This is a genomic window from Kocuria sp. cx-455, from assembly GCF_057707085.1.
Genome location: NZ_JBYIPM010000006.1, coordinates 57,672 through 171,694 on the forward strand (window position 1 = coordinate 57,672; position 114,023 = coordinate 171,694).

Annotated in this window: 104 protein-coding genes and 1 pseudogene (2 of these 105 cut by a window edge); 32 read left to right on the forward strand and 73 right to left on the reverse strand. The window is 63.4% G+C overall.

Annotated features, from left to right (window positions below):
• From AC3ENJ_RS09995 to AC3ENJ_RS10030, 8 genes are all read right to left on the reverse strand, one after another.
• On the reverse strand, window positions 1-1,300 hold the 5' portion of the coding sequence (locus AC3ENJ_RS09995) for an FtsX-like permease family protein (protein WP_431813921.1). The gene continues 977 nt to the left of window position 1, outside the view; only the first 1,300 of its 2,277 coding nucleotides appear in the window; its start codon is at window positions 1,298-1,300; its stop codon lies beyond the left edge, outside the window.
• The gene (locus AC3ENJ_RS10000) at window positions 1,300-2,088 is read right to left on the reverse strand and encodes an ABC transporter ATP-binding protein (protein WP_223841459.1); all 789 of its coding nucleotides are present in this window, start codon (window positions 2,086-2,088) and stop codon (window positions 1,300-1,302) included. Before AC3ENJ_RS10000 ends, AC3ENJ_RS09995 begins: the two co-directional genes overlap by 1 nt.
• Window positions 2,089-2,239: 151 nt before the next feature.
• On the reverse strand, window positions 2,240-3,025 hold the full coding sequence (locus AC3ENJ_RS10005; protein ID WP_190782247.1) for a response regulator: 786 nt from the start codon (window positions 3,023-3,025) through the stop codon (window positions 2,240-2,242).
• Complete coding sequence (locus AC3ENJ_RS10010) at window positions 3,022-4,233, reverse strand: sensor histidine kinase (RefSeq protein ID WP_431813922.1); 1,212 nt, start codon at window positions 4,231-4,233, stop codon at window positions 3,022-3,024. Before AC3ENJ_RS10010 ends, AC3ENJ_RS10005 begins: the two co-directional genes overlap by 4 nt.
• A gap of 119 nt (window positions 4,234-4,352) precedes the next feature.
• On the reverse strand, window positions 4,353-4,922 hold the full coding sequence (locus AC3ENJ_RS10015) for a DUF3817 domain-containing protein (protein WP_431813923.1): 570 nt from the start codon (window positions 4,920-4,922) through the stop codon (window positions 4,353-4,355).
• 92 nt (window positions 4,923-5,014) lie between these two features.
• Window positions 5,015-6,085: a hemolysin family protein gene (locus AC3ENJ_RS10020; RefSeq protein ID WP_431813924.1), complete on the reverse strand. Its 1,071-nt coding sequence runs from the start codon at window positions 6,083-6,085 to the stop codon at window positions 5,015-5,017.
• Complete coding sequence (locus tag AC3ENJ_RS10025) at window positions 6,082-7,632, reverse strand: hemolysin family protein (protein WP_431813925.1); 1,551 nt, start codon at window positions 7,630-7,632, stop codon at window positions 6,082-6,084. Before AC3ENJ_RS10025 ends, AC3ENJ_RS10020 begins: the two co-directional genes overlap by 4 nt.
• Window positions 7,633-8,065: 433 nt before the next feature.
• Window positions 8,066-9,088: a hypothetical protein gene (locus AC3ENJ_RS10030; protein ID WP_431813926.1), complete on the reverse strand. Its 1,023-nt coding sequence runs from the start codon at window positions 9,086-9,088 to the stop codon at window positions 8,066-8,068.
• Between the two features lie 73 nt (window positions 9,089-9,161).
• On the opposite strand from AC3ENJ_RS10030, the gene AC3ENJ_RS10035 reads away from it, so the two are divergent.
• The gene (locus tag AC3ENJ_RS10035) at window positions 9,162-10,601 is read left to right on the forward strand and encodes an SLC13 family permease (protein WP_431813927.1); all 1,440 of its coding nucleotides are present in this window, start codon (window positions 9,162-9,164) and stop codon (window positions 10,599-10,601) included.
• Window positions 10,602-10,796: 195 nt separating this feature from the next.
• Here AC3ENJ_RS10035 and AC3ENJ_RS10040 read toward each other — a convergent pair whose 3' ends face one another.
• The 4 genes from AC3ENJ_RS10040 to AC3ENJ_RS10055 form a co-directional block, all read right to left on the reverse strand.
• Window positions 10,797-11,285 carry a pyridoxamine 5'-phosphate oxidase family protein gene (locus AC3ENJ_RS10040; protein ID WP_190807818.1) on the reverse strand — a complete coding sequence of 163 codons (489 nt, stop codon included), beginning with the start codon at window positions 11,283-11,285 and terminating at the stop codon, window positions 10,797-10,799.
• Window positions 11,286-11,376: 91 nt separating this feature from the next.
• Complete coding sequence (locus tag AC3ENJ_RS10045) at window positions 11,377-12,789, reverse strand: TIGR01777 family oxidoreductase (RefSeq protein ID WP_431813928.1); 1,413 nt, start codon at window positions 12,787-12,789, stop codon at window positions 11,377-11,379.
• Window positions 12,790-12,872: 83 nt separating this feature from the next.
• On the reverse strand, window positions 12,873-13,994 hold the full coding sequence (locus AC3ENJ_RS10050; RefSeq protein ID WP_431813929.1) for a Gfo/Idh/MocA family protein: 1,122 nt from the start codon (window positions 13,992-13,994) through the stop codon (window positions 12,873-12,875).
• Between the two features lie 94 nt (window positions 13,995-14,088).
• Window positions 14,089-14,931, reverse strand: coding sequence for a carbon-nitrogen hydrolase family protein (locus tag AC3ENJ_RS10055; protein WP_431813930.1), 843 nt, complete (start codon window positions 14,929-14,931; stop codon window positions 14,089-14,091).
• On the opposite strand from AC3ENJ_RS10055, the gene AC3ENJ_RS10060 reads away from it, so the two are divergent.
• The gene (locus AC3ENJ_RS10060; protein ID WP_431813931.1) at window positions 14,930-16,099 is read left to right on the forward strand and encodes an MFS transporter; all 1,170 of its coding nucleotides are present in this window, start codon (window positions 14,930-14,932) and stop codon (window positions 16,097-16,099) included. The genes AC3ENJ_RS10055 and AC3ENJ_RS10060 overlap by 2 nt on opposite strands.
• A 3-nt stretch (window positions 16,100-16,102) precedes the next feature.
• On the opposite strand, the gene AC3ENJ_RS10065 is transcribed toward AC3ENJ_RS10060, so the two are convergent.
• Entirely contained in the window at window positions 16,103-16,495 is a 393-nt protein-coding gene (locus tag AC3ENJ_RS10065; protein ID WP_190807822.1) for a DoxX family protein, read from the reverse strand.
• Between the two features lie 79 nt (window positions 16,496-16,574).
• Here AC3ENJ_RS10065 and AC3ENJ_RS10070 point away from each other — a divergent pair, with 79 nt between their 5' ends.
• The 3 genes from AC3ENJ_RS10070 to AC3ENJ_RS10080 all read left to right on the forward strand — a co-directional run bounded on the left by AC3ENJ_RS10070 (window position 16,575) and on the right by AC3ENJ_RS10080 (window position 19,015).
• Complete coding sequence (locus AC3ENJ_RS10070; RefSeq protein ID WP_431813932.1) at window positions 16,575-17,393, forward strand: sulfurtransferase; 819 nt, start codon at window positions 16,575-16,577, stop codon at window positions 17,391-17,393.
• 75 nt (window positions 17,394-17,468) lie between these two features.
• Window positions 17,469-18,212, forward strand: coding sequence for a hypothetical protein (locus AC3ENJ_RS10075; protein WP_431813933.1), 744 nt, complete (start codon window positions 17,469-17,471; stop codon window positions 18,210-18,212).
• Window positions 18,213-18,394: 182 nt separating this feature from the next.
• A complete protein-coding gene (locus AC3ENJ_RS10080; protein WP_431813934.1) occupies window positions 18,395-19,015 on the forward strand; it encodes a hypothetical protein in 621 nt (206 codons plus the stop codon).
• 129 nt (window positions 19,016-19,144) lie between these two features.
• Here AC3ENJ_RS10080 and AC3ENJ_RS10085 read toward each other — a convergent pair whose 3' ends face one another.
• The 7 genes from AC3ENJ_RS10085 to AC3ENJ_RS10115 all read right to left on the reverse strand — a co-directional run bounded on the left by AC3ENJ_RS10085 (window position 19,145) and on the right by AC3ENJ_RS10115 (window position 27,733).
• Complete coding sequence (locus AC3ENJ_RS10085; RefSeq protein ID WP_431813935.1) at window positions 19,145-20,800, reverse strand: AbgT family transporter; 1,656 nt, start codon at window positions 20,798-20,800, stop codon at window positions 19,145-19,147.
• Between the two features lie 185 nt (window positions 20,801-20,985).
• On the reverse strand, window positions 20,986-21,819 hold the full coding sequence (locus tag AC3ENJ_RS10090) for an HpcH/HpaI aldolase family protein (RefSeq protein ID WP_431813936.1): 834 nt from the start codon (window positions 21,817-21,819) through the stop codon (window positions 20,986-20,988).
• Window positions 21,804-22,589 carry a 2-keto-4-pentenoate hydratase gene (locus AC3ENJ_RS10095; protein ID WP_190782232.1) on the reverse strand — a complete coding sequence of 262 codons (786 nt, stop codon included), beginning with the start codon at window positions 22,587-22,589 and terminating at the stop codon, window positions 21,804-21,806. Before AC3ENJ_RS10095 ends, AC3ENJ_RS10090 begins: the two co-directional genes overlap by 16 nt.
• Window positions 22,590-22,709: 120 nt before the next feature.
• Window positions 22,710-23,876: a 3,4-dihydroxyphenylacetate 2,3-dioxygenase gene (gene hpaD, locus AC3ENJ_RS10100; RefSeq protein WP_190782231.1), complete on the reverse strand. Its 1,167-nt coding sequence runs from the start codon at window positions 23,874-23,876 to the stop codon at window positions 22,710-22,712.
• 51 nt (window positions 23,877-23,927) lie between these two features.
• Window positions 23,928-25,463, reverse strand: a complete 1,536-nt coding sequence (hpaE, locus tag AC3ENJ_RS10105) for a 5-carboxymethyl-2-hydroxymuconate semialdehyde dehydrogenase (protein WP_190782230.1) — start codon at window positions 25,461-25,463, stop codon at window positions 23,928-23,930.
• Window positions 25,464-25,503: 40 nt separating this feature from the next.
• Complete coding sequence (locus tag AC3ENJ_RS10110; RefSeq protein ID WP_190782229.1) at window positions 25,504-26,181, reverse strand: GntR family transcriptional regulator; 678 nt, start codon at window positions 26,179-26,181, stop codon at window positions 25,504-25,506.
• Between the two features lie 40 nt (window positions 26,182-26,221).
• Complete coding sequence (locus tag AC3ENJ_RS10115; RefSeq protein ID WP_431813937.1) at window positions 26,222-27,733, reverse strand: fumarylacetoacetate hydrolase family protein; 1,512 nt, start codon at window positions 27,731-27,733, stop codon at window positions 26,222-26,224.
• 377 nt (window positions 27,734-28,110) lie between these two features.
• Between AC3ENJ_RS10115 and AC3ENJ_RS10120 the strand changes: the two genes are divergently transcribed.
• Window positions 28,111-28,863: a DUF4352 domain-containing protein gene (locus AC3ENJ_RS10120; RefSeq protein ID WP_431813938.1), complete on the forward strand. Its 753-nt coding sequence runs from the start codon at window positions 28,111-28,113 to the stop codon at window positions 28,861-28,863.
• A gap of 349 nt (window positions 28,864-29,212) precedes the next feature.
• Here AC3ENJ_RS10120 and AC3ENJ_RS10125 read toward each other — a convergent pair whose 3' ends face one another.
• A complete protein-coding gene (locus AC3ENJ_RS10125; protein WP_431813939.1) occupies window positions 29,213-29,410 on the reverse strand; it encodes a hypothetical protein in 198 nt (65 codons plus the stop codon).
• A 107-nt stretch (window positions 29,411-29,517) separates the two neighbouring features.
• Window positions 29,518-30,912, reverse strand: a complete 1,395-nt coding sequence (locus AC3ENJ_RS10130) for an AI-2E family transporter (protein ID WP_190807831.1) — start codon at window positions 30,910-30,912, stop codon at window positions 29,518-29,520.
• A 360-nt stretch (window positions 30,913-31,272) separates the two neighbouring features.
• Between AC3ENJ_RS10130 and AC3ENJ_RS10135 the strand changes: the two genes are divergently transcribed.
• Window positions 31,273-33,159: an FAD-binding monooxygenase gene (locus AC3ENJ_RS10135; RefSeq protein ID WP_431813940.1), complete on the forward strand. Its 1,887-nt coding sequence runs from the start codon at window positions 31,273-31,275 to the stop codon at window positions 33,157-33,159.
• Window positions 33,160-33,236: 77 nt separating this feature from the next.
• Here the strand turns inward: AC3ENJ_RS10135 and AC3ENJ_RS10140 are convergent, their stop codons facing one another.
• From AC3ENJ_RS10140 to AC3ENJ_RS10150, 3 genes are all read right to left on the reverse strand, one after another.
• Window positions 33,237-34,250: an NAD(P)H-dependent flavin oxidoreductase gene (locus tag AC3ENJ_RS10140; protein ID WP_431813941.1), complete on the reverse strand. Its 1,014-nt coding sequence runs from the start codon at window positions 34,248-34,250 to the stop codon at window positions 33,237-33,239.
• Between the two features lie 77 nt (window positions 34,251-34,327).
• Window positions 34,328-35,149 (reverse strand): family 1 encapsulin nanocompartment shell protein, encoded by an 822-nt coding sequence (locus tag AC3ENJ_RS10145; protein ID WP_190782222.1) that lies wholly within the window; start codon window positions 35,147-35,149, stop codon window positions 34,328-34,330.
• The gene (locus tag AC3ENJ_RS10150) at window positions 35,146-35,541 is read right to left on the reverse strand and encodes a ferritin family protein (RefSeq protein ID WP_190782221.1); all 396 of its coding nucleotides are present in this window, start codon (window positions 35,539-35,541) and stop codon (window positions 35,146-35,148) included. The genes AC3ENJ_RS10145 and AC3ENJ_RS10150 overlap by 4 nt, the downstream gene beginning before the upstream one ends.
• Before the next feature lie 152 nt (window positions 35,542-35,693).
• On the opposite strand from AC3ENJ_RS10150, the gene AC3ENJ_RS10155 reads away from it, so the two are divergent.
• Both AC3ENJ_RS10155 and AC3ENJ_RS10160 read left to right on the forward strand, forming a co-directional pair.
• Complete coding sequence (locus AC3ENJ_RS10155) at window positions 35,694-36,119, forward strand: NUDIX hydrolase (protein ID WP_190782220.1); 426 nt, start codon at window positions 35,694-35,696, stop codon at window positions 36,117-36,119.
• Between the two features lie 76 nt (window positions 36,120-36,195).
• Window positions 36,196-36,846, forward strand: coding sequence for a maleylpyruvate isomerase family mycothiol-dependent enzyme (locus AC3ENJ_RS10160; RefSeq protein ID WP_190782219.1), 651 nt, complete (start codon window positions 36,196-36,198; stop codon window positions 36,844-36,846).
• Here the strand turns inward: AC3ENJ_RS10160 and AC3ENJ_RS10165 are convergent.
• Window positions 36,843-37,193 carry a hypothetical protein gene (locus AC3ENJ_RS10165; protein WP_431813942.1) on the reverse strand — a complete coding sequence of 117 codons (351 nt, stop codon included), beginning with the start codon at window positions 37,191-37,193 and terminating at the stop codon, window positions 36,843-36,845. The two genes, AC3ENJ_RS10160 and AC3ENJ_RS10165, sit on opposite strands and share 4 nt — an antisense overlap.
• A 209-nt stretch (window positions 37,194-37,402) precedes the next feature.
• Between AC3ENJ_RS10165 and AC3ENJ_RS10170 the strand changes: the two genes are divergently transcribed.
• From AC3ENJ_RS10170 to AC3ENJ_RS10180, 3 genes are all read left to right on the forward strand, one after another.
• Complete coding sequence (locus AC3ENJ_RS10170) at window positions 37,403-38,449, forward strand: formamidase (protein ID WP_190807925.1); 1,047 nt, start codon at window positions 37,403-37,405, stop codon at window positions 38,447-38,449.
• Window positions 38,450-38,831: 382 nt separating this feature from the next.
• Window positions 38,832-39,584: an amidase family protein gene (locus tag AC3ENJ_RS10175; RefSeq protein WP_431813943.1), complete on the forward strand. Its 753-nt coding sequence runs from the start codon at window positions 38,832-38,834 to the stop codon at window positions 39,582-39,584.
• The gene (locus AC3ENJ_RS10180) at window positions 39,568-40,284 is read left to right on the forward strand and encodes an amidase family protein (RefSeq protein WP_431813944.1); all 717 of its coding nucleotides are present in this window, start codon (window positions 39,568-39,570) and stop codon (window positions 40,282-40,284) included. The genes AC3ENJ_RS10175 and AC3ENJ_RS10180 overlap by 17 nt, the downstream gene beginning before the upstream one ends.
• A gap of 49 nt (window positions 40,285-40,333) precedes the next feature.
• Here AC3ENJ_RS10180 and surE read toward each other — a convergent pair whose 3' ends face one another.
• Together surE and AC3ENJ_RS10190 are read right to left on the reverse strand one after the other, a co-directional pair.
• Window positions 40,334-41,182, reverse strand: a complete 849-nt coding sequence (gene surE, locus AC3ENJ_RS10185; RefSeq protein WP_431813945.1) for a 5'/3'-nucleotidase SurE — start codon at window positions 41,180-41,182, stop codon at window positions 40,334-40,336.
• A gap of 48 nt (window positions 41,183-41,230) precedes the next feature.
• On the reverse strand, window positions 41,231-42,193 hold the full coding sequence (locus AC3ENJ_RS10190; protein WP_431813946.1) for a 1-phosphofructokinase family hexose kinase: 963 nt from the start codon (window positions 42,191-42,193) through the stop codon (window positions 41,231-41,233).
• 62 nt (window positions 42,194-42,255) lie between these two features.
• Between AC3ENJ_RS10190 and AC3ENJ_RS10195 the strand changes: the two genes are divergently transcribed.
• The gene (locus AC3ENJ_RS10195) at window positions 42,256-42,735 is read left to right on the forward strand and encodes a GNAT family N-acetyltransferase (RefSeq protein ID WP_431813947.1); all 480 of its coding nucleotides are present in this window, start codon (window positions 42,256-42,258) and stop codon (window positions 42,733-42,735) included.
• Here the strand turns inward: AC3ENJ_RS10195 and AC3ENJ_RS10200 are convergent.
• The gene (locus AC3ENJ_RS10200; protein ID WP_190782213.1) at window positions 42,732-43,151 is read right to left on the reverse strand and encodes a ChaB family protein; all 420 of its coding nucleotides are present in this window, start codon (window positions 43,149-43,151) and stop codon (window positions 42,732-42,734) included. The two genes, AC3ENJ_RS10195 and AC3ENJ_RS10200, sit on opposite strands and share 4 nt — an antisense overlap.
• Window positions 43,152-43,257: 106 nt before the next feature.
• Here AC3ENJ_RS10200 and AC3ENJ_RS10205 point away from each other — a divergent pair, with 106 nt between their 5' ends.
• Window positions 43,258-44,466: an NAD(P)/FAD-dependent oxidoreductase gene (locus AC3ENJ_RS10205; protein WP_190782212.1), complete on the forward strand. Its 1,209-nt coding sequence runs from the start codon at window positions 43,258-43,260 to the stop codon at window positions 44,464-44,466.
• Window positions 44,467-44,494: 28 nt separating this feature from the next.
• On the opposite strand, the gene AC3ENJ_RS10210 is transcribed toward AC3ENJ_RS10205, so the two are convergent.
• From AC3ENJ_RS10210 to AC3ENJ_RS10220, 3 genes are all read right to left on the reverse strand, one after another.
• Window positions 44,495-45,493 (reverse strand): phosphatidate cytidylyltransferase, encoded by a 999-nt coding sequence (locus AC3ENJ_RS10210; protein WP_431813948.1) that lies wholly within the window; start codon window positions 45,491-45,493, stop codon window positions 44,495-44,497.
• Window positions 45,494-45,496: 3 nt separating this feature from the next.
• Window positions 45,497-46,180, reverse strand: a complete 684-nt coding sequence (locus AC3ENJ_RS10215) for a CDP-alcohol phosphatidyltransferase family protein (protein ID WP_190782210.1) — start codon at window positions 46,178-46,180, stop codon at window positions 45,497-45,499.
• A gap of 97 nt (window positions 46,181-46,277) precedes the next feature.
• Window positions 46,278-47,219, reverse strand: coding sequence for a cation diffusion facilitator family transporter (locus tag AC3ENJ_RS10220; RefSeq protein ID WP_431813949.1), 942 nt, complete (start codon window positions 47,217-47,219; stop codon window positions 46,278-46,280).
• Window positions 47,220-47,357: 138 nt separating this feature from the next.
• Here AC3ENJ_RS10220 and AC3ENJ_RS10225 point away from each other — a divergent pair, with 138 nt between their 5' ends.
• The gene (locus AC3ENJ_RS10225) at window positions 47,358-47,927 is read left to right on the forward strand and encodes a YqaA family protein (RefSeq protein ID WP_190782208.1); all 570 of its coding nucleotides are present in this window, start codon (window positions 47,358-47,360) and stop codon (window positions 47,925-47,927) included.
• Between the two features lie 178 nt (window positions 47,928-48,105).
• On the forward strand, window positions 48,106-48,579 hold the full coding sequence (locus tag AC3ENJ_RS10230; protein ID WP_190782207.1) for an Hsp20/alpha crystallin family protein: 474 nt from the start codon (window positions 48,106-48,108) through the stop codon (window positions 48,577-48,579).
• Between the two features lie 129 nt (window positions 48,580-48,708).
• Here the strand turns inward: AC3ENJ_RS10230 and AC3ENJ_RS10235 are convergent, their stop codons facing one another.
• The 7 genes from AC3ENJ_RS10235 to AC3ENJ_RS10265 all read right to left on the reverse strand — a co-directional run bounded on the left by AC3ENJ_RS10235 (window position 48,709) and on the right by AC3ENJ_RS10265 (window position 59,253).
• A complete protein-coding gene (locus AC3ENJ_RS10235; RefSeq protein WP_431813950.1) occupies window positions 48,709-52,146 on the reverse strand; it encodes an MMPL family transporter in 3,438 nt (1,145 codons plus the stop codon).
• A gap of 102 nt (window positions 52,147-52,248) precedes the next feature.
• Window positions 52,249-52,899, reverse strand: coding sequence for a TetR/AcrR family transcriptional regulator (locus tag AC3ENJ_RS10240; protein WP_431813951.1), 651 nt, complete (start codon window positions 52,897-52,899; stop codon window positions 52,249-52,251).
• Window positions 52,900-53,022: 123 nt separating this feature from the next.
• A complete protein-coding gene (gene dsdA / locus AC3ENJ_RS10245) occupies window positions 53,023-54,312 on the reverse strand; it encodes a D-serine ammonia-lyase (protein ID WP_498957868.1) in 1,290 nt (429 codons plus the stop codon).
• The gene (locus AC3ENJ_RS10250) at window positions 54,312-55,448 is read right to left on the reverse strand and encodes a maleylacetate reductase (protein ID WP_431813953.1); all 1,137 of its coding nucleotides are present in this window, start codon (window positions 55,446-55,448) and stop codon (window positions 54,312-54,314) included. Before AC3ENJ_RS10250 ends, dsdA begins: the two co-directional genes overlap by 1 nt.
• A gap of 125 nt (window positions 55,449-55,573) precedes the next feature.
• Complete coding sequence (locus AC3ENJ_RS10255; protein WP_431813954.1) at window positions 55,574-57,448, reverse strand: bifunctional sugar phosphate isomerase/epimerase/4-hydroxyphenylpyruvate dioxygenase family protein; 1,875 nt, start codon at window positions 57,446-57,448, stop codon at window positions 55,574-55,576.
• Window positions 57,445-58,350 carry a shikimate dehydrogenase gene (locus AC3ENJ_RS10260; RefSeq protein WP_431813955.1) on the reverse strand — a complete coding sequence of 302 codons (906 nt, stop codon included), beginning with the start codon at window positions 58,348-58,350 and terminating at the stop codon, window positions 57,445-57,447. The genes AC3ENJ_RS10255 and AC3ENJ_RS10260 overlap by 4 nt, the downstream gene beginning before the upstream one ends.
• A gap of 72 nt (window positions 58,351-58,422) precedes the next feature.
• Complete coding sequence (locus tag AC3ENJ_RS10265) at window positions 58,423-59,253, reverse strand: IclR family transcriptional regulator (protein WP_431813956.1); 831 nt, start codon at window positions 59,251-59,253, stop codon at window positions 58,423-58,425.
• 152 nt (window positions 59,254-59,405) lie between these two features.
• Between AC3ENJ_RS10265 and AC3ENJ_RS10270 the strand changes: the two genes are divergently transcribed.
• From AC3ENJ_RS10270 to AC3ENJ_RS10280, 3 genes are all read left to right on the forward strand, one after another.
• A complete protein-coding gene (locus AC3ENJ_RS10270) occupies window positions 59,406-60,827 on the forward strand; it encodes an MFS transporter (RefSeq protein WP_431813957.1) in 1,422 nt (473 codons plus the stop codon).
• A 113-nt stretch (window positions 60,828-60,940) separates the two neighbouring features.
• Window positions 60,941-61,777: a FadR/GntR family transcriptional regulator gene (locus tag AC3ENJ_RS10275; RefSeq protein ID WP_431813958.1), complete on the forward strand. Its 837-nt coding sequence runs from the start codon at window positions 60,941-60,943 to the stop codon at window positions 61,775-61,777.
• Entirely contained in the window at window positions 61,761-62,492 is a 732-nt protein-coding gene (locus tag AC3ENJ_RS10280; RefSeq protein WP_431813959.1) for a cache domain-containing protein, read from the forward strand. The genes AC3ENJ_RS10275 and AC3ENJ_RS10280 overlap by 17 nt, the downstream gene beginning before the upstream one ends.
• Before the next feature lie 26 nt (window positions 62,493-62,518).
• On the opposite strand, the gene AC3ENJ_RS10285 is transcribed toward AC3ENJ_RS10280, so the two are convergent.
• The 9 genes from AC3ENJ_RS10285 to AC3ENJ_RS10325 form a co-directional block, all read right to left on the reverse strand.
• A complete protein-coding gene (locus AC3ENJ_RS10285; RefSeq protein ID WP_431813960.1) occupies window positions 62,519-63,322 on the reverse strand; it encodes a gamma-glutamyl-gamma-aminobutyrate hydrolase family protein in 804 nt (267 codons plus the stop codon).
• Between the two features lie 2 nt (window positions 63,323-63,324).
• The gene (locus AC3ENJ_RS10290) at window positions 63,325-64,038 is read right to left on the reverse strand and encodes a gamma-glutamyl-gamma-aminobutyrate hydrolase family protein (protein ID WP_431813961.1); all 714 of its coding nucleotides are present in this window, start codon (window positions 64,036-64,038) and stop codon (window positions 63,325-63,327) included.
• Window positions 64,035-64,751: a substrate-binding periplasmic protein gene (locus tag AC3ENJ_RS10295; RefSeq protein WP_431813962.1), complete on the reverse strand. Its 717-nt coding sequence runs from the start codon at window positions 64,749-64,751 to the stop codon at window positions 64,035-64,037. The genes AC3ENJ_RS10290 and AC3ENJ_RS10295 overlap by 4 nt, the downstream gene beginning before the upstream one ends.
• A complete protein-coding gene (locus AC3ENJ_RS10300) occupies window positions 64,751-66,229 on the reverse strand; it encodes a glutamine synthetase family protein (RefSeq protein ID WP_431813963.1) in 1,479 nt (492 codons plus the stop codon). The genes AC3ENJ_RS10295 and AC3ENJ_RS10300 overlap by 1 nt, the downstream gene beginning before the upstream one ends.
• Window positions 66,230-66,279: 50 nt before the next feature.
• Complete coding sequence (locus tag AC3ENJ_RS10305; RefSeq protein WP_431813964.1) at window positions 66,280-67,527, reverse strand: NAD(P)/FAD-dependent oxidoreductase; 1,248 nt, start codon at window positions 67,525-67,527, stop codon at window positions 66,280-66,282.
• 3 nt (window positions 67,528-67,530) lie between these two features.
• Window positions 67,531-67,725: a ferredoxin gene (locus AC3ENJ_RS10310; RefSeq protein WP_431813965.1), complete on the reverse strand. Its 195-nt coding sequence runs from the start codon at window positions 67,723-67,725 to the stop codon at window positions 67,531-67,533.
• 51 nt (window positions 67,726-67,776) lie between these two features.
• Entirely contained in the window at window positions 67,777-68,979 is a 1,203-nt protein-coding gene (locus AC3ENJ_RS10315; RefSeq protein WP_431813966.1) for a cytochrome P450, read from the reverse strand.
• A gap of 35 nt (window positions 68,980-69,014) precedes the next feature.
• Window positions 69,015-70,604 carry an APC family permease gene (locus tag AC3ENJ_RS10320; RefSeq protein WP_431813967.1) on the reverse strand — a complete coding sequence of 530 codons (1,590 nt, stop codon included), beginning with the start codon at window positions 70,602-70,604 and terminating at the stop codon, window positions 69,015-69,017.
• Window positions 70,605-70,899: 295 nt separating this feature from the next.
• On the reverse strand, window positions 70,900-72,147 hold the full coding sequence (locus AC3ENJ_RS10325; protein WP_431813968.1) for an MFS transporter: 1,248 nt from the start codon (window positions 72,145-72,147) through the stop codon (window positions 70,900-70,902).
• Between the two features lie 593 nt (window positions 72,148-72,740).
• Between AC3ENJ_RS10325 and AC3ENJ_RS10330 the strand changes: the two genes are divergently transcribed.
• On the forward strand, window positions 72,741-74,351 hold the full coding sequence (locus tag AC3ENJ_RS10330) for a GMC family oxidoreductase (protein ID WP_431813969.1): 1,611 nt from the start codon (window positions 72,741-72,743) through the stop codon (window positions 74,349-74,351).
• Between the two features lie 145 nt (window positions 74,352-74,496).
• Here the strand turns inward: AC3ENJ_RS10330 and AC3ENJ_RS10335 are convergent, their stop codons facing one another.
• The 3 genes from AC3ENJ_RS10335 to AC3ENJ_RS10345 form a co-directional block, all read right to left on the reverse strand.
• Window positions 74,497-75,582: an alkene reductase gene (locus AC3ENJ_RS10335; protein ID WP_431813970.1), complete on the reverse strand. Its 1,086-nt coding sequence runs from the start codon at window positions 75,580-75,582 to the stop codon at window positions 74,497-74,499.
• Window positions 75,583-75,714: 132 nt separating this feature from the next.
• Window positions 75,715-76,902 (reverse strand): flavin reductase family protein, encoded by a 1,188-nt coding sequence (locus tag AC3ENJ_RS10340; protein WP_431813971.1) that lies wholly within the window; start codon window positions 76,900-76,902, stop codon window positions 75,715-75,717.
• Window positions 76,903-76,937: 35 nt separating this feature from the next.
• Complete coding sequence (locus tag AC3ENJ_RS10345) at window positions 76,938-78,290, reverse strand: MFS transporter (RefSeq protein WP_431813972.1); 1,353 nt, start codon at window positions 78,288-78,290, stop codon at window positions 76,938-76,940.
• A gap of 305 nt (window positions 78,291-78,595) precedes the next feature.
• Between AC3ENJ_RS10345 and AC3ENJ_RS10350 the strand changes: the two genes are divergently transcribed.
• From AC3ENJ_RS10350 to AC3ENJ_RS10360, 3 genes are all read left to right on the forward strand, one after another.
• On the forward strand, window positions 78,596-79,894 hold the full coding sequence (locus AC3ENJ_RS10350; protein ID WP_431813973.1) for an amidase family protein: 1,299 nt from the start codon (window positions 78,596-78,598) through the stop codon (window positions 79,892-79,894).
• A complete protein-coding gene (locus AC3ENJ_RS10355; RefSeq protein WP_431813974.1) occupies window positions 79,887-80,171 on the forward strand; it encodes a hypothetical protein in 285 nt (94 codons plus the stop codon). The genes AC3ENJ_RS10350 and AC3ENJ_RS10355 overlap by 8 nt, the downstream gene beginning before the upstream one ends.
• Window positions 80,172-80,259: 88 nt before the next feature.
• Entirely contained in the window at window positions 80,260-80,901 is a 642-nt protein-coding gene (locus tag AC3ENJ_RS10360) for a response regulator transcription factor (RefSeq protein WP_431813975.1), read from the forward strand.
• An 18-nt stretch (window positions 80,902-80,919) separates the two neighbouring features.
• Here AC3ENJ_RS10360 and AC3ENJ_RS10365 read toward each other — a convergent pair whose 3' ends face one another.
• The 6 genes from AC3ENJ_RS10365 to AC3ENJ_RS10390 form a co-directional block, all read right to left on the reverse strand.
• Window positions 80,920-81,870 (reverse strand): PDR/VanB family oxidoreductase, encoded by a 951-nt coding sequence (locus tag AC3ENJ_RS10365; RefSeq protein ID WP_431813976.1) that lies wholly within the window; start codon window positions 81,868-81,870, stop codon window positions 80,920-80,922.
• Window positions 81,871-81,961: 91 nt separating this feature from the next.
• Window positions 81,962-82,726 (reverse strand): SDR family NAD(P)-dependent oxidoreductase, encoded by a 765-nt coding sequence (locus AC3ENJ_RS10370; RefSeq protein WP_431813977.1) that lies wholly within the window; start codon window positions 82,724-82,726, stop codon window positions 81,962-81,964.
• A 13-nt stretch (window positions 82,727-82,739) separates the two neighbouring features.
• The gene (locus tag AC3ENJ_RS10375) at window positions 82,740-83,231 is read right to left on the reverse strand and encodes an aromatic-ring-hydroxylating dioxygenase subunit beta (RefSeq protein WP_431813978.1); all 492 of its coding nucleotides are present in this window, start codon (window positions 83,229-83,231) and stop codon (window positions 82,740-82,742) included.
• Window positions 83,224-84,507, reverse strand: coding sequence for an aromatic ring-hydroxylating oxygenase subunit alpha (locus tag AC3ENJ_RS10380; RefSeq protein ID WP_431813979.1), 1,284 nt, complete (start codon window positions 84,505-84,507; stop codon window positions 83,224-83,226). Before AC3ENJ_RS10380 ends, AC3ENJ_RS10375 begins: the two co-directional genes overlap by 8 nt.
• 34 nt (window positions 84,508-84,541) lie before the next feature.
• Window positions 84,542-84,904: a hypothetical protein gene (locus AC3ENJ_RS10385; RefSeq protein ID WP_431813980.1), complete on the reverse strand. Its 363-nt coding sequence runs from the start codon at window positions 84,902-84,904 to the stop codon at window positions 84,542-84,544.
• 45 nt (window positions 84,905-84,949) lie between these two features.
• Entirely contained in the window at window positions 84,950-86,122 is a 1,173-nt protein-coding gene (locus AC3ENJ_RS10390) for an acyl-CoA dehydrogenase family protein (RefSeq protein WP_431813981.1), read from the reverse strand.
• A gap of 179 nt (window positions 86,123-86,301) precedes the next feature.
• Here AC3ENJ_RS10390 and AC3ENJ_RS10395 point away from each other — a divergent pair, with 179 nt between their 5' ends.
• Both AC3ENJ_RS10395 and AC3ENJ_RS10400 read left to right on the forward strand, forming a co-directional pair.
• Window positions 86,302-87,771, forward strand: coding sequence for an ATP-binding protein (locus AC3ENJ_RS10395; RefSeq protein ID WP_431813982.1), 1,470 nt, complete (start codon window positions 86,302-86,304; stop codon window positions 87,769-87,771).
• A gap of 159 nt (window positions 87,772-87,930) precedes the next feature.
• Window positions 87,931-88,488, forward strand: a complete 558-nt coding sequence (locus tag AC3ENJ_RS10400) for a nuclear transport factor 2 family protein (protein WP_431813983.1) — start codon at window positions 87,931-87,933, stop codon at window positions 88,486-88,488.
• Between the two features lie 221 nt (window positions 88,489-88,709).
• Here AC3ENJ_RS10400 and AC3ENJ_RS10405 read toward each other — a convergent pair whose 3' ends face one another.
• From AC3ENJ_RS10405 to AC3ENJ_RS10420, 4 genes and pseudogenes are all read right to left on the reverse strand, one after another.
• The gene (locus AC3ENJ_RS10405; protein ID WP_431813984.1) at window positions 88,710-88,865 is read right to left on the reverse strand and encodes a hypothetical protein; all 156 of its coding nucleotides are present in this window, start codon (window positions 88,863-88,865) and stop codon (window positions 88,710-88,712) included.
• A 4-nt stretch (window positions 88,866-88,869) separates the two neighbouring features.
• Window positions 88,870-89,277, reverse strand: a pseudogene (locus tag AC3ENJ_RS10410) (IS1634 family transposase); the annotation flags it as partial.
• Window positions 89,278-89,663: 386 nt separating this feature from the next.
• Window positions 89,664-89,957 carry a hypothetical protein gene (locus tag AC3ENJ_RS10415; RefSeq protein ID WP_431813985.1) on the reverse strand — a complete coding sequence of 98 codons (294 nt, stop codon included), beginning with the start codon at window positions 89,955-89,957 and terminating at the stop codon, window positions 89,664-89,666.
• A 177-nt stretch (window positions 89,958-90,134) separates the two neighbouring features.
• Window positions 90,135-91,541, reverse strand: coding sequence for an aldehyde dehydrogenase family protein (locus AC3ENJ_RS10420; RefSeq protein ID WP_431813986.1), 1,407 nt, complete (start codon window positions 91,539-91,541; stop codon window positions 90,135-90,137).
• A gap of 270 nt (window positions 91,542-91,811) precedes the next feature.
• Between AC3ENJ_RS10420 and AC3ENJ_RS10425 the strand changes: the two genes are divergently transcribed.
• Together AC3ENJ_RS10425 and AC3ENJ_RS10430 are read left to right on the forward strand one after the other, a co-directional pair.
• Window positions 91,812-93,302, forward strand: a complete 1,491-nt coding sequence (locus AC3ENJ_RS10425) for an APC family permease (protein WP_431813987.1) — start codon at window positions 91,812-91,814, stop codon at window positions 93,300-93,302.
• Between the two features lie 34 nt (window positions 93,303-93,336).
• Window positions 93,337-94,668, forward strand: a complete 1,332-nt coding sequence (locus AC3ENJ_RS10430; RefSeq protein ID WP_431813988.1) for an NAD(P)/FAD-dependent oxidoreductase — start codon at window positions 93,337-93,339, stop codon at window positions 94,666-94,668.
• A gap of 43 nt (window positions 94,669-94,711) precedes the next feature.
• On the opposite strand, the gene AC3ENJ_RS10435 is transcribed toward AC3ENJ_RS10430, so the two are convergent.
• Both AC3ENJ_RS10435 and AC3ENJ_RS10440 read right to left on the reverse strand, forming a co-directional pair.
• Window positions 94,712-95,668 carry an AraC-like ligand-binding domain-containing protein gene (locus AC3ENJ_RS10435; protein WP_223842124.1) on the reverse strand — a complete coding sequence of 319 codons (957 nt, stop codon included), beginning with the start codon at window positions 95,666-95,668 and terminating at the stop codon, window positions 94,712-94,714.
• Window positions 95,669-95,843: 175 nt separating this feature from the next.
• A complete protein-coding gene (locus AC3ENJ_RS10440) occupies window positions 95,844-96,923 on the reverse strand; it encodes a 2,3-butanediol dehydrogenase (protein WP_431813989.1) in 1,080 nt (359 codons plus the stop codon).
• Window positions 96,924-97,223: 300 nt separating this feature from the next.
• Between AC3ENJ_RS10440 and AC3ENJ_RS10445 the strand changes: the two genes are divergently transcribed.
• Window positions 97,224-97,661: a PaaI family thioesterase gene (locus AC3ENJ_RS10445; protein WP_431813990.1), complete on the forward strand. Its 438-nt coding sequence runs from the start codon at window positions 97,224-97,226 to the stop codon at window positions 97,659-97,661.
• On the opposite strand, the gene AC3ENJ_RS10450 is transcribed toward AC3ENJ_RS10445, so the two are convergent.
• Together AC3ENJ_RS10450 and AC3ENJ_RS10455 are read right to left on the reverse strand one after the other, a co-directional pair.
• Window positions 97,658-99,370: an amidohydrolase gene (locus tag AC3ENJ_RS10450; protein ID WP_431813991.1), complete on the reverse strand. Its 1,713-nt coding sequence runs from the start codon at window positions 99,368-99,370 to the stop codon at window positions 97,658-97,660. The genes AC3ENJ_RS10445 and AC3ENJ_RS10450 overlap by 4 nt on opposite strands.
• Window positions 99,371-99,388: 18 nt before the next feature.
• A complete protein-coding gene (locus tag AC3ENJ_RS10455; protein ID WP_431813992.1) occupies window positions 99,389-100,774 on the reverse strand; it encodes an MFS transporter in 1,386 nt (461 codons plus the stop codon).
• Window positions 100,775-100,942: 168 nt separating this feature from the next.
• On the opposite strand from AC3ENJ_RS10455, the gene AC3ENJ_RS10460 reads away from it, so the two are divergent.
• Together AC3ENJ_RS10460 and AC3ENJ_RS10465 are read left to right on the forward strand one after the other, a co-directional pair.
• Window positions 100,943-101,134: a hypothetical protein gene (locus AC3ENJ_RS10460; protein WP_190782186.1), complete on the forward strand. Its 192-nt coding sequence runs from the start codon at window positions 100,943-100,945 to the stop codon at window positions 101,132-101,134.
• A gap of 3 nt (window positions 101,135-101,137) precedes the next feature.
• Window positions 101,138-101,320, forward strand: coding sequence for a hypothetical protein (locus tag AC3ENJ_RS10465; protein ID WP_431813993.1), 183 nt, complete (start codon window positions 101,138-101,140; stop codon window positions 101,318-101,320).
• A 48-nt stretch (window positions 101,321-101,368) separates the two neighbouring features.
• On the opposite strand, the gene AC3ENJ_RS10470 is transcribed toward AC3ENJ_RS10465, so the two are convergent.
• The 4 genes from AC3ENJ_RS10470 to AC3ENJ_RS10485 form a co-directional block, all read right to left on the reverse strand.
• Window positions 101,369-102,772: an MmgE/PrpD family protein gene (locus AC3ENJ_RS10470; RefSeq protein WP_431813994.1), complete on the reverse strand. Its 1,404-nt coding sequence runs from the start codon at window positions 102,770-102,772 to the stop codon at window positions 101,369-101,371.
• Complete coding sequence (locus AC3ENJ_RS10475) at window positions 102,772-104,241, reverse strand: MFS transporter (RefSeq protein ID WP_431813995.1); 1,470 nt, start codon at window positions 104,239-104,241, stop codon at window positions 102,772-102,774. Before AC3ENJ_RS10475 ends, AC3ENJ_RS10470 begins: the two co-directional genes overlap by 1 nt.
• A 19-nt stretch (window positions 104,242-104,260) precedes the next feature.
• On the reverse strand, window positions 104,261-105,148 hold the full coding sequence (locus AC3ENJ_RS10480) for a VOC family protein (protein WP_431813996.1): 888 nt from the start codon (window positions 105,146-105,148) through the stop codon (window positions 104,261-104,263).
• A gap of 138 nt (window positions 105,149-105,286) precedes the next feature.
• Window positions 105,287-106,750, reverse strand: a complete 1,464-nt coding sequence (locus AC3ENJ_RS10485; RefSeq protein ID WP_431813997.1) for a 4-hydroxyphenylacetate 3-hydroxylase N-terminal domain-containing protein — start codon at window positions 106,748-106,750, stop codon at window positions 105,287-105,289.
• 265 nt (window positions 106,751-107,015) lie between these two features.
• On the opposite strand from AC3ENJ_RS10485, the gene AC3ENJ_RS10490 reads away from it, so the two are divergent.
• On the forward strand, window positions 107,016-107,717 hold the full coding sequence (locus AC3ENJ_RS10490) for a GntR family transcriptional regulator (protein WP_431813998.1): 702 nt from the start codon (window positions 107,016-107,018) through the stop codon (window positions 107,715-107,717).
• 167 nt (window positions 107,718-107,884) lie between these two features.
• Here AC3ENJ_RS10490 and AC3ENJ_RS10495 read toward each other — a convergent pair whose 3' ends face one another.
• Both AC3ENJ_RS10495 and AC3ENJ_RS10500 read right to left on the reverse strand, forming a co-directional pair.
• Window positions 107,885-109,456: an FAD-binding oxidoreductase gene (locus tag AC3ENJ_RS10495; RefSeq protein WP_431813999.1), complete on the reverse strand. Its 1,572-nt coding sequence runs from the start codon at window positions 109,454-109,456 to the stop codon at window positions 107,885-107,887.
• A 61-nt stretch (window positions 109,457-109,517) separates the two neighbouring features.
• Window positions 109,518-110,849, reverse strand: a complete 1,332-nt coding sequence (locus tag AC3ENJ_RS10500; RefSeq protein ID WP_431814000.1) for an LLM class flavin-dependent oxidoreductase — start codon at window positions 110,847-110,849, stop codon at window positions 109,518-109,520.
• A 272-nt stretch (window positions 110,850-111,121) separates the two neighbouring features.
• Between AC3ENJ_RS10500 and AC3ENJ_RS10505 the strand changes: the two genes are divergently transcribed.
• Window positions 111,122-111,985, forward strand: a complete 864-nt coding sequence (locus tag AC3ENJ_RS10505; RefSeq protein ID WP_431814001.1) for a fumarylacetoacetate hydrolase family protein — start codon at window positions 111,122-111,124, stop codon at window positions 111,983-111,985.
• A gap of 183 nt (window positions 111,986-112,168) precedes the next feature.
• Here AC3ENJ_RS10505 and AC3ENJ_RS10510 read toward each other — a convergent pair whose 3' ends face one another.
• Together AC3ENJ_RS10510 and AC3ENJ_RS10515 are read right to left on the reverse strand one after the other, a co-directional pair.
• Window positions 112,169-113,632: a carboxylesterase family protein gene (locus AC3ENJ_RS10510; RefSeq protein WP_431814002.1), complete on the reverse strand. Its 1,464-nt coding sequence runs from the start codon at window positions 113,630-113,632 to the stop codon at window positions 112,169-112,171.
• On the reverse strand, window positions 113,629-114,023 hold the end of the coding sequence (locus AC3ENJ_RS10515; RefSeq protein ID WP_431814003.1) for a flavin-containing monooxygenase. 1,624 nt of this gene lie beyond the right edge of the window; the window shows 395 of its 2,019 coding nt (coding positions 1,625-2,019); the start codon falls outside the window, past its right edge; its stop codon occupies window positions 113,629-113,631. Before AC3ENJ_RS10515 ends, AC3ENJ_RS10510 begins: the two co-directional genes overlap by 4 nt.

Below are 114,023 nucleotides of genomic sequence, written 5' to 3' on the forward strand. Positions count from 1 at the left end.
CGCCGGCCACGAGAATCAAGGCACCCAGGACAATGCGAACGCGAGGAACGCCGTCGGCGGCGCGAGACCCCCGCAACCCGTCCAGGGGCGAAGCCCCGTGGGCGCGGCGAGCCGGCCCCAGGGAGGCGACCATCGTGAGCACGATGCCCGTGAGGAACCCGACCAGCAGGTCACGCGGGGCCACCGTCACGGTCAGCGCACTAGTGATTCCGGAGGTCTGCAGCGCCACCGCCAGGGCCCACACCACGGCCACTCCGATAGACGCACCCACGATGCCCAGGACAAGGCCTTCGGTCAGCACCGAGCGACGCACTTGCTTGCTCGTGGCGCCCACGCAGCGCAGCAGGGCGAGTTCACGGGCCCGCTGGGCGGTCAGCACCGACAGGGTGTTCGTCACAACCAGCAGCGCCACCAGGATGGACAGCCCCGCAAAGGCCAGCAGGAACACGGTCAGGATGTTGGAGCCTGCGGCCAGCTGATCGAGCATTTCCTCGGTCAGCTGCTCGGGAGTCACCACGCGCAACTCGGGCTGCTGCCCCTGGCCGCCGGCCAGGATCTGTCCCGCGGTGGTCGTCAGTTCCTGGAGCCGAGCATCGCTGACCGAACCGTCCAATGCGAGCTGAATGGCCTGCAGCGGGCTGCCCCCCGAGATCTGATCGGGAGACAACCGCGTCAAGGCACCGTTGCTGAGCCACACGCTTGCGAACGCACCGGTGGCCGAGGTTTCGGTCAGACCGGACACGGTGAATTCCTTGGCCGCCGACGGCGCCCCTGCGCCTTGCTCGGTCGCCTCGCTCTCGCCGGCGAGCGCACCACTCATGTCCTGAAGTGACACGGTGTCCCCTACGCCCACCTCGAGCTTCTCGGCAAGGGACTCGTCCAGCAACGCTTGGTCGTCGCCGCTGGGGTATTCCCCCTGCGTGATCTGCGCGGGGAACATGGCGGGATCGTCGGGCAGATTGGATGTCACGGTGGCCGAGCCGTCCGAGGAGACCGTGTTCGAACGGGGGATGGCCCCGGTCGTGTACTGGGCCCACACGGACTCCACACCGGTCACGCGGGAGAGCTCCTCGACCTGTTGAGGGGTGGCGCTGAAGCTGAAGGCGTCGTCCGCCTGGGAGGTCACCACGGCGTCCGCATTCTTGTATTGCGCGGCCAGGTCGTTGGTCATGCTCGCCGTCAGGGTGCTCGACAAGCCGAGGGCCGCCGTCATGAAGCCGGAGGACACGGCCACCACGGCCAGGACCATGAGATAGCGCGTCCATTGCAGACGGAGTCTGGACAGGACTACGGTGCGCATCAGCGATCACCCGCCGGGGCGTCGTCGGGCTGGATCCGCCCGTCCATGACTCGAATGACGCGATCCGCGGCCTGAGCCACCCGGGGGTCGTGCGTCACGATCACCACGGTCTGGTTGAACTCGTCCACGCTGCGGCGCAGCATGCCGAGGACCTCTTGGGAGGTGGTGCTGTCGAGGGCGCCGGTCGGTTCGTCCGCGATGATCACGGACGGCTCGGGAAGCAGGGCGCGAGCAATGGCCACGCGCTGCTGCTGGCCTCCGGACATCTCGTCCGGACGGTGATCCAACCGGGAGCGGATACCCAGGGTGTCCGCGAGCGCCTCGAGACGTTGGGAATCCACCTTCTTGCCCGCAAGCGAGAGGGGAAGTTCGATGTTCTGCCGCGCGCTCAGGGTTGGGACCAGGTTGAACGCCTGGAACACGAAGCCCACGTGGTCGCGGCGGAAGCGGGTGAGCTGGTCGTCCGAGAGACCGGTGATGTCCTGGCCACCCACCACGATGCGCGTGCTGGGATCCTTGTCCGGAACGTCCAAGCCTGCCAGGCAGTGCACCAGGGTGGACTTCCCCGACCCGGAGGGCCCCATCACGGCAACCAGGGTGCCCTCGGCAATCTCCAGGTTCACGCGGTTCAGTGCTGTGACCGATGCTTCACCGGTTCCGTAGGTGCGGGAGACGTTGGCCGCAACCACGGCCATTGATCCATGGTGTCGGGATGGGGTGCGCCGCTGCGTTTGCTGTCCCCACGGCAGACCCTGCGATTTCTGTGTTTCGGTACGCGTCGAGTTCATGCTTCAACTCTGTCCGAGACGGGACACACGCACATCGGGCGCGAGTACCGAACCCGCAGGCCACGGTCTCATCCCGGAGTGTGAGGCTCCACGGCGGGGCCAACTGGGAAAATGAGGTGGGGCATGGCGCGAGGCGCGCAGCAGCACACCGTCAGGCCGTCACCACGCCGGTTTCGTAGGCGATCACCACGGCCTGCACTCGGTCGCGAGCACCCAGTTTGGCCAGGATGTGGGACACGTGCGTCTTGACCGTAGGTTCGGACAGGTACAGCTCGGACATGATCTCGCCGTTGGACAGCCCCCGGCCCACCAGTTCGAACACCTCTCGCTCGCGCGCCGTCAGCGCTGCAAGCCGGGGGCTCTTCCACGGGTTCGACGCCGCCGCGGGCACCTGCCCGGGGATCGTCGTGTTCCCGGGCACCTCCCAATGCGACGCCGGCCCGGCACCCGCGGGAGCGGCGTCGTTGGGGGAATGGGCAATGAGGTGGTCGAGCAGCCGACGAGTGGTGGAGGGCGCGATCACGGCGTCCCCGCGGGCGACCGTGCGGATGGCATCGAGCAGTTCCTCGGGGCGGGCGTCCTTGAGGAGGAACCCACTGGCCCCGGCGCGGATGCCGTCCAAGGCATATTCGTCCAGGTCGAACGTGGTGAGCACAATGACCTTGATCTGCGGACGAGCTGCCAGGATGGCCCGCGTGGCCTCGATGCCGTTGAGTTGTGGCATGCGCACGTCCATGAGGACCACGTCCGGAATGCGTTCCGCGCCGACGGCCCCGGCCACGAAATCCACGGCTTCCCGACCGTCACCGGCCTCGCCGATCACCGCGAGATCCGGTTGGGAGTCCACGAGCATGCGGAAACCACCGCGCACGAGCGGCTGGTCGTCGACAATGAGCACCCGCGACACGGCGGCGGACTCTGGGGGAATGGAACTCACGCGCCCTCCGAAGGAATGGTGGCCTGAACGACAAAAACGTCCGCGCGGGTGACATGCGGACCCGCCGTCATCTCACCACCGTACAGAGCCACGCGCTCGCGCAACCCCTGGAGCCCGTGGCCCGCACCCGGAGCCCGGGGTGAATCATTGGCCCCCGCGCCGTCGTTGACGACCTCCACCCACGAGAAATCGCGTCGATGCTCGATGCTCACCCGTACCGAGCTGGCCTGCCATGCGTGCTTCAACACATTGGTGAGGCCCTCCTGCACCACCCGGTACAGGCTCAACTGAGCGCCGGTGCTCAGGGCGGGAGTACCCGATTCATGGAACTGCACGGGCAATCCGGCCGCTCGAACCGAGCGCACGAGCTCGGGAATGTCACCGAGCTGCGGTACCGGTTTGGTCTCCGTTTCACTGCCCGTGCGCAACACTCCCAGCAGTTTGCGCATCTCCGTCAGCGACCCGCGTGCGGTTTCTGAAATGGTCTCCAGGGTCTGGGCGGCCACCTCCGGGTTCGACGCCGCCGCGTACCTCGCGCCGTCCGCCTGGGCAATCACCACGGACAGCGAATGCGCCACCACGTCATGCATTTCCCGGGCAATGCGCGTGCGTTCGTCCTGGGCGGCAAGGCGCACTTCCTGTTCGCGCTCCACTTCGAGGCGACGGGCCCGATCCTCGAGCTGTTCACGCCGCAGCCGGCGCGTCCGCGCAAGATCACCCGCGAGGAAGGCCACGATCACGACCAATGCGCTGACCACGGTGAACATCACCGCCGCCGGGGCCCACTCCAACAGCGTGGGCCGGCCGTAAAACGCGAAGAACCAGCGATAACACAGTGCCCCGAAGACCGCGCAACCCAGCAGCGCGGCGAGGAGCACCGCGCGACGCTTCTTCCTGGACGCCCGCACCGCCACGGTGTACATCAGACAGGGCACGGCCCACATGCACAGCCCGATGGTCGCGACGTTGAATACCACCAGGACGAAGAGCGCCAACCCTCCCACCGCGAACGCCGTGGCCACCGGGGCCGCTCGTCGAAACAACAACGGCAGGGCAACCACCACGGCGCACCACAGGCTCCGGCCGCCGTCCAACGCCCCTGCCGTGAGAAAGGACAGCGAGACGAAGATTCCGCCGCTCATCATCAGAGCGTTGCTGAGGTGAGGGTGCTCTTGTGCCCAGCGCGCGAACCGTACGTGGAGTGCCATTGACACGAGGGTAGCGAGCTTTCACCCCGGGGTCGTCGTGCTCGGGTATGAGCCCCGGCAACCATGGTTCACGCCGATATGAACCGGGCCCACCGCTCAGCGACCCTGGCGGGCGGGCCCTAGTTGAACCACTCGGTGGGCGGACCGGCGTTCAGCAGAACCGTGAACAGCAGGGCAACCAACACCACCAACACGAGAGCCGAAAGAATCGGCCAGCGCAGAATGACGGCCAGAAGCCGCTCGGCAGCGGTGCAGGCGGGTTCCTGACCGTTCTGCGGTGCGGCACCGGCCGGAACCACACGCCACCGCGAAGCCAGCAGGCCCTTGCGGTCCACGTGACGTTCGAACGGAACCGTGGCGAACGGAACGACCGCCAGGACCAGGCCCAAGATTCCCTTGGACGCGGGCCAGCGCTGATCGGTCCACACCACCACGGTGGAAACGCAATAGGACAGGAACACGAAACCGTGAATGCTGCCGGCAATCCGCATGGTCCAGTCCGGTGCGCCCAGTGCGTACTTGCCGATCATCGCGGCAATCAGCAGAGCCCACGTGAGCATCTCGGCCGTGGCCACCACGCGGTAGAGACCACGAGGACTCACCCGTGGCGGGTGGTGTCCGGTGGTGTCGACGCGGGAACGAGAGGCGCTGTTCATGCGCTCCTGCGAAACGGCTGACTGGCTGGGCATGGGTCTCCTGGGATCTCGGAACTGGTCTCACACCATTATGGGATGGCGGGCATGGGCCTTTCATCCACCGTTCGATTGATTCTCCGCGGCCCTTACTCCGCGCCCGACTTGCTGGTGGCGTCGCGGACCTCGCCCACGAGTTCTTCCAACACGTCTTCGAGGGCCACGATGTACACGGATTCGTCCGTGGTGCGGGAATCCCTGGCGACCTCGCCCACCAGGGCGAAGTGAGCGCCGTCGGCCTGCATGGTGCGTGTGACCTTTCGCAGCTTGTCCTGCGGAGCCACCCGGGCGAAACGACGGATCGAGGCCGCCGGAATGGGCACGTGACGCATTCGTTCCGGAAGTCCCAGCACGTCCTTGGTGTGGATGTAGCCCATCAGACGTTCATTCTGGTCCTGCACGGGGAACCGCGAGAAACCGGTCTCCGCACACATCAGCTCGACTTCAGCGGCAGTGATATCGCTGGGAACCGTGCGCATGCCGGTCAGGGGCAGGGCGACGTCCTTGGCGGTCTTGTTCTCGAAGTTCAAGGCCCCGGTGAGCAGCCGGATCTCGTCAGTGTCGAGCAAGCCCTCGCGGCCGGATTCCGCCACGAAACCGCGCACGTCCTCGGAGGTGAAGGACGAGGCGACCTCGTCCTTGGGCTCCACTCGGAAGACCCAGCGAACCATGTGGTTCGCGGTCTCGTTCATGATCCAAATGAACGGGCGGAACACCACAACGAACCCGTGCAGCAGGGGGCCCAGCACCATGGCCGCACGCCCCGGTACCGCAATCGCGATGTTCTTGGGCACCATCTCACCCAGCACCATGTGCAGGAAGGTCACGATCAACAAGGCGATGACCAGGGCAATGGGGTGCAGCAGAGCTGAGGGCACACCGAAGTACTCGAGCGGTTGCTCGATCAAATGAGCGATCGCGGGTTCGCCGACGGCGCCGATCAGCAAGGAACACGCGGTGATGCCGAGCTGGGTGGCGGCGAGCGCCGTCGACACGTTTTCAATGCCCTTGAGGGCGTACTTGGCGGTTTTGGAACCTTCTGCGGCCTTGGGTTCCAACTGGTCGCGGCGGGCGGAGACCATGGCGAACTCGCTGGCCACGAAAAAGGCGTTGCCCACGAGCAACAGGATGAGAACGATGATCGCGGTGCTGGTGGTCATCGCTGTTGCTCCTCTCGGGGGTCCTCGACCGAAACGTCCTCATCGCGGTGGAACGAGGGGTTTCCTTGCTGACCGACCTGCGCCGCCTGGAATTCCTCGGCGGTTTCGGGCTGGCGCGGTTCCCCGCCCAGCGGGTCGGGTCTGCCGACCGGCGGTTTCCATTCCGTGGAAGTGGTCGAGCCACCGCGAGCATCGGGGTCTCCGCCCTCGCGGCGCACAAGGATTCTGTCCACGCGGTGCTGATCCATGCGGACCACTTCCAGGTGAATGTTCGCCTTGGTGGGCAGGTCGTCCTCATCGCGGTGGGTGTGGTCCACGGCCTCGAGGGTGAGGGTGTCCTTCACCTGAGGCAACCGGTCCAGCTCCTCGGCCATGAGGCCGCCGAGGGTGTCGGATTCCTCACCCTCGGGCATGTCCAGGCGCAACACGTCGCCGAGCTCATCGGGGCGCAGCAGACCGGAGACCACCAGGCCGCCATCGCGGGTGCGGCGGAAGCGCTGCACGCGGGTGTCCTGCTCGTCGTCGATCTCGCCCACGATTTCCTCAATGAGGTCCTCCAGGGTCACAATGCCGGCGGTGCCGCCGTACTCGTCCACCACGATGGCCAGCTGCAAGCCCTTGCCGCGCAGCTTGCGCATGAGGGGGTCCAGGGTCATGGACTCGGAAACCACGTCCGCACGGGCCGCAATCTCGCCAACCCGCTTGACGGCGCGGTCGTCGAACGGCACGGCCAGGGCGTGGGTGTAGTGCACCACGCCCACGATGTCATCCACGGATTCACCCATGACGGGGAACCGAGAGTGCCCGGTCTGCGCTGCCGTGAGCAGCATGTGCTCCACGGTGTCGTCGCACTCCAGGAAGGTCACGCGCGGCCGTGGCCGCATGACGTCCGCGGCGGTGCGTTCACCGAATTCAATGGACCGCGCCACCAGTTCAGCGGTGCCCGCTTCCAGGGTGCCTTCGCGGCCGGAGCGGTTCACCACGGCGACCAGTTCGGCCGCGGTGCGGGCATTGGCCACTTCTTCGGTGGGAGTGAAGCCCAGGAATCGCAGGACCGCGTTGGCCGATCCGTTGAGGACACTGACCAGCCAGCCGAACAGGACCATGAAGATCTTTTGCGGGTAAACCACCACGTGGGTCACGCGCATCGGGTCGGCGATGGCCCAGTTCTTGGGCACCAGCTCGCCGAACACCATTTGCGTGAACGTCGCCACGATGAAGGCGGCCGTGGTGGCAATACCGGTGGCCACGGCGTCCGGCATCCCCGCCCAGCCGAGACCACTGCTCAGGAGCTCACCAAGGCTGGGGCCCGTGATGAAACCGGCCATCAAACTGGTCACGGTGATGCCCAACTGGGCGCCGGAGAGGTTGGTCGAGGTCTTCTTGAGGCTTTGCTCGATGACGACGGCGCGCTTGTCGCCTTCCGATTCTGCGCGCTGAACTGCCTGTCGGTCCACGGTGAGGAACGAGAACTCCACCGCCACGAACAGGGCGTTGGCCAGGACCAGAAGAAGGAAAACGAGGAGGAGGAGCCAGGCTGTCAGCACCTGCCCACCCCACTCATGGTGGGGGCTGCGGTGCAGCGCGAGTTGTGGGCTACGCCGGATCGGGGAAGAGGACTGTGCCTCTTCGGACTGTCCGACTCCTTGTCATCGGCAGAGGCGGGTACACCGAAGTACGCCGCATGCCGGGAGAGTTGAGATGTCACGGTGAAAAGAATACAGAAACATGCCGAACCCTGCGGGTGATTTTGGTCTAAATGGGCCGGGCTGCGGCCCCCGCGGCCACGTCCGGACATCTGGGGCACGGGTTAGCGCTCTTTTCCCCGGCCCGGACATTATTGGTAGAGGTTCGCAGGTTTATCCCCGCGTTCGCTGCGAACCTCTACCTCAGATGTTCAGCCGTGCTCGGAAACTTCGACCCTAGTTGTCACGGCCCACAGCATTCCGGTCACGATTGTCGGCCCTGCGAATACCGGCGTTAACCCGCGTTGACCTTGATGTTTGAGACACCTAGCCAATGAGCGTTATTGCCGCAGACCAGTTGATCCGGACGTTCAGAGGTGCAGGAGAATTCGCCTAATACTAGGACCTCTCCCGGGCTCAGCGTCGGAGCATTGCGGGCAAAAATCTGTGGTGCGCCGGGCTGCGAGGGCTCCCACTGTGTCTGGGCATGGTCGGAAGTCACCGTGGCGCTCGTGTGGGTTTCTCCGTCTACCTGCGTGGATTTACCAATACAGTGCACCGCGGTTGGCATGCCGTAGATAACCTCTTCGGAGGTGAAAACTACGCACTGGGCGGGCCCGGTCTGGGCTGCGAACCGGTACATCCCGCGTTCCGCCTTATACGGGACGGCATCCACACGAACACCCTTGTGCGGCTCCACTGCTTCTCCACGAGTCAGGGCTATTGCTCGACTATTGTCCCTGGTGCTGCACCCTGCGGAGTAGCCACGTTGCACTGACGCGGCATAGGTGGGCATCGAGCAGTCATACCCATTGATCTGATGGTGGTTGGCATTACCGTTTCCGCCCATGGGCGCAGCGAGATACTTCTCCATCTGTTGGGCGGCTTCCCCACATGAAATTTCACCGGCCAAGACCACGAGTCCGTGACCGTCTACAGGTTCAGGGCACGGAACCCCGATGGCTGCCGCCTGGCTCGCCGCGCTCGGATTCTTCGATGGGGAAAGCGTCTGCGATCGGTTCGGCGGTTCTGTAGCACGGGACGCAGCCGAGTCTGCTTCAGAAGCCGTGGGCTTCGTGGTCCCCCCGGTGCTTGGCCTGACTCCATCGGCCGAAGTTTCAGAAGGTTCCACCGAGGTGTCCGGATTGGTGGTTTGCTCCGGGCTCATCTGCACCACGGAGTTCTCGCAGGCGCTGAGACCCACAAGGAGCACGAGCGTCCCTAACGCGACGCTAAGTTTCTTTTTTATTCCCACGTCGACTCCTCGCCATATGGTGACAAGATATCCCACCACGACGAGTGAAACGAAGGTGTCCATGAGTCAGCCCGCCGCAGCTACTTCAACTACAGCGCCGGAGGTAGTGCAGAAAAAGCCTCCGAAGATTGTGCCCTTGCTTCTCGGACCCGCTTTGGCCGTTTCGCTGACCTTTGTTCTTCCGGATTCTCTGGCTTTCGAAGGGCGGGCCGTCGCGGGCATCGCACTGTGGATGGCGCTGTGGTGGATGACTGAAGCTGCCCCGATCCCGGTCACGTCACTCTTGCCCCTGGCCCTGTTCCCGCTGGTGAACGCTGGGACCATGAAGGACGTGGCCGCGCCCTACGCCGACCCTGTCATCTTCTTGGTGATGGGGGGCGTGATTCTCGGGTTGGCTACTGAGAAGAGCAACCTCCATTTGAGGATCGCGCTGTACACGATCAAGGTGGTGGGAACGAAGCCCGCGCAGATCGTCTTTGGACTCATGCTTGCCTCCGCGTTCTTGTCCGCATGGGTATCCAATACGGCAACCGCGGTCATCATGACTCCCATTGCGGTATCCGTCCTGCAGTTGATCCGCCAGATCGACCCCAAGCTTGTCGACAAGAAGTTTGCCGCATCCATGGTGCTGGGCGTGGCCTACGGTGTGACCATCGGTTCCACGGCAACCTTGATCGGTCAGCCTCCCATGGCGCTGATGAAGGCGTACCTGGCGGCCAACCACGACTTCGATATCCCCTTCGGGCAGTGGATGATGGTCGGTGTTCCGTTCGCAATTGTGATGCTGGCGCTCACGTGGCTGGTTCTCACCAAGCTGGTGTTCCGCACAAGCCTCACGGAGATTCCGGGCGGGGCCGACATGATCAATAGGGAACTCCACTCCCTCGGGACCATGTCACAGGCGGAAAAGCGAGTCGCCACTATTTTTCTCACGGCCATCGTCCTGTGGGTGGCCGTTCCATTCCTGGCTGACAACGGCCACGTGACGGGTGCGATCCCCTTCATCGCGAACATCTCGGATACTCAGATTGCCATCGGAGCCGCCATTGCGTGTTTCCTGGTGCCCGCAGGTCGCACGTCCCCGGGCCACGCTCTGTTGCAATGGAGTTCGGCCAAGGAGATCCCGTGGGGGTTGCTTCTCTTGTTCGGGGGTGGTCTGAGCCTGTCCGTAGCATTCACCGCCACCGGCTTCTCCCCGTGGATTGGCGAACAGGTCACCAACCTGGGAGCGCTCCCGGCGTTCTTGATCCTGGGCACAGTGGCCATCATCGGACTGGCCCTCACCGAATTGACCAGTAACACCGCCACTGCGGCGGCGTTCTTCCCGATCATGGGCGCCGTGGCGATCGGCGTGGGAATCGACCCGCTGTTCATGACCATCGTGGTCACCCTGGCCGTGTGCTCCGCGTTCATGTTGCCCGTGGCCACCCCGTCCAATGCGGTAGCTTTCGGCAGTGGTGAGGTCAGCATCAAACAAATGGTCAGGGTGGGCGTGTGGCTGAACCTCATCGCGCTGGTAGTCGTTATGGCCACCGTCTACACCCTTGTACCGCTGGTCTTCGGAGTCACTCCATAGAACTTTCAGGGCAGAGGTTCGAGCTCTCTCCCGGCGTGGATATTTTTGGCAGAGAATCGCAGTTTTGGGACTGGTTTCGCTGCGAACCTCTACCCCAGATGCTCAGCCCTGCTAATCCCCGCCCCAGATGCCACGAAACCCCGCGGTCACGGACATCCAATCCGTAGCCGCGGGGCCCCGCTCAGCACCGTCGAGTTACAGCTCTACGGTGTCGTTCTTACCCGCGTCAGGGCGTTCACCGGTGACGCGAGCCTTAATCATGGAGAACATGGTCTTGGCGCCCTCGGAGCTCCAGTACTCACCGGCCTCGGTGTTGACCAGGATCAACGCGGCCTCCGGGGACTTGGGGTCCGCCTGCAGGAACGCACCGGTCAACGCGTCGGCGAGTTCTTCCTTGCGCTGCGGGTCCTCCACCAGTTCAGCGCGGCCACGCAGCGAGACCCACGTTCCCTTGCCCACGAACGTCACATTGACCTGGGCGTCGGCGGTGATCTGCTCCACCAGGTCCGAATCGCGGGAGGTCATGAACCACAGGTCCCCGTCGAAGTCCCTGTCCTGCACGGTCATGGGGCGGGTGACAATGCCGCCGTCCGGGGTGTGGGTGGCGATCACACAGGTGTCGATGCCCTCGATCAGTTCCTTGATGGTCTCCACTGCTTGAGTCTTGCCGTCAGTGTCAGTCATGGTTTCCCTCCGTTGGATAGCCGATAATGCGTTCTTGATATGAAAAATTGATGGCGCCCACCCGAGGCGATGGGCTACCCGCCCCGGGAGATCAGTCCGTCCGCCCCAGAATGTGTTCCGAGCACTCGCGCAGTCCTTCGTGGCGGAACTGATAGCCCGTGTCCAGGAATTTGCTCACGTCCACCCGGTGACTGGCCACCACGGTTTCCCGTGTGGCCTCCTTACCCAGCAGTGCCTGCGGGCCCGCGAGCGGAGTGGGCACCACCGCCGGTCGGTGCAACACTCCCGAGATGATGCGGGCGAAATCCTTTTGCCGCACCGGATTGGGTGCGGCCACGTGGTAGGGTCCGGATGCGTCCTCGGACAGCACCAGGTGCGCCACCGCGCCGGCCATGTCATCGATTCCGATCCAGCTCTGCCACTGCTTACCCCCACCCAACGGTCCGGACAGACCCGCCGCCATGAGCGGCAGCTGAGGCCGCAACAGCCCACCGCTCGGAGTCAGCACCAGCCCGGTGCGCACGTTGATCACGCGCACGCCGAACGCCTCCGCGCCGTGCGCCGCCTTCTCCCACTCGGCACACACGTGCGCCAGGAATCCCGCACCGGGGGGCTGTTCCTCGGTCAGGATCTCATCCCCGCGATCGGTGCCGTGATAGCCCACGGCCGACCCGACCACGAGCGCCCGGGGTCGCTGTTGCTCGGGCACCTGCCCGATCGCCCGCACCAACAGCGCGGTGCTGTCCACGCGTGAGTGGAGGATTTTCTCCTTGTTCTTGCGCGTGAAGCGCGTGGCGATACTCGACCCGCCCAGGTGAAGGACGACGTCGATCCCCGCCAGATCTCGCGGGTTCAGGAGACCCTTCTCCGGGTCCCAGCCGATGACCCCGTCACGGGTGGTGCCGCCGCGTTCGAGCCTCACCACCTCGTGACCGCCGGTCTCCAGGAGGGCGCACACTTGCGAACCGATCAGACCGGAGGACCCACCCACCGCAACACGCAGCCGGGGCCCGCGGTGCTGGTCGTGGAAATCGAGGTCACCGCGCAGCTGACGCTCGCGGTAGGCGAAAATCCGTTGCAGCTGACCGCGCATGAGCTTGTCGCTGAGCCCGCTGGCCTTCTCCGCCACCCGAGGCAGGGTGCGCACCGTGACCTGATCACGCACGAGCGTGCCGCCCTCCGGTGTCTCCTCGAAGTTGTGTCGGTGCTCCCACTCCCCCAACGGCCCGCGTTCCATGCGGTCGGTGAAGTAGCGCGGCGGGTCCCAGTCACCGTGGCGGGCAGTCCACGGAACATGCACCGCGCCGAAGGTGCCCGGCACGGACACCCCCAATTTCACGCGCGAGCCGGGTTCGATCCCGTCCGTGGGGCCCTCTGTGACCTGGTCCGGGCCGCCACCGAAGGGCGGGGTGAGCCGGGGCAGGGCACCGGGGCGTTGATGCCACGCGAAAACCTCGTCGCGCGGTTGGGTCAGACGGGTCTCGTACTCGAACTGTTGCGCCATTGCGGGTGTCCGTTCTGTGGGCCGAGTGCTCGGGACTGGATCCGGAAAACCTGTACTCCGGAGGCGGGGGCAGCTACAGCTGATCAGCCGTTCTGGGGAACCTGATCCACGAGCTCGTCGTCCTCGGGTTCATCGGCCGGGTTCACCCTGCGGACCTGCGCCGAAGTGGGACGGCGTTCGCGCTCGTACGGTTCCAACGTCACCGTTTCTCCGGTCTCCAGGGAGCGCAGTACGGCCTCGTGGACGCGGGTGTCCAGGAGACCCTCCTCGCCGGAGGGCTCGGGCTGCTCACCGTTGCGGATGCAATCCACGAAGTACTGGGTCTGCCCACCGAACTGTTCCACGGGGTCGTGGGCGAAACTTTCCGAGTTGCCGTCCTTGGTGAGCGTGTAGCTGATCCCCACGCCCTCTCCGAAACCGAAGCACGGCTCAGCGGTGATTTCACCCTCGGTGCCGGCAATCGTGAACCGCTCGGCGGACTCTGAGGCGTACGAAATCGTGAACTGGGCCACCCGGTCCTCCGGGAAGCGCAGGGTCACGGCCACGGTGTCGTCGAAGTTGAACTCCCGGCCGGGGGTCCGAACGCCCACGGCGTGCACCGCAATGGGTTCCGCGTCGAAGAGGTTGCGCACCTCGTTGAGGGGGTACGTTCCCATGTCCGGGATGGGCCCACCCCAGTAGCCGGAGTGACCGCGGTGGTTCTCCTCCGTGATGTCCTGGGAGAACACGGAGGAGAAGTACCGGGGATTACCGATGACCTTCTGGTCGCGGACCTTCTCGATCATGTCCACGGTGCCCGGTTCCTGGTGCAACCGATAGGCGACCATGAGTGTGGCCCCGGAGGTGTTCGCGGCGTCGATAATGGCCTGGCAGTCTTCCACCGAAACTTCCATGGGCTTCTCGAGCAACACGTGCAGCCCGGTCTTGAGTGCGGGCTCGGCGAATTCGCGGTGCCGGAAGACGGGGGTGGCAACGTAGACGGCGTCGATGTCGCCGGAGGACAACAGCGCGGGGTATTCCTCGTAGGAATACGTGGCCACCCCGAACTCCTGACCGAGCTCCTCGGCCTTCTCCGCGCTGGAGGTCACCAGCGCCGCAAGTTCGGCGTCATCGATCCGGGACAGCCCGGGGATGAAGGCCTGCTGGGAAATCTGGCCTACGCCCACCACGGCAAAGCGCACGGGACCGTTGTTCTTCTCGGACATGTGAAACCTCCAAAGGGATGTCAACCTCGCGCCGCGTTGATCAGCGCGCTTATCAGGACAACTGATCCCACCCTACGCGCGGCCCCCGGGCTTGTCAGGAGAAGTCGCGGGCGTTCTGCAGCACCGGGATGGCCGCGCGAGTCTTCTCGACCAGACCGAGATCCAGGTCGACGACCCGGTAATCGGGGACGTCCTCCAGAGAAGCCACCACGGAACCGTCCGGAGCGGCCACCAAACTGTGCCCCACGCCCAGCGGCGCATTGCCCTCGACCTCACGACCGACCGACGCCGGGTCCGCCTGCCCCACGGCCACCACGTACGACGTCGCGTCGAGGGCTCGGGCGCGCGCCAGCAGTTCCCACTGTTCGACCTTGCCGGGGCCCGCGCCCCAGGAGGCCCCGAGCAGGACGACCCGAGCGCCGTCGGCGGCCATGCGGGTGAAAAGCGCGGGGAAGCGGATGTCGTAGCAGGTGGCCACGCCCACGGTCACGCCCTGAAGGTCGAAGGTGACGGGCGCGGCGCCGGCCTGGACGGTGTCCGATTCCTTGAAACCGAACGCATCGTAGAGGTGAGTCTTGTCGTAGCTGAGCACGCGGCCGTCGGCGAGCGCGATGAGCGCGGTGTTGCGCACGCGACCCTCGTCGCCGGGGCTGAACATGCCGGCCACGATTGCCACGCCGTGCTCCTGGGCCGCGGCCGATACGGACTGGGCCCACGGCCCGTCGGCGGGCTCGGCAATGTTTTTCAGACTGCGACCGAAGGCGAACATCGTGGCCTCGGGGAGCACCAGGATGTCCGCGTTGTCCTGCCCCGCGCGAGCGGCGAGCTCCTGGACCCGCTCCAGGTTCTGCTGCGGATCGTGCGAGCTGAGGATCTGTCCCATGGCAATGCGCATGTTTTTCAGCGTATCCGGATCGGGGTGCAGGATGGAGACCATGAATTCACCCGCGAGCCCCGGCAGAGCCCAGCACGTCCCCACGTGGACGCTGGGTGCGGTGGGGTTCGTGTCCTTTTTCGACCGGTTCGGCACCCCGCCCATGTTGCTGATCATGTCCAGTGACACCGGCCTGGACGTGCACCAGGTGGTGCAGTTGTTCACCGTCTACTCGCTGCTCTACGCCCTGGGGCAGCCGCTGTGGGGCATGTTGAGTGACCGGTGGGGACGTCACATCGTGCTGCGGGTCGCGCTGATCGGCGTGGTCGTCGGCTCGATCGCCAGCGTTCTGGCCGGCGGTTACGCGGCGCTGCTGATTGCCCGCGGGTTCACGGGCCTCACCGTGGGGGCGCTGTATCCCACCCTGCTCACCCTCATCGGGGACACCCGGATCGGCCCCGCCAAGGTGCATGCACTGTCTGACCTGCTGGCGTATTCCTCGATCGGCAATGCCGTGGCCACGCTGACCACCGGCGCGATCGCGGCGTGGCTCAGTTGGCGCGTGGTGTTCGGCATCGTGGGAGTGGCGTGTGTGGCGCTGTTGATCCTGCTGCGCCACGTGCATGCACCCAAGCCCGCGCGCACCGCCTCGGCAAAGGGCGGCGCCTTCGCCGCGTGGCCGCTGACGGTCTACGGTATCGCCTGTGCCGAGGGCGTGGTGCTCGTGGGCATCCTGACCTACGTGGTTCCGGCGCTGCAGAGCGTGGGCGTGAGCGTGGCCCTGGCCGGCGTGCTCGGTGCCACCTACGGACTGGGCGTGGTGGTCGGCGCTCCCCTCATGCGGGTGCTCTCGCGCAGGTTCACGCGCACCCAGTGCATGATCTGGGGCGGCGGGTTCATGGTGGTCGGCCTGGGGGCCTCTGCCCTCTCCGCCACTCCGGTCCCGCTCACCATCACGGCCGTGTGCATCGGACTGGCCAATGCCATCCTGCATTCGTCCGTGCAGGGCTGGGCCACCGAAGTCGCCCCGGAATCGCGGGCCACCACGGTGTCCTTCTTCGTGACCTCGCTCTTCCTGGGGGCGGCCGCGGGTACTTTCGTCACCGCCGGGCTCGCCGACGCCGCCCGGTTCAGCACCATATTCGGCATCGGCGCGGTTGCGGGGCTGGGGATCACGGTGGTTGCGAGCGCGGCCCACGCACGGTGGGTGCGCTCCACCGCCACGTCCTGACGGTCAGGCGTACTTGGCGATCTTCACCGCGCTCGCGATCATGGGGAGCTGCAGCGGCAATCGCCCGAGGGAAATGAGCTGCTTGTCCAGCGGACGGTGGCGCCAGTCCCACGCCATTTTCATGTTGCCCGGCCACACCCCGATGAACAAGGCGGTGGCCGCGACGCCTCCCAGCTTGCGGGTTGCGGGCACGAGCAACAGCGCGGCGGTGGCAAGCTCCGCGTACCCCGAACCAATGGCCCAGTCCCGGGCGGTCCCGGGCAATTGCTCGGGAATCAACCGTTCGAACGGTTCCGGCTTCACGAGGTGCAGGGCACCCATTCCGGTGAGCGCCAACCCCGTGAACAGGGCGGATTTGTGGGCGCTCTTGCGTTGCTGCAGCAGTTTTTTGGTCATGCCACACGGTAACCCGAACGCATTCCGGCGGGCCGAGCGGCGTCGTAGAGTGGCGATACACGCCCGAAGGGAGACTCTCATGGAACCGTTCGTCACCGCCGACTGGCTGCAAGAACATCGTGATTCCGTGCTGCTCGCCGATGCCCGCATGTACCTGGACGGGCGCAGCGCTCGAGCCGCTTACCTGCAGGGCCATCTGCCCGGCGCGGTGTTCGTGGATGTCGCTGAGGCTCTGGCCGCCCCGGCCTCCCCCGCGGCCGGGCGGCATCCGCTGCCCTCCCCCGTGGATTTCGCCGCGGCCATGTCCGCCGCGGGAATCGGAGACGACACCACGGTGGTCGCCTACGACGACGCCGGTGGCGTGATGGCCGCCCGGCTCGTCTGGATGCTACGCACCGCAGGCCACAATGCCGCCCTGTTGGACGGAGGCATCGGAGCGTTTCCCGCAGAGACTTTGGAGACCCGCTACGTGACCCCGCAGTTCGCGCACTTCACGCCCGTGCCGTGGCCCCGCGAGGCTCTGGCCACCATTGACGAAGCGGCCGGTGGCGGCACCGTGATCGATGCCCGGGACCGCACTCGATTCGACGGTCACGGCGCCGATCCCATGGACCCCCGCTCCGGGCACATCCCCGGGGCGCGCAACGTGCCGTGCCGTGAGCACCTGGGTGAGGACAAGACCCTGCAGCCCATTGCGCAGTTGCGTGAGCATTTCCGCAGCGCCGGAGTCACGGACGCAAACACCATGATTTCCTACTGCGGCTCCGGCGTGACCGCGTGCCACAACCTCCTGGTCGCCGAGTTCGCAGGGCTGGGGCGCGGCCGACTGTTCCCCGGAAGCTGGTCCCAGTACGCCCACACGGACCGCCCGGTCGAGACCAGCCCGTTGCCCGGCTGAGCCCCGGGTCACAGTTCGATAACCACCATAGATTTACTATTGTAAATTCTTGCACGGGGCGCCAGACTATGTGACATGGGCAACATGAAAGCCCGCTTCTGGGCTACTTCTCTCGGATTCACCGCTGCTATCGCTCTTACCGGATGCGGGGCAATGGCCGCCGCTCCGGCCACCGCGCCGCCCGTAACATCCGCACCATCCGTAACGTCCGCGCCGGCGGCGCCGCCTTCGGCACCCACCGCGGCAGCTCCGTCCCAGGGACCCGGTGGCTACCCCGTGGTGACTCCGGAGAACTCACCCCAGGTGGGTCTGGACACGAACGGCAAGTACGCTCCGGGGCTGAAATTGGCCGCGATGGATCAGGGGCGTTTGTTCTTCGCCTACCCGCAGAACTGGGACGTCATTGCCACGTCAGACACGTCCATGAGCATCCGCACCCGGGACGGCCACATTGAGGGCGGCATCGACATCCGGCCGGTGGGCGACCCTGAGCCCGACATGCCCCACATGACCCACACGCGCACCGTCTACGGCCAGGCCCAAGGACCGGGCCACGCCGCGAACGTGGTGGTGGGCCGGACGGACGGACCGTTCAATGCCGATCGACTCAGTTGGCGCCTCCAGGATCCGACCACCGGAGGATCCGGGTTGGCCCTGGGTGACGGGCGCGTGGTCGACATCCAGCTGTACGCCATCATTGGCGAGGGCCAACCCCCGCTGACGGACGCAGAGATCGAGCAGGTGATCGACGACATCCCCAACAACCCGGAGCACCTCGCGGCACAGAACATCTTGGGAACCGTTCACCACTTGGGCTGACATCGCGCCGACGGGGAGAGATCGGCGCGAGGAAAGGACCGGGGATCGCATACGTGATCCCCGGTCCTTCTCTGCATTCAGGCGGCGCGATGTCCGGCTCGAATGCTTACGTTTTACGCGGTTCGGTGCCAAGATTGAAATCAACGAGTGTCATGGATGACACCACTGATGAGGAGGCAGCAATGTCCAAGCGACCTGAGAATTCCGACCCCATTGCTTCGGCCGGCCAAATCGACGATCCCGACCAGCCCGTGAGCCGCAACGACGACCATCCGACGGATCAGCAAGAGCAGTCCGAAGACGATCCCGACCACCCCAAGCGATCCTTCCGCCATCGCCGCGCTCACGGGGCCTCCGCTGCCGGGGCCGCTCATTCCGACGAACACGCTGCCCGCCGTCGTGGAAAAACCCCCAAGGCCCTCAAGGAGACGGGCTTCCCCAATGTGGACGCCGCCGAGGTCGAGGCCCAGCACGGTCACGACGTAGATTCCTCCGCCCTAGCTGCGGGGCGGAAATTTCACCCGCCCGCCGGCCGGAAGGACCCCAACCTCCCCAATCTTCCCCCGGCCGGTCAGGACTTTCACGTGAGCGACGACCATGAACTCAGTAACGGGGCTCGTAACGACCGGGACGGTGACGACTCCGAGGCAGAGTCCTACGGCACTCCGGAGAACTCGGGTGGGCCGGAGCCCATCACCCACTCGCGCGCCGTCGAGGACCGCGTGCAGCAGCAAGAGCACGACTTCGACCTGGGGGTCACCGAAGAGGGCGAACGCTACGTCACGCCCCACGAGGATCGCTGACGCGCCCCTAACCGTCCAGGCGAGTCTTAAGGTTCCCTATCCCCGATTCCAACGCCGGAATCGGGGATAGGGAACCTTTTTCGTGGGTGTGCCACCCCGACCGCGCCGCACGGGCGCCGTGGAGCGCGATCAACGGGTGGGCGAGCCCGGACCCAACGGGATGCCCAGGCCCCACCACGCGAGGAAGAACAGGAACCAGACCACCAGCATGGCCAGGGACACCGGGATGGTCAAAGACATCAGCGTTCCGATGCCCGCTTTGGGGTACCAGCGCTGCATGAACCCCAGGGTCATGGCGAAGAACGGGTTCAGTGGTGAGATCACGTTCGAGGGCGAGTCGCCGATCCGGAACAGCATCTGCGTGGTTTCGGGCGGTATCGCCAGGTACATGAACATGGGTACGACCACGGGCGCGGTCAGCGTCCACTGCGCGGAGCCCGAGGTGATCAGGATGTTCACCACCGCGACCAGGAGCACGAACCCGGCGAACAGGACCACGGTGGGCACCCCGGCGTTGCCGAGGAGTTCCGAGCCCTTAATGGCGAGCACCGTGCCCATGTTGGACCAGTCGAACCACGCGATGAACTGCGATGCCGCGAAGAACAGAACGATCAACGGGGCCACCTGGGTGATGGCCGAGGCCATCATGGGCGGGATGTCCGAGGGTTTGCTCAGCGTGCCCGCGACCCAACCGTAGACGGAGCCGCACAGGAAGAACAGGAGCCCGATCGGTACGGCCACACCACTGATGAGCACGGATGTCAGGGGCGATCCGTCCTCACCGGGGAACGGGGTGTTGGGCATGAACATCAGGGTGAAGTAGATCGCCAGACCGATGGCCAGCGCGATCATGGCCGCGATCAGACCCCGGATCTCACGCGGAGAGGTGGAGGAGAGGTCCTTGTCGGTGAGGGTTTCGGCCTGATCGCCATTGCCGTCCTCCTGAGCGGCTCGCTCGGCGGCTTCCTGCTGGTCCAACTCGTCCGCTTCATAGCGCTTGGAGACGTTGGTGAGCACCAGCTCGGAGACCAATGTGATCACCAGGGCAAGCACCACGGCCGAGGCAGCCGAGAAGAAGTAGTTGGCAATCGGGGAGACCGTGTACTCGGGATCCACCAGCTGAGCCGCGGACTGGGTGATGCCGCCCAACAGCGGGTCGGTCAGGTTCACAATGAGTGAGGCATTGAAACCCGCCGAGGACGAGACGAACGCGATCACGGCGCCCAGCACAGCGGAGCGGCCGGCGGCCTTGAATGCCGCAGCACCCAGGGGAATCAACACCACGACAATGGCGTCCGATGCGACCGAACCGGTCACACCGGCCAAAGCCAGGACGAACGTCAACCATCCGGCGGACACCCGGGAGACCACGAGTTTCACCGCGGTGTTGATCAAGCCGGTGCGTTCGGCCACGGCCACGCCCAACAGCACGGTGATGACCACGCCCAACGGTGGGAACGTAGCGAAGTTCTCGACCGCCTCACCCACCATGCGCTGCGCGCCCTCGGGAGTCAGGAGGTTTTGAACTGCGACCTCTTCACCGTCGGCGGGGTTCACCGCGGTAATGCCGACACTCGACAGCACGGCGGACAAGGCAACCACCGCGCCCGCCAAAATGACGAACAACCAGAACGGATCGGGCAGCTTGTTGCCCAGCACCTCCACGACGCTCAGTGCGCGGATCACGGGGCCGTTTTTCTGTGGCTGTTCCGCGGTGCCATCCGCCGCGCTCGAGGATGAGCCGTTGGTCTTTGTCGCCGTGGTAGCGGCCTCGGTTTCAGTCATGAAGTTCTCTCATCGGCTGTCGGGTCGAAGGGGCGCCGCGCTCATGCCCGAGTGCCCCACGACACTATCAAGACAGGAACCAAGGCGTGCCACCACGTCATTGACCCGGGTCAAGCGTGAGTGCATGACGCGCGACACGGGTTGCTCGCGTTTCGAACCCGGCCGGGGCCCAGCCGAAGCCATGCCTACTTCTGGAACGCCTCCAACAGTGCCCGGCTGCCGTTGGCGAGCAGAGCGACGTCGGCGCCCACGTTCACGAAGTCCGCGCCCGCGGCCAGGTAGTCCCGCGCCTGGTCCTGGGCGAACGCGTTGACGCCCACGAACTTGCCCGCGGCCTTGACCTCGGTAATCACGTGTTTGACGGCGGCCACCACGTCCGGGTAGGTTTGCTGCCCGATCAGCCCCATGGAGGCGGCCAGGTCCGACGGGCCGATGAACACGCCGTCGACCCCTTCGACGGCAGCGATCTCGGTGATGTTCTCCACGGAGGCCGCGGATTCAGCCTGCACGATCAGGGTGATGGTCTCGCGCGCTCGCGCCAGGTAGTCGGGGATGCGGTTCCAGCGGCCGGAGCGAGCCAACGCGGAGCCGACGCCGCGCACCCCCTGCGGCGGGTAGGCCACCGCCCGCGCGGCGGCCTGAGCCTCGGCGACCGAATCGACCATGGGCACCACCAGGGTCTGAACGCCCAGGTCCAGGTACTGCTTGATGATCACCTCGTCATTGGCCGGCACCCGCACCATCCCCAGCGTGGGGTAGGCGGCCATGGCGCGCAGTACCGACTGGATGGTCTCGAGCGACAGCGGGGAGTGCTCGCCGTCAATGAGCAAATAGTCGAAACCGGTACCGGCCAGGATTTCGGCGGCGGTGGGATCACCGGACGAATGGAAGATGCCTACTACCGGCTGATCACCGGAACCCAGCGGAAAAAGGTCCCTGAGGCTCGGCAGCGCACCCGGCAGGTTGGCCGCGTCCTCCGCGCGGAAGGACTGGATCAAATCATTCACTCGAACCGACATGTGATGGCTCCCAAATTTCCGTAGTCAGCGTGCACGGTGTCCCCGGGGTGGACCCACATGGGCTTGGTGAACGAACCGGCCAGGATGATGCTCCCGGCGGGCAGCGAATCGCCGTGCGCGGCCAGTTTGTTGGCCAGCCACACCACGCCGTTGGCCGGGTGGTTGAGCACCGCGGCGGCCACGCCGGTGTCCTCAATGGTTTCGTTGCGGTACAGCAGCGCCGAGACCCAGCGCAGATCCACGGCCGCGGGGTCCACCGGGTTACCGCCGTAGACCATGGCACCCAGGGCGGCATTGTCCGAGATGGTGTCCACAATGGTGCGGCCCTCCATCTCAATGCGTGAGCTGAGGATCTCCAGTGCCGGCACCACGTACTCGGTCGCGCGCAGAACGTCGAAAATACTCACGTTCGGACCCGTGAGTTCCTCCTTGAGCACGAACGCCAGTTCCACCTCGATGCGCACGTTCGAGTACTGATCGTGCCTGATCACGGAGCCGTTCTCGTAGACCTGGTCGGCGAAAATCGCGCCGTAATCGGGTTCGCTGATGCCCGTGGCCTGCTGCATGACCTTGGACGTCAGCCCGATCTTGCGCCCCACCAGGCGGCGCCCGGATTCCTCACTGCGGCGGCGCCATTCGTTTTGCACCGCGTAGGAATCCTCCACGGTCATCTCCGGATACTGCTGCGTGAGCCGCGGGATCATGGTGCGATCCCGCTCGGCCGCGGCCAGAACATCGGCGATCCGGGCTATACGTTCCTGGTCCAGCATGGTGTCTCCCTCGCGTTCGTCGGGTTGTCCCGCCGACGACGCCGCTGGGCCGGCCCGCTTGCGGAACGGCCCGGCGGCGGCGTCGGCGTCGGCGTCAAGAAAGTGTCGAAAGGTGCGTGGTCAGAGCTGGTTGCCCAGCTTGTATTCGCCCTTCTTCCACTCGGGCATGGACTCCTCGCCCTCAGTGGCGCGGGTGTAGGAGAAACCGTCCGCGCCGATGGTCGCTGCCATCTCGGACTCGTCCGTGCGGGCGACAACTTCCTGGGGGTTGCCGTCCAGGTCGAGCACCAGGGAGGCCTCGGTGTACCAGGAGGGGACCACGGGGGTGCCCCACCAGTCGCGGCGCTGGTTGTCGTGGACGTCCCACGTGACCACGGGGTTGTCCGGATCGCCGGTGTAGTAGTCCTGGGTGTAGATCTCCACGCGGTGACCGTCGGGGTCGCGCAGGTACAGGTAGAACGCGTTGGAGACACCGTGGCGGCCGGGGCCGCGCTCGATCTTGTCCGACTGGCGCAGGGCACCGAGCTTGTCGCAGATCGCCAGGATGTTGTGCTTCTCATGGGTCGCGAACGCCACGTGGTGCATGCGGGGACCGTCGCCGCCGGTCATGGCGGTGTCGTGAACGGTAGGCTTGCGGCGCATCCACGCGGCGTAAACGGTGCCCTCTTCGTCCTGGATGTCCTCGGTCACGCGGAAGCCCAGATCCTGCATGAACTTGGTGGCGCGGGGAACATCCGGGGTGACCTGGTTGAAGTGGTCCAGACGCACCAGGGCGCCGGGCGTGTAGAGGTCATAGCGCCAGGCCAGGCGCTCCACGTGTTCCACGTCGTAGAAGAACTCGTAGGGGAAGCCCAGCGGGTCCTCCACGCGCACCGAATCGCCGATGCCCTTGGTGAAGCCGTCCTTGTTGCGCTCCACGCGGCAGCCGAGCTCCTCGTAGAACGCCACGGCCTTGTCCAGCTCTTCCGGGCTGCGCACGCGGTAGGAGAATGCCGCCACCGCGGCCACCGGGCCCTGGCGCAGCACCAGGTTGTGGTGGATGAACTCCTCGATGGAGCGCAGGTAGACGGTGTTCTCGTCCTCTTCGGTCACGGTCAGGCCGAGCACGTCCACGTAGAAGTCACGGGAGACCTTGAGGTCGGTGACCACGAGTTCCATGTACGCGCAGCGCAGGATGTCCGGCGCGGGAACCGAAGGGGTCTTGATGGGGTTGTCGGTGGAGATCGGGGCTTCCTGGGATACGTAGAAGCCCGAGGACGTCATTGTCCGGTCTGCGGGATTCGTCATGATGGTGTCCTTCTGATGGGTGGTACTGGATGGGTGGAGGAGGTAGGGCGCTCAGCCGTCCATTTTCTCGGCGGCTTCTTCCTGCTTGCCGAAGACCGGGTTGTGGACCTCGCCCAGGTTGATGTGCACGGCCTGCTGGTCCGTGTAGAAGTCAATGGAGCGGTAGCCGCCCTCGTGACCCAGGCCGGAGGCCTTCACGCCCCCGAACGGGGTGCGCAGATCACGCACGTTGTTGGAGTTCAACCAGACCATGCCGGCCTCGACGTCCTGCGCGAAGTTGTGGGCGCGCTTGAGATCGCTGGTCCACACGTAGGCGGCCAGGCCGTACTTGGTGTTGTTGGCGAGCTCCAGGGCTTCCTCGTCCGTGTCGAACGGGGTGATCGCCACGACCGGTCCGAAGATCTCCTCCTGGAAGATCCGGGCATCCGGCTTGACGTCCACGAACACGGTGGGCGCCACGTAGTTTCCGGTGTCGAAACCCTCGGGGCGGCCACCACCGGCGACCAGACGGGCCTCGGACTTGCCGATCTCCACGTAGGACATGACCTTGTCGTAATGCTCGGGGTGCACCAGGGCGCCCACCTCGGTCTTGGGATCCGAGGGCAGACCCACCTTCACGCGCTTGGCCTGGGCGGCGTAGCGTTCCACGAATTCGTCGTAGATTCCGCGCTGGACCAGGATGCGCGAGCCGGCGGTGCACCGCTCGCCGTTGAGGGAGAACACACCGAAGACGGTGGCGTTGATGGCGGCGTCCAGATCGGCGTCGTCAAAAACAATGGCCGGAGACTTGCCGCCCAGCTCCATCGAAAGGCCCTTGAGGTAGGGAGCGGCGTTGGCAAAGATGATCTGCCCGGTGCGGGACTCACCCGTGAACGAGATCAGGGGGACGTCCGGGTGCTTGACCAAGGAGTCTCCGGCGTAGCCCTCTTCGCCGTAGCCGTTAACCAGGTTGAACACACCGGCAGGAACGCCGGCTTCCTCGAAAATACCCGGCCATAGCGAGGCGGAGAGCGGAGTGAATTCGGCGGGCTTGAGCACCACGGTGTTGCCGGTGGCCAGTGCGGGGCCCAGCTTCCAGGACTCGAGCATGAACGGGGTGTTCCACGGGGTGATCAGGCCGGCCACGCCAATGGGCTTGCGGTTCACGTAGTTCACCTGGCGACCGGGGACCTTGTAGGTGTCGTCGCTCTGGGCCACGATCAGATCCGCGAAGAACCGGAAGTTCTCCGCGGCGCGGCGGGCCTGACCCAGCGCCTGGGTGATGGGCAACCCGGAGTCGTAGGACTCCATGGCCGCCAACTGGTCACCGCGGGACTCCACGATGTCCGCGATCTTGTGCAGCACGCGGGAGCGCTCGCGGGGCAGCATCTTGGGCCAGGGGCCCTCCTCGAACGCGGTCTTGGCGGCGGCCACGGCGGCCTCGATGTCCGCTTTCTTGCCGGAGGCGGCTTTGATGTAGGGCTCGTTGGTGACCGGGTTCAGAACGTCAAAGGTGTCTCCGTCAATGGAGTCCACCCATTCGCCGTTGATGTAGTGACGGATGGAGTCGGGCAGGCCCTGGGGCTTGGCGTCGGTGGTCGTAGTCATTTCTGGTCTCCCAATGTGTGTGCTGGGTGTGGACAGATGGTCAGTTGGTCCCGCGGCTGTTGAGATAGCTGCGCAGCGTGGCGGTGCGGTGTTCGCGTACCGCCTTCTCCACGGCGTCCGCGGGGGCGTGGGTCTCGATCAAATGCAGGATGTGGAAGTGCTCGTTCACCGACGCGCGAGCGCGGTTGGGCACGAACGAAAACGTGGAGGTGCGCAGGTGGTTCAGGCGTTCCCACTCCACGGCGATCATGTCGTTGAGACGTTGATTGGGGCACCGGCAGGCCAGCACCTGGTGGAACTGGTGATTGACGGCGGTGAAGGTGTCCGGGTCGAAGTTCGCAAGCGATTCCTCGAGCTTGGCGTTGAGTTCGCGGGCCTCGGCGAGTTCTTTCGCCGTGAGGTGCACGGCCGACTGTGCGGTGGCCGCGCCCTCCAGGATCCCCAGGGCCTCCATGGAGTAGCGGTACTGATCACCGTCCACCATGGACACCCTGGCACCCACGTTGCGCTCGAAGGTCACCAGCCCCTCGGCCTCCAGACGGCGGATTGCTTCCCGTACGGGCACCACGGACATGCTCAGTGTCTGGGCAATATTCGCGAGCACCAGGCGGTATCCAGGCGTGAAGGCCTGCTCCAGGATCTGCACCTTGATCCACTCGTAGGCGTACTGGGCCTTACCGAGTTTTTGAGTTGCGTCCGTGCCAGCCGGGGTGGCCATGGGATTACCTCTGTCCTCGATCAGTCCCGTGTCAGCCGGTTCAGTGACCGGGGACCGGGTTCTCGGCCAGCCACTGCTGGAACTTCTCTTTCCACTGGCCGGTGGGCGGGAACAGCCCATCGACCGGGTTGCCCTCGGCCACGCGCTCGGCCACCCAGGCATCCTCGTGTTCCTTGGCCAGTGCCGCGTCCACGACCTCCTCGGCGATGTCGCGCGGGATCACGATCACGCCGTCGTCGTCACCCACGATCACGTCGCCCGGTAGAACGGTCGCGTTGCCGCAGGCCACCGCGATGTCCTGATCCCACGGGACGTGGCGGCGCCCGAGCACGGCGGGGTGAGCGGTCTGCGCGAAGACGGGCAGACCGATCTCCTCGACGGCCGCGTAGTCGCGCACGCCGCCGTCCGTGACCACACCGGCCGCGCCGTTGAACTGGGCGCGCAGGGCCAGGATGTCGCCGAGTGTTCCGGAGCCGGCTGAACCGCGGGCCTCGATCACGATGACTTCTCCCGGGCCCACGGCGTCGAAAACCCGCTTCTGGGTGTTGTACCCGCCGCCGTGGGATGTGAAGAGGTCCTCGCGGTTCGGGACGAAGCGCAGCGTCTTGGCTGTGCCGACCATGGTGGTGCCCGGCCTCTGCGGGTAGACGCCCTCGATCACCACGTTGTTGAGGCCGCGTTTGCGCAGCTCAGCGGACAGGCCGGCGGTGGGTGCCTTCTCGAGCTTGGCGCGCAGGTCCTCGGGGAGGGCGTTGCTCTCTTCGGCCGGAAGCCCGGCCGCCTCGCGGGAGCCCCAGGCCTCTTCGCGCTGCTTGTCGTCCACGGCCGGCATCGCGCCCAGGGCCGGGTCGAAACTCGCGGTGGCTTCCGTGACGCGACTGATCAGGCGGCCGGTGCTCGGGGCGCCGTGGGCCTCGGGCGCGTCCACTTCGATTTCGACGACGTCGCCCGGCTGGGCCACGGACGATCCCGCCGGGGTGCCCGTCAGGATCACGTCACCTTCGTCCAGCGTGACGTGCTGGGAGAGGTCCGCGACGAACTGCGCGAGCGGAAAGATCATGTGGTCGTCGGCGGTCGTATCGTCCTGGACCAGATCGCCATTGACCCACGTCCGTACACGCAGCTGGTCGGGGCTCACCGCGCGAGCGTCAATGAGCTCGGGGCCCACCGGGGTGTAACCATCGCGGCCCTTGTTGCGCAGGTTGGAGCCCTTGTCCGCGGCGCGCAGGTCGTAGACACCCCAGTCATTGGCGGCGGTCACCGCGGCAACGTGATCCCACGCTTCTGCCAGCGAGACATTCTTGGCGGGCTTGCCAATCACCAGGGCGATCTCACCCTCGTAGGCGAGCAGTTCGGTGCCCGCGGGGCGCGCCACCTCGGCGCCGGACCCGGCCAGTGAGCTCAAGGGCTTGATGAAGTACGAAGGAACCGCCGGCTTGCGACCACGCTGCGCGGCTCGGGATTCGTAGGCCAGGTGCACGGCAATGATCTTGCCCGGCGTCACCGGAACCGCTGCGACTCGGGAAGGAACGTTCTGAGTGCTCTCCGTCATGGAGCCTCCTCTGGTTATCCTCGGATGTTATTCGAAATCGTATATTATCTGGGATGGGTCAGCAAGGGTCTTTGCTTGCATCTGGCCCTTGAGCGCCTACTTCCGATCAGAAACCGTTGAAACCTCGCGGTTTAACCCTACCCAACTTGTACATAGTTTGACTAGATGTTGCGGCGCAGGACTTTTGTGTCGTATGACTCATGCCACTGCGAGCGCGTCAGGGCCACCCGCAAGATAAGCGAATCACTCTGTATCAGGTCCAACCATCCCGCCACACTCCCCCTTGGTCGACCCTCGCGTGTGCGTTGACGGATTAAATACTTGAAGCTTCATGTAGATTTTGAAGGTAACCCCCCAGTGCTACCCCGGAGTCCGTCATGCCTTACGTACCCACTTACCCCTCCCCTGCACCTCAGAAGAAGAAGGTGTGGCCGTGGGTCCTGGCGGCCATTGGTGCTGTGCTGGTCCTGATGCTGACGCTGATCTTCGGGATAGCAGTGGGCAAGGTGCAAAGTTCCCCTGCCCAGACATCCGAAGAGCCAGCCGGAGCCGCCGCAAGTGCGGCATCCGGCAATGAGTCTTCCGCTGCGGCCGAACCAGGAAACCCGGCCCCAACCCTGGATTTCCGGGATGTTGAGGTTGTGGAACTTACAGACCGAGGCACCCTGGCCATGAAACCGGGCGCTTCAGCCTTGAACTCCTCTCCTGAACATGGCGAACTCGCCTCCATGCTGGTGCACTCAATCGAGGTTGACCCCGTCTGCACTGGACCTTATGTACAGGCCCCCAAGAATGGTCACTTCGTGGTCATGGACGTGTCCGTGAAAGTTGCATCCCACAAGACGCTGAACGCCGCAGGAATTAGCTACCCCTCCGTGAGCATGCGTCAGGGAGGCTTCCGCGCCGTCGACAATGACGGCAAAGTGACACCGGGCAATGACATCATCGGCAACAGTTATGGATGCCTTCCTGAGGGAACTGAACTACCACGCGATATCAACGCGGGCGAGAAGGCTTCCGGCAAGATCATTTTCGACGTACCTTCCGCCGAGGGAGTCATCGTCCTACCCGAGCTGCTTGAATCTCCCGCGGGTATGAACGGGTGGGAGTGGGCTTACCCCGTTCACTAGGTTTTTTCTGGCCATTGGTAAAAGCTGGCATGACCCGTTCGCTTCCCCGCGTGCAATCTGATCGACGCTACGACCCTCAATGTGGCAAGTACGTAATCTCATCGACGGTAGCGCCGAACGACCGCGGTTTCTTGGTCGTACCGTCGATCAGGATGCACGACCGTGCTGGCGGTGGTCGCACCGTCGATGAGACTGCGGCGGCAACTAAGCCTCGATCCGCAAGTTGTTGGGTGGCCCGAGAGGGTCGGGTATGGCTGAATGCCGTCAGGACAATCTCCGGCCCCACGATGACGTGTGTCACCTATCCCTGATCGCCACCGTTAGTAGGCAGCGGGACCGCGCCCGTCCGTTATTTCCCGTGTCGCGTGAGCACATCCTCCACGACGGCGGTTTCGGCGCCGCGGACATCCCATCCACCGGTGATTTCGTGGAAATCCCGGGCGGCCGCGGTGATGTCGAACTTGGTCACATCGCGCGGCGGGTTGGACGTTTCCAGCACGTGGATCAGGTAGGTTTCGACCTCGGCCAGTGCCTGCGGTTCATTCATGGTGTGTCCTTTCTCCGGGAGGGAGCAGGGTTATGGCTCCCTCACCCTCCATTGGTGCACGCTTTGATCAGGCGTGTTTTTTGATGGGCCAGTGTGTCCGCAGCCCGTCACGATGACTGCTTGTTCTCCGAGTCCAGTTCCTCGGCGGTTTCCGCGTCGTTCTGGGTGGCCCCGAGTTTCCGAGGGCGCAGTTGTTCCAAGCGCATCCGCTGGTACTTCCACCGCTGAACCATGGTGGCCTTGGCCTCGGCTCGGTCCTTGGGGTTGAGCGGGTCGTCCCCCAGTACGGGATCGCGCCCGGCCTGGTAGCCCTTGGCCCACACCTGGATGACCGCCCACGCCAGGGCCGTGTACGGGACGGCAAGGATGGCCCCGAAAATACCCCCCACCAAGGTGCCCACGGTCAAGGCGAGCAGGATGACCAGCGCATGCAGACTCAGGGTGCGGCCCATGATCACCGGCTGAAGAATGTTTCCTTCCACCTGGTTGACCACGATGATCCACGCCACCAGGGCCAGGGCGACCACGGGACCGTTGGTGACCAGTGCCACCAGCGCCGCCAGGATACCCGCAATTGTGGCACCCACCACGGGGATGAACGCGGTGATGAACACGATGACCGCCAGAGGAATGGCCAGCGGAACACCGGCGAACAAGAGGAACGCACCAATGAACACGGCGTCGACCAGGGCGACCATTGCGGTGCCGCGCACGTAACCACCCAGCACTTCGGAACCGCGGTCAACCGATTCGGCCAGCTTGGCCCGGCGCTCGCCCCGAGTCCACCGCAGCGCGAAATTCCACATCTTCTCCCCGTCCTTGAGGAAAAAGAACAACACCACCACCATGAGCACTGCCCCGGTGACGAACTGCGTGGCCGCACTGATACCGGTCAGGGCACCACCGGCAAGACTGCCGCTGGAGATGAACTCACCGGCCTGGCGAGCCGCGGCGTCAATGGTGGCGGTGTCGATGGGTAAGGGTCCGGCGGTGATGAACCGCTGCAATTCGTTCCAGCCCTGTTCCGCCTGGGCGGCCAGGGTATCCCACTCGCTCATGACGGAATAGACGATGCCGGTCACGATGAGGCCGATCAAAGTCAGGATCCCCAGGAACGCCGCGAGGGTGGCGAGCAGGTTGGACCAGCCCTTACGCTCCAGCCACTTCACGAGGGGCCCCACTGCCGAGGCGAGGATAAGGGCCACGAGCAGCGCAATGATGACCACCTTGACCCGAAGCAACACCCATAACAAGCCCGCCACAACGGCGGCGATGAGTACGATCTGGGCGGCTCGGGAGCCTGCCCGGCCCAGGGAGTCCGACCAAGGACTGATTGCGGGGGTCAAGGACTGCGCGGCGTCGCCGATATCCTGAACACCGCTCGTTGAGGAATCCTGCTGTTCGCGCCGGGCCGCCTCAACCTGCGCAGCTGCCGCGGCATCTATTCGAGATGACCCTCGGCGGTCCGAGGGTGGGGGTGTAGAGGCATCGGGAGTGTCCATGGAGGGCTCCTCAAGACTATCGGGGCAACGCGTTGCGCATGCTGCCGTTCAGGGTTACGCGGGGAGTGCTCCATAACCCTAAGCCAGATGACGAATATTGTCGTCAGTCACGGCGAGGGCACCCGGGCTCGCCCCATGGAGGTCGCCTCGTTGGCCCCGCCTTCGATCACGGACGGCAGAAACAGTCCGTAAAACTATTACACTCATGTACTAACTGTAGTAACGTGGATCACGATCCGGATTTGACGTACGGGCAATCCCGTGATGCCGACCACAACTGGTCGGGTCACCTCCCTAAACTTTCAATCGGCAGAGCCGCACGCACCGACGCGCGCCGTCACGTACCTCGAGGAGCAAGGCATGCAGTTTCACCAGTACGGATATGTTTCCGAGGACCCGCGAATTGCAACCCCCCGGGGCTACGGAATCGATCGCCCGGAAGACCTTCCCGATGAGATGGATGTTCTAATCGTCGGAACCGGCCCGGCGGGCGTGATCGCCGCCGCCCAGCTGACTCACTACCCGGATGTGAACACCCGCATCATCGAGCGCCGTCCCGGCCGTCTCGAGATCGGCCAGGCGGACGGTATTCAGGCCCGCAGCGTAGAGACGTTCCAATCCTTCGGGTTCGCCGAACGCATCACCCAGGAAGCGTTCCACCTGACCGAGATGTGCTTCTGGAATCCGGACCCGGAGAACCCGGAGAACATCGTGCGCACCGGACGTCCCGCGGATGACCCGCACGGCGTCTCCGAGTTCCCGCACCTGATCGTGAACCAGGCGCGCGTGCTCGACTACTTCCTGGAGGCCGCAGCCAACGGCCCCGCCAAGATCGAACCCAACTACGGCATCGAGTTCGGCGGCCTGGAAATCGACCAGGATGCGGAGTATCCCGTGTCCGTCACGGTCCGGTACGTGGCCGGCGAGCGCGAGGGTGAAGAGCGCACCGTCCGCGCCAAACACGTTTTCGGTTGCGACGGCGCCAGCTCCGGTGTCCGCAAGGCCATCGGTCGCAAGCTCGAGGGCAAGGGTGCCAATCATGCCTGGGGCGTGATGGACGTTCTGGCCAACACCGACTTCCCCGATATCCGCACCAAGTGCGCGATCAACTCACGCAACGGCTCGATCCTTTTGATTCCCCGCGAGGGCGGTTTGCTGTTCCGCATGTACGTGGACTTGGGTGAAGTGGCCGCGGACGACAACCGCAAGGTGCGCCAGACCCCGGTCGAGGAGATCATCAAGCGCGCCAACCAGATCATCCACCCCTACAGCGTGGACGTGAAGTCCGTGGCGTGGTCCTCCGTCTACGAGGTGGGCCACCGACTGACTGATCACTTCGACGACGTCGACACCAAGGACCGCGGCTCCCGCGTGCCCCGCGTGTTCATTGCCGGCGATGCCTGCCACACGCACTCCGCCAAGGCCGGCCAGGGCATGAACGTGTCCATGCAGGACGGGTGGAACCTCGGCTGGAAGCTGGGCGCCGTGCTGTCCGGCCGCGCCGACGAGTCGTTGCTGGACACCTACTCCGAAGAACGTCAGGTGATCGCCAAGAACCTGATCGACTTCGACCGCGAGTGGTCCACACTGATGGCCACCCCGCAGGACAAGTTGCCGGATCCCTCGTACCTGGAAGATTTCTACGTCAAGACGTCCGAGTTCCCGGCCGGGTTCATGACCGAGTACCAGCCGTCCCGGATCACCGCGGGCACCGAGCACCAGGACCTGGCCGCCGGCTACCCCGTGGGCAAACGCTTCAAGTCCGCCCGCGTGATGCGCGTGTGCGATGCCAACCCGCTGCATCAGGGTCACCAGGCAACGGCCGATGGCCGGTGGCGCATCCACGTCTACGCAGATCGCCCGGCTCCGGGCGAGGACTCGGCGACGTCGCGCTTTGCCGAGTGGTTGCAGAACGATCCCAGTTCGCCGTTGGTTGCCTACCGCCGCAAGGGCGACGACGACGCCACTCTCTTCGACGTGGACGTCACCTACCAGCAGCCCTACACCGAGATCGACATCAATTCGGTGCCGCGCGCCTTCAAGCCGCAGATCGGCCCGTTGGAGCTGAACTACTGGGAGCGCGTCTACGCCGCGTTGCCTGACGAGGACATTTACGACGAGCGCCAGATCAGCCGCGACGGTGCCGTGGTGGTGGTCCGCCCGGACCACTACGTTGCCGCGGTACTCCCCCTGGACGCCACCAACGAGCTGAGCTCCTTCTTTGAAGGCGTGCTCACCAAGAAGTAAGCCACTTCCCCCGGGGACAACGCAGGCCCGCCGATTCGTACGCGTACGGATCGGCGGGCCTTGCCATTGCGCAATTACTACAGCCCCCGGAACTCCTCCACGATCTCCGCGGCCGGTCGCTGCCGACAGGCTGCGAATCCCGTACCCGCCCACAAATTCAGACCTTCCGGATTCTCCGCCGACGCCGCTCGCAACGGTGCGGTCATGTAATGCACCTGCGGGTAACCGGCCACTTGGTTCGCGGCCATGCGTTCGGTGAACCGGTTGCTCAGCGCCCGCGCCGCACGCCCCGAGAACGCCCGGGTGACCACGGTGTCCCGGTACTGGCCGCTGAGCAGTGCATCCTGGTGGGCTTCCTTGGTTCCCGCCTCTTCCGCTGCGAGGAACAACGTGCCCACCTGCACGAAGGAAGCGCCGGCGGAAAGCAGGTTCCGGGCGGTGTCGACACCGCTCACCCCGCCGGCAGCGATCACCGGCTTGTCCGTGTAGTCACGCGCCAGACTCACCAGTTCATGCGTGGTGTTGTCGGACGGCTCCTTCGTCTGGCCGTGCGTGGCCCGGTGGCCTCCCGCTTCGATCCCCTGCACCACGATCGCGTCCGGATTCAGGGCGTCCGCCGCCCTGATCTCCTCGGGGTCCGTCGCGTTGAGGACAATCTCGGTGCCCACGGACCGCAACCGAGCGACGTCGTCGGCGGTGGGCAGACCGAACGTGAACGAAACGAGCGGGACCGGGTTGGCCACGAGGTAGTCGAGCTTGGCGGCGTAATGGTCGTCGTGGAACGGGCCCGGTTCCGGCGCCGCCACCCCGAGTTCCGCTGCCATGGGCGCGAGCGCGGCGGCGTATGCAGCGAGCGCCCCGGGATCGGAAGGGTCCGCTTCGGGGACGAACACGTTCACGCCGAAGATCAAGGTGCCGGCGCGGACGTCGTCGATCTCGGCGGCCATTGCCTCGACCGTCTTATACCCCGCCGCCAGCATGCCCAGCCCGCCGGCCTGAGACACCGCGACGGTGAGCGCCGCGTTGGACGGCCCGCCCGCCATGGGGGCCTGAATGAGCGGAACGGTGAGGGCGCCGAGCGTGCTGGTCACGGTATCTCCTGACTGAGTCATTCCAAGGGGTCGAATAATGGGGTGAATTGCCCCGCTGGGAACGTGAGCGGCACCCCTCAGGAGTCACCCGTAGATGCCAGGACAACCGCCGCCTCCGGTGTGGCCACCCGGAAGCTGAAGGACTGTTCCAGGTACAGGAACACGTCCTGCCCGTCATGGTGGTCATATCCCACGGCGAGGTCCTCGCCCGACTCGAACAGGAAGTCCCCACCGCGCAGGCTCAGCACGACGCCGCCGCGCACGCCCGGCGTCCACACGATGGGACCGCCCAGGATTTTGCGCACGTGGTCGAAGAGCGGGAAGCCACCGTGCTCGGACGTCTCCATTATGGCGGTGAAGTCACTCGGTCCCAGGGCCAAGGCGTAGGGCCCGTCGATGCCGCTCGTGTGCAGGAGTTTCACGGCCTTGGCGACCCTGCGCCGATAGTCCTCGATGTCGGGCACCGGGTCGATGTGCGGATGCGGGGTGACTTCGGCGATACCTTGGATGCCCACCTCGCTCCAACCGTGGAAGACCGCGATGTTCTCCAGGGAAGCCATCTGGTACGCGGCATCGTCCAAGCTGCCCAGGTCCGCGTCTGCGGCGCCGCGATCGTCGTCAAGCAGTTCGTCACGCGAAAGGCTGAAGCCCACGCGGGCCTCGACCAGCGGCAGCACCTGACGTTGCCGCGCGCGCACACCCTTCACCGGAGCCTGCTGGACGGTCGTGACCCGCCCGAGGTTGGTTGCCGAGTAGTCCCAGCCGTGGGGCCCGGCGAAGTCGACCAGCTTGCGGGCGCCGAGGGCGGCCGAAAGCCGTTCGGTGGCCTCACTGTCGATCGTGCTCCAGTTTCCGTCCGAAATGGGCGCGTGGGTCCGGAGAAGATGGTTCGTGCTCATGATGCCGCTCCCTTCAAACTACCGATGCCCAGGGATCCCGCTGGGTCCGCGGACCCGGCCCCGGAATCCCCGCCACCCTCGGTTGCTGCTTCTTCAGAGGTTTCGCCGTTGTCGACGATGTCGCCGTCCTTGAACAAAATGCCTCGAGCAATGGCCCGCCACTCCGGCTTCTTGCGGAGCAGGAACTCCAGCTCCATTGAGAAGTGTTTGTATTCCTCACCCAGGGAATTAGCCATGATGGCCAACGCGTCCTGATCCTTCTCCACCGACATTCGCTGCTCGTACCAGTCGATGGCCTCGGCTTCTTCGGTGAGGTTGGTCAGCATTCTCACCAACGTGCGTGTCTCGTCCGAAAGTTCTTCAGCTGGTTCGTGATATTGGTCGAATCCCATGGGAACTCCTCACTGAATGACAGGTCAGGCCAGCTTAGCCTCATTGCAAGAAACAGACCCGGCAGCGGGACTATGGAAAACTTGCATCTCGTGACACGCCACTTCACATCAGCCCATTGGTGGATCGAGACTAAGGACCATGCCGACCAGTCATGACATCGACTAATGGAAATCGTCCCGTCATCAAGGTGACCGGTGTGGTGCTGCGCCGCACCAACGGTGATGTGCTGACCGTGCGTAAGCGCAACACCGGGATGTTCATGTTCCCCGGTGGTAAACCCGAGGCGGGGGAGACTCCGTTGGACACCGCGATTCGGGAGGTGGAGGAGGAGCTGGGCCTGGTTCTGACTCCGGAAGATCTGGTGCCCGTGGGCGAGTGGATGACCGATGCCGCCAACGAACCCGGTCACGGCCTGCACAGTCATGTGTTCATGGGGCTCACTTTGCTGGCCGAGACCCCCGTGCCGGCGCGCGAGATCGCCGAGCTGCGCTGGCAGCCAGTGGACGGCGTGGAAAACGTTGCGGATCTCGCTCCCCTGGCCCGGTGGTATGCGATTCCGGCGGTGCGGGCGCTGTAAGCCTTTGGTGTTGGCTCACTTGCGCTAAGTACCTGTCGGGGCTTGACTCTCCTCAACGAGGAAAGGCTCGATCCCCATGGTCACATCCCACAATGATCACCTCTGGGCGTTGATGCGCACAGAACGCACCGCGTTGGCGGAAGACCTCTCAACGCTGACTCCCGAGCAATGGCGGCACAGCACTCTGTGCGGTCGTTGGAGTGTTCAGGACGTCGTTGCCCACCTGATCGCGGCGGCCAGTATGAACCAGGTGCGGTGGCTGCGCAGCATGATTGGCGCACGGTTCCGGGTGGATGTGCACAATCAGCGGCGCGTGGCGGAATATCGAGGGCGGACCCCGGAAGAGACGCTCGAGCGTTTCCGCCGGATCATCCCCAGCACCACGTCACCCTCCGGGCACGTTCCCGCGTATCTCGGTGAGGTGGTCGTACATTCGCAGGATATTCGACAGCCCTTGGGTCTCTCGCGGACGCCCGGTGCGGAGGCATTGATCCCGGTGGCGGAGTTCTTCGCCTCACGGGACTTTGCGGTCAACAGCCACAGGTTGGTGAAGGGGCTGTCATTGCGGGCCACCGACGGGCCGTTTGTCGTGGGCGCCGGACCCATGGTCAGCGGTTCTTTACTTGCACTGGTGATGACCATGGCCGGACGGGCGGTGTATCTGGGTGAGCTTGAGGGCCCGGGAGTCCCAATATTGCGGGCTCGCTTGGAGGGCACGGGCGCTTAGAGCTGGGGCTCCTGGCTCTCTGGCGCGCGGTGGCGTTGACCAATGAAATAGCTGCCGGCGCCCACAAGGACTGCAATCAAGAACGGCGCCAGCCAGCTGTTCCACTCGGCAACCAACTGGGGCCAGGGCCCGAAGAAGGCCAGTAGCGCAGCGACTCCTCGAATGGCAAGAGTGAGGCCTACGACCACCCAGAAGGTCTCCATCATGGAGCGGGGAGGCCTGATCCACGGGAAGTCACCCATCGTTGTAGCCGGGTCTACTTGGCCCTGCTCTTTCAACACTTGGAAGTGGCGGCTGCGGCGCCTGTACAGAAGTGTTCCGTACAGGACACCCATGAACAGTGCCAAGAAGATGTTGTAAGTGGTGATCTCGCCGGGCCCGTCGGATGATGCGTGCCTTTCGGAAATTTCTTCGGCGTGATGTCGTCTAGCCCTGCCCGGCGGGGACGGCAGTACGGTAGCTTTGAATCCACCGGACGATACGCCTTGTCAGTTCTTGATTTGATCGAGGGAGACACCATGGCCGCGTTTTGCTCATACTTCACGGGGTGCTCTTCGTGACGGGACTGGGAGGGTTGAACCCCTCAGAGGGAGCACTGGTCCTGGGCTTGGTGCAGCAGCAGGTGCCGATCGTCAACGAGCCACCAGACTTGCGTGCCACTGCCGAGAAGATCGCCGGCATGGTGAAGGGGGCCAAGGCCGGCTTGCCTACCACGGATCTGCTGGTCTTCCCCGAGTACAGCCTCAACGGGTTGAACCCCAAGGTCTGGGCTCGGGATGAGATGCTCTGTGACCTGGACGGCCCCGAGGTGGAGATCCTGCGCGGCGCATGCGCCGACAGTTCCGTCTGGGGATGTTTTTCACTCATGGAACGCAACCCCAATGGTGCTCCGTACAACAGCGGCATCATCGTCGATGCCGCGGGCGAGATCGTTCTGTACTACCGAAAGATGCACCCGATGGTGCCGTTGGAGCCCTGGGAACCCGGCGACCTCGGCATTCCGGTGTGCGATGGGCCTGCCGGGTCCAAGCTGGCCCTGATCATCTGCCACGACGGGATGCTGCCGGAGATGGCACGGGAGGCGGCCTACAAGGGCGCCAACGTCATCCTGCGCACGGCCGGCTACACCGACCCGATACGTCACGCGTGGCGGATCACGAACCAGGTCAATGCCTTCACCAACGTGGCCTACACTGCTTCGGTCGCACTGACCGGGGCGGACGCGACCGGTGTCTGGTCTATCGGCGAGGCCATGATCTGCGACGTCGACGGCACCGTCCTGGAGCACGGAGACAACTCACCGGACCGCGTGGTGACCGGCGAGGTGATCCCGGCCCGCGCCGATCAGGCCCGACGGAGCTGGGGTGTGGAGAACAACATCTACCAATTGGGGCATCGCGGTTACGTCGCCGTGCGTGGCGGGGCGCGAGACTGCCCGTACACCTACATGACCGACCTCGCCGCAGAACGCTATCGGGTGCCATGGGAGGACGAGGTCGAGGTCACGGACGGCACCGCTATGGGATACGGCCCGCCCCGGGAGCCCGGAAGCACCACGGAGACACACCGAAGTGAAGCCCCCCGCCAGACGACCGGCGGGTAAGGGACGGCACCTGGTTTCTTCTACTGGGGACTGGCCTGTTTCCAGCTTCTCAGGCACCGGCAACAACGCGATGATCCCCGGGAAACCAAGATGACTTTTGATGGCACCGGACCCCGGGCCCGTTTCGGTAGCCAGATCTCCATATTGATACAATTTTTATAATGAATCTAATGGTTTACTGTCTGACTGAGCTATTGATCCACCTATCTGGCACCTGCTTTACTGACTAAATCTTCGGCAGTGAAGTGATGCGCCTCACAAAGAGCGCGTCCATCTGCCCAGCGAGCAATGGTTCCCGATGCCATACCCACCGGTTGGTCTCGATTGGTTCAGGGAATCATTGTGCCTCGGGCACCACACACCAGGTCATAGGAGATCCACGATGACGACAACCGATCCCACGCCGACCATTTCGAAGCCCGGCACTGACTCCACCGATCAGCTGTGGCGCTGGAGCGCGACCGAGATGGCTCAGGCCGTGGCCGGGGGGTTGGTCTCCAGTCGCGAGGTCGTGGAGAGTTGTCTGGGGCGGATCGATGAGGTCAACTCGCACCTCAACGCTCTGGTGGAGGTGCGGCCCGACGAGGCACTGCCCTTGGCTGATGAGGCAGACCGGCGGCGTTCCGCCGGTGAGGAGCTCGGTCCTCTCCACGGGGTGCCGGTGTCGATCAAGGTGAATTCCGACCAGGCCGGTTATGCCACAACTCAGGGCGTGTCCGCCTTCCAGGACGCCATGGCCAATGAGGACAGCCCTCACGTGGCGAGTCTGCGTCGTGCCGGGGCCGTGCTGATGGGCCGGAGCAATTCCCCGGCCTTCGCCTATCGCTGGTTCACCAACAACGACCTGCACGGGCGCACCCTCAACCCGTGGGACCCCTCCCGGACCCCGGGCGGGTCCAGCGGCGGGGCGAGCTCGGCCGTGGCCTCTGGGATGGTGCCGATCGCCGGCGGCAATGACATCGGTGGGTCGGTGCGTTACCCCGCCTACGCCTGCGGCGTGGTGGGCTTGCGGCCCACCGTCGGGAGGGTTGCCCAGACCTACCACCCCGACGACGTCGACGCGTCGCTGTCCGTGCAAACCATGCTCGTTCAGGGCCCGCTCGCGTGCAGTGTTGACGATGAGGGCACTCAATGACTTCAGTCACCGCGACCCCGCCTTCGTCCCCGGTGCCCGTGCTGCCACCCGGCCCGACCGACCCCTGCGGGTAGGACTCGTCCGGGACCTCGGTGTTGCCGCCCCCACCGCGGAGGTGAACGCTTCTCTGGATCAGGCAGCCGACCATCTGCGCGATGTGGGCTACGTCGTGGAGGAGATCGAGCTGCCGGTTCTGGCTGAGGCCTTCCGGCTGTGGTACCTGCTCTGCATGGAGGAGTTCCGCCTGGCCATGCCCATGGTCAACGAGGTCGGGGACCAGGGCATGCAGAAGGCCGCAGAGCACTACTACGCCGTGGCCGCCGAGTGGTGGGGGGAAAGGCCGACGCTTGAGCAGTTCATCACCGGCTACGCCCGCCGGGGCACGCTGATCCGCCAGCTCGGTGAGATCCTCGAGTCCTACCCGCTCATTGTCCTGCCGGTGTCGTCCGAGCAGGCCTTCGAGCAGGACGCTGACATCGCCAGTGTGGAGAGCATGCGTCGTCTCACGGCCGCGCAGGCATCGATGATGGCGATCCCCGTCCTCGGGTTCCCGGCCATGTCGGTGCCCACCGGGGTTGCCAACGGCCTGCCGACGGGGGTGCAGTTGCTCGGGCGACGTTTTGACGAGGAAACACTGCTCGAAGCGGCCACCGTCATCGAGACGCGCGCCGGGACGTTCACGCCCATCGACCCTCGCTGAGGGGAACGACGGTCATCCACACGACCCATGCACACCGCAAGGGCGACTACTAGGTTTTCCGCATCACCGTGGCGGCATCCACGGCGATACCCTCCTGCGGACCTGCGGAATCCCGAATAGCGGGCGGGGTGATTCCCAACTCTTCCAAGCTAATAGTGCGCAATCGCGCGTTTGTGTCGTTCACCGGTGCCCGCAGCAGGGTGGCGGTGGCCCAACCGTGGGTCAATAGGTAGTGGTCACTGTCCGGTTCTTCCCGCCCGGTCTCGGCGCTGTAGGTCACGGCAATGTGGGTGTGGTCGCCGCGGTGGACCTGGGCCTGCACCGCACCGAAGGAGGCCAGCTCGGCAGGCTTGAGACCCCGTAGCCGGTCGGGAGCGACGTCGGGAACATTGATGTTCAGAATCCTGCCGTCGAATGTGCGCGATTCCCACCGTTCCAGCGCGAACTTGGTGACCAGCAGCGCCGTCTCCCAGTGCTGCGGTTTACCGGACGTGATCGAGACAGCCATCCCCGGGATCCCGTGGGATGCCGCCGTCAGCGCAGCGCCCACCGTGCCCGAATGCAGCGTAGCTTTACCGGTGTTCGCGCCCAGGTTCACGCCCGAGAGCACCATGTCCGGAACCTCGCCGAACGCACCGTAGGAGGCCAGAAACGCAATCAGGGCCGGCGCCGCTTTCACCCCCACGCATTCGACCCCCGCGGGCATGTTGGGCGGATGGGCGTCAACGAGCGCGATCTTGCCGTCGACCTCCTCCCCGGACAAGGACGCGCTGGCGCCCGAATATTCCTCGGCGGGCGCGGCTACCTTGACCCGGTGCCCACGGTCCAGAGCGGCCTGGGCGAGAACCGCGAGACCCGCGGATGCAACGCCGTCGTCGTTGGTTACAAGGATGCGCATGGCCCCATGCTTCCACGCCGCCCGCTCGCCCACCAGAGCCGAGCGCGTTTAGGACAGTTTCCGAATGCTGATCTGGCGCGCGAACTTCTCGATGGTCGTGCGATTACCCGTGCCCAAACCCCGCCGCGCCACGTTGAGCGCGCCGGCGGAAGCACCCAGGGCCACGGCATCCACCAGATCGAGGCCGCGGGCCAGGCCCACTGAAATTCCGGCGGTCATGGAATCCCCCGCACCCCGGTGGTCCAGCGGCGTGATAGACGGCGCCGACACCTCCCGCACCGAATCCTTCTCGATCAGCAGGGCCGGGTCCTTGGCTCGCGAGATGACGACGGCGCCCGCCCCACGTTCCAGCAGCATCTTGCCGGCCTCGGTGAGAGACTCGGCGGTTTCGTCTCCGACGAGCTCGAGGTCCATGATTTCCTCGTGACTGATCTTGAGGACATTCACGCCGGCGGCGGCACTGGCCAGTGCGGGCTTACCGCTCAGGTCCGCAACCACAGGGGTTCCGGCATCGCGCGTATCGCGGATGAGTCGGGCGAAGAACGACGGCGGGAGCACGTCCGCCGGTTCCGCACCCGTGACCACCAGGACATCGGACGCCAACGCATCCACGAAGGCGGTGCCGTACAAATCGTCCAGCTCGTGACGGGACAGCTCCGGTGGCGGCATGTGGGCCCGGGTCTCCCGATCATCACCGCGCAGGTCGTACACGTAGCCGCCGTTGCCGTAGCCGTAGCGGACGGCGTTGACCTGCATGCCCATCCCGTCCAGCATGGTGCGAATCAGTGAACCCAATTCACCGCCGAAGGGGCCGTTGATCGCGACCTCCGCCCCCAGTGAACCCGCCATCCGCGCAACCCACAGGCCTTGTCCGCCCGGATGCAAATGGACATCCGACTCGTGTTCACTGCGGTTGCGATGAGCGGCGGGCTCGGTCATCTCTACCACCAACAGCGGGGTGGGAACCAAAATCGATACGCGGGGCTTGTTCCCGGCGGGCGTGGGAGTCATGGCCGAAAACTACTACGAGTTAGGCCCTGGTGAACAGTTGACTCAGGTGCCACCATGGGGGGATGAACACCACCGCCCCGGTACGCATCCTGGAAGGCCAAGCCGCCAGCGATCACACGCAGAAAGTGCTGACCGCGTACTTCAGCGAACTCGATCATCGCATCGACGGCGGTTTCGACCCTGATCTCACCGAAAGCACCTCGCCCGAGCAGGTCACCCCGCCCAACGGCGATTTTTTCCTGATGACCGAATTGGTCTCCGGGGAGGTCATCGCGTGCGGCGCCGTCCGCAAGCTCGATGACTCCACCGTGGAACTGCGGCGGATCTGGGTCACCCCCGATCACCGCGGCAAGGGCCACGCCCGCACGCTCGTTCGTTCGCTGGAGAACAAGGTTCGTGCGTTGGGTGCCCACACCGCCGTGGTCTCGCTCAACGAAGAGATGACCGAGGGCATTGCCATGTTCCGTAAACGCGGTTACGAACCCGTGGCGCCCTTCCACGAGAACACCACGGCCACCGTGTTCTTGGGGCGGAAACTCTAGCTGCGGGCTTCCTTGGTCTTCTTCTGGTTGGCCTTGTCGATGGCGGCAACCAGTTCGTCCTTGGTCATCTCCGAGCGTCCCTCGATGTTCAGTTCCTGGGCGATGTCGTACAGGTGTTCCTTGCTGGCATTGGCGTCGACGCCGCCCGCGGACTCTTCTTTGTTCAAGCCACCTTTTTCGGCGCGTTCGTCCGAGGGCCCGTTCTCTTCCTTAGGTTCCCAGTGGTCCCCCACCTTCTCGTGGGTGTGCTTCACCGCGGACCACGCGGTGCGTGCGGCCCGCGATGAGCTGTCGTACTCGTCCTTCGCCGAATCGTAGGTCTGCGCGAACGTGTCCTGAGCCTTCTTGTCCGAGCGCTGCAGGGTGGCCGGGATCTCGTCCTGAATGGCGCGGCCGTTCTTCTGTGCCTTGGGCATGATCAAAGTCCTCTCACGAGACACCTCATTGATGATGTGCTGATGATTCTAGGCCCGGCACACTCTTCCGGACATCGTGGGGCGTGGTCGGTGTAGTGTCCCTCACATGGTCATCCAGTCGCCCCAAGGTCCTCCCACTCACGCTCGGATCCTCGTCGCGGGGGGCGGCAATGGGGGGATCGCGCTGGCCGCACGATTGCATCGGCAGGGTGAGAACGACGTCGTCATTGTCGAGCCCCGCGCGGAACACCACTACAGGCCGTTACTGTCCTACGTTGGCGCGGGTCTGGCCTCCATTGACTCAGCACGCAGGCCCCAGGGCCGAGTCATGCCGGCCGGGTGCGTCTGGGTGCGTGACGCCATCGCCGGCGTGGACCCGGAAGCCTCGCGGGTGGTACTCGCCAGTGGGGCCACAATCGATTACGACCATCTGGTGGTCGCCGCCGGATCCGGGCCGGACTGGGATGCCATCGACGGCTCGGCCGAGGCTCTGCACGCCCAGAATGCATCCACCAACTACTTATTCGATCTCGCGCCGAAGACCTGGCGTCTGGTCGAGGGGATGCGTTCCGGGACGGCGGTGTTCACCATGCCCGACGACAGCTGCCCCTGCGCCGGCGCATCGCAGAAAATTCTGTACATGGCGTGCGACCTGTGGCGTAACCGCGGTGTGCTCGAGGACATCCGCGTTGTTGCCGTGGTGCCGACCGACACGGTGTTCGGCGTGCCCGGCGTGGACGAGGAGCTCGAACGCAAGATCGACGAATACGGGATCGAACTACGCACCCGCTCCCGTGTCCGGTCCCTGCACGGGGACACCGGCACTGCGGTCCTGGACAACGACGGCGTGGTCGAGGAACTCGATTACGACTTTCTCCACCTCACGCCACCGCACGCCGCACCGCGGTGGGTCGCTGCATCTGGCCTCTCGTCGAAGACGGCACGGGGTTTCGTGGACGTCGATCCTGAAACGTTGCAGCACCGCCGGTACCCGAACGTGTGGGCGGTGGGTGACATTGCCGCCACCCCGGGATCCAGCTCGGGCGGCGCCCTGCGCAAACAGACGCCGGTCGTGGCCAAGAACATCCGGTCCGAGCTCAACGGCAAAGCGCCACGAGCCCGCTACAACGGTTACACGGTCAGTCCCTTCACCGTTTCCCGCCGCACTTTGGTGTTCGCGGAGTTCGCCCCCGACGGCACCCCAATGCCCAGCACCAAACTCTTCGAACTTCGCAAGGAGCGGGCCCTCACCTTCCTTCTCGACCGGTGGTTGCTGCCGCAGATCTATTGGCATCGCATCCTGCGCGGCAAGTGAGGCCCCCGTTGGCCCGGGGGTCGGGCCACTAGGGGCTGAAGAAGAAACGCGTCATGTGGAAGAACACCGGCGCGGCGAAGATCAGGGAGTCCGTGCGGTCCAGGATGCCACCGTGACCGGGGATGATCGCGCCGAAGTCCTTGATCCCGCGGTCGCGTTTGAGGCTGCTCATCACCAGGCCGCCCACGAAACCCATGAGGCACGCGATCAGTGACAGCAGCGCGGCCTGCCACGGGGTGAACGGGGTCAGCCACCACAGGGCGGCGCCCAGAGCGGTGGCCGAGAGCACTCCCCCGATGAACCCCTCCCACGTCTTGTTGGGACTCACGGTGGGCGCGATCTTGTGGCGACCCAGTGTCTTGCCCCACAGGTACTGCAGCACGTCCGAGCCCTGAACCACCACGCACACGAACAGCAGGAGCGCACCGCCGGCCACACCGCCCGAACCCACCGGAGATCCGTCCGCGGCGGACTTGCCCTCGGTGAAAGCCACCGGCAATTGCAGGACAGCGGGCAGGTGACTGAGCGCGTACACGCACACCATGAGCCCCCATTGGCTCAGTGCGGCCCGGTGCAGGAAATGATCCGTTCGACCGGACAGCGCCAGCAACACGGGCAGAAACAGGAACGCGTACACCGGGATGAAGATCGCGAACATCCCATACCAGTGCTCCCACATGAACCAGTAGTGCAGTGGGGTCAGCACGGCCATGATCCAGATCAGCGCCCGACCGTCCTTCTCGCCGGACGGCACCAGCGCCATGAACTCCCGCAGCGCCACGAGCGAAAGCAACATGAACAGCACGAGCATCACGGTTTCCCCGAGCGCCAAGCTGACGGCGAGGACTCCCACCATGATCCACCACGCGAAAATCCGCTGCCGCACGTTGCTCAGGGTGTTCCGCAATCCTTCCGTGGTGGCGCGCCGGAACATGAGCTCCGCGACCACCGTGGCCACCACCAGGAACACGCCCACGCCGATCAGCAGCCGAATCGACGGCGGGCCGATCAACCCGATCTCGGTCATGACTCAGCCTCGATTCTTGAGTTCGCGTGCAATCCAGCGCAGCCGTGTGGCCACCGTGAGCGCGGACCCCGCGGCTATGAGAAGCAACGTCACGAACAACATCCAGCCGCGCGGCAGATTGAGCAGGGGCTCGACCACGGTCGCCAGGATCCCGACCATGAGCGTCCACATGCGCTGTTGTTTCGCCATGACCCCGCCGAAGAACTGCCCCGCCCCCGCACTGACTCCCAGCGTGCGCACGTAGGCGGTCAGCACGGCGAGACTTCCCGCGAGCCAGCCCACGGTCACGCCGCCGTCCATCGCCGACGCCGCGTAGCCCGCTCCCGCAAGCAGGGCAAGGTCCGAGAGCCGGTCGGGCACCTCGTTGAACAGTTCACCGGTGGCCGTTCTCAGCCCGCCCTCCACGGCGAGCATCCCGTCGAACATGTTGCACACCAGCCGCAACGGTATGGTCACGGCGGCGCCGACGAGCAGGAGGAAACGGACGGCGTCGTCGACGTGCGCGGAGAGCACCAGGCACGCGCATCCCAGCAGCGCGAAGCCGACCGAGGCCAGGGAAATGTGGTTGGGCTTCAGGCCCGCTCGCTGCAACGCGGCCGCTATGCCGGTGGCCCAGCCTGTGGTGCGCTGCGGAATGGGGCGGCGCAGGGGGTCCGGCGGGTTGGGGGGATTGGTGCTGGAACCCATGCGTCTCCTCGCGAGTGAACGGATTGTCTCCTGCCACCTTTACATGTTCGGCCGTTACCCGCGCACACCGGGCGGCCGGCCTGGGGATTTCGCCGCGCTACGCGTGGCGCATGTGCGGGGATTCCTTGTCCCGTAGCGCAGCGGTCTCCAGCTGGATGGTCGCGTGGTCGAAGGAGACGGGGAAGTGCTCCCGGACGCACCCGAGCACCGCCCCCAGGATCTCCGGGGCGTGACCGGATTCAAAGCACCGATCCTCCACGACCACGTGGGCGGACAACACCGGGAGCCCCGTGCCGATCGTGGAGGCGTGGACGTCGTGAACGTCCCGCACGTGTTCCAAGGCCATGATGTGCTCCCGCACCTCGTCCAGGTCCACCCCCTTGGGCGTGAACTCCATGAGCACACCCATGGTCTCGCGAAGCAGCCGGAACGCCCGGGGCAGGATCAGGGCGGCAATGAACAGCCCGGCAATGGTGTCCGCGCGTTGGAACCCGGTGGTGTGGATGACGATCGCGGCAATGATCACGCCCATGGACCCGAGAGCGTCATTGAGTACTTCGAGGAAGGCGGCACGCATGTTGAAATTCGAGTCCCGGGCGGAGGCGAGCACGGCCATGGCCGCAATGTTGGCGACCAAACCGATCGTGCCGAAGATCAGCAGCTCAAGGGAGGGGATGTCGCTGGGTTCGAAGAGTCGCCGGATGCCCTCGATGGCCGCATAGATTCCCACCGCCAGGAGCAACACGGCCTGACCGAGCGCCGCGATCACCTCGATGCGCGCGAATCCCCACGTGCGGCGGCCGCTGGGAGGACGCAACATCATGGTCGCGGCGATCACGGCCACCAGCAGACCCGAGGCATCCGCCGCGGCATGGGCGGTGTCCGTGAGCAGCGCGAGGCTTCCGGTGATCACGCTGCCCACCGCCTGCGCAATCACGATGATTGCGGTAACGCCGAACGCGATGACCAACCGCCGCCGCGTGCCACGGTCGGCCGCCTGGGGCACGTGGGAATGTCCGTGGTCGTGACCCATTCCCATGACTGCACTCCTCCGATTGACCGTTGCGGTCCTGTAGATAACGCTACGACAGGGCAAACCCCTTCTACAGTGATCATTACGGTGCGCCGAGCCAAAGGCCAAAACGACCGACGTCACCGCACGTCAAGGGGAGGACTCATGAGCCACTCAACCGTTCATCGGGATCATGCCGTGGCCGCGGCGTGGGGCTTTGCGGAGGCCTCCGCGTTCTTTATTGTCCCGGACGTGTGGTTGTCCGCGGTGGCCATGAGGAGTCCCAAGCGCGGGCTGCAATGCGTGGCTTCCGCGACGGCCGGCGCGGTGTTGGGCGGAGCGCTCACTCATCTGTGGGGAGTCGCCATTAGTGCCGAGCGATCCGCGCGGCTCCTGGCCACGCTACCCGCGGTCTCCCCCGCCATGGTGCGCCGAGTCGAGAACGACTACGCGGCCAAGGGCTACCGGGCGCTGCTCACCGGGCCGCTGCGGGGTACGCCGTACAAGATCTATGCCCGCACCAATGGGCTGCTGGGCCGTTCCCTGCCTCGATTCCTGCTGTGGTCCGTCCCGGCCCGAGCGCCCCGGTTCATCCTGGTCACCGCAGCCATTGGTGGACTGGACGCGCTGGGACGAAAACTCCTGCCGAACGGTCCCGAGTGGGTCCGCTGGAGCATCTTCGGCGCGGGCTGGCTCGGGTTCTACACGTGGTTCTTCAAGACCTTGGGCCGCTGACTGCGACCAGCTTTGAGCGGGCATGACTCAAGTTTCCTTCCCCACTCCCTGGCACTCTGCATCATAGAGTGCTAGATTATGTCTTACTTGAGCGATGTAGGCTCAAGTAACGTGATATCTCCACGGAATGGTAAACGGGGACTCTCACGTAAGCCTTACTGTATGAGGAGCACACATCATGGCAACTTTTGATCCGTTCTCTGAAGTTCAGAACTTCGCCAACCAGATCCTGGCGTCCCGTAACGGCTTGGAGCAGATGCCCATGGACCTGTATCGCCAAGGAGCCAATTACTACTTGACGGCAGATCTGCCGGGAATTGATCCCGGGAGCGTCGACGTGGACGTCGACGGGCAACTGCTGACCATTCGGGCTCAGCGCAAACTGCCCACCGCGGGGCAGGACACCAAATGGATCGTCCGTGAGCGCCGCAGCCACTCGTTCGTCCGGCAGTTGAACTTGGGGCAGGGCATCAACTCCGAGGAGATCACCGCGTCCTACGACAACGGTGTGCTGACGGTGACCATCCCCGTCTCTCCCAAGGAGCAACCGCGCAAGATTGAGGTCACGACCGGGGAGTCTGCGAAGCAGGTGCAACTGGAACAGACCGAGGAAGATTCCACGGCAGAAATTTCCTCATCCGAGCAAAGCTGATCCCCTCCTCGGTCCTCAAAGGCCCTCGAACACTTCCAAAAGAAGTGCTCGAGGGCCTTTAGCGTGGCATCACCCCACCGGAACAGGATTGGAAACGCGGTTGCACCGCACCGCCGTGAGGAGTTGCGACTACCTCTCCATGATCCAGCGAGCGATGTCCGCCACGTCCTGACGGGCGGTCGAGGACCACACCATGAGCGTGTAGGTGTGGGGCGCTCCCTCGGTGACGATCGCGGTGGTGTCCACACCGGCGAGCTGCAGCTCGGCCACCGTGTTCATGGTGTCCGGGTACAGGATGTCGTGATCGCCCTGGGTCACCAACGTGCGAGGCAGCCGATCATAAGAACCGTACGCGGGGCTGACCAGCGGGTCTCGAACGTCCCGCTCTCCGGCCCACCAACGACCCGACAGGCGCAGCTTCTTGACGCTGAGCATGTTGTCCTTGGCCTCGTACTCGGCGATCTCGGGGTTGGTGAGGGTCACGTCCACCCACGGCGCGATCAGTACCAGGCCGTCCAGCGGGGCTACCCCCTTGTCCCGCAGCCGTTGTGCCTGCGCCAGGGCCAGGCCGCCACCGGAGGAGTCACCCATGAAGTACACGTGCGAGCCCAGTGTGCGGGCCAGTTCCAGGGTTCCGTCCACCAGGGGTTCGACCTCGTCCACGGTGTGAACGGGGGCCAGCGCATAGCTGGGCACCAGCACCGTGGCACCGGTCCGTTTGATGAGCTCGTCCAGGAACCGCCAGTGCGTGCGCACCATGGCGTTCACGTAGCCACCGCCGTGCCAGTACACGATCACCGGAGTTTCCGCATTGCAGGTCCGTGACTTGGGCTCGGCCACCAGCACGGGCCGCCGGGCCACCATGACCTTCCGGAAATTCACGCGTTCATGCATGGAACGGTGCGGAGCGGCCTCGGGCTTGTCCTTGCTCAACTCCTCCCGGGCGCTGTCTTCCTCCTCGGGCATGCTCGGCAGCAACGGCAGGAGCACATCGGTCGCCTTGAGCGCAGGGTCTGCCTGGCGCAGAACCACCTCCGAAACCGCCATGGCCTTCACGGGCACCACACCGCTCGCGGCGTGTTCCGACGCGGCGGCCGACCCACCGTTCGAGGCGACGGCGCGGCGGGAGGTGGGTGCGGCGGCGTCGTGATCGGAACGGGAATCCGAACCGGCACCGGCCCCAGCCCCGGCAGTGGCGCCGGCGGTAGCGGTGCGGGTCAACGACTCGCCTTCAACGTCCACGCGGGGCAGGATCTTGTCCAGCCACCGGGGCAGCCACCAGACCTTTTCGCCCATGATTCGCATGACGGCCGGGATCAGGAACATGCGGACCACGAACGCATCCAGCAGCACACCGATTGCCAGGCCGAAACCAATGGGTTTGATCATGGACAGGTGCGCGAAAATGAAGCCCGCGAACACGGAGATCATGATGATCGCCGCGGCCGTGACCACTGCGCGGCCCGCCTTGAACCCGTACACCACGGCCTGACGTGCCGGGTGGCCGTGAACGTAGGCCTCGCGCATACCCGAGCCCAGGAACAGCTGGTAGTCCATGGCCAGACCGAACAGGATGCCGATCATCAGGGTGGGCAGGAAGCTCAGGATGGGCCCGGGATCGTGCACGCCCATCAGCTCGCCACCCCAGCCCCACTGGTAGACCGCGACCACGGCACCCAGGGATGCCAGGACCGAGAGCAGGAAGCCCGCGGAGGCGATCACCGGGACAACAATGGAGCGGAAAACCATGAGCAGCAGAAGCAACGAGATGATGATGACCACGCCCAGGTAGAGCGGGAGCTTCTCGCCGAGCAGCTGGGAGACGTCGATGTTGGCGGCGGTGGTACCGGCCACGCCGATCGTGACGTCCTCGCTGTCCTTGAGATCGCCGTTGAGGCCGCGCAGGTTGTTGACGAGTTCCTCGGTGGCGGCATCCGCGGGACCGGATTCCGGGATCACCTGAATCACGCCGGCGCGACGGTCGTCGGTGGTCACGGCGGGCATCACATTGGCCACATCATCCTGGTCGGCAATGCGATCGGAGACCACGTTGAGTTTCTCGGTGGCTTGGTCCTCGGTCAGGCCCTCGGGCAGATCCACCACGGCCACGAGCGGGCCGTTCTCGCCGGCGCCGAAGTCATCGGCAATGCGCTGGAAGGCCTGGTACGACGTGCTGTCCACCGATTCGGTGGAGGCATCCGGCAGTCCCAGGCGCATGTCCTGAGCCGGCAGCGCGAGCACCACCAACACGCCCACGCTCAGCAGCGAGGTGATCCAGGGGTGGCGCAGGTGGAACGGAACGTCGTGTTCGTTGATGTGCTGCTCGTCGGGGGCGGCGTTGCGCTGCTTGCGGGGCAGCGCCTTACGCCCGGCCAGGGACAGCAGTGCGGGGGTCAGGGTCAGGGTGATGAGCAGGGCGATGAGCACGGCAACGCCGGCCACGGTGCCCATCAGACCCAGGAACGGAATGCCGGTCACGTTCAGCGCGACCAGGGCAACGATCACGGTCAGGGCCGCGAAGAACACGGCGGTACCGGAGGTACCCACGGCCATGCCGATGGACTCCTTGATCTCCATGCCGCGGCGCAACTGTTGGCGGTGCCGGTTCAGGACGAACAGCGAGTAGTCGATACCCACGGCCAGACCGAGCATCACGCCCAGCATGGGCGTCACGGACATCATGTCGATCACGCCGGAGAAGGCGAGCGTCGCGGCCGTGGAAATGCCCACGCCGATCAGCGCGGTCAACACCGGCAGAATGGCCGGTACCAGGGCGCGCAACATGACCAGCAGCACGATCGCGGCGATCACCACGCCCACGATTTCCGCCGGACCCACCAGTGACGAGATGTCCTGCGCGAGCTCCTGGGAGAAGTCCACACCCACGCCGTCGACCGGGTGGTCGTTCACGGCGTTCATGACGGCTTCCTTGGCATCCGCGGTCACGGAGGTTTGATCCACGGTGAAGTTCACCACCGAAATGGCGGAGTTGCCGTCCGCGGAGACCACGCGGTAGTCACCCATGCGTTCCATGGTCTGCTCGCCGGATTCCAGCTGAGCCTGCTGCTCCTGGATCTGTTGCGGGTTGATGCCGCGCTGCTGCAGGATCTGGTCCGCGTTGGCCCCCGGGGGCAGGTTCTCCTGCAGCTGCTGGATGGCCCGCTGGCCCTCCTCCAGTTGCTGGCGACCGTCCACGAGCTGCTGCCGCCCGTCGTCGAGCTGAGCCTGTGCCTCGAACGGGTTGGTGGCGCTGTCGACCTGGTCGATGCCCTCGGTCGAGGCGACGGCGTCCGCGATGCCCTGCCGCTGCTCCTCGGTGAATTCCGATCCGTCCTCGGTGTAGAAGACCATGCGTCCCGTGCCCTGGTTGGCCTCCGGCAGTTCATCCTGCAGGCGGTCAGCGAGCTGCTGAGTTTCGGTGCCGGGGATGGTGATCGCGTTGGACAGCTGCACACCGGAGAACGCAACGGCCCCCACGGAGATGGCCAGCACGGCGATCCACGACACAATCACCGCCCACGCGTGACGGGCCGAGCCGATGCCCAGCCGGTAAAGAAGTCGAGCCACGAGGAGTCTCCTACATGTCGGTAGCAATGGTCATGGTCAGATACGTTGCGCAAGAGCGGATCCCGCCGACGACGCCGCTCGCGCGGGCCGGTCGACGATAAGTCAGGTTGTGAAGCCGCGGCCCAAAACGAGCAGGGTGTCGGACATCAGTTCATCCCAGATGCGACGGGATTCATCGTTGAGTTCCCCGCCCGTTCGAAGGAGCCACGCGTCCATGCAGACGGACATGGAGTTGATGATGGAGGTGGCCACCAGCTGTAGTTCCAGCCGGTCGTGGTCGGGCAGCCGTTCGCAGAGCACGTTCTCCAACCGTTCGGTGGCCGCACTGGTCACCCGGAAACCCCATAACGCTGCGGTCGGTGATTCCTTCACCTCGGTGACCTGAAGCAACAGCGGACGCAGCGCCTCCACCAGGCTGTGAGACCGCATCGCGGTGCACAGATCCTGATACACGGAGCCCAACGTTTGCTCACCGCGTTCCGACGCATCCGGGAGTTCCGCCAGAACGGCCCGGATGAGCCGTGTGACAAGTTCCGACAGGTACTCGTAGCCGGCATCTTCCGCGGACGAGAAGTGGTTGAAAATGGTCCGCCTGGAGACGCCCGCCTTCGCTGCCAGGTCGTCGACGGTGAACCCTTGAATACCGTGGCGGTCGGTCAGCTCACCGGCGGCCATCACAATGGCGCGCCGGTTGTGCCACTTGAGGGCACCGCGCTTATCTTTAGGGGCTTCCCCCTGGCATCCGATGTTCACGTGTCAACAATAGGCCACTTGTTGCACTCTGTGCACCTTTCGACACCGAGTGTGGGCAAGCGGACTTCCGAGTGAACACTGGTGGTGATCCTCAGAACGTTCGGGCCTTACAGGCAGTTCATCTTACGATAGATAACTTCGCTGGACCTCCGCTGGAACCATGCCGCCGCCGGTGAGCCAGGCAATGTGAGTGATGTTCCTCAGCCGCTGGTCGGTGAGGTTCGTACGGTTCAGGTACGCCGTATCGGTGCTGATCCAGTGCGGCCCGTCCAGACCGGCCACCGCGGAAGGCTCCGCAAGTATTCCCTCTGTGGCATGCAGTAGTTTGACCTGGTTCTTCATATGCTGATCCGTCACCGTGTAGTAACCGTCGATCAGTCCTTGCATGCGCCGCCCCACGAAACCGGAGGGTCGCCCCACGGCCAGTCCGTCCGCCACGGTGCGGGTGTCCAGACCCAGTTCCGACACGGAGATTTGATCGTGGAGTCCGGTGTAGACACCCAGCATCATGGCCGGCGCGGCGGTGGGTTCAGCGAAAATGCAATGCACGGCGTCCCCGAATTCCAGCGCGAGGCCATAGGCCACTCCGCCCGGGGCGCCGCCAATGCCGCACGGGAGATACACGAACAGTGGGTGATCCGCTGCCACGGTGATCCCTTGGTCGCGCAACTGGCGAGCAACCCTTCGCCCCGCCACGGCGTATCCCGCGAACAGGCTGACCGAGTGTTCGTCGTCCACGAAGTGCGTGGTCGGATCGGTCTGTACCGCTTGTCGTCCGGCGTCCACCGCCGCCGTGTAATCGGTGCTGTGCTCCACCACCTCCACCCCCAGACCCCGGAGCAGTTCTTTCTTCCATGCTTGGGCGTGCGTGGACATGTGCACGGTGGCCTGCAGCCCGAGTGCGGCGGAGGTGATGCCGATGGACAGCCCCAAATTTCCGGTGGACCCCACGACCACCCGATGCTGAGCCATGAGGCGGCGGACGGGTGCCGAGCCGAACTCCTGGTAGTCGGTGGGTAGCAAACCCGCCTCGGCAGCCAGTGACTCGGCGTATTCCAGCACCTCGTGCACTCCCCCGCGGGCCTTGATGGAACAGCTCACGGGCAGGATGTCATCGCGCTTAAGCAGCAGCGTGCCCGCGGCCAGACCCAGTTCGCGCTGCATGTCCGGAGCCGCATCCAAGGGCGACTCGATGATGCCATGGGCTCTCGACGTCTCCGGGAAGGCTTGGGCGATCCACGGAGCGAACCGATCGAGCCTCGCGGCGGCGTCGTCCACGATGCTGCGCGAGAGGTCGGACGCGTACAGGCCCGCCGCGGTCGTGGTCACGGCCGGGTTGAACCACGCCGATGGTTCCTGAGCGGCTAATCGTGTCAGGAACGGGTCATCGTGGAGCTTCGAGTAATTCGCCATCATGCTTGCTCCGTCCTCGCAGGAACGGTGGCCGGATCCTCCCCGGTCAGTGCGGCGCGCAACAGCACCGTGAGGTTCTCCTCGGTGGGCGCGGTGGGGGTGGAGTCCGGAATGGCCTTCAGGGATCGCTGAACGGCTTCCGCAATCCCGCCCTCAGTGAACCCGATGTCCGTGAGCGCCCGGGGCGCATCGATCTCGCGGTACAGCGCGTCCAGCGCTTCGGTCGCATCGCCGGAGTCGGAGCCCAAGGCGTCAGCCAGGCGGACAGAGACCTCTGGAACGGCGGGCGCATTGAACGCCAGAACGTACGGCAACACCGTGGCGTGGACCTGCGCGTGGGGGAGGTTGAACGTGCCGCCCAGCACGTGCGCAATCTTGTGGTGCATTCCCGATCCGGCAGACGCGAACGACAACGCCGCGAGATAGCAGCCGTACAGCGCCATCTCGCGGGCGTGCAGGTCATCGGGATCGGCCGTGATGCCGCGCAGGGCCACGGCCAGGGCCCGGGCACCTTCGAGGGCGAACGTTCGATTGATGGGGTCGGCCTTGGGCGCCCACAGCGAATCCACACAATGGGCCATGCCGTTGAGCCCGGACGCGACCGACAGGCCCACCGGCAGGGAGCGGGACAGGGCGGCGTCGTAAATCACCGTGACCGGCAGGACCTTGGGGTCCAGGCCGGTGGTCTTGGTACGGTTCTCAGTCAGGCCCCACGTGTCGGTCGCCTCGGAGCCGGCGTAGGTCGTGGGCACGGCGATCAGGGGCAGCCCCGAAGTCAATGCGATCGCCTTGCCGAGGCCAAGGGTCGAACCGCCGCCCACGGTCACGAGAGCGTCGATACCCGCGTCCGACGCCGCTGCGCGCGCCTTCTCCGCGAGCTCCACCGGGACGTGCTGGGCCACCTCGTTCCACCACAGACCCGGTGCGAGCCGCGAGGTGATGGTACGGGCTGCCGTCTCGGCGGAACCGCCCGTGATGATCATGGGACGCTTGCTATCCAACCGCTCGAGTTCGGCCGCCAGGAAGTCACCTGCCTTGTCCGAGCCGAACATCACCCGCTGGGCGGCGGTGACGTGCTCGAACACCATGGGCTGGCTCTCACCGGGCTTGGTGTCACCGGACCGCTGATCACTCACGAACATCCCGCTCTCTACGCATCACAACTGGCTGGTTCCAGTGTGTCAGGTTCGCGGTTCACTCCCCAGCCATTTCATGAGGGGTTACTGCAGAGCACGACTGACTACCGTGCAGTAAACCCTGATCACAGGGTGCCAGCCGCTTCCTCCCACGTCCGGTACTGCGCCGCCAGCCGCACGGGGGCATTGGGGGCACCGAATCCGCGGTAGTTGCCGCGCCGTTCCACGACCTCCACGAACACCTCACCGAGGGTCGCCGTGTAGAAGTGCAGGAACTCCCCGCGCTCGTCGCGGTCGTAGAGCAGGCCGTGCTCGCGCAGCTCGGCGACCGTGTCCGGGGCCAGGTCGAAGCGGGCCACGAGGTCCTCGTAGTAGTTCTCGGGCACCGGCAGGAAGGTGAGGCCGCGGCGTCGGGCGCGGCGAGCCACGGCCACAATGTCCGAGCAGGCCAGCGCCACGTGCTCGGGGTAGGCCGCGCCCGTGTAGGCGCCCTGTTCCGCGGCGGTGGGGGCCACGTTGAGGGGGATCCGCACGGTTTTGTCCGCGGAGCGCATGACCTGCGAGCGCACCAGCCCGGACGGTCCCGCGACCTCTTGCGCAGGCTGTGCATGCAGGTCGAGCAGGGAGGTGAGGAACAGGACGGCCTCGTCGTAGTGCTGCCACGGCTGCGCGAGGTTCACGTGGTCCACGCCGGTGATCAGGGAGTCCGACGCCGCTTCGGCCGGGTCCGCGCCGAACTCCTCCAGCCACGGGGGCACCCCGCGGTCCCCGTGGGGACCGAAGAAGATCTCGGTCGCATCCGGGGCGAGCACCCCGTGCAGCACGGTTTCCCCCGGTTGCTGGGTGCGCGCGACCACCGGGGCGAGCAAGCGGGAGGCGCGGTGGGCGGCGTCGTCGGGACTGTCGACCTGGAACCCCAGGGCGGCCAGACGGGTGGGTTGCGCGAGCGAGGCCTGCGGGTCCTCGCCGATGACCACCCGAACCGGGCCCTGCGTCCACGCCTGGACGGTGTCCTTGCTGCGGTGATGACCGGCCAGTTCGAACCCCAACTGATGCAACAGGCGCGTGGTCTGCCCGAGTTTGGAGGTGCGCAGCTCCACGAAATCCCACGCCCGCGGCGGCTGGGGATCCGGCAGATCACTCAGCACCAGCGGCTCACATGCGGGGTCCTCCCCCGCCGCGCGCACGGCGTCCGCGGTCTGGTCCTCCAACCAACGCAGCGAACGCAGCCCGTCCACGGCGGTACGGTGGACGTCAGCCTGCCGGAAGGCATCGTTGAAGATCTCCAGCGAGACCGGACCCGCGTACCCACATTCATGCAGGCGAGCGAGCACGTCCACCAGGTCGAAGTCCCCCTCGCCCGGGAAGATGCGATGGTGTCGCGACCACGAGAGAATGTCCTGCTTGAGCAAGGGCGCGTCCGCGAGCTGCACGAAGAACAGTTTGTCCGGGTCCAGCAGCTCCACGCCGTCCACGGTGTCACCGCGGGAGAGGATGTGGAAGCTGTCCAGGCACGTGCCCACGGCGGGATGATCGGCCAGCTCCACGATGCGGTGTGCGCGGCGCCAGTCGTTGACGTTCTTACCCCACGCCAGGGCCTCGTAGGCGAGCTTGATGTCGTATTCGGCGGCCATCTCGCCGGCCCGGCGCAGCTGATCCGCAATGGCCTGATCATCATCCAGGGCGGCCGTGGCCACATTGGAGCACATCAGCAACACGGGCGTGCCCAGGCGGCGCATCAGGTCGAACTTCGCGCGCAACCGGCGCAGCGAATCGGGGAACGCCTCCGGGGCGACCTCCACGCCGTCGCGGAACGGCTGGTACATGTCCAGGGAGAGACCGAGTTCGGCGGCCCTCTCGCGCAGCTGCTCGGGGGAGGACGGCGAAACCACCAGGTCCTGCTCGAACACTTCGATCCCGTCGAATCCGGCGAGCGCGGCAGCCTGCATTTTCTCTTCCAGTGTCCCGGACAGGCACACCGTGGCGATGCTGGTTCTCATTGGGCCCCTCCGGACTCCTGGGCCGGGGCGACCGGGGACTGCCCGGTCAGCGACAGGAAATGATCACGCATCCGCCGCCGGTCCGGGTTCAGGTCGGTGAACAGTCTGAAGGCATCGACCGCCTGCCCAACCGCCATGTGGCCACCGTCCAGCACCTGGCATCCCACGGTCTTGGCCGCGGTGACGAGTTCCGTGGCCAACGGCAGGTAGACCACGTCCGCAACCCACTGCCCCCCATTGAGCAGGGCGGTGTCGAACGGTGTTCCGGGGTGGTGATGCATTCCCACGGGGGTCGCATTGACCACGCCGCTCGCGCCAATCACCAGCTCGGGCACCTGATCCGGTTCCACAGCCCCCACGACGGCGCCCGGGTACCGCGCGGCCAGGGCGGCGGCGCGCTGGGCCGCGCGAGCGACGTCGACGTCCACCAGATCCAAGCGCTGGGCGCCCACCGCGAGCAGCGCCTCGGCGACTGCCGACCCCGCACCGCCCGAGCCGAACTGCACCACGCGATCCAGGTTGGCCCCGGGTAGGCCCCCGCGGAATCCTTCCGTGAAGCCGGAGCAGTCCGTGTTGTAGCCGATGAACTTGTCGTCCCTGACCAGCACCGTATTGACGGCCCCGATTGCGGCGGCCTGGGGAGCCACCTCGTCCAGGTGGTCCATGACGATTTGTTTGCAGGGGTGGGTGATGTTGAACCCGTTGAACCCCAGATCCCGCCCGGCGCGCAGCAGCTCACCGACGTCCGCTCCGGGACGATTGATCTTCGCGAGATCCACGGGGCGGTAGAGATAGCGCACACCGTGGTGGTCGGCCTCGCGCTCGTGCATGGGTGGGGTGAGGCTTTCGGTGATGCCGTCACCGATCAAACCGATCAGGAAGGACTCGTTGAGGGTGGACATGCGGTTCCTTTCGGGGAATCCGGGGTGTTTCGGTAACTGGATACGTTGCCGTGCCCGCGGACGGCGCGGTGGCTAGGGACGCTGCGGAAGTTGCGAGGCCAGCTGGACCGCGGCGTCCTTGAGGAGAGGGATGTGCTGTTCGAGACCGGCCAGGTCGCTGCGGTAAACGGGTGCGGCGAGCGCGAGCGCTGCCACAAGAGGCCCGCCCGGGGTCATGACGGGGACAGCGACGGCGCACATGCCGTCATCGTGTTCCTGGTCCTGGGAGGCCCAGCCGCGTTCGCGGGTTTCCTCGAGGATCTTTTGCAGCTCGCCCCGGTCCGCAAGGGAACGATCCGTGCGCGGCGCGAGGTCAAGGGCGGCGACCAACTCGTCCCGGGTGGTCTGCGGGCTGAAAGCAAGCAACACCCTGCCCAGCGAGGAGGTGTGCAGCTCACCACGGTCCCCGGGATCGGTGGTGATGCGGTGGTTGGGTCCGTCCACGGTGTGCACGGTGAGGAAACGGTCCCCGTCCAGCACGGCGAGCAAAGAACTTTCGCCGGTGGCCTCCGTGAGCCGACGCAGCACGGGAAGTGCGGTACCGGAGTACCCCCTGGCCGTGGCGACCTTCTGGCCCATCTGAAAAACGAGCAGACCCAGGCGGTACCGCTTGGTGGCGGGATCGTACTCGGCGAACCCGGAATCGACCAGCGTGGTGAGCAGGCGATAGCACGTGCTGAAGGCGTAGCCGGAGTCCGCGACGATCTGACCCGCGGTGGCCCCGTGCGGGTAGTTGGCCAGCAGCTCCAGGAGTGTGAGTCCCTTGCGGACGGTGCCGGAGCGATCACCCGCACGCGCCGGGGCCGGGGCGATTGCTGCGTCCGCCGCGCCCGCCGCCGAGGCCGTGGTGTTCGTGGGGCTCATGACGTGCTCCTGATTTTTTCGGTCGGGTACTTGACGAACAGTGTGACCCACTTCATGCTTATGTTTCAAGTAGTTGAAAACTATTTCTAATATATGGCAATCACCGCAGCGGGGACGTTTGATCCCACGCCTTCCGTGAAGGATGTCTTCTCATGAGCACCACCCACCACGCGGGCTCACCGGGGCCCACGAATCCGGCAGCAAACGCCGCCAAGACTCCCAAGAAAGCAGCGCTCGCCAGCTGGATCGGCTCCGCTCTGGAGTACTACGACTTTGCCGTGTACGGCACTGCCGCCGCACTGGTGCTGAACCACATCTTCTTCCCGAAGGATGCTTCCCCCGGTGTGGCCATCCTGTTGGCCATGGGCACCGTGGGTGTTGCCTACGTGGTTCGCCCGTTGGGTGCGCTCATCATGGGCCCCCTCGGTGACAAGTACGGGCGCAAGTTCGTGCTCATGCTGACTCTGTTCCTGATGGGCGGCGCCACGTTCGCGGTGGGGTGCTTGCCCACCTACGATCAGGTCGGCCTTCTGGCTCCGGCGCTGTTGGTGTTGTGCCGCGTGATCCAGGGCCTGTCCGCCTCCGGAGAGCAGGCGAGCGCCATTTCCGTCTCGCTGGAGCACGCCGATGACCGGCACCGCGCCTTCACCACCAGCTGGACCCTGCAGGGCACCCAGTTCGGCACGCTGCTAGCGACCGCCGTGTTCATCCCCTTCACGCTGGTCCTCACCGAGGAGCAGCTGTTCAGCTGGGGCTGGCGCGTTCCGTTCTGGGCTTCCGCCGTGGTGGTTTTCGTGGCGTACATGATCCGCCGTCACCTGGAGGAGCCGCCGGCCTTCGAGGAAACCCAAGCGGAGGGTACCGAGGTCAAGCGCACCACTCCCCTGAGCACCCTGCTGAAGTACCACAAGGCCGCTGTGATCCGCATTGCCGCTGCCGCCATGGTCAACACCATTAACGTGGTGTTCCTGGTCTGGTCGCTGTCCTTCGCAACCTCCATCGTGGGCCTGGAACGCTCCACCATGCTCTGGGTCTCGGTGGTCGCGAACTTCGTAGCATTGTTCACCATTCCCGCCTGGGCGCTGCTGGCGGACAAGATCGGGCGCAAGCCCGTGTTCATCGCGGGTGTGCTGGGCGCCGTGGGCTTCATGTTCCCGTATCTGGCCGCGGTGGCCGCGGGTAACTGGACGCTGATCTTTGTGCTGGGCGCGCTGCTGTCCGGTTGCTTCTACTCGATGGCCAATGGCATTTGGCCCTCGTTCTACGCGGAGATGTTCCCGACCCGCGTCCGCGTGACCGGCCTGGCTCTGGGCACGCAGATCGGCTTTGCGATCTCCGGCGGCATCACGCCGTTCCTGGCCACCTCCGTGGCCGGCGCCGACGGTTCCTCCTGGATCAACGTGGCGTTGGTGGTTGCCGCCGCGGGTCTGATCTCTGTGATCGCCGCGCTGACCGCCAAGGAGACCAAGGACCGCTCCCTGGACGAGATCAACGATTTGCACACCACGCGCACCGAGGCATTGGAACTGGTTGCGATGGACCGCAAGGAAGGCGTGAATGCGGGGCGTCGCTGACCGGCGTCGGCGGGGTGAAACCGGCTCCGTGTATGGCATTCTCAGTAGACGACCACAAGGGCACGTCAGCACATGAAATCGGTGTGGTGAGGGATCATCGGGGAGGAGCATCCATGGACGATGCACAGGGCGTGCTGGGTCCCAGTAATCCTCCTACCCAACCCGTCGAGGTGGTTCCGTCCTCGGCTGCGCTGCGGGCGCAGATTTACCGCAGTCTTCCCTCCTACGATCGCGCCGAAGTCATCACGGAACGGCTACGGGACTCCATAGCGGTGGGGCTGCTCCACCAGGGGGACAGGCTTCCCAGCGAAGTCGACATGTCCGAATCGTTCGGTGTCGCGCCGGCCACGCTGCGCGAAGCCCTCTCCAAACTCCGAGATGAAGGCCTGGTGGAAACCAGACGGGGACGAAACGGCGGCACGTTCGTCGTCTCGTACCCAGAAGCCCGCACTGATGCCCTGCTGCAACGGTTCAGGGAATACACAGTGGTCGACCTGCGCGACCTGGGCGATGAAATCACAGCCATTACCGCGGCGTGCTGTCGTTTAGCGGCGGAACGCGCGGTTCATCATGATGTTGAGCGACTCGGCTCGCTCCTCGCGGAATTCCGCAAGGCGCGCACTCCCCATCAGCGGTCGAGGTCGGACAGCAGATTTTGGCTGGAGCTCGCCGTTGCCGCGCAGTCCCGACGCTTACTGTCACTGGCACTCCGCCTGCAGCTGGAAGTCAGTGAACTGCTCTGGTCCCCGCTGATCAAGCACCGTGACCACGCGGGAGCCGTTTCACAGCTGCAGGACCTGTACCAAACTTTGGTAGACAGAGACAGCACAGCAGCTGTCGAAGCTGCAAGCACACGCGTCAGTGCAGACACCTACCATCTGATCGACGTGAAACTGACGCTCTCCCTCAACGATGAGCAGAATGGGGGCACGCATGGACCGGAGCGGTAATCTCCTCACGGTTGCGGACGATTTGTCCGCACAGTTCAACCTTTTGTACCGGGACCTGAAGGTGTATGCGGATGTCCTGTCCGATCGTCTCAATCGGTTGAGCACGTCTCATTCCGTGGGCCCCTTCGACAACACCATGGTGACCCGCATGCGCATGCACGCTCTCGGCGTCCTCAAGAGGCACAGCATGCTGGCGGGGACGGGAGTGATCTTCGCACCGGAACGCATTGCGGTACCCGAACAGTTGATCCAGTGGTACGTGCGCAGTGACGACGGGGACATCGAACCCTACGGATTTGTCTACGACCGCGATTCCCACGAGTTCTACGACTTTCTCAATCTCCCCTGGTATCACACGCCACGAACCACCGGTCGACCAGCGCTCGGCGGTCCACTGCTGGACTACCTGGGCTTTGACGAATACATCGTCACGTTGGCCGTGCCGCTGAACGTGGGAGACGAGTTCGCGGCCGTGGTGGGAGCAGACATCCTTGTCGAGAGCGTCCAGGTGGCTCTCCAGAAAGCACTCTCACGACACTCGTCCGGGCAATGGCCCCCGGTGGCGCTGGTCACCGAGGAGGATCGCATTGTTTGCTCGAATTCTGCGCGGTTCCTCCCGGGTCTGCGCCTGAATGAACACTCCGATGGGTTGTCGCGAATCACCTTGGCCACGTCGGTTCCCACCTTCACCCTGGTGGCGGCCACCCAGGAGTAGGGCGGCCGCCACACGTGGTGGTCGCCTCACGTGATCTTCCGGGCCCGTGCCTGTTGCGTGAACGCATTGAATAACTGGTACCGGTCGTCCGCGCGACCGTCGTCGTCTTCCGGATGCCACTGCACACCGACTATCCAGGTCTTATCCACCAGCTCCGTCCCCTCGACAACGCCGTCGTCCGCGACGGCGATAGCCCGCAGCCCTTCGCCGAGCTCCGCGACCGCCTGGTGATGGCCACTGCGAACCACCAGCCGCTCGCGCCCGTAGATCTCATGCACTTTGCTGCCCGGGATCAGAGCGATTTCCTCATCCAGGAACATCGGGGCTCCATCAACTCCCCGGTGCAGGTGCGCCGGTTGAATATCGGGAATCAATGTTCCGCCGCACGCAACATTGAGCAGCTGGGATCCGCGGCAAATGGCGAGAACAGTGGCGTCTCGATCGATCGCTTCCCGAATGATCTTGAGTTGCCTCCGGTCGGAACGAGGATCTTTACCGTACTCGTCCGGGACCGGCTCGTGATGACCGTAGAGGGCTCCAGCCACGTCACCGCCACCGAGAACGACCACTCCATCCGTTGCTGCGATGGCTTGGTAGTTCGGTTCCGCGTCCTCCGTGACATCAATGAGAACCGTTTGCGCCCCGGCCTCCCGCAGACTTTCCAGGGTCACCGATGTGAATCTCTTGATCAGCTCGTAGGTTTCCTCGTTCTGGTCAGGAAGATTCAACTGCGCAACCACCGCGATACGGACGTCGGAATCCGGCTCGGCTGTCGACCGGGGCGCCACGTCGGCCGGTGACAACAGCGGAACCGAAGGGTGTGCCTGCATGACTATCCTCTCGTTGCTTCGCGCCGCTTTCGGGCCTCGTGGACGACCCAATCGAAGAGTGCTTGATCCGATGCCACGGAATCCGAACGGTCCTCCGGATGCCACTGCACCGCCACGGTGTTGAGCTCGGGGTCCTCAATGGCCTCAACACATCCGTCCGAGGATTTCGCCACGACGGTCAACCCAGCGCCCAGTCGATGTACCGCTTGATGGTGATAGCTGGAGACCGATACTTCTCGGGAGTCTCCCAGCACCGCAGCCAGTCGGCTATTGGGAGCTATCTCCACGTCATGCACCGTGTCCACGTGCTGTTGCGGATCATCCGGCCAGTGTTGGACCAGCGTGCCACCGCGTTCCACGTTCCACAATTGCATGCCACGACAGATCAGAAGAGTGGGCAGTCCCATTTCTTGAGCCATCGCAATAGCTTTCGCCTCGGCTTCATCCTGCTGGGCGTAATCGGTTCCGACGTAGGTCTCATCAGCGGCAGCGCCGTACCGAGCGGGATTTATGTCGGATCCCCCGGGAAGCACCATGCCATCCACGATGGACCAAACATTGGAATTCGTGGCCGGGGAAATCACCAGTGGATCTCCGCCGGCCCGAGCAATGCTGTCGAGCACCGCGTTGGCCACCACTGAACCCGAATACCGGAGCCCCTTGATTTGGGCCGACCACATGGCCGGTACCGCGATGAACGGCTTGTCCGATGTCATGACGGCCTCCCCTCATGGAGGTCGGCCGGAAACGGAAGGTGCGGCATCCATGTCCGCCACACAGCTTCCAACCGCCCATCCGCAATGACTCGCTCTAAAGCCCCATCGAGCAGTTGCAGCATGTCCGGGGAGCCTTTCGAGACGCCCACACCCCACGGGTTCCTGGTTTCCACCGTGAAAGCGATGTCGAAGTCCGGGTCGTCTCCGAGCGGTACCGTCACGACGTCGTCGTCGACCATGGCGTCCACGCTGCCGCTGCGAACGGCGGCAATCATGTCACCGAAAACATCGCCGGAGGAGTCGAACGGAACCAAGTGCGCTCCCTGGAAGGACTCCGCCAGTCTCATGTTCGCGCTGTCTCGAATAGCAGCCACGCGGTAGCCCGCCATGTCTTCCGGTGTGCGGGCCGGATCCCCGGCCCGCACCAGAACGGATTCGCTGAACACTGCGTAGGGGCGGGTGAAGGCAACCTGCTCTTGCCGTGATGCAATGATTCCCTGCCCGCACCACACTCCGTGGGCCTCACCACGCTGCACTGCCGGGATCATGTCGTCCCACGGAAGCACGAGCCACTCCAGGTCCATGCCCAGTTCCTCAGCAACCAGGTGTGCAGCCTCCGGTTCGTACCCGGTCCTGGTTCGTCCGCCATCGGTAGAGAGATCGAACAGCGGAGGAGCATCGGAATCGATGCACGCAAGTTTCAAAGTACTCATCACGGAATCGCCTGCCAGTACTGCTTGAATTCCCATTCGGTCAACGCGCCGCAGTAGCGGGCCCATTCGTCATTTTTCATGTCCAGGTAGACGCTGGACAGCTGGTCGGGCAGGGACCGCTGGACGTACTTGTCCGCGCGGAAGGCGTCGATGGCTTCACCCAGTGACATGGGCATGGTCTCGCCGAGGCTTCCCTCTGCGGGAGGTTCAATTTGGTTGCCGATACCGTCAGCCATCGCCGCAATCAGCAGGGCATGAGAGAGGTAGGGGTTCACTGCCGCGTCCGGGACGCGCACCTCTGCACGACCGTTGGCCGAAATCCGCACCATGGAGGCACGGTCGTCCAGACCCCAGTTGCCGCGGGCCGGAGCAAACTGCCCGGGATCCCAGAATCGCTTGTAAGAGTTCACCGTGCTCGCCATGACGAGCATCATTCCCGGTGCATGTTTGAGTATGCCGCCAATTGCCCAGCGGCCCAGCTGAGACATGTGCAGCTCAGTCACTCCGTCGATGACAAAAGAATTGCGACCTTGCTCATCCCAGAGGGAAATGTTGTGGTGGCAGCCATTGCCCATGGAGCCCAGGTACGGCTTGGGCATGAAGCTTGCTTGGACATCGAATTCTCGAGCGACCTGGGAGCAGATCTGTCGATAGGTCACCAGCCTGTCCGCAGTCAGCTCGATATCATCGAACATCCAGTTCAATTCGAGTTGACCCTGGTCCTCGTAGTCACCTTCGATCATGTCGAAGTCCAGTGCCGTTGCGTATTCCTCCAGGCGCTTGAAGATCGGCCTCATCATTTCCAGATTTTCCACCTGGTACGCCGGGCTGTGCCCCGGCACCAGGTTTGGTTCAATGGATTTCCCGGCCCACACCATTTCCGGCTCCGTACCCGATTTCATGGTCAGCCCGAACGTGTCCTTCATCAACTGGTGAGTTCGGTGCATGTTGGCACGCGCGTCGATGGCCAGAGGACGGCCTCCCACCTCCCCGAGGTGCTCAGGCTCGTAGGCAGCGCAGAAGACGCGGCCGACCTCGTGGTCCCACGGCAACTGCTGAAGCGTCTCGGGTTGCGGGAGTCCCACGAACTCCTTGGCCTCCACGCCACCACCGATCAATGTGCCGAAGATATCGGTCTGCAGGTCACTGAGCGCGGTGCGGTGGAAGCTGATTCCCTTCTCCAGGTTCCGTACGATGTGCTTGGCGGGCACCAGCTTTGCAACAGTTCGAGATCCGAGCGTTGGGAGCATGTAGTACAGGTACTTCACTCCGGAACGTTCGATCTGCTCCTTGATCCGTTCCACGGATTCGTCGGAGAGATTCTTTTCCCGATGACGAGCGAAGGCCCCATTGTCGGTCAATGCCGATTCCGAGCGTTCCTGGTAGACGTCGGTGAGGCTGCGCCCCAGCTGAATTGCTTGGGTTTGCAGCTTTTCCACATGCGGTTCTTTTACTTCAGACATCGTGTTCTCAGACATTTCACACACTTTCCATCTATCCCTTGTTTCACCAAGGATGGGTGTAGGCGTCAGGCTGGCGAAGTAATTTTCGTCAACATGTCGCGGTATTGAACTAGCCGTCCTGCGGGCAATCCCACATTGACCACGGCAATGGTCTCCCCCTCGCGCTGATAGCTGATGGCTACGCCTGACGCCGGGTCCTCCAGGCTTCCCTCCAGAACTTCAATGGAGGTTGCTCGGTGCGGCGCTCCCACTCCTTGGATCCGGACACCGAATTGGTCGCTCCAAAAGCTCGGCATGGCGCTGAACGGCGCGGGCTCCTCGGTGCCGCCCAGACTCGCCACCAGGGACTTCGCGGCCGTCTTGGCCGTGTCAATTGCTGTTTGCCAATGCTCGATGCGACGCAGCTCACCACCGGACCAGGGGTCCGGAAATCGTGCGACATCGCCTACGGCGACCACTCGGGGTGCGCCCTCGACGCGCATCCTGGAATCCACGACTACGCCGTCAGTGAGATCCAAGCCATTGTTCTCAAGCCATTCGGTGTTGGGTACGGATCCGACGGCCTCAACCACAATGTCAGCGGCAAGCTCCTGCTCATCCGCGAGACGAACCCCCGCCGCACGAGCATGAGATGCGTGATCATCCGGCGAGGAGCCCGTGAGGAATTCCTCAACGTAGCTGCCATTGACCATTTCGATGCCTTGGCCCGCGAGCCAGTTGCGCATGGCTTCCGAAACTTCGTGGCCCAGGACGCGGTGCATTGGTCCCCTGGACCCCTCGACGAGTTGAACGACGCATCCGAGTTGGCGGGCAGTGGAGGCGACTTCGCAACCGATGAAACCTGCCCCCACTACCAGGACTCGTTTTTCAGAGCTCAGTTCCTCGTGCAGGGCTCGTGATTCCTCGAGGGTCCTAACGACGTATCGACCCTTCGTGGGTCCTGGCGCCTGCAAACGCCGGGGACGGATTCCCGTGGCAATGACAAGACCGTCGTACTCCAGGTGTTCCCCGGAATCCACCGTGACCGTTCGCGCGCGGAGGTCACTTACAATGACTCGTTCGCTCAACCGCCATTGCGCGTCCGAGACACTTGCTCGTTGGCGCAAGGCCGTTGATTGAAGTGATTCCTCCAGGGTTCCCGGCCGGGCCAGAATTTCCTTGGTCAAAGGCGGTCGGTTATAGGGTTTGTGCGGCTCTTCCCCGATGACCACCAGCTCGCCCTTCCAACCGGCCGAACGCAGCTGCTCCGCTGCTCTCAAGCCACCCATGGACGCGCCTACCACGATGATTCGCCCTAGCTCGAGGGTGGACATGATCTACTGCTCTCCCTTGAGGAAGATGGCCTGCACAGGACAGACATCCATGGCGTCCTCGATGTACTCGAGCTCTGCTTCGGGGAATTCCTCCTCGTATTGCAGTACCCCTTCGGAATCCATTTCGAAGTTGTTCGGCGCTGCGATAGCGCACTGCCCGTGGTTCTCGCACAGGTTTCGATCGACCCAGACCTTCATGATGAATGCACCTTTCCGTGCCCGCGGACACTGATCCTTCGGTTGTCGTGCTTAGCGTTTCTCGAATGTGATGGGAAGCGTTGCGGGTCCGGTATTACCGGAGTCCGGTAGCCAACGCCCCTCGGGCAACAAGTTGATGTTGGTGATGCGCGTTGCCAATGCTGGCAGGGCCGCCATCATGTCCGAGCGGGCCACGAAGTGACCCAAGCAGTGATGAACTCCGCCGCCGAATGCGTAGTGGGGTGCTGATTCGCGCTCCAAGTCGATCCGGTCCGCATTGCTGAACTTCTCGGGGTCGGTACCGGAGGCGAAGGTGAACATGTGGACAGTGGTCCCCTTCTCAATGGTCAGGTCCTTGTACTCGAAGGTTTCCGCTGCCTCGCGGGTCACCCAACGAGTGGTCGGGTTGATCCGCAAGGCCTCCTCCACGGCGGCCTTTGCCAGTTCCTCGGGTCGCTCGGCTAGCAGTTCCCACTGGTGAGGTTGGCGAGCGAAGGACTGGATGGCCAAGCCCAGCTGGTTCCGTGTCGTGTCCATCCCGCCGAAGATCAAAAGGACAATGAGGTTTTGGAGTTCCTCATCGGACAGCGAGTCCCCCTCGCGATTGGCTTCCACCAAACGAGTGACGAAATCGTCCTTGGGATTTTGTTGCCGGTCCTTAATCAGATCGGCGCCGTACGCCTGGAGTTCCCGCAGAGCGGCGTCGATCTCGGGCAACTCCTGCTTGATGGTGATACCCAAGGCGGCGCCCACTGTCGACCCGAGTTCGTTGATCTTCTCCCAGTCGCTCTCGTCGATGCCGAGCATGATGCACAGCACCCGGGTGGCGAACGGTGCCGCGAACTCCTCGACGAACTCCACTTCACCGCTGTCGATCCAGTTGTCGATCAGTTCGTTGGCGAGGGCTTCAAACCGATCGCCCAGCGCCGCGATCTTACGTGGTGAGAACGCGGGGTTTGCGAGGCGACGGATCCGGTGGTGGTCCTCCCCCTCCAGAACCAGGAGATTCTCCTTCCACCAGTCGTAGAAAACACCCGAGTGGACCCCGTTGTGTTCGGGCCATTGCGCCGATCCCTGGATCAGTTTGGGGCTCTTCATCAGCGCTGCGTTGTCCTCGTAGGACAAGACCGCAATGCCGTAGTTGGTTTTGGCATACCAGTTGGTGTCCCGGGCATCTCGCACCGCATCCGAATCCATGGAGAAGGACGGGTCCGAAATATCGAGGTACGCGAACTTGGGGGCTGTGATGCTCATGGCGAGTTCCTTTCCGAGCAACTCTTCGACTCGTCTTACTGTCGTTCCGAACCGTTGTGGGGATACGTGTGTGGCTTTCCGCCGCCCAGGCGAATGGCCATGTCGACAACTTCCTCGGTCTGGGAAATCGGATTCGCATATCGCAGGTCGATCTCACCCGTATGAGCGTCACCCGTGGGCCCGGCATTGAATCGATAGGGCCGTCGAACAACCAGATACAGGGCACCGATGACCAGAACCGCTGCCCCCACGAGACCGACCATCCACGCCTGGTACCAGGGGACATCGGGCACCGGGGTGACAAGTGTGTAGATGGCGAAAATCTGATACACCAGAGCAGTTCCCGCGACCACCCAGCCCGCGTTGCCCATGGCGAAGTGCCCCTTGGGTTTCCAACCCTTGGCGCGAGCCCGGAGAGAGGCGATCACCACCGTGCAGAACGCCATGTAGATGCCGCAGGAAGCGAACGAGACAATGGCGATGAGCGCGTTGGCGCTGAGCAACGAGATGATGAGCACGACAGCGGGAAGCCCAGCCGCGGTAAGCAACGCGTACGGCGGTACAGCTCGCTTGTGATTGAACTTCCGCAGGAAATTCGAGGCCGGAAGCTGATGGTCGCGTCCCATGGAAAACATCAACCGGGAGGCGGCGGCCTGGAGTGAAATCGTGCACGACAAGAAGGACAACAGGACGATTGCCATCACAAGTTTGAACCCCGTGGGGCCGAAGGCACTGAGGAAGATGGCGCCGACGGGATCGGTGGCGGTGCCATCAAGAATCGCTCCGAAGTCCGGAACGGCCAGAATCAGCCCCAGCGCGATAAACATGGAGGCAATGCCGCCCACGTAAATCGTTGTGCGCATGGCCTTGGGGATCACGCGACCAGGATCTTTGACTTCCTCAGCAACGTCCCCGTTGGCCTCAAAGCCGTAGTATAGGTAAATCCCGAAGATCGCTGCTCCGATGAACGCCGCCGCGAAGGGTGCGTCACTTTGCATGTCCGCGGAACGGAAATCCATGAACAGGACGGAAAGGTCGTGCTGGCGAGCTTTGAAGAGCAGCCACGTACCGAGGCACACGGTGGCAATGATCTCTACCGCAAATCCAATGAATGCCACGTTCGCCAGAATCTTGGTGCCGCCGAAGTTCACCACAGTTGCCAGGACGAGGATCCCCAGAGCCAACAAGACATTGGCGAGCGGGGTCATCTCCAAGCCAAATAAGGCACCCAAGAACGGTCCTGCGCCGTAGGCCACGGACGCAATGGTCGCGTTGATGGCGATGGCGTAAATCCAACCACTCATCCATCCCCATTTGGGACCCCACAGTCGTCGATTCCACGGGTAAATACCTCCAGCAATGGGGTATTGGGAGACGACCTCACCGAAAACCAGCGCCACGAGAAGTTGGCCCAGCCCGGCGATCACCAGCATCCAGAATGCGGGTGGGCCGGAAATCGCCAGGGCCGCCGCAATGGTCGTATACACGCCCACCACGGGGGACAAGTACGTGAACCCCAGGGCAAGGTTGCCCCAGAAGCCCATGTCCCGCTTGAACTCGCCGCTATCGTGCTCGTGAGTCCTGACAGCGGAATCCGACGTGCCCGCGTGTTGAGTACTTGCCATGACGACTCCTTCAGTGCCGTTACGGGAGAGATCCCCGCGCCCTCCCGGACGGTGTCACCCCAACGCCTTCAATGTGAACTGCGTTACAAAGGGAAGATACCATCAACACTGTAGGTATTGGCAAGGGTGGTTCCTAGGTCGTCACGAATTTTCGCGGGTTTCGGGCCAGAGACATGAGGGCCACCACACGCCCGGAGTCGTATTCACGCTGGTCAGAGCCGGCGGATGGCCAACTCACGCAACAACGAATCAACGATCGTGATCTTGCGAAAACAACCCGGCCCGGGCGGCGTCGTCACCCCTGGTGCGTGGCGGGCCGCCCGGGCTTGGTGACGTGCAGGGCGATGGAGGCAAAGAGGGCGACCACGGCGGCAGCCATCGTGAGCAAGAACCCGCGCCCGGGCTGCACGGACAGGACACCGCCCAGCGCGGCGCCCAGTGAGACGCCCAGGACCAGGCACGTGGTGAGCATGGTCATCACCGAGGCAATGCGGTGCGACGGCGCAATCCGCTCGCCGCGACCGAACGAGCTGACCAGCATGGTGCCCACGCCCACGCCCATGATTGCGAACAGACCGGCAAACAGCGGGGCGCTCGGCAGGGAGAGCAGGCCCGCGCAGGCCACAGCAATGATCGACGCACCGATCGCCACCCGCAGGGACAAGGGGAAGCGCTCGGGCAGGCGGGAAACCAGAATGCTCGCGACCGCGCTGCCCGCACCCATGAAGCCGTAAATGACGCCGGTATAGGCCTCGGTGCCGCGCAGCGCGCTGACGGCGGTCAGTGCGGTCTGGGTCGAGCCGAACACGGTGCCCACGCACAGGCAGACGATCATGGGCGGCACCGCTTTGGCGATCGAAATCCCGCCGATGCCGCCGGCCGCGGTGTCCTCGACCATGGCCGCTCCGTGCTCGGTGCGGTGGCGCACCAGGTACACGATGAACGCACCCTGGCCCACGAGCACCCACGCCATGAGGGTGAGCAGGGCGGGATTGGGGCCGAGCAACCCGACCAGCAGGCCGGCAACCACGGGGCCCAGGATGAAGCTGGTTTCGTCGCAGGCAGTTTCGTAGCCCAGCGCGCGGCTGATCAGTCGCGGTTGCCGACGACGCCGTGCCAAGCCCGACCAGTGCGCCCTTGCGATGGCGCCCACTTGCGGGTTCGCGGAACCGACCAGGGCAGCGCACACGAGGATGAGCGTGGTGGGCCCGTGGTTGATGACCGTCAGCAGCAGGGCCAGGAGGCTCAGCAACTGGATGACAGTGGCGCTGACGACCACGGGCAGCGGCCCGAAATGATCAACGAACCTGCCGACCAGCGGGGCGCCGACTGCCGAACCAAGGCCCACGGCTGCCACCGTGATGCCGGCCAGGCCAAGACTCAGTCCCGAACCGCTGACGTACAACAGAATCCCGAGTTGCAGGGTGGCCGCGGGTAGGCGGCCGATGAATGCCGTGATCAGGAACGGCCAGCCGCCCGCGGCGGCGAGCGAATCCTGTGCTGAGAGTGGCGTCTGCGCCTGCGGGGTGGTCGAGCTGGGCAAGGGAACCTCCGGGTACATCAAACCGCCGCACACCCGACCACACGTGCGGACCGATCCCTCTAAGTTCGATTCAAATGGTACTCGTGGATCGGTGATCCGGTGCGGGCGGTGGGGTTGAGCACGGAGGGACCGCTGGGTCGAGTGCCTGGGTGCCGGTGGAACCCGTGTTCTCACGTGATGTGCCGTTATGACCCTTTCCATCGAGTTGGAGGGTTTTTATGGCACCTGAGATGTCGATTGCGGTTCTCACGACGCACCATGTGGGGCGCGGGCGACCCCCCACGCCACCTTGGCCGAATGGCGCCGGGAGCATGAGGAGCTTTGGGCGGCCGACTCTCCCGCCGGGCAGCTTGATGACAGCACTGCGGTGGTGATGCAGGAGTTCCGTGTGGTGAAGCATGTGGTGGCTGAGTAGAGCCCGCGTCCACACATCAGGGTTCCTTAGGACCTTTCCCGCCTGAGAAAGAGGTTCCAGTGACCCCTCAGGAGTCAGAAGCGGTTCCCATGGCGTGCAGCAGTAGCTCTGCACGGATCGCCAACACGTATGCGCCCTCCAACGAGACGCGGCTCACATTTGGGCGCATAGTGTCCTCATGGCACACACGAATTCGAACACCTCCGACCAGCACACCGTGGTGATTGGCGCAGGAACAGCAGGATCCATCGTCGCGGGGCGATTGGCCGCGGCCGGCCACACCGTGACTCTTCTGGAAGCGGGTGGACAGGACACCAACCCCGCCATTGCCGAACTCCCCCGCCTGGGCGAGCTCTGGCACAGCGCCGAGGACTGGGATTACTTCACCGTTGCGCAAGAACACGCCTCCGGCCGGGTCATCCACTGGCCACGGGGCCGCGTCCTGGGCGGCTCGCACGCTTTGAACGCGTCCATCTGGGTTCGCGGCAACCCGCTCGACTACGACGACTGGGCCGCCGCGGGTTGCGACGGATGGTCGTGGAGCGACGTCGGCCCCGTTTTCGAGGCCCTGGAAAAGTACGGCGGCGCCGGGTCGCCCGAAAATCTCAGCCCGCGCGGCGGGGACGGCGCAATTCCCGTGGTGGGTGACTACGAGCGCAGCCCGATCTTCGAGTCGATCATTGCCGCGGCGGAGGCCGTGGGTGTGGAGTTCAATCCCGATTACAACGGGGGCCAGCAGGAAGGAATTTCTTACGAGCAGCTGACCATTCGGGGTGGAAAACGCTGCACCACGTACACGTCATACGTGAAGCCGCTGGTCGAGAGCGGACAGATCACAGTGCGCACGGGCGCAATCGTGGAGAAGTTACTGATCGAGGACGGCGAAGTGGTGGGCGTTGAACTACATGCCGGCGACAACCGCGAGGTCGAGGGCGTGGAATCGGAGGACCCCGCGGCCACGGCTGATGGATCCGGTGAAGTAATCCGCGCGGATCAGGTCATCCTGTGCGCCGGCGCACTGGACAGCCCCAAAATTCTGATGCGTTCGGGAATCGGCCCGGCCGACCACCTGCGGGATGTGGGTATTGAACCCGTCGTGGACCTCCCGGGCGTGGGAGAGAACCTGCATGACCATTTGCTGCTGCCCGTAATTGCGGAGGCCACCGCGCGGACCATTGATCATCAGGTGGATGAGCAGTCGGTATCGCAGACTCACCTGTTCTGGCGCTCGGGCCCTGAGCAGGATCGACCCGACACCCAACCCATCCACTTCTGCGTGCCCATGTACGACGACAACATGACCGGGCCCGCCAATGCCTTCACACTGCACAGCGGGCTGGTCCGGCCATACTCGCGCGGAACCATCCGCCTCACGGGACCCAGCAGCACGGATCCCGCCGAATACGATCCACAAATCTTCGCGGATCCGCGGGACCGGGAATCCCTGCGAGCCTCGTTCCGTCAGGCCCGAGAGATGGTCAAGGCCGCGCCCCTGGCCGAGGACTGGGGCGCCCGAGAGATTTACCCCGAATCCGACCTCACCACCGAGGATGAAGAAAACGCCTACATGGACCGAGCGGTGACGACCTACCACCACCAAGTCGGCACTTGCAAGATGGGCACCGACGCGATGGCAGTCGTGGATCCGGCAACCCTCAAGGTCCGCGGCGTGGAGGGCCTCCGCGTGATCGATGCTTCCATCATGCCGTTCGTGACCACGGGCAACACGAACGCACCGTCCGCGATGATCGGAGAGAAAGGCGCCCGGATGCTGCTGGGTGAAAAGTAGGCCGCATCTCATGCCGCGCTAAAACCCCCGGACACACCTCAGGGGCCGGTGGAACCCTCCCCTCCTGGGAAAAGGGTTCCGCCGGCCCCTGAGGTGTAGGTGGCGGCTCCAACGGCCCACCACGTGCGCCCTTGGAGACGGGAACCTACTGCACCGCGACCGTCGCGAACGGGTAGTCCGTGTAACCCCGGTGGTCACCGCCGTAGAAGGTCTTGCTGTTCGGCTCGTTGAGCTCCAAGCCCTCGCGCCAGCGCTCCACCAGGTCCGGGTTGGCGATGAGCGCACGGCCCACCACCACGGCGTCGGCGATGTTGTCCTGCACGATGTGCTCCGCCTCTTCAAGGTCCGTGTGCTCGCTGAACCCGCTGTTGAGCATGAACGGACCGCCGAAGCGGGTGCGCAGATCCTGGACGAACGGGCTGTCGATGTCCTTGTACAACATGGACAGATACGCCAGACCCAGGTCCTTGGTGCCGTCGACCAGGGACTCGTAGGTGGCCACGGCGTCCTGGTGATCAGCCTCGACAGCGCCCTGCACGTTGTGCTGCGGGGAGATCCGGATGCCCACGCGATCGGCGCCGATTTCCTCGGCCACTGCGCGCGTCGCCTCGATCACGAAGCGCGCACGGTTCTCCGGGGAGCCACCGTATTCGTCGGTGCGCTGGTTGGATGCGGGCGTGAGAAACTGCTGCAGCAGGTAGCCGTTGGCACTGTGTAGTTCCACACCGTCAACACCGGCATCCACGGCGCGGCGGGCGGCGGCCACGAACTCATCGCGCACGCGCGGCAGGTCCTCCAGCTCCAGGGCACGCGGCTCCGGGGTATCGGCCTTGCCCCCCGGGATGTGAATCGGCTGACCCGGAGCGATCGCACTGGGAGCTTCACCCTGCTGCCCGCCGGTCAACGCGGGGTGGACCAGACGTCCGGCATGCATGATTTGAATGAAGAACAGTCCACCGCGCTCGTGCACGGCCTCTGCCACCCGGCCCCAACCGGCAGCCTGCTCAGCCGTGGCCAGGCCGGGCTCGTTCACGTAGCCGCGGCTGACCAGGGTGGGGAACGTGCCCTCGGCAACGACCAGGCCGGCCGATGCACGCTGCGCGTAGTGCTCCACCATGATGTCCGTGGGCACGCCGTCCGCATCTGCCCGCATACGGGTGAGCGGTGCCATCACCACCCGGTTGTTCAGTTCGTACTGGCCCACTGTCAGCGGGTCGAAAAGAGTAGTCATCCGTGTCCTTCCACAGTCTTCGCCGGGTCACGGCAAATAGCCCGCCCGGATACTTTCCGTAGACAACAACACGGCAGCGCCCCACAACATTCCGAGGGCTCGAAGCCCCACTCGGTACTTACTGAGAGCGCATCACGGTTTCACCAGAACACTTTCCATGAGTTGAATGGCCGACCTTGCCCGCTGAACCCAATGGTTGACCTCGTGCCCGAACCTCACCCCAGGAAATTGGGATAGCCGCAGTGTGTGGTCGAATTCTCCGTCTGCACTTCGCACAGGAAATACCATAGAACCGATGCGGTATACCTCTTCCGGGTCTAATGTTCGAATCCCGTAATCCACAGAGGACTTGAAGATGGCTTCCCTAACTACTCGTTCCTCTGCGGGAGTCATTCGGCTAGACGCGTAACGCCGGGTGGCTTGAGTCATCTCATCGTAGGCCTGCGAACCCTCGTCGGGGAGGAACGACAGAAGATGCCCGTTATCTCGCACGAATTCGAGCCGCTCACGAAAAATTTGTTTGTCCTCCTCCGTCGCCCCCCGCGCCTTACTGATCCATCTCTCCTGCTCGGTAATGGATTTAGCGAACACGTAGGTGTCCCCGATAGGCGGAACGATGGGCAGCCGGTGCCCCAGACTCAGCGTGCGGTCGATTCCGGGTGCAACGGCGGAGAGCACCTGCGCGAATTCATCACGACTGATGGCTGTGAACAAACTAACTTCACAGCCGATCCCTCGCGCGAGACCTTCGATAATGCCGCTGACACCTTGCACATTGGCTACCGAGGTCGAAAGCTCTTGATCCGCACGGGCCACAAGCGTCGTACTCAAGAATCCACCGTAGCCGCCCTGGAAGAAGAGCAAAGGTGACGCTGGGTTCTCCACGGCCAAATCGTGAACCGCGCACAGGACAATCCAGTGGTCGCCAGCTTCGACCACGTTCTCAATGGTGACGTCGATCCAGGCCACGGACTCGCTCAAAATAGGGTTACCGGCAGCGGAAGGGCTCCATTCAATGCCGTCAAACTTCTGCTCCCATCGCCTAGCAATGGTGCTCACCAGGTCCTCTTGTTCCTCACCCAGGATATTGATGCACAGGGACTCGCACTCCCTCAGTTTGTCAAATGTGCGGGATGACTTCATGGGCATGAACGAGACCAACGGTGGCTCCAAGGAGACAGAACTGAAGGTTCCGACCACCAGTGCGAGGAGCTCTCCGTCCGGAGCCACCCCTGTGATCAGTGCAACCCCGGTGGGGTAATGCCCCATTACCTCCCTGAATAACGAGGGGTCAATCGATCGATCTGCGGAAACAGACATCTACTTCTCCGTTCCTTTTCCGAATACGCACCCGGTTAGGCACCAACATTGAGTGCTTGCAATTTTTTTCCCAGACGCTCAGGCCGCAGGAATAAAATGCATGCCAGACCGCCCACTAAGAGGAAGATTCCGGTGACTGTGAATGCCTGGTGCATTCCCATGGCCATGGCCTCCACCATTCCCTCTGGGATCGGCTGACCTTTAGCGGGTGCCTTGTACCCGGCCTGGGTCATCAGCCAACCCACAAGTGTGGGGGAAACAATAGCGCCCATAGAGGCAACGCCACCCAAGGTGGCCATCAGGATTGGACGCTGCCGAGCCCCCACCGCAAAAGCCACGGCGGAGGCCGCCATGGGGTATACCAGGCTGCAGCCTGCTGCAACTGTCAACAGCGCTACGGCGCCCTTACCTGGCGCACTTTGAACAGCGAGGAACGCAATGCCCGCAATCCCAGTGGACAATCCGAATGGAATGGCAATAGCACGGTGAGCATTGATTCCACGCTTCATCAAACGGTGCCCGATGAATCCGAGGAGCAGCAGCACCAGCGCGCCGAAGATCCAGGGGAATGTAGTGACAATCCCCACTTGGGGCAAAGTCAGACCAACCACTCCCGCAAGGTACTGCGGCAGCCAGGTGGTCAAGAATCCTTGAACAAAGAAGTTCGACGCTCCTCCCAGGACTGCAGCCAAGAACATGAGACTAAACAAGGCCCGCCAAACAGAAATCTGAGCCTGATCATCCACATCGTCCGTGCGCAACTCGGCACCGTTCGAGTTTTCCACGACGGCATCCGCACGCTCCGACTCGGAGTCCGCCAGGGCCTCGGATTTCTTGCCATGGCCGGCGAATGGACCGTCACTCGCCAATACAAACCATGCCAGCACCCAGATGAGCCCGATAATCCCCAACGCACCAAAGGCCCAGCGCCAGCCAAATTGCACAATCACCAGCGTGAGCAGCGGCGCCGCGATGACGGGGCCCAGGGTGGAGCCGACAGCTACCAGGTTCGAAGGCAACGCTCGTTGCTTTGGGGAGAACCAGCCGTGGACTGACGTCAGTGACATGGCGGTGGCGGGTCCTTCGCCAGCTCCCAGTACAATTCGCGTCAGCAACAGAACCGCTGCCCCACCACCCAGAAGCATGGGAAATTGCACCACGGCCCACAGAACGCCCATGGTGAAAATGATCCATTTGATCGAAAATCGGGAGGCGAGGATGCCTGCAATAACGGAAGAAATGGCGTACAAGAAGAAGAACGCGCTTCCAATAAATCCAAATTGGACTGCCGAAATACCTAATTCTGGTATAGCCGAAGGAGCAACGAGCCCCAAAACCGCCTTATCGGCGAAAGCGATGATTTGAAATAGGATCAGTAAAATGGTCACAAGCCATGCTTTCCGGCTTATGTTAAAAAGCCCTCGCTTGCTATGCGGCCCTGAACGGACAGGCGCGGAGGCAACTTTGGTTGAATTCGACACGGGACACTCACCTTTTTCAATAATTCACGGGACCAGAAATGGCCCCCTGCCCTCATGGCACATGAAGTTATGCGTCAGATCCCTAAGCCGCCAGGAGGGAAACCTTTACTGTCGGAAAGTGCCCATGCTTGCGACAATAGTGAGGCGCGGCACATGGGCCGCGCCAGTCATTGAGAAGCAACCACCGGGCAGCGCCGAGGGATTGAAATACTGTGAACACGCACCTGACGAGTCTCCCCATCCGCGAGCAGGTCCGACTGGTCACCTCCGGAGACGTGACCGCACGAGAGCTCGCGTTGGATACCCGTGAGCTAATCGACAGCTCTGAGCACGATTTGCGCGCATGGGTGAGTCTGGTCGACCCGAAGGACCTCAATGTCCGCAACTCGGCGCCGGCCCCCCTGCAAGGACTGTCTATTGGCGTGAAGGACCTTATCGACGTCCGCGGGCTTCCTACCCTGTGCGGTTCAACCATCACCCATTCTGCACCCGCCCCCGACGATGCCGCTTGCGTCCAGTTATTTCGCTCGCTCGGTGCGGTCGTACAGGGCAAAACGGTTACCACCGAATTTGGCTATTTCAGTCCAGGACCTACCACGAATCCGTACGACGCGGCCCACACGCCCGGCGGCTCATCCAGCGGATCCGCGGCGGCCGTAGGCGCTGGAAGCATTGCGCTGGCGCTGGGAACCCAGACTGCAGGGTCCCTCACCCGTCCCGCTTCGTACTGCGGTGCAGCCGGAATGGTTCTGGCGCACGGCAGCATGAACTTGACCGGCATTACAGGCCTAAGCCATTCATTGGACTCCTTAGGACTCCTCACACGCACCTTGGAGGACATGTCGTACGTATATCGCGCCATGGAGCCAATGGCGCCCGCGCCGGCGTTACCCTCTGAGGCGTATTTTTGGTGGGGCAGTGATTTGCATCCATTGGACAAAACCATGATCGAAACCCTCAGCTACGTGAAGAGCTTCACAGATTCCAGGGGACTGAGGAGTCGGGATCTGAACCGCGATGATCATGTGAGGACGTTGGCGGAGGATCATGTCACGGTCATGAGTTACGAAGCCGCTCAATCCCGCGGTTCGCTATTGGAGCTACCCAAAGGATCTATAAGCGCACCCCTCACGGATATTCTCCGCCATGGACAAGCCGTTAGCAGGCGGAGCTACGACGCCGCTTTGACCCGTTCAGAGCGCACCAAGACTCAGATAGCCGAGCTTCTGAACTCGTCCGGGATCATCGTGGGGCCGGCCGCACCTGGAGCCGCCCCTAGCGGACTCAATGCCACAGGATCACCCATTCTTAGTCGACCGTGGCAATTGCTGGGACTCCCCGTTGTCGTTGTTCCAGGCGCCAACGACACGCTAGGCATGCCTCTGGGAATCCAGCTCATCGGCCTATCTGGCTGCGAGTCCACGTTGTTGGCCTTCGGTCAGGAACTGGAAACTTTTCTGCGGAACCAATTGCCACAACCCTTAACATCTCCAAGGAGTAATCATGCGTAAAGACCCACGTCCCACCAATCATGAAAAGATGTTCCTAACGTGCTACGAAGACACGTTCAACTATGGATGGCATCATGTTGACCTTTTCGTCCATGACGAATTCGGACGCGAAGTCAATTGGGTGCACTGGACGGTAGAAGCTGATGGCCCCGAGGCGGCTGATGAATCAGTGCGCCGTGAGGAGCCCCAGCTCAAACGAACTTCGTCTTGGACGCACCGGGTCAGCGTGCTCGGCATGAATTACTGGACTGCTGATGCGGATTGGCCGGAAGCATGAGGATTAGGGAAGTTTTATCGAAAAGTCTGAGTCACGAAGAAAATCTTCAAGAAATATTTTCGATGAATTATAAAAGGAACCTTATTTCATGACCAGCGCAGCAGAGTCTACTGAAGCAACTAAGGTTTATGTTGTCGATGATGACCCCGGCATGTGCGAATCAGTCAAATGGCTGCTGGAGAGTATCGACATCGTGCCAACTTTGTGTTTGAGTGCGGACGAATTCATCAATCAGTACAATGGAGATCGGCCGGCATGTATTATTCTCGATGTCCGAATGCCCAAAATGAGTGGGCCCAAACTTCAGGAACACATCAATAAGACTGCTCCGTACATCTCTATTATTTTCGTGTCCGCGCACGGAGACATCCGCATGTCAGTGGCCGCCCTGCAGGGTGGTGCTCAGGACTTCATCGAGAAACCATACGAACCCCAGCGCCTGTTGGAAGCGGTCCAGACCGGGGTGGAGTCCGCCGGCCATCGCTTCGCGGAGCATCAGCAAAGGGAGCTAATCGCAACCCGGCTGGCTACATTGACACCGCGAGAGCGTGAGATCCTTACCTTCGTCATCGAGGGCTACCCAAGCCAGAACATCGCCCGGAAATTGGGCATGAGCGTCAAAACTGTTGACGTTCATCGTGCCCGAATCAAGAACAAAACCGAATCTGAGAGCATCTCAACTCTTGTCCGTGACATCTTGAGGGCCGGGCTGGATGTTCGTTCCAAGTAGCTCAGCCACCGGTGCGCCTCAGTAGTAGTCCAACACCAGCTTGGGCGTGGCACTCCGCGATACGCAGACGGCTATCAACTCGCCGCCTTCGCGTTCCGACGCTGTCAGCACGCTGTCCCGATGATCGGGTTTACCACAGAGAACCTGCATGATGCAGGTCCCGCAGATTCCCTCTTCGCAAGAGGTGTCCACGTCCGCTCCATTTTCTTGTAAGACGTCAACAATGCTCCGGTCCGCTGGCACTATGTGGGTTTCGCCTTCCAGCTCCACCTCGAATTCGGTGTTTTGGGAGGCGTCGGGTTGCTCCTTGGGGTGGAATGCCTCCAGGTGAATGGATTCTTCCGGGAAGTGTTCCCGAGCGATCTCCACCACTTTGTCCATGAAACCCTCAGGGCCACACGTGTAGATATGGGCACCCTCCGCACTATTGACAAAAGACGCACGAAGAAGGTCGCCCTGTTCGTCTCGTGTGACTCCCAGATGTGCATGAAGCCTTTCGGGGCAACGGTCCATCAACAAAGGCAGGAACGCAGCCTCTTCCTCGCAACGAGCAAAGTAATGGAGCTCGAACGGGATGTCGTGGACATCCATATATCGGGCCATGCTCAGCATCGGAGTGATCCCGATGCCAGCCGCTATCAGAAGATTCTCTTGTGCTTCCGGGGCAATCGACAAGAGATTTCGGGGTTCGCTGATCTGAAGTGTGTCTCCCACCTGGAGTTCGTGCAGTGATGAGGATCCCCCTCGAGAATTCTCCTCGCGCTTGACTGCAAACGAGAATGAATCCTCGGCATCCGGGGTGCTGCATAACGAATACTGCCGCGTAATTGACGTTGGCCCCACCACATCGATGTGCGCGCCTGGAGAATAACGACCCAGGGGGGATCCATCCGGACGCACCAGCCGGAAAGACTTGACGTGCGGCGACTCCTGAATGATTTCAGCGACCGTGACGGTGATCAAGGGCACGTGATAACACCTCGTTCAAAGTAAGAATGCATGAAATTAGACGGAGGCGTTGGCCGTGAGAGTGATGATCGCTCAGCCAACGCCTCAGTGTTCATCGGACGTATAGTCCACCATTGATGTCCCAGCAGGCACCGGTGACAAAATAAGCGTTCTCCGATGCGAGCAGGGCCACCGTATCTGCGATGAACTGGGGCTCTCCCAATCGTTGAACCGGGATCCCAGACACGACTGCCTCGAGACGATCAGCGGGAACAGTTGTGTGCACTATCGGCAGATCATGTGGGCCTGGGGAAATAGAATTGACGGTCACGCCTGAGGAAGCAAATTCTTTGGCGAAGATTTTTGTAATCGTCAGAATGGCCCCCTTGGACGCCGCATAGTGAGCGCCAGTCGCCGTTCCGCCGTTCTGCCCCGCCAAGGACGCCATGTTGATGATCCGTCCGTACCCGGTCTCAGCCATAGCTCCACCTACGACCTGGCACCCGAAGAAAATACTGTTCGTATTGGTGTCGAGAACCCGGTCAAAATCACTCTGGGTCAATGTCATGAGGTCCGCGGCCTGCGTCACTGCCGCATTGTTGACCAACACCTCCGGGGTCTTCCAACACTCCTGAGTCTGCGCCAGAACTCTGACGAAATCCTCGCGCTGAGCGACGTCGTGCTGTAGTCCAATAGCCGTGGCACCGTCCGGGGAGATATCGCGAGCCAAGGCCGTCACAGCGTCTTGGTTGATGTCCGTAAGGACCACCGAAAATCCGTCTTTGTGCAGCCGATGAGCCATGTAACTACCCATTCCACCGGCTGCACCGGTGACCATGGCCACTTTCGCGGTTCCCGGTGAGAAGTTGTCAGTCATGTGATGTCACCCCCTAAACAAGGAATCCCGAGGCGCTGACCGCGTCCTCGCTGTCGTTAAGGCGAGCAACCTTCACCTTGATCTGTTCCCCGTCAGGTGACAGCGCAATCTCGTGCGTCAGCTCCGCTCCCATTGTCGTGAAGCTTTGGCGCTTGAAGGCACTCAAGATCTGAGCGGAATGGATCACCACCAAATCATCACTGACGGACTCGACCGTGAATCGTGAGACGACTCGCACGGTGCGCGCAGCGGCCACCGCAGAGGGCGAGAACCCTTGCACCATTCGTTCAACGCGCAGGTGCCGCATCCGCTGATCGTCGTAGATCATGTTGAGCGATGTCGAGAAGTCCGTGACGGTAGGGTCTATAGGAACCACATAAAGCCCGTCGTCCGCGTACAGCTTCTCCCAGGTCTCGTAGTCTTTGGAATCCAGCAAAGCTGCTTCGCGCCAAACCAGCTCGATAGCACGTTGTACACGGTAGTCGGCCAAGAACGGCTCAGTCATTGCTCATCATCCTCTTCCACATCTTGTAGGACTCGCGCATACCGGATTCGTCCGTGACATGGGAGGTTTCCCAGCCCTCGGGAGTTTTGTATTCACGAGCCTCGCCTCGATTGACCAGAATGGGCATGCTGGGGTTACCGCCAGCACCGATCTGAACCCGATCCCACCCTTCAGCATCATCCGGGCTACCAAAACCGAACGGTCCCTGGAAGTGCTCGTGAATTCGCAAGCGCTCGTGGTTGATGCTCTCCGGGCCTCCGTCCATACCGATCGCCATGTGCCAAACTTCTGTCTCGTTAACGGAGATCGGAATAAGCACGCGGAAGAATGAGGAGGACATCGCCACGTTGGGGAAGGTGTTGAGGTTGAAGCCGCATCCATGCATGGAACGCATGTAGCGCCGGATCCGCTCGGGAGATTCGCCCGCAGCCTCGAGCTCATCCACCAGATGCTGGAAACGCGGCTGGATTTCCTCGGTTCCGTCGTCCACATCCAAGTCCATATGGGCGGCAGCCATGATACTGACGCTGTGGCCGTTACCCAGTGCGTGAGTCTCTGCCTTGGGGTCATCCATGAAGGACATCATGCTGGCAGTTTCCGCATCCACAGAGGCCATCCAGGACTTGTGCACCATTGGGAAGTGGTAACCGTCCGTGGTGTTCTCCAACTGGATCTTCCAATTGCCCTTGAACCTGAATTTGTGGATCCCCAGCACCTTGGTGGGGAAGCCATTGCTTTGCTTGAAAAATCTGTCCATCCAGATCGTGGCATCACCTAGGAAGTCTTCTAACGGCTCCGCATCCTGATTGAACGTAGCCCAGATCATGCCCAAATAGCTCTCAGTTCGCAGCGCCTGGAGCGGGTAGTCCTTTTTTTCCACGACGCCTTCGTAGCCGTCCGGGTACGGGATGCCTCGCAACCGCCCGTCCAGGGTGTAGGACCAGTTGTGATAAGGACAAGTGAAGCCATTTGCCTTGCCAGTGCGCTGATCGCACACGGTGGCACCGCGATGACGGCAGCGGTTGAGTAACGTGTTGAACTTTCCCTGACGATCACGGGTCACGATCACCGGCTGGTCGCCCACCTGCGTGGTCTTGAACGACCCCTTCTCCGGAACCTCGCTTTCATGCGCCACCCAAACCCAGGTGTTGTAGAAGATGTTCTTCATCTCATCCTGGAAAATCTCAGGATCTGTGTACAACTGACCGGCCACGCGGTCCTCTTGCACCAGGTCTGCATAGTTCTTCGACCCGGTCATCGTGTTCTCCATTGTCATGTCAATCTGCCCCTTCATATACCAGGCCTGCCGGCTACATCTGCACGTCGTCGCGAATGGTCAACTTGCGACCGATTCTGGCTTCGACCTTGAAGTATTTCCACAATGCGAAATCGCCCACCATGATGGTGCGCAGCAGATTACACACACTCTGAACATTGGCCTGAGAATCGACATCTGCAAGCACATAGAAGGTCCACGGCCACCCGCCAGAGGGACCCACCATGTGAGAGTCGTCGTCGAAAGTTCCGATCAGATCAACGCCTTGGTGGTTCTTAATCTGGCTCAGCAGCTCCTGAGTAGCGTCCCACACCGGACCGATGTCGTCCCTTGGTAAATCGAAGAAGTTCTGGTTATTGCCGAAGCAGAATAGAACGCGCAGGGACTTGGTTTCCATGTCTCACCTTTCTGGAATGTTGAATTAATTGGGGCGGGTGCTGAATCAGGGAAAACTGGGCATTGGGGCGTCCAGGCCGAGCATGATGGCTCCAGCAGCCTCGTAAGTATTGGTCTGCAGCATGGCGTGCTGCGCTGGCACCAATCCGTCTTGGAGATACCGCTGCAGGGGGTGGGATTCGTAGATCGCGCCAGTGCCAGCAAGATCAAATGCGGTCAGAATGACCTCTCGAGCTTGATGAGCGGCGTGCGTGGTAGCCAGCCGAAGCCTGGCCGTGTCCTGTTTGCTGATATCCTGATCCACCAGCGACTGGGCCCACACTGCCCGGGTTGCCTCGTAGAAAAATGCTCTGGCGGCTCCCAATTTGGCTTCCGCCCGTGCAAGGGATTCCTGATAGGACGCGCGTAGGGCTTTGGCTCCGCCGCCCACGATACTGGTCTTAGTACCCCCCGCTTCATGGCAGTAATCCAGCGCACCGCGAGCTGCCCCCAAGGCCACTACAGAGAGCACCTGCGCAGCGTAGGCCAGAGCGGGGTAACGGTTCAGTGGTTCATCAATATTGGAATCCCCACCGCGCACGAACGTGCGTGACTCCGGGACGAAGAGACCGTTAACTTTGATCGCGTGGGAACCTGTCCCTCGCATTCCGGCCACATTCCAGTTCTCGACGATCTCCACATCATTTGGATCGACGAGAGCTGTGAGCGGCTTGCCCTGGGTTTCCTCTCCGCCCACCAATCCAACGCCGAGAATATCAGCGCCGCGGCAACCGCTCGCGAATTGCCAAACACCTGTACAGATGTAGCCCCCATCCACACGCTCGGCTTCCTGCATCGGAAAGAGACCGCCTGCATAGCAAATATCCGGCCCACCGGCGTAGATCGCACGTTGGGACTCGATCGGCAACGCTGAGAAATAGACCAGCGAGGAACCGAAACTTGCGACCCATCCGGTGGATGGGTCCACCGTGGAAATCCGCTCAATCCGCTCCAGAAACTCAGGCGGACTCATGGGTTCCCCCCCGAACTGCTCCGGAGTGGAGGCACGATAGATGCCGGCCCGTTTGAGTAGCGTCACGAAGTCCTTGGGCACATATCGATGCTCGGAGAACTCATCCCGGCGTTCTTCAAGGACTCGCAGAACTTCCTCGAAGGCTGCTTCACGCTCGACCCCCCCAGGGGCGGCAACATCTCGTGGCAATGTGGTCGTTGTTGACATACCCGCGATCCTTCACTTCAGCACGCTCGCAGTCGTGCACCAAATCTGCTTACACTTACGCTAAAGAATGTGACTCGCTTCATGGTATTGGGACAATCTCGCACACCTCTAAAGGATTCCCCTACGCAGCGCAATATAGCCTGAGGGGTTTCTCGTATTTTGAATGACTAGGAGAAAATATGTTCCCCACGCTTCGAGACTTTAGACAGATGACTCAAGCCACGGAGACGGGAATATTAATTCATGAGGCAAGTTCTAAGAATATTCTTTGGGCTAATCCTGCTGCGTGCGCCATGTTCGGTTTCACTTTAGAAGAATTAAAACCACTCAAAGCTCATCATATGAGTAGTCAGGAACGTGAATATCGTCGCGCCGTCGGAGTTGCCTGGCTCCAATCGGCGGTGACCCACGGCCGCAGCCGACGTCGCTGGAAATATATGGCCAAGTCCGGTCAGGAATTCCTCACGGATGCCATCGCAACTCATGTGAACTTTCAGGACGGCCCAGTGGTGATGGTTCAGTTCAGGAACATCACTGAAGAGGTCGAAACCAAAGAAGAACTAAATATTGCCAATACCGCCCTCAACCGCATGATTTCACTCATGTCCGCGGGGACACTGATCCTGGACGAAAATTTCACGATCGAGGGGATCTCTCTTGCGGCAGCCAATCTGCTTGGTCGGCCACGCGAGGAACTATTGAACACGGCGCTGTCAGATTTGGGGGAAGTCACACCCGCCATTTCCGAACTGATGCAGGAAACAACCATCGTAGGACCGGGGTCAACGTTCCAGATCACTGTCAAGATCTCCGCTGAGGAAACCAGCACCAAATGGTTCAGGGGCCAGGTGGAGACGATACACCACGATGGATTGACGTCTAGGATTTTTGTGTTCAGAGATGACACAGAGCGTGTGGAATGGGAGCGTTTGCGAGACCACCAGCAGGCAAATTTGCAGTATCTTAGCAGATACAATGCTATGGGTGACATGGCTATGATGCTCGCCCACGAGTTGGGTCAACCCATTTCCGCTGCTCGCAATTATAGCTCGGGATTGCGAGGTCGCCTCGACAACGGGATGGCACCAGACAGGCTTCATTACGCGCTGGAACAGATCGACCGTCAACTGGATCGCGCTTCGGCCATCGTGTCCTCCGTGCGAAATTACGTGAAACGAATCGAGAGCACCAGCTCAGAAGTGGATTTCAATGCAGTGGTTACAGAAAGTCTTTACTTTGTAAACCTTCGTGCGCGAGAGTTGGACGTCACCATCGATGTCTCACTAAGCCCAAATTCTATCCCAATCATGGCGGAAAGTGTCTTGGTGGGTCAAGTGATTATCAATTTATGTTTCAACGCTGTCGAAGAGGCGAGCAGGCCAGAAAGCAGGGACCGATCTATTACTGTGATGACACAGATTTGTGAATCATACGCGCAGTGTGTCATACGCGACCACGGACGGGGAATTACAAGGGACCCAAATAAGTCACTGGCTTCGGGTATATTCAGCGAAAAAAGTGACGGCGCAGGAATCGGACTAGTAATTTCGGAGCACATCATGGAGCGCCACGGCGGTCAGATTATTTTCGAAACTTTGAAGTCTCAAGGAACGAGAGTCACAGCCAGCCTGCCACTTAGTCAAAAGTAGTAGCACAGTGTTAGAAATGGAACATCTAAAGATTATACTTATTGCCCCCTGGCCGATGCCGAGTTAAGAATGAAAACTAGCAAACCCGGCGCATCAATAGGCCCTCCTGTGGGTCGCCCGGCGCCCACCCACTCCTAGCAAAATTGGAAGCGATGATCCATGACTGCCAATGACCGCCTCATGAAGGATCTAGAGCGCAGAGTGCGCATCCTGGAAGCCGAAGCTGAGGTGCGTCGGCTCCAGGCAAAATACATGTTCTTGTGTGACACACCCTGCCCGGAGTTCGGCGTAACCAGCGATGCTGAACGGATCGATTCAATCGTGGACTTATACGCTGATGATGCCGTATGGGAGGGCGTGGGCGAGTACTACGATAACCAGTTCGGGCGAGCAGAGGGTAAGGAGCAAATCCGCAAGCACTTCCAACGGTTCTGGGACAGCGAGCGGCAACCCACGCTCCTTCTCAATGCCCACTATCTTACCTCTGAACAGATCCAGACAGATGGATACACGGCGGAAGGACAGTGGATCCATATTCAACCCTGGCTCTACTCTGACGGCACTGGACTGTTGCGTTCAAGCCGCCTCAACAATGCCTTCCGTTTGATCGACGGCACATGGAAGATCACCCGCACCCGCACGGAGAATGTGTTCATTGCGCCGCTTCCACGGCAATTTGCGTCGGACTTCCCTTCGGTGTCCATGCTAATGAAGTGACACGATCGGGGCTCTTGCATACAAGCCGCTCGCCATCCCCCGCGGCATCCAATCAAAACATGGGCCTGGGTGCAATTGATGCAATTGCATCAATTCTCATGGAGTAGACATCCCAAGACCCCTTGCCTAGAGTTCCGGCCAGGCCGAGCCCATGCCGGATTCGTTCTAGCCCTTGGCCTGCGTGCGATACATCTCGAACAGCGCCTCGGCCCCGCCCCTGGTTAAGGGGAATACCGTGATTGGTGACCCACATGCTCAGGGTTTCCCTGATCGGTCAGGGTCGATCCCACGCGAATGGGATCCTGCGGCTCGGTGTTGTCCACCGCGTTGCGCGCCATCTGATGCATGGCACCCGCGATGCGCCTGAGTTGGCTCATGTGGTTAGTGCGTGAGTTCCGGTCCACCGAGGGCCTCGAGGATGGCTTGTTGCTGGTCGGGAATCTCGGGAGCGAAGATTTCGGTGGTGCCGTTGATCGCGATGGTCGCGCAGCGCAGTGGCCGCAGCTGCCTGACGACGTTGCGGATGGCCAACCGGGTGCGAGTTTGCACCTGCCGGGAGACCGCCAGGGCGGTGAACACGATCGTCAGGTGCGCCTCGATCGCCTCGCGCCGGTGATGGAAGATCGGACGGGCGGCCAGATCGGTCTTGCTCATCCGGAAGGACTGCTCCACTCGCCACAGGTCGTGATAGGAACCAATCACCTCACCGGCGCCCATCACGGTGGCGGGGATGTTGGTGACATAGCCCTTCAGCCCCACCAACCGCCGGGCCCGGGCCAGGGCCGCCTCCTGACTTGGCTCAGGGTTTCCCTGATCGGTCAGGGTCGATCCCACGCGAATGGGATCCTGCGGCTCGGTGTGATCCATCGCGTTGCGCACTATCTGATGCATGGCATCCGCGATGCGCGCCGGGTCCGCCCAGGCTTTTCCGCTGGCGGTTGATTCCAGGTTCCACAGCCGGCCGGGGTGGTTCTCGGCGGCGTCAGCGTAGATCACCACGGTCAGCCGTTTCAGGCTCACGCACTGCGGTTGCATAAAGTTGGGTTTATCGCTTTGAGCGAGCAGATCCAGGTCCACCAGGGTGCGCCGCATGGATCGGATTCGACGGTTGGCTACCACGGCCACAATCCGCCTCAAGATCGTCAGCATTCCGGCCCGGGCCGGTGGATTGAGACTTAGTCATCGACATCGCCGTCCCAGTCGTCATCCATGTCGTCATTGCCGGGGACCGGCATCGGGGGCGGGTTCTGATGAACCTGCTGCGGGATCTCACCCACGTGGGGCACGGAAACTTCCGGGGACGCTGATGCTGCCGGTTCGGACGGCTCGTCAGAACCGCTCAACGGCACGGTGACGACCTCGTGCGGCAACTGCGGCGGTTCCGCGGTTGCCGCAAGAGACTGACTGGCCAGGGCCAACGCAATGGGGACGCACATGACGCCCAGCAGCATGAGAATTTTTCGAATCACGCCCCCAGGCTTGTGGCACCGGGTGAGACCAGCGTTAAGAAGCCATTAAAGAATTCTCATGAACCGTACGTAGCTTTGCGGGCACAAACCCGATTGCAGAGCTGAATTCCACCCACCGCCCGGCCCGCTACCAACCGCAAGCGAGGCTGGCGCCGGACCGAGCGGCGTCGGCGGCCGCTATCTGGAGATCACCTTGGGCGCGGCCACGGACTTGAGGCCTTCCACCCCGAATTCCAGGCCGTAACCGGAGCTCTTGATGCCGCCGAACGGCACGCGCGGATCCACGGCACCGTGCTTGTTGATCCACACCGTGCCGGCTTCGATCCGCTGCGCCACCTCGACCGCGGCGTCCGGATCGGAGGACCACACTGAGGCGCCCAACCCCACGTCCAGGCCGTTTGCCATGGCGATGGCCTCGTCCAGGTCCGAGTACTTGACGATCGGCAGTGCCGGACCGAATTGTTCCTGCGCCACCAGCGGATTGTCGTTGGGCAGGTCCGCGATCAACGTGGTCGGGTAGAAATAGCCGGGCTGCTCGGGCCGCGGATCGCCGCCGATCAGCACCCGGCCACCGCCGTTCTTGGCGTCTTCCACGAGCCCGGCCACGATGTCGTACTGCTGCTTGTTCTGCAGCGGGCCCAGCACGTTCTGCTCCTCGAGCCCGTTACCCATGGGCATCTGCTGGGCCACCGAGACCAGGGCGTTGCACACGTCGTCGTAAACGTCCTCGTGGACGTAAAGGCGCTTGAGCGCCGCGCAGGTCTGGCCGGTGTTGATGAACGCACCCCAGAACAGGTCGCCGGCGATCTGCTGGGCGTCCACGTCGGGCAGCACCACGCCGGCGTCGTTGCCTCCCAGCTCCAGGGTCAAGCGAGCGAGTCCGTCCGCGGCGGAGCGCATGATGGCCTGGCCGGTCTTGGTGGAGCCGGTGAACATGATCTTGTCGATTCCGGTGTGCTCGGTCAGTGCCTGCCCGATCTCGCCACCGCCCGGGACCACGTGCAGCACGTTCTCCGGAAGCGCCTGATTGAGCACGTGAATGAGCCCCAGCACGGACAGCGGCGTGTACTCGGAGGGCTTGACCACCACGGTGTTACCCATGCGCAGGGACGCCGCGACCTGCCACACGGTGATCATCATGGGCCAGTTCCACGGGCCGATCGCACCCACCACACCCAGCGGCACGTAGTGCAGTTCGGCCTTGCCGGATTCATCGTCCACCAGCACCTCCGGCTCCATGGGCGTGTCCGCGTTGGCGCGCAACCACGCGGCGCACGCACCCACCTCGAAGGCCGCGTTCGGGCCGTTCTTGATGGGCTTGCCCTGCTCACGGGAGAGCAGTTCCGCGAGCGCCTCGGCGTTGGCCTCCACCGCATCCGCCGCGCGATGCAGGTACTCAGACCGCTTGGCATGGCCCGACGCCGCCCACTCGGGTTGCGCGGCGCGGGCCGCCTCGATCGCCTGGTTCAGTTCGGCGACCGTGGACTCGTGGACCTTACCCACCGTCTCTCCCGTGGCGGGATCGAGAATCTCGCGACCGGAGGGATCTGCAATGGCTGACAACAGTTCTTGATACGTGCTCACGGGTGCTCCTTGGGTGCCGGTGGTCCGCCAGCGGCTGGCGAAAGCCTGGTTCTGCATCCATTGTGTCTTGTGTCACGCCGCTCATGTTGTCTGCCCGTGCAGCCGTTTTGCTCTTGGGTGCAGGTAAGGCTTCCCGGACGTTCACCTCGCGGGGCATCGATCAGCGCCCCGCAGCCAATGACAAGAGCCCAGCACTCCTGGACAACGCCTGCGGGTGTGAGCTGGCTAACAATGGGGTAAACCCGTTGAATCCCGCATCGGAGGCTCACCGTGCAGCAACCTACTCGCCTCGCGAGACGCCATCTGTCCACCACAGCCCTGGTGTTCATGATCATCGCCGCGTCAGCGCCCTTGACCGTCCTCGCGGGCGGAGTGCCGACAAGTTTCGCGGTATCCGGGCTCCTGGGAGTGCCCGTGGGCTACATCATCCTGGGGCTCATCCTCGCCGTGTTCGCCGTTGGATACGGTGCTATGAGCGGGCACGTCCAGAACGCCGGAGCGTTTTACGCCTACGTGGCCGAAGGCCTGGGAAACAGGCAAGGCATCGCCGCGGCCATCCTGGCATTGGTTTCCTACAACATGATGCAGGTTGGTTTGTATGGCCTGTTCGGCTTCTCACTGGCCACCCTGATCACCGGCCTGACCGGCATCACCGTGCCGTGGTGGCTGGCTGCCCTGGCCGGGTGGGTGATTGTTGGTGCTTTGGGGGTCAACAGCGTGGACCTTTCCGCCAAGGTGCTCGGTATTCTGGTCGCCTTCGAATTTCTCGTGGTGGGCGTGGTCTCCGTCCTAGCGCTCGCGGCCGCGCCGGAGGGCATTGGGGTCCAAACCCTCGATCCGCACAACTTCTTCACGCCCGGCATCGGAGTGCTACTGGCCTTCGGAATCGCTGCCTTCATGGGGTTCGAATCGGGCGCCATTTACTCCGAGGAAACCAAGAATCCCCGCAAGACCGTGGCGCGCGCGACCTACATCGCAGTGGCCGTGATTGCCGTGTTCTACATGTTTTCGTCCTGGGCGTTCTCCGTGGGCGTCGGGGCCTCGAACATCGTGTCCTCATCCCAAGAACTCGGACCGGACCTGGTGTTCGTGTGGCTCGCCGAACGCAGTACGCTGCTCGCCGACGTCGCGAACGTCCTTTTCATCACGAGCCTGCTCGCTGCCCTGGTCGCCTTCCACAACGGCGCCGCCCGGTACTTCTTCGCACTGGGCCGCACCGGGGTGCTTCCGAAAAAACTCGGGCTGACATCCCCTCGGACCGGAGCCCCGTTTGCCGGGTCCCTCGCCCAGTCGTGCGTGGCGATCGTGGTGATCGTGGTTTTCGCCATAGCCGGAGCAGGTTCACCGCTGGGAGATCTGTTCCCGGTTCTGACTCTGTTCACCTGGCTGACCAATGCCGCAGCTTTCGGTTTGGTGTTCCTCCTGGCCGTCACATCCATTGCGGTCGTGGCTTGGTTTTCTCGCAATCACCACGGACACGGTGTGGGCACTCGCGTGGTGGCGCCGGTGCTCTCAGCACTCGGGCTGCTCACCGTGGCGGCCCTCATCCTTGTCAATTTCGATCTCATGATCGGAGCGGAGGGACCATCACCGCTGGTGGCCATCATGCCGGGCATCATCATCGGTGCCGGTGTTGTGGGACTGATCTGGGGTGAAGTGCTCAGACGATCCCGCCCAAACGTGTACCGGGCCATGCAGCACGAGGACCAGATCCCCGAATCACAAGAACTACCCGTGGTCACCACCCACCCTCATTCCTGACTCGATCACCCACCCCTTTACCGGAGGAATCACCATGAGCAATCCCCATGTCGTAGTTGTCGGGGCCGGTTTCGCCGGCCTGGTCGCCGCTCGCGAACTACAGATGGCCGGCGTAGACGTGGAAATCGTTGAAGCCCGGGAGCGTATCGGCGGACGAGCGTGGACCGAAGAACGCATGGGCCGCCCCCTAGAACTCGGTGCGACCTGGGTGCACTGGATGCAACCGCACGTGTGGTCCGAGATCACGCGGTACGACCAGAGCATCTACCCCAGCCCATTCTGTGATGACGCCTATTGGGTCACGGGTGATTCCGTCAAGCACGGTTCCGAGGCCGACCTCGAAGCAGCAATCGATCGCCCCATGCAAAAGATCTTCGAGGGCTCTCGCGAGTTCTTCCCGTATCCCTACGAACCACTGCACGTACTGGACGAAACCAGTGGCAGCACACCGGAACTTCGCCGGCGGTTCCTGGACGCGGATGAAGGCAGCGTTTTGGATTGCCTACGGGACGGCTCCTTCTCCCAGGAGGAGATCGATCTCTGCAACGCATTCTGGGCCGCCGGGTACATCGGGGACCCGGAACTGGGATCGCCGCTCATGGCCAAGCAGTGGGCTGCCCTGTCCGATCATCGGATGAGCCTCATGGAAGAACAAACCCTTCGGTACAAACTCACGAACGGCATGCGGGGAATCTACGAGAACATTGCCGCAGACCTCAACTGCCCCATCAGGCTCAACACCCCGGTCACGTCCATTGACCACCGCGAGGCCGGCGCCACGGTCACCCTGGAGAATGGCGAACGCATTTCCTGCGACGGCGTGATCGTCACGGTTCCCGTGGGCGCACTGCCCACGATCGAATTCACCCCGGCGCTACCCGAGGGCATGCGCAACATCATTGACAAGAAATGGAACTCCACCGGCTGCAAAATCTGGGTGAAGGTCAAGGGCCACCACAGCATCCTCGGCTACGCACCCACGCCCGCCAAAATGGCGATCTTGCGCAGCGAGTTCTTCATGGACGACGACACCACCATTTGTGTGGGGTTCGGCCCCCACCACGACCAGGTGAACCTCAACGACCCGAAACACGGTCAGGAGATCATCAACCAATGGCGACCGGACCTGGAGGTCGTGGACTCCACCGGCCACGACTGGGTGGCGGACAAGTGGAGCGGTCAGGCTTGGGCCACACTGCGCTCGGGGCAGTTCACCAACGGCTGGCACCACTTCCGCACGACCGACAGCCGGCTGCATTTCGCGGGGGCGGACTGGGCGCGTGGCTGGCGCGGCGTCGTCGTGGACGGCGCCATCGAAACTGGATTGAGCACGGCACGCAACATGATCAAGGAGCTGAAGGTCTGAGGGCAGCCAACGGGGACCGGCCGGGTCAGGGCTGGGTATGTCGTTACCCGGCCAGGACGCGCCGTCGGTAGGCGGACGGCGTCTCACCGAACTCGGCCTTGAATGACTTGCTCACGTGCGCGGGATCCAGCAAACCATACCGACCACTCACCGCCTGTACGGTCTCCTCCGCGAGCGCGGGATCCGCGAGATCGCCCCGAATGGCCTCCAGCCGCTTCAGACGGATGGACGAGGAGACCGTCAGGTCCTGGGCCGCGAACCTGCTGTGCAGCTGCCGGACCGACACGTACAGCGCCTTGGCAATGGTGCCGGGCGTCAGCTCAGGATTCCCCAGGTGGTCGTCGATGTAGGCGGAGGCCTGCTGCACCAGGAGATCACCGGGCTGCTCGGCGCTTAATTCCAGGACGTCGGAGGACAGCACGCTCACGAGCATGCCGAGCGCGCTGCGAACCAGGCGCATCGCGTGGGGCCCGTGCAGAATATCCATGTTCTCCGCCAGATCACGGAACATGGGAGCGGCCACCCTACCCAATCCGTGATCCTGCGTGACCCGTCGAGCCGTCACCAGTTCAACCTGCGCCGGTGTCATGTGCACCACGGAGCGGGGAAACGTCATGACCATGGAGTGTTGGGGTCCGCGATACTCCAGCTCGTACGGCCGGTACGCCACATACAACCCCAGGTCACCGGGTCGCAGTACGCACTCACGCCCGTCCTGCCGCAGCAGGCACTCACCGTCGAGCTGCAGGCTGAGTTTGAAGTACTCACCCTGGTCCTGTTCCACCAGCTGCGCCGTACGGATCACTCGATGAGCGTCGGTGGTCATGTCGAACAGGTGAACGTCATCGAGTTCCACGGCGCGCAGGTTCGCGCGGAAGCGTTCCTCGTCCGGGGCCGTGATCTCCAGTGCCGCGAATGAACGGCGAATCACCGTCCGCCACTGCTCCATGGTCAGATCAGTGTGCTGACCAGAATCTTTATGTGCCGTGTCGTTCGACATGCGCATTGTCCTCGCTCGCTTGCTGACCGGGTGACCGCATCCTACGGACAATCGGCCACGACAAACATCAAGTGCCAATCACCGCAAGCGGGATGGGGCGGCGTCGAAAACCCGGCGCCACTCATGCGTGAGCGACGCCGGGTTTTCTAGATTCCGTAAAATCAACAGGAGTCGCTCACAGGCCCTCCCCCGAAGGGGACACCAAGATTTTGACCGCCGTCTCATTGCGGTGAATGAGAGTGTCGAACCCTTCATCCACCAGACCTTCCAACCCGATCTTTCCGGTGATGAACGGTTTCAGATCGATCTTGCCGGACTCCACGAGCTCGATGGTGGCGGGGTGGGAATTCACGTATGCGATAGTGCCGCGCAGGTCAATCTCCTTCATCACCAGCTTGTGGATATCGAAGTTGGACCGCTCCGCCCAGATCGATACGACCACCAGCACTCCAGTGGGCCGAAGCGCGTCCATAAGGGTGTCCAACACGACCTGGACGGAGGTGCACTCGAATGCAATATCCGCGCCCTTGCCGTCGGTGATCTCCTGTACTTCCGCAGCCACGTCCACTTCGCGCGGATCCAACGCGTAGTCGGCAACGCCAGTCTCCAGTGCTTTCTCGCGGCGCAGCGGGGAGAGCTCCGATACCACCACAGTGATATTCAGCGCCTTGAGCACAGCGGCCGTCAACAAGCCAATGGGGCCGGCGCCACCCACTACAGCTACGTCACCGGCCTTCGCGCCGGAGCGTTCGACCGCGTGATACCCCACGGACAGGGGCTCAATCAAGGCTGCCTCATCCAAACTCACCGAATCGGAGATGGGGTGGACCCAGCGGCGCTTGACAGCGATGCGCTCTCCCAGGCCTCCGCCACGTCCGGCGAGGCCGATGAAGTTCATGTTCGGGGACAGATGGTAGTCCTTGGAATCAGGGCCGGTGTCGACATCGTCACCAATGATGTAGGGCTCGACCACCACGTGCTGGCCGATCTCAAGATCCTCCACTCCTTCACCAAGCTCATCGATCACTCCGGAGAACTCATGCCCGAGAGTAACTGGAGCAGTTTCACCTGAGATGGGATGCGGAGTGCCATGGGTAGGACAGAATACCGGCCCATCCTTGTACTCGTGCAGGTCAGTGCCGCAGATGCCGCACCAGGCCACCTTAATTCCTACTTCACCAGGAGCCACCGCAGGCTCGGGGATCTCCTCAATGCGAATGTCGCCTCGGTCGTAAAACCGTGCTGCTTTCATCATGGGCCTCCGGGGCACTCATGGGATCGGGAACGGGGACTCGATCCCTGTGGTCTGACCATAAGCATGTTGGGCCCTAAAAATAAAGCGTTCTGCGAGCATTGACCGCATTTTCTGGCCCAGCCCCACAACGACGAGGCAATGAAGAAGTGGAGGACCAGGCCCATGCCGTTCGCGAACGTGATGATGAAGGGTTTCATCGCCCCTGCCTCACATTCCTGTGGTCCGCGGTTCCCCACATCGAGCCGCCGCCTCTACAGTGATGAAAAGTCTTGCTACTTCTGATCTTCCCGGAGGCTCCACATGTACGCTGACCCCCACGATATGCCCGCCGTTCGTGACATGCTCCATGACATCCTGCGCAACGACCCCGCTCCGCAGCACCTGGGTATCCAGTTGGGGGACATCGACCAGGGGCGCGTGGTGATGACCATGCCGATCGCCGATCACATGGCCAACAGCCACGGCATGAGCCACGGCGGCTACCTGTTCACCCTGGCCGACACCACCCTCGCCTACTGCTGCGCCACCGCCGGGTCCCGCGTGGTCACGCGCAACGCGGAAATCACCTTCGTGGCTCCCGCTCACTCGGGTGAGACTGTCACCGCAACGGCCACGCGGCGGGTGAGCTTCGGCAGGAACCAAATTTGCGACGTCGTTCTGGAGACCGACGGGCGAGTGGTGGCCTACTTCACGGGGCAGGGCACCACGCCTCCGGCACCGCGCGGTACGGAGTCCTAGTCGCTACTGCCCGGGTCCACGCGGACGGCTTCCAACTCATGGCCGTAAACGACCCGTCCGTCACACACGGTGAGAACCGGTCGGAGGTCCTTGAGGTCCTCGGTCTCGACACAGAACGGGTCGCGGTCCATGAGCACCAGGTCTCCCAGGAAACCTTCCGCGATGCGGCCCAACCGGTCTTCTTCGAAGGAGGCGCGGGCGGCAACGGTGGTGAACGCGGCGATGGCTTCCGCCACGGAGATGTTCTGGACGGTGTCCAGGAGCCTGCCGGAGGAGGTCCGCCTGGCCACGGCGGCGTAAATGCCCAGCCAGGGAGTGGGCGTGGTCACGGGGAAATCCGAATTGATGGGCGCTTGGATTCCGTGGTCGATGAAGGTGCGCATGGGATAGGTGCGCGCAATCCGTTCGGGGCCCAGATTGTTCAGGTAGCTATCGCCCAGCTCGTAGAGGAACGCCGTGGAGGCCGCGGCAATGATGTTGCCGTCCCGCAGTCTGTCCAGTTCGTCCTGATGGGGCAGTCCGCAGTGTTCCACCCGGTGACGCCTAGAACGGACCAGTGCGTCGTAGTGCTCTTGCGCCGCAGTCTCCTCCGACCCCGAACCACGCACACCGCCGGCCGCATCTCGTCCGCCGGCCTCGATCAGATCCAACGCCTGTGTCACGGCACGCTCACCGATCCCGTGCACGGCCACGCGCTGACCGGCAGCAACGGCCTTGGCCACCAAGGGCTCGATCTCCGAGGTGTCGTAGTAGAGAATTCCGCGCGAGCTACCGCCCTCGAACGGCTCGGCGAGCGCGGCGGTGCGCCCGCCCACGGAACCGTCGAGCACGAACTTGAGCCCCTGGTACCGCAGCATGTCGTTGCCGAAACCGCTGCGCAGGCCGGTGCCCAGAACGGCGTCGTAACTGCCCGGGAATTCGCCCTGCGCGAGCGCGAAGTACCACGGCCGGAAGCGCACCGTGAGCGCGCCGTGAGCGAGCAGGCTTTGGTAGACGCCCATCTCGATGGGGCCGGAACTCATGTCGTGGACCGTGGTGATGCCCTTGCCGGCGAGGTCATTGAGCGCGAGGCGCATTCCGGCGGTCATGCCTTCGGGGGTGTCTGTGGGGAGGTCGACCAGGGACATCGCTTTTTCCTGCAGCAGGCCCGTGGCGCGGCCCGTGTCCGGGTCGCGCACGATGCAACCGCCGGACGGATCCGGGGTGTCGTCGCTGATGCCGACCCGCTCCAGCGCGGCGGTGTTCACCAGCGCCATGTGAGCGCACGTGCGGCGCAGAAACACGGGATGCTCGGGCGCCGCGCGATCCAGATCCTGCACCGTGGGGCCGGGGCCCTTCATGCGGTGTTCGTCATATCCCCAGCCGGCAAGCCACTCGCCGGGTTCAGTGTGTTCGGCCTGGCGGGAGATGGCGGACACGATGTCCTCGACCGTGGGCGTGACGGCCGGGCGACAATCCACCTGCAGCAGGCTCTTCGCATACATGCCCGGATGGCCATGCGATTCAATGAGTCCCGGCATGAGAAAGCGCCCGCCCGCATCGATCACGGGCGCGTTCGGGGCGCTGCGCTCGCGGGCTTGCTCCGAACTGCCCACAAAGGTGATCATCCCATCGCGCACGACGACGCCGCGCGGTGCGGTTTCGTACGCGCTACCGGGGTCGTACACCACGGCATTGATGACGGTGAGGCTGCGGATCGGGCACTCCATGGGTGTCTCCTCGGGAGGTTACTTTCGGTTGAGCAGGTCCCCGCCGATCTGGTCGACGCCCCGTGCGTCGTCGCGCCGGATGAGGACCCTCGCAATGATGGACGAGACCAGGGAGATCACGGCAATGGTGAACAGCAGGATCGCCGGACCGGTCGACCCGCCGCCCGTGGCGGATAGGATCGTTTGGGCGAGGGCCGGCATGAAGCCGGCCACGATGCCCGCGAGGTTGGCCGAGAGCGCGATGGCCGAGTAACGGATCTTGACCGGGAACAGCTGGGTCAGCACGGTACCCACCGGCGCATAAGCGATGGACGCGAAGCCCAGGCCGAGGATCATGGCCACCGTGATCATCGCGGTGGAACGAGTGTCCATGAGCCAGAAGATCGGGAAGGCCACGAGGGCGGCAATCACATAGCCGACGACCACCACGGCGGAGGGGCTGGTCTTGTCCGCGACCTTACCGGCCACGAACATGGTCACGATCTGCGCCACGGCACCCCAGGTGATGGCGTTCAGGATCACGGTGGAGGGCAGATCCAGTTCCATGACCACGTAGCTGATCATGAACGTGGTGAGCATGAAGAAGCCTGCGTTGCCGAACAGGTAGGTGCCGATACCCACGAGCAGACGGCCCGGGACGGTCCGAATGATGTCGACGACCGGAGCGCTTTCCTTCTCGGCGGCCGACGCGGCCTTGGCCGCTTCGGCTTCCTGGAAGTCGTCGGTCTCGTCGACCTTGAGGCGGATCCAGACACCCACGGCGACCAGCAGGATGGAGATCAGGTAGGGAATACGCCAGGCACCCTCGAGGAACCGCTCACCGGACGCGGCCACCACGGCGGCCACGATCACACTGGAGAGAATGGTGCCTGTGGGTGAACCCAGCTGCACGACGGATCCGTAGAAACCACGCTTGTTCTCGGGCGCGTTCTCCACGGCCAGCAGTGTGGCACCGCCCCATTCACCACCGGCGGCCATGCCCTGCACGAAGCGGAGCACACCGAGCAGGACGGGGGCTACCAGACCCGCGGTTTCATAGGTGGGCAGCAGGCCGATCAAGGTGGATGCAACGCCCATGGCCACGATGGTGATCATCAGAATGGTGCGGCGGCCGATGCGGTCACCGAAGTGGCCCGCGAGCAGCGCACCCACGGGGCGAGCGATGAAGCCGACACCGAAGAGCAGGAACGAGCTGATGGTGGCCAACGCCGGGTCGTCACCGCCGAAGAACAACGGAGCGAACACGATGGCCGACGTGGTGCCGAACAGGAAGAAGTCGTACCACTCGAGGGACGTCCCCACGTAGGCACCCATCAGGGCGCGGCGGGCCTTCCGGGGGTCATGCTCCCGGGCCGCCGGGCGGTCCGCAGTGTGGCCCACGGAGCCACCGGCAGTGCTGGACATGAGAACCTCCGGGTCAGAACGTGGTGGCCGGGTTCGGTTGTGGTGACGCATGGCCCCGAACGAGTAGTCCCTCTTCTGTGACCAGCCTCTCATACGATCACATCCATCGGGGCACTCCTTTTCTCCCAGACGGTTGTCACGTTCCGTCCCAAGTGGTCAAATGTGGGCATGAGTGAAAACAGCATCTGGGATGCCCTGGAAACCGCACGCGACAAGGCCAAGGAACGCGAGGAGGAAGAAATGCAACGCGTTGAGGATGCCGACAACAACGAACAGCAGCGCGCTGCGAGTTCTCGCGTGGCGGCCCGCCAGGCCGTGCGCGAAACACTGGACGACATCCTCGCCCAGCGAGAGGACTGAGACGTGGGCCGCCAGAACGAGGCGGGCCGGGACTCGAGACAGTCGGCCGAGGAACAAACCGTGGGAATGACCCCGGAGCAGGAACAGGAATTCCTGCGGGACGGTGACGCACAACATCAGCCCGCGGACGGCGGGATCGGCGCCATGACCGACACCCAGGGCCGCGACCCGGACACGTCGAGCTGACCCCGAACGTCGGGGCGCCGGCACAGCCGTTCCCCCACCGGCGGCATCCTATGAGGGCAGTACCGCCAGACGAATAAGGTTCTGCACGTCAGCTGCGGATTCAATCGTCTCAATGGCATTCAATAATTGATTCTGTCGCTGTTGAGAGGCCTGACCACCCAAGCGCAAATTGGCCCGGAATTTCTGCAGAACTTGTTCACGACTCAGTGGTGCGGTGTAGATGTCTCCACGAGGATCCGCTACCCGCTGATGCACGGTGGTGCCGTCCTTCAGGAGCACCTCCACCTCAGCCGTCAACACTTCTTCCGGGGCCAGGCTGGCTTCAATTTCGGTCCGTTCTAGTAGATCCTGGAGATGAGGGTCCGACGCCGCCTGCGGTCCCAGGAATTCCGGCCTCACCGTGCCGTGCAGCAAGGCGGTCGCCACTGCGAAGTGAATACTGAAAGCGGCAGAAACTTCAGCATTGGGCCCAGGCGCGAAAGGCTTACCCACGAACCCGGCCTTCGTGCGAGGTGTCACGTGAACGGTGACCTTCTCCACGTCTTGAGCGCGCACCCCATGGTTTTCGACCAGGCGTACAGCCGCATCCAATGAGGGATGGGACGCCCGGCACGCTGACCATGGCTTGATCACCGCATCCGCGTAGAACACCCGACCCAGATCCTTGATCATCAGCTCAGCCTTGGGGTCTGCGCAAAAGCTATCCAAAAAACCGAACATTCCGGAGAGTGGATCTCGTTGGCCTGTCATGCCCACCTGCGCCATTTCACACGAAATGATCGCGTTCCGTGCCGCGAAGGACATCGGTAGCTTGAAGGTCGCTGCCCCGTCGAAAATACTGCCAACGGACCCCGCCAGCTGATTGACCACGATTCCAAGGGCGTGCCGCAGTTGGTCCTGGGTCAACCCCATGAGTAGACCTGCGATGAAGACTGCGCCCACTCCGTTCACGGTTCCGGTGTTGTCCTGGCCGGAATACACATCGAACCCGGATCCGAAGGCAAGCCGTGCGGCGATGTCCTCACCGACAAGCAACGCGGTCAGCATGTCCCGGCCCGAAGAGCCTCGCGCCTCCGCGACCGCAAGGGCCACAGGGACGGTGGTGCCGGTGATGTGAGCGGGCACCTGTCGTTGCTCGGGGCCCTCAGCACCCACCGGCTCAAAGTCGAATGACCTCATAAGCGCAGCGTTTATCATGGCCGCGTTGTGCGCAGGAATTAATGTTCCGTTGGCCAGCACCGTGGCCTCCGGCACTCCGCCCCAATGTGTGACCAGATCGACCAGATCACTCATGCCTTCGGCTTGCGTGCCAGCCGCTATATTGCCGAGCGCATCGGCAAGCCGTTGATGCGCTCGTTCAATGACCGCTTGCGGGAAGTCATCGAATTCGACACTCAAGGCATGTTCAATAAAGGCGTCGGAGAGATTGATCTGCTGGGCCGGGGAGTTCATCAGCGTTTCCTTCCGGCCATGTCGGATTTCTCCGGGGTGGGACGGGTGGACACGGGTCGAGTTGCACGAACCTTGGCACCGTCGATCACGGTTCGAGTCCTACCAACCTCGGAGCCCTCTGGCACCAAACGGATGGAAATCAATCCCGCGACGAGGACAGCCACCCAGAACGCACCCACCAGGTGGAACCCTCCGCCGCCTGCAATCACCAGCGCCGTGGCGATCATGGGGGTGAAGCCGGCGCCGAGTGTGGATGCCAGCTGGTAGGACAGGGAAGCGCCGGTGTACCGAACGCGGGGCGGGAATAGTTCTGAGATGAACGCGCCGATAGGTCCTGCGAGAATCCCTTGGACCACGCCATTGCCGAGCACGATGGCAACTACGAACAGCCACTTGTTGCCGCTAGTCAGCATAAGCAACAGCGGGACCGCGAGAACGATACCCAGCCCGGAACCGATCGTCAGAACGGTGCGTCGTCCGATCCTGTCGGACAGCCGAGCTGCGGAGAAGGCGACCGTCACGGTCACGATGGCCGCCGCGCCCTTCCAGTTCAGGACCCACTCACGGGCAATGCCGGAGTTGACGGCCTGTGCCACGCCCCACGAGGTCAGGATGCCCTGGCACGCGTAGAAGCCCAAGGAAGCGATCAGGGTGAGCGTCACGGTCTTGGAATGTTTGGTGACCACTTCGCTCAACGGGGTCTTCTTGGACTCGAGGTCCTTCTCCGCGGCTTCGGTCAACTTCTCGAACACCGGGGATTCGGCCACCTTGAGGCGGATGACCATGCCCACCGCGATGAGCAGTGCGCTCAACAGGAACGGGATGCGCCAGCCCCAGTCGAGGAAGGCGGCACCGGTCAGGGCCGACGTCCCGGACACCGCAAGCGTTGCGAGCAGGCCACCCAGTGGACCACCGGCGTTGGCGAAGGCCGCCGCGAAACCGCGCTGTGAGGGCGGAGCGTGCTCCAGGGCCATGAGCGTGGCGCCGCCCCACTCACCGCCCACGGAGATGCCCTGAACCATGCGCAGCAGCACCAGAATCACGGGTGAGATCCACCCGATGGTATCGGGGGTGGGGAGCAGACCGATGGCGATGGTGGCAATGCCCATCATCATCATGGACACGACCAGCATCTTCTTGCGGCCCGCGCGGTCACCGTAATGGCCGAAGATCGCTCCGCCGATCGGCCGGGCCAGATAGCCTGCGGCCAGCGTGCCGAACGATGCGAACAACGCCAACGCGGGGTCCAGGTTGGAGAAGAACACCTTGTCGAACACGATGGACGCCGCGGTGGCATACAGGATGAAGTCGTAGTACTCGATGATGGAGCCAAGGGCGCTCGAGCCGAGGACGCGACGCAGATCCTTGGTGTTGAGCGTTTCTTTCTGGCCCGCCGGCGTTGACCGGGCGACGGCTTGGTCGGCCGCGAAGTCCTGCGAATCTGGTGTGATCGAATCTTGAGAATTCATACGCTAACTCCCTAACGACTTAGAAAATGGCGCGCTTGCGTTCCACCGGCCGAATGCCGAAGTCCCGGAAGTCCATGGGGCGGTAGTCGTTCCACATGTTGTACCAGTTCTCATTGGCGCCCCAGATGATGGGAGGACGGTTGTCGTCGTAGATCTGCTCCAGGTCGGTATACAGCTCCACCACGGCACCCGAAGCCTCTACGTAGTACGCGGCAATATTGTGACCGGCCCCGTGACGCACCGGACCCCAGATCAAGTTGCGACCCACCTTGTTCAGACGGTCACCCAGCTTGGTGAGGTCCTGAACGGACTGCGTCTGCCAGGCGTGGTGGTGAAAAGTGCCTTTGCCGGGAAGCAGCGCGATGCCGTGATGATCGGCGTTGCAGCGCATGAAGTATGCGTAATCGTCTCCGATGACGTCCGAAAGGCGGAAGTCCAGCACTCGCTTGAGGAACTCCATCATGGAGCGGGTGTTCTGCGGGTGGAAGTTGATGTGACCGTAGCGGTCCGGGCCAAAGCTCTTCTGCGCGGCGACGTCCACTGCACGATTCAGGTAGATCTCGAAGATGTAACCCTCGGGACCCACGAAGCTGAATCCGTCCTCCACCCCGGCGGTGGGCGCAACATCTTTCAAGATCGTGAGGTTCTCCTGCTCCACCCGCTGGCGGATGGTGTGCAGGGCACCCTCGTTCTTGGCGATGAGGCCCAGGGAGTCCACCCCGTTGACGTCCGACTCTCGGTAGATGAGTTCGTGGTGAACGTCCCCGGCGGCCAGGTAGGCCGTGCCGTTGTCTTCCTGCTCGGTGACGCGCAAACCCAATAATTGGGTCGCGTCCCAGATGGAGGCCTTCAGATCCGTGGTCTGGATTCCCACGTGGCCCATCTCGCTGATCAGTCCCCAGGACATGTGTGCACTTCCTCGTGTTGTCGTGGTCCCCAATCCCCGGTGACCGGGTGGGAAAGCTTAGTGGGGCCGGGTGCTCTCACACCCGGCCGAGCCCAGTGATGCGCCCGCTGTAACGAGCGCACCACGGGAGGAGTCGGATCACTTCTGTCGCAGTTGCTCCGAGGACGGCAACCCGGCCTCCCGGAACAGTTCCTCGAAGGCGCCGGTCTCACCCTTGGCCTGAGCCTTTCGGTGGTCCAGGCCGCGAGCGCGGCCCACGGAACCGAGGTAGAAGCGCTCGTAGAGCTCGTTGCGTGAGCCCAGCGCGGATCCCGCGAAGTCCCATGCGGTGCGGAAGATGCGCGCGCGTTCGCGCGGTGAAATGCCGTTGGCCGCGGGGAGGTAACGCTGGATGATGGGACCCAGGCACGGGTGGTCGAAAGCCGCCTGGGTGGGAGTTGCCAACAGGTTGTGGGATCCCAGGGACTTGATGATGTCGGTGACGCGGGCCATCCAGAGAGGCATCATGGTGCGCAGCGACGAGATGTCGTCGTGGCAGAACCACGCTCCACCGCCCCAGTCGGACGAGTTGACCTCAGCGGAATGCACGACGGCGCGGGCGATGCGCAGGTAGGAGTAGAGCTCCCCGAGCATCGCGGCCACGTCCGGCTTGGAATCGGTACCGGTGGCCTTGGCCATCTGCACGCACAGGTCGTAGGCGAACTCCATCTTCACGGACGCGCGGATGGCCGTCTGCTGCTGGGTGTTACCGGTGGCGGTACCGGAGTTGATGCGGTTGTACACGTCCAGGTTGCCGTCGAGGAACACACGATCCCAGGGCACCAGGACGTCCTCGAAGATGACCACGGCGTCCTGCTCGTCAAAACGGGCCGAGAAGGGACGATCCGCCACATCCATGTCCACGTTGTAGGGATCACGGCACACCGAGATCACACCGGGGGTGGACACTGGAATGGCGAATGAAATGGCGTACTGCTCGTCGCCGGGTTTGATGGGGGTGGCGGGGTACACGTAGAGCTCGTCGGCAATGGGGCCCAGGGTCGCGAGCATCTTGGCGCCGCGCACCACGACACCCTTGTCGTTACGCTCCACCACGCGCAGGGTGAGGTCCTCGTTGACGCCCTCGAACTCGCCGGCGGACTTGTCGATGGCCGCGTGGACGATGGTGTGGGTCAGGGCCAGATCACCCCTGATGACTTCCTGCTGATAGGCGGCCAGACGCTCATGGAAGATCGGGTCACCGTAGGTCTCGAAGATGTCCTTGCGAGCCACATGACCCGCCAATACCACGTTCACATAGTCCGGGGTGCGGCCCAGCATGCCCACGGAATAGCGCGCGAGACGGTCGAAAGCCACGTGACGGCGCTGAATGTCCTCGCAGCTCTTGGGCAGCATGTGCGAGACGTTCATCTGCTGCCCGTCCGGCCCGTCCATGAGCACGTCCGACGCGTGGGCGTGCTGGTAGTCGAAGTAGGCGGCCATGCCGTCAATGGACCGTGCCATGGCCGGATGGGTGGTGATGTCGATCTTCTCGTCACCCAGCCACACCTCACGGCTATCTGCCAGTCCGGCCTTGTAGTCAGCCCCAGTCCTCGCGGTCATGTGTCCTCCTATGTGCGATCCATTCATAGACTGTGCATTGTCAGTCAAATAATATTTTCTATGAGCGATTCTACGGGCGATCTGTGATGCAGGCAACAGCCCCGAGAGGAAAGTTTTCACATCGCGTGGAGCCCCTCTCCGGTCTGGCGCGACCCCGCGTCACTGCGGCAATCCACGAAAGGTGGCGTTCCCAGAGGTCAACAGGGGTTTTCTGAAAATAAACAAAGAATGCATTGTGCGTAGCTGGGAGGCTAGAATCGATTCCATGGCCAAACGCACAGATGCAGAAACCATGTCTCGCTACATTCGGAACGAACTGCGCCGGCTCATCGTGGTGGGGGAATGGGCGCCCGGCGAGCGGCTTCAGCTTGCCGGCCTGTCAGAGCGATTCAAGACGTCATCCACGGTGGTCCGCGAGGCCCTCACCCGCCTGGCCGGCGAGCGACTGGTCGTCCTGCGACCCAACCGCGGATTCTTCATCCCCACGCTCTCCCGCGACGAACTGATGGACATCACCCACCTGCGTTGCGTCAACGAGGAGTTCGCCGTGGCCCTGGCGATCGAGCGCGGGGACCTCACCTGGGAGTCGGATCTGATTGCCGCACACCACACTATGGAGCGCACCCCCACCCGCGACGAGGACAACCAGCTCACCTCGGAGTGGGCCGTGGTGCACCAGAAGTTCCACAACCAACTGCTGGCCGCGTGCGGCGTGCCTGTCCTGCTGGATCTGTGCTCCACGCTCTCGGACCTCACCCAGCTCTACAACCGCTGGGCCGTCTCATCCACCAACTGGTCCGGCCGTGACCTTTCGGTGGAACACCGCCAGATTCTCGACGCCGCTCTGGACCGGGACGCCGAGCGCACGGGCACGTTGCTGACGCAGCACTACAAGACGACGCTGGACGCCATCACCACGCTCGACGTCGAAGCGGGCCTCCCGGTGGAGGCAGGCCCCGGGAAGTAGACCTCCACCGGGCCCCGGTGAAAACCGGGTCCAGTGAAGATGGGGGTCCGGGTGCGTTCAGCGTGGGGCCACGAGAGGCCGTGGCACGGATCGGTAGCGAAACCGAGGAGGCCCCGTTCCGAACACCTCAGGGCGATCGGAACGGGGCCTCCTCGTTCATTCGCGGGTCAGTCGCGCAGCCGGGCCGGCCAAACACCCTGCTTACCCGGGGCCAGGATGCCCTGCGGGTCCACGGCATCCTTGAGCTTCTCCTGGAACCGCCTGATCGCGTGGTTGTTGAAATCGAACCCATCGGCGATCCGATCCATGTAGTCCACGTGACTCCTGTAGGGCGCGTAACCGCGCTCGCGAGCGGCGTCGAGAAGCTTGCCGTACAGCTCGCGTGCCTGGGCCAGCATCTCCTCGTTGTCGTTCTCGAAATAAATCATGGTCACGTGCACCATGTGGCGCGGATACAGGTGGTAACCGATGTAGAGGTCGAAACCGGCCTCACTGTAGAGCCGCTTGGCCTCTTGATAGAACTCCCAGACCTCTTCACCCCGCGCCGGAATGATGGGGGCGGCGTCAATGTGGCCGCCGTTCTCCGCGACGTAATTGATGGTGCCCAGGGGTTTGAGCGTGGGAACACCGGCCATCTGGGTGCGATCCATCTCCGCGATGTCCTCGTAGGCCACGCGAGCGCCCTCGGCACCTTCGTACATGCGCGCCTTGACCTCGAATCCGTCGAGGCCCGCGAAACGCTCCTTGATGATCTCCAGTCGGCGCTCGACCATACCCTTGTCGCCGTAGAGCCCGAACTTGCCGTTCCACTGCCCGATCCCGAGCTCCTGGCGGATTTCCTCCAGTCGCTCGGGCGGAATGGAGCCCTCACCCTGATACCACCGGGAACGGGGGCCGTTCATGGTCACCGCACGCACCACGTTGCCGCACAGCGCGTTGTTCTGAATGACGTCCTCGCCGCGCAACTGCGTGAGGATGTCGATCAGCTGGGGCAGGTCTTCTTCACGCTCCACCGTGACGTCACCGTTGAGGTAGACCTCCGGCCAGGGCATGAGCCACAGGCCGATCTGCGTGACCACGCCCAAGTTGGACTGCGTGAACAACCCGTCCAAGGTGGGGCCGAAACCGCCCTGGAAGATGGGGCCCAGATCCGTTCCGTCCATGGCCCCCATTCCGGTCCGCAGCAGATCACCGTCCGGGAGCACAACTTCCATACCGCAGATCTGCTTGGCGTGATCACCCATGGGAGACATGCCGTAGCCGCGGTCCAGTGCATTACCGAGCACGGACCCCCAGCCGAGCGCCGGAACCGAAAGCCACACCTTGAGCTCCCGCTCCTGCACGTAGTCGAACAGGTCGAAGAAGGTCACGCCGGGTTCGATCACCGCGTAACCCAGGCGGTCGTCCACCTCGATGATGCGGTTCATGCGACTCAGGTCCAGTGCCACCATTTTCTGATCTCGCGGTTCCGGGCCTCCGTAGCCGAGGTTCTTGCCCCGGGAGAAGGTCCACAGCCCGGTCCGGGTCTCGTTGGCGAGCTTGACCAGCCCCTGAACTTCTTCCGTGCTGCCCGGACGAACGCCCGGCCAGGGCACACGGCCCGGGTTCAAGGGGTAGGGGTCCTTGTAGCCGTCCTCGACGCCGGGGCGAACCACGTTCTCCTCCCCCACGATCTGCACGGCGCGATCCAAGAATTCCTGGCGCGGATCCATTCCGGCCTGTTCTTCGGTCTGGGTCATGTCAATCCTCTCTGTACCGTCTCGCGGTGAACCATCACGGGTGGTGCTGAACGCCGCGGCGTCAGCGGCGACCGGCCGGATCGGTAATGGGTGGCAGACCCAGGTTCTCGCGCAACGTGCTGCCCTCGTACTCCTCGCGGAAGTAGCCGCGGTTCTGAAGTTCGGGGACCAGCTTGTCGCACATGAGCTTGAAGCCACCCGGGTTGAACGGGGAGTTCAGGTTGAAGCCGTCGCAGGCCTTGGACTCGAACCAGTCGACCATGCGATCAGCGATCTGGCTGGGGGTCCCGGCCATCCACTGGTGACCGGTGGAACGCGCCAGGTCCACGATGAGTTCGCGCAGGGTCATGCCCATCTCCACGGACTTCATACGGTAGATCTTGTAGCGGCTGCCGTAAGCGTCGTTGTCCTGGAACCATTCCTCCGGAATGCGTTCGTCGTAGTCGAGTTCGGACAGGTCCATGTGCAGATCCGCGCCCACCTGGGTGCGGCCGTTCTCGAGGTGCACGTGACGGCCCAGCTCGTCCGCAAGTTCCTGCGCTTCCGCCTCGGTATCGCCCAGGATGGGCAGGATGCCCGGCACAATCTTGAGGTGATCCGGGTTACGGCCCTTGGCCTTGGCCATTTCCTTGAACTTGGCGTAGAACTCGATGGACGGTTCCTTGTTCGGCTGAGCCGTGTAGATCATGTCACCCACGGACGAACCGAGTTCCATGCCGGGGCCCGAGGAACCGGCCTGCGCCAGCACCGGGTAGCGCTGCGGCGAGGTGGGCATATTGAGCGGGCCCTGCACCTTGTAGAACTCACCCTCGTGATTGATGGGGTGCAGCTTGGAGCGGTCCAGGTACTCGCCGGACTCGCGGTCGGAGATCACAGCGCCGTCATCCCACGAGTCCCACAACTGCTTGACCACGTCCACAAACTCGGTGGCGCGGCGGTACCGGGTGGCGGGGTTCGGAGCTTCCTCGACACCGTAGTTGGCGAAGCCGTCCGAGGAGGTCACGATGTTCCAGCCCGCGCGGCCGGCGGACATGTTGTCCAGGCCGGTGAGCTGGCGGGCCACGTTGTAGGGCGAGGTGAAGGACGTGGAGAGAGTTCCCACCAGACCGATGTTCTTGGTCTGAGCGGCCAGGGCGGCCAGCACGGTCATGGGCTCGTAGAAGCCGTTCATCTTGATGTCGCCGCGCAACAGGGTATTGGCGTGGACCACGTCTCCGAAGAACACGGCGTCCAGCTTGGCGGCCTCGGCCATCTTGGTCAGCTCCAGGACGAAGTCCAGGTTGCCGAGTTCTTCGGCCCGGCTGCCATCCATGCGCCAGCTGTCCTTGTGGTAACCGGCGGGCAGCATAAAGGTAGTCAGGACCATGTGCTTCGGAGACTTGGGAGTGCTCATCTGTGCGAGCTCCTTTCTTGGCCGGTCAACTCCGGCACGGCTGGCTTGCGGGTCACGAGTCCGAGGACGGCGGATCATCCGGTGACTCGCATCACATGAACTCCAGCATGCCGCACAGAACGATATTTTTCTACCCTATAGACAATCTTCCAGTAAGAATATTTTCTTCTTGCAGAATGCGATTCACCTCACTACCGTAATTTCCAGAGGTTGCAGCGTCCCGCGTCACATCCGAATGTGGAACACGCTCCCCGTCATCAGAGGAGACATTCATGAACTACATCAGCTTCACCGCCCCGGGCGGCACCCCTAGCTGGGGCGTGTCCGTGGACGGCACCGTGCACGATCTAGGCCCCAGCGGGAAGAACCTGGCCGACTCGCTGCACGCGGCAGTGGTCTCCGGCCAATTCGGCGCCCTGAGCGAATCCGACCTGGAGGGTGCGCCCACCCACCAAGAGTCCGAGCTGGAGCTGCTGCCCCCGCTCACCAACCCGGGCAAGATCATCTGCATCGGCGTGAACTACCGCACCCACCAGGAAGAATCGGGCAAGACCGGCCAGAAGGCCCCCACGGTCTTCACCCGCTTTCCCGATTCCCAAATGGGCCACCTGGCACCGGCGATCAAGCCCGCCTCCACGGACAAGTTCGACTACGAAGGCGAGATGGCCCTGGTCATCGGCAAGGAAGCCTGGCACGTGGCCAAGGAAGACGCCTTCGACCACGTCACCGGGTACGCCAATTACAACGACTTCTCCGTGCGCGACTGGCAGAAGGCCGCCTCCCAATGGATCCCCGGCAAGAACTTCCCCGACACCGGCGGCTTCGGCCCGTACCTGGTCCCGGCCGAGGTGGTCGGTGACGTCACCGAGCTGACCCTGGAGACCCGGGTCAGCGGCGAAGTACGCCAGCACGCCTCCGTGGCCGACCTGTACTTCGACATCCCCACCCTGATCAACTACGTCACCGGTTTCACCCGCCTGCACCCCGGTGACGTGATCGTCACCGGCACCCCCGGTGGCGTGGGCCTGTTCTGGGGAGAGAACGGACTGCTCAACCACGGGGACGTGGTCGAGGTCGAAATCACCAACCTCGGCATCCTCAAGAACACCGTCGAGGACGAGGCCCCCGAGGCCTGATCCTCTCGACACGAGTGCGCCCGGGGCGGGCAGCGGCGAGTTGTTCCCACTGCCACCCACCCCGGGCACATTGCGTTGCGGTACGGCATCCCGCTGCCGGGGGCACAACGCGCGGCACGGCCACGACGACGCCGCTCCGACCCCACGCGCGCGCGGGCACCGGAGCGGGCTGGTGGCGATCAGTCAGCGCGTGGCGCGCAGCTGCGACTCCGACGGAGCCTCCGCCGTGGCTTGCGACGCCCCGCGGAACTCCCAGCGCTGAGGTTGCTGCGGGTCGAAGGCCGCCAGGATCCGACCGTCGGGTCCGAGCGGTTGCCCATCCCGGACGAAGCCCAGCAACCACGCCTGAACTCCGGCGGACGTGGCCTCGAACTCGGCGTCCGATACCCCGGTCAGCATGGGAGCGTCCGCCCACTGGTTCCGATCACCGAAGAGGAACGGTAGGGGCATGCAGTGCGGGCTCAGCGCCCCGGGCAGTCCACTTCGAACGTGAAAACCGGCCAGGTGCACGGTCTTTCCGGCCTCCGACGCGGCGTGCGCCAGTTCCAACCCGGCGAGCGAGAACTGGAACAGGGTCAGAGCCTCGATCATGCGCTGCTTGGACGTGGCCTCCGGCCGTTTGGCGTCGATCCACTCGGCCGCAGCGTTCGGATCCTCGAACTTGGCGCCCAGGAACCCGTCCACTGCGGACGGCGGGAAGGCCTCGTCCGGAGCGGAAAACAGGAACGCGGCGGCTTCCTCGGAGGTCGAGAACAGGGCGATCTCTTGCACGTGCAGGCGCGCGGCAGCGGCGTCGAAGTCATGCAGGTCCGCCAGAAGCAGGCCGCCCGCCCCGGGCATCAGGGCCATGCCCTTGCCCGCGTAGTCGCGGGACAGCCCCCGCTGCGCGGTCAGGATCTCTCTGACGGGCGCCTCGGCAAGACCGCCGTGCTCGACCAGGGCCTGTTGCATCAGGCGACGTCGCTCCAGCAGACCATGGTGGTCGATCGGTGGTTCATAGGGCAGCGACACCATGGCAGCGCGGCGGAACAATCCCGCGGCTTGAGGGTGCGAGGCCAACGCGTAGGTGTACCACGCGCCGGCCGAGTCACCGGCAAGGGTGATGTTCTCGGGGTCCCCGCCGAACTCAGCGGCGTGCCGCTTGACCCACTGCAGGGCGAGCAGCAGATCACGGATTGGGCGTTGCGAATCCTGCGCGGCTTCACCCGGTTCCAGGTCCTCCACCGTTGCGGCGCCCAGGTGCCCCAGGGCACCCACCCGATAGTTCAGGGTCACGACCACGGCGGGCCCACCCTCCGTTAACGACGGCGTGGTGAACCACCGCGTAGCCGCCGCGCCGGAGAGGAAGCCCCCGCCCGGAATGAACACGAGGACCGGCAGGGGAACGCGCTCACCGGTCGCAGCGTCGTCGGCCTGCCGCCCCGGGGCCTGGACCCGCAACACGAACGCGTCCGGCGATTGTTCGAGCTCCCCAATGGCCGGACCGATCAGGGCATTCAGCGAACCGGGCAGCTGCGGGAACGCGACCGGGTCCGCGGGGACCGGTTGATCGGTACCCACGGGTACGGCCTCGGAGAATCGGTCCTTCGGATCAGCGGCACTCGCATACCGGAAGACGGCATCCACCCGGGGCGAAGCCTGATTCACGACAGGAATTCGTAGTCGTCGGTGTTTACCTTTTGCGTGATGCCCCAGTACTCGGTGGTCCGGTACGGCCACACCTGGGAAACTCGGTTGAACGAGTTCTTGTACCAGGTCTTCACGTAGGGCTGGCCCCACGTCATGCGCTGGTTCTCGCTGTCCACCCACTCGATGAATTCGTCCAAGGCCTCTTGCTTGAGGTCCAGGGCATCCGCGTCACGTTCCAGCAGCTCACGGATGGCTGTCACGGTGTACTCCGCGGCCCGCTCAATCATGAAGTGCAGGCCACCGGCCACAACGCCGCCGGTATTGGGGCCCATGAGCATGAACAGGTTGGGAAAGTTGGGGACCGTGATCCCCGCGAATGCCTTGGCGTCCCCGCCCCAGTAATCGTGGA

Coding starts and splice junctions, on each gene's coding strand:
- AC3ENJ_RS10115 (WP_431813937.1), bottom strand. CDS start 27,733: ATGACGGAGAGCACTCAGAACGTTCCTTCCCGAGTCGCAGCGGTTCCG.
- AC3ENJ_RS10230 (WP_190782207.1), top strand. CDS start 48,106: ATGGCAACTTTTGATCCGTTCTCTGAAGTTCAGAACTTCGCCAACCAG.
- AC3ENJ_RS10000 (WP_223841459.1), bottom strand. CDS start 2,088: ATGAACTCGACGCGTACCGAAACACAGAAATCGCAGGGTCTGCCGTGG.
- AC3ENJ_RS10330 (WP_431813969.1), top strand. CDS start 72,741: ATGGCACACACGAATTCGAACACCTCCGACCAGCACACCGTGGTGATT.
- AC3ENJ_RS10135 (WP_431813940.1), top strand. CDS start 31,273: ATGCAGTTTCACCAGTACGGATATGTTTCCGAGGACCCGCGAATTGCA.
- AC3ENJ_RS10340 (WP_431813971.1), bottom strand. CDS start 76,902: ATGTCTGTTTCCGCAGATCGATCGATTGACCCCTCGTTATTCAGGGAG.
- AC3ENJ_RS10195 (WP_431813947.1), top strand. CDS start 42,256: ATGAACACCACCGCCCCGGTACGCATCCTGGAAGGCCAAGCCGCCAGC.
- AC3ENJ_RS10070 (WP_431813932.1), top strand. CDS start 16,575: ATGGAACCGTTCGTCACCGCCGACTGGCTGCAAGAACATCGTGATTCC.
- AC3ENJ_RS10150 (WP_190782221.1), bottom strand. CDS start 35,541: ATGGGATTCGACCAATATCACGAACCAGCTGAAGAACTTTCGGACGAG.
- AC3ENJ_RS10495 (WP_431813999.1), bottom strand. CDS start 109,456: ATGACCCAGACCGAAGAACAGGCCGGAATGGATCCGCGCCAGGAATTC.
- AC3ENJ_RS10060 (WP_431813931.1), top strand. CDS start 14,930: ATGAATTCACCCGCGAGCCCCGGCAGAGCCCAGCACGTCCCCACGTGG.
- AC3ENJ_RS10220 (WP_431813949.1), bottom strand. CDS start 47,219: ATGGGAATGGGTCACGACCACGGACATTCCCACGTGCCCCAGGCGGCC.
- AC3ENJ_RS10295 (WP_431813962.1), bottom strand. CDS start 64,751: ATGAGTACTTTGAAACTTGCGTGCATCGATTCCGATGCTCCTCCGCTG.
- AC3ENJ_RS10310 (WP_431813965.1), bottom strand. CDS start 67,725: ATGAAGGTCTGGGTCGATCGAAACCTGTGCGAGAACCACGGGCAGTGC.
- AC3ENJ_RS10475 (WP_431813995.1), bottom strand. CDS start 104,241: ATGAATTCTCAAGATTCGATCACACCAGATTCGCAGGACTTCGCGGCC.
- AC3ENJ_RS10050 (WP_431813929.1), bottom strand. CDS start 13,994: ATGTCCGAGAAGAACAACGGTCCCGTGCGCTTTGCCGTGGTGGGCGTA.
- AC3ENJ_RS10110 (WP_190782229.1), bottom strand. CDS start 26,181: ATGGCCACCCCGGCTGGCACGGACGCAACTCAAAAACTCGGTAAGGCC.
- AC3ENJ_RS10175 (WP_431813943.1), top strand. CDS start 38,832: ATGACGACAACCGATCCCACGCCGACCATTTCGAAGCCCGGCACTGAC.
- AC3ENJ_RS10210 (WP_431813948.1), bottom strand. CDS start 45,493: ATGACCGAGATCGGGTTGATCGGCCCGCCGTCGATTCGGCTGCTGATC.
- AC3ENJ_RS10360 (WP_431813975.1), top strand. CDS start 80,260: ATGACCAGCGCAGCAGAGTCTACTGAAGCAACTAAGGTTTATGTTGTC.
- AC3ENJ_RS10260 (WP_431813955.1), bottom strand. CDS start 58,350: ATGTCCACCCTCAACGAGTCCTTCCTGATCGGTTTGATCGGTGACGGC.
- AC3ENJ_RS10020 (WP_431813924.1), bottom strand. CDS start 6,085: ATGACCACCAGCACCGCGATCATCGTTCTCATCCTGTTGCTCGTGGGC.
- AC3ENJ_RS10200 (WP_190782213.1), bottom strand. CDS start 43,151: ATGCCCAAGGCACAGAAGAACGGCCGCGCCATTCAGGACGAGATCCCG.
- AC3ENJ_RS10030 (WP_431813926.1), bottom strand. CDS start 9,088: ATGGACACCTTCGTTTCACTCGTCGTGGTGGGATATCTTGTCACCATA.
- AC3ENJ_RS10355 (WP_431813974.1), top strand. CDS start 79,887: ATGCGTAAAGACCCACGTCCCACCAATCATGAAAAGATGTTCCTAACG.
- AC3ENJ_RS10215 (WP_190782210.1), bottom strand. CDS start 46,180: ATGGGTTCCAGCACCAATCCCCCCAACCCGCCGGACCCCCTGCGCCGC.
- AC3ENJ_RS10485 (WP_431813997.1), bottom strand. CDS start 106,750: ATGACCGCGAGGACTGGGGCTGACTACAAGGCCGGACTGGCAGATAGC.
- AC3ENJ_RS10400 (WP_431813983.1), top strand. CDS start 87,931: ATGACTGCCAATGACCGCCTCATGAAGGATCTAGAGCGCAGAGTGCGC.
- AC3ENJ_RS10445 (WP_431813990.1), top strand. CDS start 97,224: ATGTACGCTGACCCCCACGATATGCCCGCCGTTCGTGACATGCTCCAT.
- AC3ENJ_RS10490 (WP_431813998.1), top strand. CDS start 107,016: ATGGCCAAACGCACAGATGCAGAAACCATGTCTCGCTACATTCGGAAC.
- AC3ENJ_RS10280 (WP_431813959.1), top strand. CDS start 61,761: ATGGACCGGAGCGGTAATCTCCTCACGGTTGCGGACGATTTGTCCGCA.
- AC3ENJ_RS10225 (WP_190782208.1), top strand. CDS start 47,358: ATGAGCCACTCAACCGTTCATCGGGATCATGCCGTGGCCGCGGCGTGG.
- AC3ENJ_RS10390 (WP_431813981.1), bottom strand. CDS start 86,122: ATGTCAACAACGACCACATTGCCACGAGATGTTGCCGCCCCTGGGGGG.
- hpaD (WP_190782231.1), bottom strand. CDS start 23,876: ATGACGAATCCCGCAGACCGGACAATGACGTCCTCGGGCTTCTACGTA.
- AC3ENJ_RS10455 (WP_431813992.1), bottom strand. CDS start 100,774: ATGTCCAGCACTGCCGGTGGCTCCGTGGGCCACACTGCGGACCGCCCG.
- dsdA (WP_498957868.1), bottom strand. CDS start 54,312: ATGGCGAATTACTCGAAGCTCCACGATGACCCGTTCCTGACACGATTA.
- AC3ENJ_RS10040 (WP_190807818.1), bottom strand. CDS start 11,285: ATGACTGACACTGACGGCAAGACTCAAGCAGTGGAGACCATCAAGGAA.
- AC3ENJ_RS10305 (WP_431813964.1), bottom strand. CDS start 67,527: ATGTCCACCCTCGAGCTAGGGCGAATCATCGTGGTAGGCGCGTCCATG.
- AC3ENJ_RS10010 (WP_431813922.1), bottom strand. CDS start 4,233: ATGGCACTCCACGTACGGTTCGCGCGCTGGGCACAAGAGCACCCTCAC.
- AC3ENJ_RS10130 (WP_190807831.1), bottom strand. CDS start 30,912: ATGGACACTCCCGATGCCTCTACACCCCCACCCTCGGACCGCCGAGGG.
- AC3ENJ_RS10460 (WP_190782186.1), top strand. CDS start 100,943: ATGAGTGAAAACAGCATCTGGGATGCCCTGGAAACCGCACGCGACAAG.
- hpaE (WP_190782230.1), bottom strand. CDS start 25,463: ATGACTACGACCACCGACGCCAAGCCCCAGGGCCTGCCCGACTCCATC.
- AC3ENJ_RS10095 (WP_190782232.1), bottom strand. CDS start 22,589: ATGCTGGACCAGGAACGTATAGCCCGGATCGCCGATGTTCTGGCCGCG.
- AC3ENJ_RS10265 (WP_431813956.1), bottom strand. CDS start 59,253: ATGAGCCCCACGAACACCACGGCCTCGGCGGCGGGCGCGGCGGACGCA.
- AC3ENJ_RS10430 (WP_431813988.1), top strand. CDS start 93,337: ATGAGCAATCCCCATGTCGTAGTTGTCGGGGCCGGTTTCGCCGGCCTG.
- AC3ENJ_RS10375 (WP_431813978.1), bottom strand. CDS start 83,231: ATGACTGAGCCGTTCTTGGCCGACTACCGTGTACAACGTGCTATCGAG.
- AC3ENJ_RS10470 (WP_431813994.1), bottom strand. CDS start 102,772: ATGAACTCCCCGGCCCAGCAGATCAATCTCTCCGACGCCTTTATTGAA.
- AC3ENJ_RS10145 (WP_190782222.1), bottom strand. CDS start 35,149: ATGAGCACGAACCATCTTCTCCGGACCCACGCGCCCATTTCGGACGGA.
- AC3ENJ_RS10065 (WP_190807822.1), bottom strand. CDS start 16,495: ATGACCAAAAAACTGCTGCAGCAACGCAAGAGCGCCCACAAATCCGCC.
- AC3ENJ_RS10275 (WP_431813958.1), top strand. CDS start 60,941: ATGGACGATGCACAGGGCGTGCTGGGTCCCAGTAATCCTCCTACCCAA.
- AC3ENJ_RS10385 (WP_431813980.1), bottom strand. CDS start 84,904: ATGGAAACCAAGTCCCTGCGCGTTCTATTCTGCTTCGGCAATAACCAG.
- AC3ENJ_RS10380 (WP_431813979.1), bottom strand. CDS start 84,507: ATGACAATGGAGAACACGATGACCGGGTCGAAGAACTATGCAGACCTG.
- AC3ENJ_RS10285 (WP_431813960.1), bottom strand. CDS start 63,322: ATGCAGGCACACCCTTCGGTTCCGCTGTTGTCACCGGCCGACGTGGCG.
- AC3ENJ_RS10290 (WP_431813961.1), bottom strand. CDS start 64,038: ATGACATCGGACAAGCCGTTCATCGCGGTACCGGCCATGTGGTCGGCC.
- AC3ENJ_RS10075 (WP_431813933.1), top strand. CDS start 17,469: ATGGGCAACATGAAAGCCCGCTTCTGGGCTACTTCTCTCGGATTCACC.
- AC3ENJ_RS10045 (WP_431813928.1), bottom strand. CDS start 12,789: ATGGCGCAACAGTTCGAGTACGAGACCCGTCTGACCCAACCGCGCGAC.
- AC3ENJ_RS10315 (WP_431813966.1), bottom strand. CDS start 68,979: ATGAGCATCACAGCCCCCAAGTTCGCGTACCTCGATATTTCGGACCCG.
- AC3ENJ_RS10500 (WP_431814000.1), bottom strand. CDS start 110,849: ATGAGCACTCCCAAGTCTCCGAAGCACATGGTCCTGACTACCTTTATG.
- AC3ENJ_RS10180 (WP_431813944.1), top strand. CDS start 39,568: ATGAGGGCACTCAATGACTTCAGTCACCGCGACCCCGCCTTCGTCCCC.
- AC3ENJ_RS10320 (WP_431813967.1), bottom strand. CDS start 70,604: ATGGCAAGTACTCAACACGCGGGCACGTCGGATTCCGCTGTCAGGACT.
- AC3ENJ_RS10480 (WP_431813996.1), bottom strand. CDS start 105,148: ATGTCCTGGGGACTGATCAGCGAGATGGGCCACGTGGGAATCCAGACC.
- AC3ENJ_RS10125 (WP_431813939.1), bottom strand. CDS start 29,410: ATGAATGAACCGCAGGCACTGGCCGAGGTCGAAACCTACCTGATCCAC.
- AC3ENJ_RS10405 (WP_431813984.1), bottom strand. CDS start 88,865: ATGAGCCAACTCAGGCGCATCGCGGGTGCCATGCATCAGATGGCGCGC.
- AC3ENJ_RS10255 (WP_431813954.1), bottom strand. CDS start 57,448: ATGAGAACCAGCATCGCCACGGTGTGCCTGTCCGGGACACTGGAAGAG.
- AC3ENJ_RS10160 (WP_190782219.1), top strand. CDS start 36,196: ATGGTCACATCCCACAATGATCACCTCTGGGCGTTGATGCGCACAGAA.
- AC3ENJ_RS10155 (WP_190782220.1), top strand. CDS start 35,694: ATGACATCGACTAATGGAAATCGTCCCGTCATCAAGGTGACCGGTGTG.
- AC3ENJ_RS10080 (WP_431813934.1), top strand. CDS start 18,395: ATGTCCAAGCGACCTGAGAATTCCGACCCCATTGCTTCGGCCGGCCAA.
- AC3ENJ_RS10015 (WP_431813923.1), bottom strand. CDS start 4,922: ATGCCCAGCCAGTCAGCCGTTTCGCAGGAGCGCATGAACAGCGCCTCT.
- AC3ENJ_RS10505 (WP_431814001.1), top strand. CDS start 111,122: ATGAACTACATCAGCTTCACCGCCCCGGGCGGCACCCCTAGCTGGGGC.
- AC3ENJ_RS10120 (WP_431813938.1), top strand. CDS start 28,111: ATGCCTTACGTACCCACTTACCCCTCCCCTGCACCTCAGAAGAAGAAG.
- AC3ENJ_RS10435 (WP_223842124.1), bottom strand. CDS start 95,668: ATGTCGAACGACACGGCACATAAAGATTCTGGTCAGCACACTGATCTG.
- AC3ENJ_RS10450 (WP_431813991.1), bottom strand. CDS start 99,370: ATGGAGTGCCCGATCCGCAGCCTCACCGTCATCAATGCCGTGGTGTAC.
- AC3ENJ_RS10335 (WP_431813970.1), bottom strand. CDS start 75,582: ATGACTACTCTTTTCGACCCGCTGACAGTGGGCCAGTACGAACTGAAC.
- AC3ENJ_RS10085 (WP_431813935.1), bottom strand. CDS start 20,800: ATGACTGAAACCGAGGCCGCTACCACGGCGACAAAGACCAACGGCTCA.
- AC3ENJ_RS10395 (WP_431813982.1), top strand. CDS start 86,302: ATGTTCCCCACGCTTCGAGACTTTAGACAGATGACTCAAGCCACGGAG.
- AC3ENJ_RS10270 (WP_431813957.1), top strand. CDS start 59,406: ATGAGCACCACCCACCACGCGGGCTCACCGGGGCCCACGAATCCGGCA.
- surE (WP_431813945.1), bottom strand. CDS start 41,182: ATGCGCATCCTTGTAACCAACGACGACGGCGTTGCATCCGCGGGTCTC.
- AC3ENJ_RS10300 (WP_431813963.1), bottom strand. CDS start 66,229: ATGTCTGAGAACACGATGTCTGAAGTAAAAGAACCGCATGTGGAAAAG.
- AC3ENJ_RS10055 (WP_431813930.1), bottom strand. CDS start 14,931: ATGGTCTCCATCCTGCACCCCGATCCGGATACGCTGAAAAACATGCGC.
- AC3ENJ_RS10090 (WP_431813936.1), bottom strand. CDS start 21,819: ATGTCGGTTCGAGTGAATGATTTGATCCAGTCCTTCCGCGCGGAGGAC.
- AC3ENJ_RS10440 (WP_431813989.1), bottom strand. CDS start 96,923: ATGATGAAAGCAGCACGGTTTTACGACCGAGGCGACATTCGCATTGAG.
- AC3ENJ_RS10190 (WP_431813946.1), bottom strand. CDS start 42,193: ATGACTCCCACGCCCGCCGGGAACAAGCCCCGCGTATCGATTTTGGTT.
- AC3ENJ_RS10205 (WP_190782212.1), top strand. CDS start 43,258: ATGGTCATCCAGTCGCCCCAAGGTCCTCCCACTCACGCTCGGATCCTC.
- AC3ENJ_RS10370 (WP_431813977.1), bottom strand. CDS start 82,726: ATGACTGACAACTTCTCACCGGGAACCGCGAAAGTGGCCATGGTCACC.